The organism is Hanamia caeni, assembly GCF_003721595.1.
In the GTDB taxonomy this organism is placed as follows: Bacteria; Bacteroidota; Bacteroidia; order Chitinophagales; family Chitinophagaceae; genus Ginsengibacter; species Ginsengibacter caeni.
Genome location: NZ_RJJR01000002.1, coordinates 1 through 115,343, shown reverse-complemented (window position 1 = coordinate 115,343; position 115,343 = coordinate 1). Strand labels below are relative to the sequence as shown.

Here is a 115,343-nt window from a genome sequence, read left to right as displayed (position 1 = left end):
TGATAAAAAAATCCGGCTTTTTGATAAACGTATTGCTTATTGGGGAGGAATAAATCCTCATGATAAAATTATTCTCCCGGAAAATTGTAAGGCACAATTTCTGAAAGGAGATATTCTTCATTATACCTTTAATTCTCTTGAAGAACACTTGGAAAGAAATGAGAGAATGAGTTCCATTGCTGCAAAATCGCTTGTTGATTTGGGCAAAAAGAAACATTGGTCTAAAATTATTCTCAGTCCTTTATGGTCTTTTGTAAATGGCTATTTTTTTAGACTTGGATTTTTAGATGGCTATTATGGTTTTATTATTGCGATACAAAATGCCCACTTGTCTTTTTTAAAATATCAAAAGTTGCAGCGATTAAAGAGAGAAAACAAAAAATCATTAGTAACGGCTCTTAATCCAATTCATTAAACCTCATGTGGCAGGAAATATTAAAAACTCTCGCATACTTTGATATTTTTAGTTATCCATTGACGGGTAGGGAAATCCTGCAGTTTCTTCCTCCATCGGATGAAGAATTGTTTAATGAAGCGATTAAAACTTTATTGGAAGAGAAAATAATTTTTAAGATCGGTGGATTTTATTCGCTAAGAAACCACCAAATCCTTGCCGACAGAAGGATTGAAGGAAATTTGCGGGCAATACGTCAATTAAAAACCGCAAAACAAGTTGCAACACTTTTAAATAATTTTCCCTTTGTTGAAACAGTTTGTGTATCCGGTTCTTTGTCAAAAAACTTTGCGGATGGAAAATCGGATATTGATTTTTTTATTATCACAGAAGCCAACCGTTTATGGACTGCCCGCACCTGTATGCATTTTTTAAAAAAACTCAGTTACCTGGCAGGAAAGCAACATTGGTTTTGCATGAATTATTATATCGATGAAAAAGGAATGGAGATCGTTGAGAAAAATATTTTTACGGCAATGGAAATTGTAACACTGAAACCGATGACCGGACTAGATTGTTACAAAAAATTTATGATGGCAAATTCCTGGACCACAGATTATTTTCCCCAGCAGAAGATTTTGTTTTCCTCAAAAAACAAGTTGAAAAAAGTTTTTATCAGAAGAATGATTGAAAAAATCTTTCGCTCAAAATTTGGAGACAGAATTGAAAAACGGTTAATGACTTTGACAGATAAACGATGGAAAAAGAAAACGCAAAAAAATAAACTGAACGATCACGGGGATAAAATTGCTATGCTTGTAAGTCAGCATTTTTCTAAGCCTGATCCTGAAATTTTCCAAACCAAAATTATAAAGGAATATGAAATGCGGATACAAAAACTGCTGGCATCTCCTCAGCTTTTTGAATTGGAGAAATAATTTTTATTTCTTTCGAAAAGAGATAATATAATAATCGCCAATGTACTTCCAGGGCCATTTATTTTTCCAGTCAGTTTCCTTTTTACAAAGCCATGAAAATAATTTTGGAAATTTTTCCGCAAAATTTTCGATATATGAAGGCGGGACAATCGTGCAAAGCCCTTCAATACTTAAAAGATCAAAATCATGTTTTAAATGTTTGATCACAAAAGAGGGATTATAATACCAGCATTTAAAACGTGTTTTCTCTACTCTTGCATTTACTCCATTGCTGCTGAAAAGCCGGCGTGTAGCTGTTTTCAGTTTTCCTTTAAAGATCAACAAAAACTCCCACAAACAAAACTTTGGAAGAAGTACCAATGTTACTGCGCCTTTAGGTTTTAATAAATCAGCGAAGGAATCAAGAACAGTGTCGAGGTCGGCGGTACAATTCAAACCCGCAAAGTTTGAAAAAATGACATCGTAAGGTCCGCGTTCGCGCAGATACTCTAGGGCAGTAAACGAACAAATTTCAGTGTTTATTAATTCGTGTAGATCTGCATCTCTTACTTTTTGTTTCAGCACTTCCTGCATCTCGACAGAAATGTCTGTTGCATGAACTTTACAGTTATGTTGCCCCAGCCAGATCGCATCCTCTCCCGTGCCGCTGTTCAATTCTAAAATATGTTGGCCTGGAGCAATAATTTTTGAAAGATGTTCTCGCACTCTTTTTCTTTTGTATTTGATAATCGTATTGCCGGAATATAATTCATCAAATTTGTTTGCCTGCTGTGTAAATGCAGCGGCAGCAAGGGTTTCATTTATATTTTTAGCAACCGGGTTCATAATTATTTTTGCAACTGCAATAATTTCATCTTTTCAAAAAAAGTGGCTGGAACATAATAGATGCCAGATATAGCTTTCCTGAATGTCAAAAAATTAATTTTCAAAGGATTAGAAAAAATTTGTTTTAAATTTTCGAAAGATAAATGCTTGCGGTAACTTTTATGAACATAAGCGTGAAGCTGTTTATAAAAAGCCGGTTGATAATTATTATGAAATAGTAAAGCCATTTCATTGGAATCGGTCCAGTTCGTTTTTTGTTTCAATTCTGATTTTACTTTTTCAAAAAAAACAGTTCCCGGCAAAGGATAAGAAACTGAAATACCAATTTCAAAAGGCAATAATTTATTGATCATCGAAATAGTTTTTTTGATGTCATCATATGTTTCTCCTGGATAACCGAATTGAATAAAAAATGACGGTTTGATTCCGTTCTTTTTCAATAAACGCGTTGCGTCATAAATTTGCTGAACATTGGTTCCTTTATCCATCGCATCCAGAATTTTTTGCGAGCCGCTTTCTGCACCCATCCAGATATTTTCGCATCCTGCACGCGCCAGGTCTTTGATGGTATTCTCTTTTAATAACAGATCAACTCTTCCCTGCATTTTAAATTTAAATGAGAGGTTTTCTTTTTCAATCAAATCAGCAAACTCCTTTATCCATCCAGGTTTCAGGCCAAAGATGTCATCACAAAACCAGATGTGATCAAAATCGAATTTACCTTTTAGCATTATTAGTTCGTTTACTACATTTTCTGGCGAACGGGAATTATAACGATTCCCGTAAATCGGTTTTGCACACCAGTTACATTTAAAAGGGCACCCCCGGGTAGTTGCCATATTCATTGAAAAATAGCCGGCATGTTTCATCCACAATTTGCGGTAAGGCTCCATGTCAATCAAATCCCAGGCAGAATCTGGAAGTTGATCCAGATCTTTTATTACGCTTCTTTTTGCCGTTGTGATAATGGAATCATTTTTTTTAAATGCAAGTCCCTGGATATTTGAAAAATCAGTTTCATTTCGCTGGATCGAATTGATCAGTTTTAATAAAGTAATTTCTGCTTCACCAATCAAAACAAAATCTGCACCTTCGTCCAGGTACATTGAATAACGGTCGCTGGAATCAGAACTCGAAACAATAACTGTACAGCCTCTTTCTTTCGCAAAATGAATCATCCGGAAAGCTGCTTCTCTCATGTTGGTCAAACACATCTTCGTGAGATAATTAAATCCATCATCATAGATCACAAAAAAAGCTGGCTTTATTTCGTCAATAACCGAAATGATTTCTTCCGGGGCATGAGAAAACATGGTATCAAAAAATGAAACAGGATAACCATTTTGTCGCATTAATGAAGCGGCATATAAAGTGCCCAGTGGCGCATATGGTTGTCCAATCGACCATTGTTTAGGATCGAAGCGAAGAAAATAAGAATGGGAAAAAAGGATGTGATTCATTTACAAAAAAATTTTACAACCTTGTACGTGGAGCAAGATTGAGATAACAAACACATTTTTTACAAACCTCATTTTTATCCATATCCAGGTTTTTTCTAAACCCAATAGCTTTGTCACTATTTAATATTTTGTCTAAAGATTGCTGCCTGATATTTCCGTAAGATGGATGAAAAAAACAAGGTCTCACATTTCCATCTGCTTCTATTACAGTAGAGACCCACGGCGCATTACAGCGTTTAAAAGGAAATTCATTCAAGCCATAAAAGGCCGCATAATAACTGTAAATTTTTTTGATCTTTTCCGGTGATTCAGCAATAAAATTATTTTCAAAATCAATTGAGTTGGTGATCAATAATTTCTCAATGATTTTTTCAAGATCAGGTAAATCATCCTTAGATAAAAGAATTTCATGTTGACGTTTTTCGTCCCATGTCAATTCCCGGTTAAATGCGTGGCTGCTTACATCAGCAGGCAAAAAACTGATTTGTTGCAGGCCGATTTCTTTTGCAGCCTCAATAATCGCTGGCCACTTACGAAAATTCAATTGATGAATAACAGTCCGCGCGCTAATTTTAAAATCTGGATTTAATCTTTTTATTGCTTCAAATCCTTCTTTCATTTTTTGGAACGCGCCGGGAATATTCCTGATCCTGTCGTGCGTTTCTTTATCACCGTCAAGAGAGACAATAATATCGTTTACATAACCCACCAGCAATGTGGCATTTTTTTTAAGCGTCAGTCCTGTTGATAACAAACTCACTTTAATTTTTTCTTTATTTAGTATTTCACAAAACCTGAAAAAATTGGGATTCAGTAATGCTTCTCCGCCCGACATCAATACTTGTCTTGTCCCAAACTTTTTTAGTGAAGCTAACAATCTCTGAATATCCTGCTCGTTCAATTGTCTCAGATTGTGATTGCCTTTCCAGATATCACACATCACACACCGGCAATTGCACGCACTGTGGGGCATCAGGATAACAATAGGCAAAGCAGTGATCCTGCTCGTTTGTAACGTTCTGTGACGTTGATAAGTTTGATATAAAGTTTCAGTAAACATCACACATAATTATTTCTGATCACTATCCGGTAAAAAGGATTTTTTCGAAATAGTAATTTGTTTATCCATGAACGTGGATTATATAAAATCTTATAGTTGTAGGATTTTAAATCACGCAAACGGTGATGAAAATAATATTTCGACATCTGCGGAAATCCAAGCTCTGAAAAATATTTCCGCGTTCTTTGCCTGGCCGGGAAAACTTCTTCGATAGCATAAAAAGGACTATCAAGAATGTATATTTCTCCCTGCAGCGTTAAATGTTGTATTGCAGTATTGACAATATCTTTCACGGATTTAAAATATTGAAGAGAAGCAGCAAATACAATCAGGTCAAACTTTTGATCAGCAAGAATTCCGGAACGAATATCGCCATATACAAAATTGAGCCGCGCTCTTTTTTGGAAAACTTTATTGGCTTTTTTTAGTTCTGCGCGGTTGATATCAATTCCTGTAACCGTTCCTTTTGTTATAGACGCGAGCTGCGCGGTAAGCCATCCATTGCCACAACCAACTTCAAGGATATTGCAAATGCGGCCCTTCTTTTTTATGTAATTCAAAAGATGATAGCAACTTTTTTCCCTGATTTTCCATTCCTTAAAAAGCGGATGCGAATGAGCAACGTGTGGAAGCCTTGCAATTTCATTTTCAGTAAAATACCTGCCTTCTTTTTTTCTGAGGGAAATATAAAGTCTCTCAAATTCATTTTGACTTAATGAATCCGGCTGGAAAAGATTGTTGTTTATGATCCGTAAATGATTCAACACAAATTATATTAAAATTTAAAATCCCTGTATTTCCGGTTGACGATATTTCCAGACACGTTGCAATAGTTTTATCTCGTAAGGATATTGATAAAAATTCATTCTATATCTCAAACCTGCAATCAGCTTCATCGTACTCCGTTTCAGATTATTGAGACGGATATCAGAAACGGTTGGGTAACAGCCATTTAAAACTGTTTCAAAATTTCTGATCTTATCAATCATTTCCGGCAGCAGCCACGGTGTCAAAGGATTTTTTCGCAAGTCAAATTTTTCCCATTGTGGGCTTACCCAATCTTCCAGTTTTTGAGGATAAGCGAACCCTGAAGCAAGAACTTCATTGTATAAATCAGAACCTTCGGTGGGCACCGGGCTATAAGTGTATAAAACAATTTCAGTTTTTGGATTTACCGCTTTTACTTTTTTAATGAAGTTGATATCAAATTCAATTTGCTGCATTACTTCCTCTGTGGTTGAAGCGGGAGTTCCGAGTACAAAAGAATATTCTGGAATAATATCAAATTTTTTTAAGCGTTCTGCAAAGCGGATTATCTGCGCACCGGTTTGTGTGCCGCCCTTATCTAATTGATGTAACACTTTATCATTGCCGCTTTCAGCGCCAAAGAAAATTATTTTACAGCCTGCTTCCCGAATAAGCGCTAGTGATTCATCTTTAAATTTATCCATTGTGTCAATTCGCGCCATTCCCCACCAGTTCATCTTTTCCGGCTTTATCAGCTTTGCAAATGCAACCGCTCTTTTTTCGGAAACAAAAAAATTGTTGTCGTGAAATTCAATGGCATCGGCTCCCCACTTGTCCTTGATATATTTTATATCACGATAAACATGTTCTGCTGATTTTGCTTTCCATCTTGCTTCATAAGTGGGCACCACCGCACAAAATGAACAGGTAAAAGGACACCCAATACTCGAATGGTAAGCCAATGTTTTATTTCCCAAATAAGTTTTGCCGAGATACTTTTCGATTGAATAAATCTGGTGCAATTTATCGTAGGGCAATGACGGAAGAGTGTCCTGGTCTAACAAATCCTGCTTATGGTTTTTGACGATTTTACCATCATATTTATAAACAAGATTTTTGATCAATTCGTACGGTTTATTATTTTCTAACGCCTCGATTAGTTGAGGAAAAGCCGCATCACCCGGGCCATTGATCACAAAATCAACATAGCCGGAATTCAATACAACTTTGTAATGACTTGTAGGAAAATAACCACCCCAAATCATTACAGTATCTGCAAATTCTTCTTTAATTTTTTTTGCAAAAGGAATGGCTTGTTTAGTCTGCGGGCCCGGCATCACGGTAAAGCCAATATATTTATATTTTCCTGTAGACAGGTAACTTTTTATTTTTTCATAAGGATGTTCCTCGCGGTTCCCATCAACGATTGTCCATTCATAAGTTCCATCAACGGAAGCGGCAATATTCATAATAGAATTCGGAATGCGATGTTTAACTATGGCGCTGCGTGGATTAAATAAAAGTATCTGGTTCATACTTTGTTCCAAACGAAATATTTGCAAGGAAGGTTGCCAACCTTGAAAGGTTGGCAACCTTTATGACAGCTTTGTACGTTTTAATCTTCGGCAACTGTCGTTTATCAGAAATAATTAAAAGCAAATGAATCTATTTCAAAAATTCAATTCTCTTTCCTTAAAAAGCAATTTAGTTTCAAAGCCAGATGGGGCGTACGATTTATGGGCTGCTGATTATGATTCGCAGCCCGATAACATGATGCTGGCATGGGATGAGGATATATTTTCAAGGCTGATAAATACTATGGATTTACACAATAAAATAATCGCTGACATTGGCTGCGGAACCGGTAGGCACTGGAAAAAAATTTATGAGCGGGAACCAAAAAAAATAATTGGTTTTGACGTATCTGAAGGAATGCTGAGCATATTGAAACAAAAATTCCCGGAGTCAGAAACCCACCATTTAATAAATGATGAGTTAAAAGAATTAGAGAACCAATCGTATGACATGATTTTTTCTACGCTTACCATTGCTCATATTAAAAATGCAGAAAAGGCATTACACGAATGGAGCCGGATTTTAAAGTCTGGCGGAGAAATAATTATTACAGATTATCACCCAACTGCTTTGGCAAAAGGCGGTAGAAGAACATTTAATTATCATGGTAAAAAAATTGCTGTGAAAAATTATGTTCATTCAATTGAAAAATTAAAAGGCATTGCAAGGCAACTTGATTTAGAAGTGATTCATTTTATTGAAAAGTCAATTGACGAATCTGCCAGGCCTTTTTACGAAAAACAAAGCGCACTTCACGTTTATGAATCCTGGAAAGGAACGCCAATCATTTATGGAATTCATTTAAAGAAACCGGATGTGGTTAAATAGTGTCAACATTATTGGAAGTGAAGGAATGCAACATATCCAGGTTGCAGATGGAAAAATAAAATCTGTTGCTGAAAAAAATAATCAGGGGAACTCAGCAGAAATTAAAATTGAATTTAAAAATGCCCTTGCTTTTCCTGGCTTGATCAACTCTCACGACCATCTTGATTTTAATTTATTTCCTCAAACCGGCAACCGCATTTACAATAATTATGCTGAATGGGGAAAAGATATCCATTGTGAAAATAAAGAATCCATCAATAATGTTTTAAAAATCCCGCAACATCTCAGAATACAATGGGGGCTTTATAAGAACCTGTTGAATGGAATTACAACTGTTGTAAATCACGGAGCAAAATTAAAAATTAGCGATCCTTTCATTACCGTTCTCCAGGATAACTATTCTTTGCATTCTATCCGGTTTGAGAAACACTGGCAATTAAAACTTAATAATTTTTTTGCAAAGAGACAACCGTATGTAATCCATATTGGTGAAGGAACAGATGAGATGGCTCATAAAGAAATTACCACGTTGATAAAAACAAATTTCTTCAATAAAAGCCTGTTTACTGTACACGGCGTTGCAATGGATGAACAGCAGGCAAAAAATTTTAAAGCATTGATTTGGTGTCCGGCTTCCAACTTTTTTTTGCTGAATGCGACTGCCGACATCAAAAGATTAAAGACAAAAACCTTAATTCTTTTTGGAACTGATTCTACATTAACTGCAGATTGGAATTTATGGAATCATCTGCGATTGGCAAGGAAAACAGGAATGATGAATGATAGCGAATTATTTAATTCACTTACAAAAACCCCTTCTGTTGCCTGGAAACAAAATCATATTAGAATCATTTCAGTCAATAAAAGTGCTGACATGGTAATTGCCAAACCTATTAATGGCAAAGGTCTTGATGCATTTTATTCGTTGAATCCTAAAAGTATACAATTGGTTTTGCATCGCGGGGAAATTCGTTTGTTTGATGAGGAAATAAAAGATCAGTTAGTCGTTTATGATTTTCCCATTTCACAATTCAGCAAAATAAATATCGACGGAAACTGGAAATATGTTTATGGAGATGTGCCTAAATTAATAAGAGAAGTAAAAAGTTATTATCCCGAGGTTAATTTTCCCGTTAGTATTTAAAATTAATTTATGATCAGTCTGATTGACCTGAATTATCACACTCATTCTAACATATCTAATCCGGAAGAAGTATTGGAATTGCAGAAAGCATCAATCGGCTTTGTAGATTTCATAAAGGAAAAATTGTCAATTCAACTGATCAAACACTCTAACTATGAAGGCGAAAAGTGCATCAATGGTGTGAAGTATGTTTTCTTTAAAAGCAAAAACAGATTTCTGCATATTCCTTGCAAAACACATCGCCATATTCACAAACAAAACTTGGATATTATCTTAGTTCAGGGATTAATTTTTCCGTTACAATTAATTGCTTTGAAATTAATACTGCCAAAAAAAACAAAAATAATTGTACAGCACCATGGCGAAAGACCATTTACCGGCATTAAGAAATCTTTTCAGAAAATAGCAGATCATTTCATTGATGCGTACCTTTTTACAAGTATCGAAAATGCCGCCGAATGGATTGACACAAAAATAATTCGGGATAAAAAAAAGTGTTCTGAATTGCTGGAGGCTTCCACCTTTTTTACTGTAAAAGATAAGCTGGAATGCAGGCGCCAGCTATCTTTTAAAGGAAATCAAAATTTCTTATGGGTAGGAAGATTAAACAAGGGCAAAGATCCAATAACTGTCATTAATGCTTTTGAAAAATACATTATTATTTATCCGGAAGCACGCTTGTTTATGATCTTTCACACGGAAGAATTATTGCCGGTGATCCAGCGAAAATTAGAAGAAAATGAACATTTAAAAAAAGCGGTGATACTGAAAGGAAAAGTAAATCATGATGAGTTAGAAACCTGGTATAATGCCGCTGATTTTTTTATTTCTGCAAGCCATAAAGAAGGAAGTGGATATGCGCTGATAGAAGCGATGTCATGTGGTTGTATTCCTATTGTTACCGAAATTCCTTCTTTCAAAAAAATAACGGATGATGGAAAATTCGGACATTTATTTGAACCGGGAAATCCGGAAAGCTTATTGAATACTTTATTGAATTTAAAAAATATTGAAAGAGAAACATTGACCAAATCAATTATCACTCATTTAAATCATTCTCTTTCATTTAAATCAATTGCTGATAATCTTTATTCAATTTGTGAGAGCCTTACTAAGAAATAAATTCATCACTGATTTTGCAGTTTCATTTATCGCATAAGGCATCACTGATTTATATTCAAGATCTGGACAAGAAAGGATTTGATGTGCTTTTTCAATCATCTCTTCTTCAGTTTTTACAATATGCCAATGGTCAAAATCAACATTCATTGGTTTACAAAAACTAATGACATGGCAACCGGCATATAGAGCTTCCAGGCAAACCATGCTAAAACCTTCATACGAAGATGAATGAAGAAAAATTTTTGATTGTTGCATCAGCAGCAAAAGATTTTGATGAGTCATTTCACCATTTAAAAAAACATTGTTGGAGAGACCGTATTCCCGCACTTTTTTTTGCAATACAGATCCCTGCTCGCCTTTGCCTGCAATGATAGAACAAATGTGAGGGAAATATTCTTTTAACCGGAAGATACAACCAACGAAAACATTATATTGTTTCAAAGGAATTAAAGAGCCAGCTCCAAGCACATCTATCGTCCTTTGAGAAGAACCTTTTTCAAATAATTTCTGTTCAATACCATTTGGAATAATGTGAGCAGGACGAATTAAATAATTTTTAAAAAACTCATCCGCAATAAAATCAGATATGGCAATCAGCTCCTTAGAAGACGGTTTTATTTTAGCAACAAATTTATTTCCTTCTTTTGCATCCTGGCCTGCGATCCAGCTGTAATGCGGTATTCGAAATCTTTTTCCAAAGCGATGGCCTATGAAAGCACATTCACCAAGCCATAAAGAAAATAAACCGATCACATTACTTTCCTTTTTGAGTCTTTTTAATTTTCGCCAAACTCTGAACCATAAAAACCGTCTCGATAATTTTCCTTTGTTCCTTCCTCCAAAAGAAAAAATGGTGTTTCCATTCCAGATATATTCTGCCAATGTATAAGGATATTGAAAAGTCACAACAATGATTTTGATACAAGAAAAATCTTTGTTGAGTGTCCTGATAAGACCTTGAAGAAAAGGAAGGCAGGAAGTATCCAGTTCGTCTTCAGGAAAGCCAGGAGTCAATATCACCAATGAGCGCTGATCTTTTTTCATCTAAGGAAATAATTTTGTTGCATAATAAGAGGCTTTCTTTATTGTGGGTGATCAGGATGATTATCTTTCCGTGGCTCGCTAATTGACTAAAATATTTAATCAAACAATCTTCGGAATATCTGTCAAGCTCGCTAAAGGGTTCATCAAGAATGATGAGATCAGCATCTTTATATAAAGCTCTTGCAATGGCGATTCGCTGGCGCTGTCCGCCACTTAAATTTTTTCCTTCTTCTGTAATAATCTTATTATATCCCTCTGGAAACTTAGATACGGTTTCTTTCAATCCTGTTACCCGCAGCAATTCTTCTAATTTTTGAAAATCGAAAATGCTTTCATTTAAAGTGATATTCTTCAAAATAGTATCATAGATTAGTAATGGTTGTTGTTTAACATAGGAAATATTTTCCCAAAAGGCTTGTCTTTGCTGCATTTCAGTTGGAGTCCCATTTACCAAAATTCTTCCTTCAGCAGGTTCTAAAAATCCCAATAACAAATTCATCATTGTTGTTTTCCCTTTTCCTGAAATTCCTGATAAGCCAACAAAATCTCCTTTTGAAACAAAAAAAGAAAGCTCTTTCAAAACAGGCTCAACTTTGAAATGAAAAGAAACATTTTTAAATTCAATAGAATGTAGCGGAAGCTTTTTTTCAGAAATATTTTTAGGACTAAGCGATTTATTTTTTACCAAATAATCAATTGTAAATTCATAAGTATTTATTTGTCCACTGCTTATTAAAATTTTTACAATGCCTGGAATTATCTTGTAAGCCGCTGCGATAAAGGCTCCTAAAGTAATTATTGAAATTGAGTTTGTATTAGCAGTAAACGAATGAATAAGAATCAGGATCAGCAATCCTAAAATGGCAAACATTTCAATAACCCTCGATGGCATATTCTGAACTACTAATTGTTCAGAAAGAACATCATTAAATTGTGATTGCGATACGTTATACCTTTTTGAAAAAAAAGGTTTACCGTTATATAAATTACTTTCAATAAAACCTGTTAAAGCTTCCTTCAGGTATTGAATCGTTTTTTCGCTGATGTCCTTTGCTGTTTTACGGATTGAGTTGATTCTTTTTTTCATTAAAAAGCTAATGAGAATAATGGGAGGTGCAAGAATGACAAAAAGCAGGGCGAATAAAACAGGATTATAAATCAATATTGCTATAATTGTTATCAGGATTAAAACAGACTGGCTTAAGATCTGTTGAAATCCTCCTAAAACATAATGTCCAAATTCAACAGGCTGCTGGCTGATTCTACGTATATGGACAGACGAATCAACATTGACATAATTATTATAATCCCCGTTAAGATAACCGGCTAAATTTTTTTCCGAAAGCCTTGATGACACCCGGTAAACAAATTTTAATTGCATCCGCATAACCCGGAATGCGAAATAGTTCTTTATGCTGAAGAGAATAAAAAAAACGGTTATCAGAAGAAGCGGAGATTGTTCAAAAATATCAAATGACCGATAAGTTGATATTGAGTTTGCCGGATTTGTATAAAATTGGATCACCAATAATAACATCGCCAGGAAACCTATATCCAATATGCTTACTAAAATATTGAGGAAAATAAGTTGTATTATTTTACTCTTTTCCTTTCCGGTGAGAATGGAGAATATATTTGTTATCGTTTTTTTCAAGATCTGGAATTGTAATTAATAAATTATCGTGGCGAAATTGGAAAAAACAATTTAAAGACATGCCTACCGGTCCATACGTTTTTGATCACGCCACGGATCGTAAAATCTACTGTTACTTTTACAGTATAAGAACCCTTTCCAATACTTATCGTGATTTAAAATAAAAAGGTTGTTCTTTTCTTTGAGTTTGTTTTTAAATGCATCTAAAACATCAGAAATCTGAAGACATCTTTATTTTTTCTTTTAAAATGCCAGGCTAGCAATTGCACTTAGAGACGGTTTATCTATTTCTATTTATTTTTTAAACTTTTAATTTAAAATGTGATAAAATGAAATTATCAAGTCAATTTCTGGAAAACTCTTTTTGTAAGGAAGGAATTCTTTATCTATTATCTATTTTTCTCATCGGTGGCCAAAAACAGATAAGAAAAGATGTTTTGATATCTCCTTATTCGCAAATAAAAAAAGCATTTACAAATATTACTTCATAAATGCTTGACTTTTCACGTGGGCCCACCAGGACTTGAACCTGGGACCACCTGATTATGAGATTCTAAATCGGCTTTTTTTAGCTTTATCTAAGTTGACTTATTTTACCTGAAATACAGGTCAGTAAAGAGTTTCAGAAAAAAATAATTTTTCAGATTCACTCAGCCTTTTGCTATTTAACCTATATTTGTTTGCAAATTGTTTGCAAATTTTAAGGTACTTTTTTATACAAATTTTCCGCCCGTTTCTGTTCTTATAACAAGCTATAAAAATAGAAGCCAATTTACTTCTTCATAAAATTTTTCCTCATGGTAACAGTAAATATTTTTCACGATTTGCGCAGGGTTAAAAAAAATAATTTGTACCCTGTCAAAGTCAGGGTAACTTTTGACCGCAGATCAAAATATATGGAAACCGGCATTGATCTTTCTAAAGAAGATTTTGAAAAATTATCTTCCAGACGCATCAGTAAAGAATTGCTTGACATTAAAGAAAATCTTTTAGAATTGGAAGCGAAGGCAAATTCAATAATAAAAATCGTGCGGCCTTTTAACTTCCCTGTTTTTATTGAAAAATTTAAACAGAAAACCTATGATGCAACGTACGTTGAAACCCTTTATGTAGAAATAATAGATAAATTAATGGCCCAGTGCCGGGTCGGTACTGCCGACAATTATAAATCCAGTCTTCAAAGTCTTTTACTGTTTAAAAAAAATTTGCGATTCGAAGATGTAAGTGATACTTTTCTATTTCGATATGAAACGTGGATGCTTGAAAGAGGCCGCTCTATAACAACTGTAGGCATTTATTGCAGGTGTCTTAGAGCAATATTTAATGAAGCGATTTACAGAAAAATTATTTCACTAGATTACTATCCTTTCGGCAAAAGAAAATACCAAATGCCCGTAAGCAAAAACATAAAAAAAGCTCTCAAACTTCAAGATATGGGCAAGATTTATTTTTATCAGCCGAAACAGGAAAAAGGATTAGAAGCAAAAGCCAGGGCTTTTTGGTTATTTAGCTACTTTGCTAACGGGATGAATATGAAAGACATTGCCTTACTAAAATTCAAAAATATTTCTGACGAATTTTTAACCTTTGAAAGAGCTAAAACAATAAGAAGTACACGAACAAATCCAAAGTTAATTACTGTATATATTAATGATGATATAAGAGCAATTATAAGAAAATGGAGTAACTGGGATAAGAGCAGGGAAAACTATATTTTCCCAGTCTTAAAACCCGGATTAACTCCCTCACAACAAAGAGATCGTATTAAAGAATTTATAAGAGATGTAAATGACGGAATCAAATCAATATGTATTGAAGCAGGAATTGAAGAGCATGTTACAACTTACAGTGCACGCCATTCTTTCTCCACTGTTTTAAAGCGTTCAGGGGCCAGTATCGAATTTATTTCTGAGGCGCTGGGACATACAGATGTAAAAACTACTGAGAGCTATTTGGACAGCTTCGAGAATGAAATGAAAAAAGAATTTTCAAATTCTTTACTTGCATTTAAAAATGTTGGTTAAAACTATATTCTAATGCAGATGCAGGATTTATGTGCGAACATGCGAAGTTCGTGGATATTTTCAGATCCTTCTGTAAGTGATTTCCCAAGTAAATGAATGCTATTATAATTCAGTGCTATTGACATCAGATCATCAACAGCGGCTTTAAGGAAAAGATTTGTCTTTTAATGATGGCCAAATGTGCTTTTTTATTGAACATTTGGCCGTTAATAAATCAAGTAATGCCGGCCAAATCTGCTTTTTTAGATTTTCGGAGATGCTCGAAATAAATTCTTCCGCTGCCGATCTTCTATTATTTTAAGTGGGCAGATAACAGATTAATCAATTTCTTTTGTAAGCTGTTCTGCCAACTGATGCAATTTGCGGGCTAATGATGTTTTATCAATCAGCTTAGTTTCATAGTCGGCAATCATTGCTTTTGATAAGTTCCGTGACATTGCATATTCCACTACTTCCGTATCTTTTCCTTTGCATAATAATACGCCAATGCTATGGTTCTCGTGTGGCCTTTTTACATCACGGTCAAGTGCCTCGAGATAAAAATTAAGCTTACCCAAAAATTCTGGTTTAAACTCTTCAATCTTCAATTCAAACAATACAAGGCATTGCAGGTCACGGTGATAAAAAAGCAGGTCGGTATAATAATCTTTATTACCCACCTGCAATCTGAATTGGTTCCCCATGTAAGCAAAGCCTTTTCCTATTTCAAGGATAAATTTTTGCAGGTTTTTTATAAGCGCCTGTTCAAAATCTTTTTCTGAATGAACATCAGGCAAATCGAGAAATTCGAAGATGTAAGGGTCTTTGAAAACGCCCTGTGGAATTTGGGTCAACACCGATGACACAGATTTATCAGATAACATGGTTCGTTCATAAACGGCAGCATTTAATTGACGTTCCAGTTCCCTTACTGAAAGCCTTTCTTTGATGGCATGAAGCAAATAAAATATCTTTTCTTCCGGTGATTTTGTTTTATTAAGAATATGAAGATGAGCCGACCATTGTATTTGTGTCAACACGGTTGTCACAAACTGATTTGGTTCTGAATTTTTCTCTAATTGTGACAACATCGTTGTCACAATTGAAGTATTGCTGGCAACAACACCTTTTAATGAATCTGGGACTGCTAACAGAAATTGGGGATCTGAATAGGTTTCATAAAACTGTTTCATCCTGTAAAGTCCTCTGCGATTGAAACCTCTTAAGCCCGGTTGTTTTATCTGAATATATTCAGCAAGCTGGTCAATAGTTCCTTCTCCCCAAACCCCTTCTTTCACTTTTAAAGCAACAATACTACCAACATGGTAATATAGCATCACCAATTCTGCGTTTACTTTACTAAATGCACGATTACGAGCTTCTTCAATTAATAAAAGAATGTTCTCGAAGTCAATGCGTGTATTATTTCTTTGCTTGCTCATTTCTTACTCTATAAATATTTCGCTTAAAACAATTTCCGATGTTAACGTCTATTTCTGTTGTTGAAACTCTTTCACCACTATCATCGGTAGTTGTTTTATTGCCCTTCGTTTTGAACTAAGGTCCTTATTAAATTATATGATTTCATTTAAACTTAAAGATACCGGTTTTCCCAATTCGAGTCAGGCGCACTTACGTCTGGGTCCAAATAAAGGCCTAACGCTGACAATTCAATAAGAAAATAAACTGGAGATCAGTTACGCATTCCTGCGGCCTTCCTCTGTCTTTAGTATCTCGGCTACCTAATATAACAAAACAAAAAGGCTCTAGTGGATTGGACAGAGGTTTGCAGTTATTTTATATTGCAAGCGTTTATAAGTTTTTTTATTCTTCATTATATATTTTTTTAAAATAGAGTTTAGCTTTAATCTTGATTATCTCCTATACTTTAGCTTCGCGGATATTTTTATTTCCAGATATGCCACATTCTTCCAATGATAACATACAAATTTTCCTTTCTCTTTTCAAAGGCAGAGAAGATGTGTTTGCCATTCGATGGGAAAAGGATGGCAAAAGTGGATATATGCCTGTTTATGATTTGAATTGGAATGAATTTTCAAAACATAAAGCAAGAGGTGGTACTTTAAAAGATTTCGCCGATAAAAGATTTTCAAATCTTACTGAGGAAAGAATTGTGAATCACCTCGCGGGGAAAGAAGTAATCGGGCTTTATCCCTTATTACCCGATAATACTTCCTGGTTTATTGTTGCCGATTTTGATGAAAGCCTATCCAGTAAAAAAAGCTGGATCGAGGAGTGCAGATTTTTTATTAAAGCGTGCGACATTCATCGGCTTCCCTGTTACCTTGAACGCTCACGAAGCGGAAAAGGCGGCCATGTGTGGATTTTCTTCGAATCTGCTTACCCAGCGTATAAAAGCAGGAAAATAATTTTACATATTTTGGAGATTGCCGGTATCATTTCAGCTTTCGATAAAAATTCGAATTATGACAGGCTTTTTCCCAACCAGGATTACCATTCAGGTAAGGGACTCGGAAACCTCATCGCATTACCCCTTCAGGGAAAAGCATTGGAAAACAAAAATTCATGTTTTATTGATCCTGCTAATGAGATGCCTTTTGAAGACCAGTTTAACCTTTTAGAAAACGTCCAGAGAGTTTCCGTTGAGCATTTAGATAACATTCTGTATAAAATAGACAATTCAACAGAATCAAATGTGCCGGTAAATTCTATACCAATTTTAGCAGATCAAAATGGAATTCCAATAATATTAAACAAACAGATTTTAATTCAAAGAAAACAACTTACTCCCGAGTTAATAATCTTTTTAAGAGAGAAGCTCAATTTTTTAAATTCCGATTATATCATAAAAAAGAAGTTGGGCAAAAACACATTTTCAATTCAGCCTTATTTCAAAATGCTGGAAGAAAAAGAAGGCCTTGTTTTATTACCAAGAGGTTTTATTGGCAGATTGCTACGTTTTTGTAATGAGAAAAAAATTAAGTATCATCTGATTGATGAACGGAAGAAACTTACTGAAGTCCATTTCTCATTTAAAGCATCTTTGTATGAGTATCAGCAGCAGACAGTTAATATAACAGACAAAAAAGAAATAGGGATTATAGTCGCTCCTCCCGGTTCCGGCAAAACCATCATGGCGCTGGCCATTGTAGCAAAGAAAAGACGACCAGCTTTAATCATTGTCCATCGAAAACAGCTATTTGATCAATGGGTGGAACGTATTCAATCTTTTCTTGGAATTGCTGAAGCGTTTATTGGAAAAATAGCTCCAGGTCAACAAAAAATTGGTACACATATAACCGTTGCGATGATTCAAAGCCTTGCTGCTATTGACACAACAAACGATGTCTTTAATTCGTTTGGATTAATCGTTATTGATGAATGTCATCATATTCCTGCTAAAACATTCAGAGAAGTGATCAGGCATTTCTCTTCCTATTATTTATACGGGTTAACTGCTACGCCGGTCAGAAAAAACAATGATGAAAAACTTATCTTCATTTATATCGGCGATGTTATTCATGAAGTAAGATTTCCTGCAGAAGATTCTCTGTCTTCTAAAAAGGTATCAGTAATTATCAGGGAAACGGATTTACTTATTCCGTTTGATTATAGAACAGATAAGCCTGAAACACTTCACCAGATACTCATTCATGATTCTGCAAGAAACCAACTGATCATTGAGGACATTAAAAGGGAAGTAAATACCGGTAAGAAAATATTGGTACTCACAGAAAGAAAAGCTCACATAGAGGTTTTATATCAGTATCTGAAAAACCAATATGAAGTAATAACCATTTCAGGAGAAGATGCAGTATCAGCAAGAAATTCAAAACTTAAACAAATCAGAGATGGACACTTCCAGGTTTTGATTTCCACAGGGCAGTTCTTTGGCGAAGGAACCGACCTGGATAATCTGGACTGTTTAATCTTGGCTCATCCCTTTGCTTTCGAGGGCAAATTAATACAATACATAGGCAGAGTGCAACGTGGAGAAATTACTCCTGTTATTTATGATTACAGGGATATTTGTATTGATTACCTGGAAAAGCAATTCAGGCAAAGAAACCGGTACTATAAAAGATTATTGAATACCGGGCAGTTACAAAGATTTGAAGAACTAATCCTGCTATTTGATGAGCAAAAAGTTTATATAAACTCACTGGAATTTCCTTTATCCATTAACTGCCTGGATTTACCTATGGAAGTAGAAAAGTTTAAAGAAGGAATTATATGGAAGGTCAGGGTACTGGCTTATGATGAAGAGAGTGGCGAGCTTACAGCAGAAATTATTAATTATCATGCGAAACCGGAAACGCCTGCCAGTAAACAAACTTATTTACAGTTTTTAATAATTGATAAAATTAAATTCCGCGCTATTGATACCGCTCGCTTATTACTCGCCACAGTCCTTCAAAATAATCCAATTATACAAGAAGCAAAGCCAATTATCAATCGCGGAATCGCAGTTAATCCAATTCCCAAAAAACTGTCGCGAACCATGAAAGTCCCATTCAATAAATTGCAATTTTTAGCAGGGCGTATTTCCTTCCCTTTATTTGTTGAAGAATTGAATCTGGAAATTACTTTTGAAATTGAGAACCTGAATATTCGGTCGGAATTTGAAGTAATTAAAAGTTATTTCATTAAAATTTTGAAGAAGAAATTAATTTGTGTTGAAATTGAAATTCATTATAAGGGAAATGAAATTATTAATGTGTCTGCAAGTTCTGATGATATTGATAAAATAAACAGTAGCATTATTGATAATGTACGTTTTGAATTTGTGAAAAGAGAGATGCTGACTTTCAAAGGAAATCCGGAAGAATCATCGGCTTTGAATACTTTTGAGGATTTACTTCCAAAAGAAAAAAATGTTGTTGGAAAAATATTTAAATCAGAGGGGGATTTAATTGATGACTTGCTCAAAATAAAGAATTCAAAGCATTATTATCAACTCAAATATCTTTCATCACAACACTTGTCATCAGTTCTCAAAATCAGATTTATTCTTACTCCCTTTTCTTTTTTGTTTTTGCTCGATGGAAATAAAAAGTACCATATAATTTGGGAGACTCTCAATAGTGAAGAGGCCACTTACATCTGGCATTTTGAAAAATCAATGGATGCCCTTAGACAAGGATTAAAAGAAATTGAAACTATACTCCAGGAAATAAAAACTACTGGCAAACCAAATTATATTAGAAAAGAGGATTACAATTTTAGCCGGATTGTTCACGATTATACTGATGCAAAAAGTGGGTTCACCGTTTGGAAAGGAACGTTAGAGGATAGATTAGTTTGATTAGCAATTTAATTGCGGGCACTACTGGTTGTTACCATAATCCTTTAAATCTCAAAAAGGAATTTAGTCATGCACAAAGTATGGAATCTTTAATCGAATGAAGGCGTGCGCGTATTTAATTATGGTAAATCGTAGATGACAGCAATCATTTTTTGTTAATTTTTTAAATTATTATTAGCAATAAAAATTCCCAAACCTTAGTAAAACTTTTCTTACCTTAATTTCATTTTACTCCATACTGGTAGTATTTATTACTAATCGCTGATCCTTCTGTTAACAAGGACTTACAGGTACCTCATCAAAATTTAATGAGGTATTAATAATATTAATCAGCTTAATTAAATTTGACTCAGGATTTCTATTTGTGAACACGAAAATGAAGAAGTATGGAAGAAACACCTATGCTGTTTCCAATAGCTCCCAGCGAGTTTTGGAAACAAATCAAAATTATCATCGAAGACGTAATTGCTGAAAAATTAACCCAGCAAAAAATCTCCCCACCCAACAATCACTTACCGGAAAAAACTTTACTGAAACCATCAGATGTCTGTGAAATTTTCCAGGTATCCAAGCCAACACTTTATGAATGGCTGAGACAAAAAAAGCTGAAAAGTTTGCGTGCAGAGATAGAAAATTTAATAAGTGGACAGGGCAAACCTTTAACCTCAAAAGGAATTAATCACCATTAAATGTGTAGCAATGAACTGTGAACAAGCCAATCAAATTGACCTGGTGGATTACCTGCATTCCATAGGACATGAACCGTCAAAGATCAGAGGCAATGATTATTGGTACCATTCTCCTTTAAGAGATGAAAAAGAGCCATCCTTTAAAATTAACCGGAACAAAAATGTCTGGTATGATCACGGCCTCGGGAAAGGAGGAACGCTGGTGGATTTTACAATAGAATATTACCATTGTAATAATGTAGCAGAAGCGCTACAAAATCTTTCTTTTTTTCAAGGGCGAAATCTTTTTCAAAACAGTTGTAACAGACCGCCGTTCCACTCGTATGAGCACAATACTTTCCCGGACGATACGAGAGAAACGGCGATAAGGATAATAGCCGCAAAGCAGCCCATACAAAACCCCATACTTTGCCGCTATTTGAAGCAAAGAAAAATAGAAAAAAATATTGCCAATAAATACTGTTATGAAATTCAATTTACTAATGTTAGCAACGACAAAACATACATCGCAATCGGATTTAAAAATAATGCAGGCGGATATGAATTACGCAACGAATATTTTAAAGGAAGCAGTTCTCCAAAATACATTACTTACCTGGATAATGGAGCAAATAAGGTAACCGTTTTTGAAGGCTTTTTTGATTTCATGAGCTATCAAACCATTCATCAAAATCAGCAGCAGAAACTGACAAATTTTCTCGTTTTAAATTCCCTTTCCTTTTTCGAAAGAAGTCTTCTTTTAATGGAAAAACATCAAAGTATCCATCTGTATTTAGACCAGGATGAAGCCGGCAGAAAAAATACAAAACAGGCTTTAAAGAGATCTCCAAACTTTAAAGATGAAAGCAAGCTTTACAAAGGCTATAAAGATTTAAATGACTGGTTAAGCAATTTTGGGAGGTTGAAAATGCAAAAGAATGTAAGGCCGTCTGTGCATAGGCGCCTTTAAAATCTTTCTAAGCAAGCGGTGTTTTTGTTGCACAAAAACCCAGCTTGCTTTTTCTCCCGTTGGTCGCAAAAGAAATTGCAGAGGAAAATGACAAGTGAAGAAACCATAACAAAGCATCCCGGAGGCAGGCCGAAAAAGCCGGTGAAAAGAGACATTGTAAAAGGAGTAAGATTTACCAAAGCGGAATTTTATGTGGTAAAACAGAATGCCGCAAAAGCCGGAATTGGGATTTCTTTATTCATCCGGCAAACGGCCATAAATGGAAAAATAAAACCACTGTTGGATGAGGAAGAAAGGCAATTTGTCAGGCAATTAATAGGCATGGCCAACAACTTAAATCAACTGACAAAGAAGGGCCACCAGGAAGGATTTTTAACAGCAGTACTGATGTTTGAAAAATACAAAAATTCCATTGATGAACTATTAGAGAAACTCAAAAGATGATAAGCAAAGTGATCATAGGAAAAACATTTTCAGGAGTGTGCAGATACGTGTGCAGGGATCAAAAAAGAGCCGTGGTTCTGGATGCTGAAGGTGTCAGAGATTATGACTGGAAATTAATGTCTGAAGATTTTGACAGGCAGCATTCTTTAAGACCTACTCTTTCAAAAGCTGTTTTTCACGGCATTCTAAGTTTCTATCCAGGAGAAAAAATTGAGGATAAAAAAATGATAGAAATAGCACACCAATATTTACAAAAAATGAACGTTTCAGATACCCAGTTTTCTATCACTAAGCACATCGATAAAGATCATTCTCATCTGCATATCATTGCTAATCTTGTCAACAATAAAGGCGAAACAATCAAAGACAATTGGATAGGTTTACAAGGCAAGAAAGTTGCCCAGGAGATGACACTTAAATATGGATTAAAAGAAGCGATTTCAAAAGATTTATCTCATACTCATCTGGAACAGTTAAATGAGAAAGAAGCGAACCGTTATATTATTTACCAGACGATTTTGGAAATGCTACCTCAAAGTAAAAGCCTTGACAACCTAAAAGAAAAATTAGCCGTAAAAAATATTGAAACATTATACAAATACAAAGGGCAAACAAAAGAGTTACAGGGCATCAGTTTTAAAATTGGAAATTTCAAATATAAAGGCAGCGAAATTGATAGAAAATTCTCTGTAAAGAATCTTGAAAAAGCAATTTGTAAGAAAGAATTACAGACATCAATTAAGCCCTTACTCGCCACTTCAAATTTAAATCGGAATAGCGAAGAAAACTTTATCACTGAAAATAAAAAATCATTAGGTAAAGACATCAATATTTTGCTACCGGTAATCAATCCACACGAAAATAATCAACCACTTCCCTATCAATGGAAATTAGGTAAAAAAGGGAAGAAGAAAAAATCAAACCGTTTGCATCCATAATTTAAATAGATTTTGATGAATGAGGTATTATTAAAAACAATTATAGAGAAGCTGGAAACTTTGGAAATTGCTTTACTAAAACAAAGTCATCCGGCTAAAGATTGCGAATCACTAAATGCATTAGAAACGCTAATTAAATCAGTTCAATCGGAATTGATGGAGCTTAATTCCGAAGTCAGAAGAAACACTGATTGTGTAACTAATCTATCAAATCAAATAAATACTTTAAGACTCAACTTGACTCATCCTGAACAAAATCAGGTTAAGCATATTCATCATTTTCATAAGCATATATGGATCAGCCTTAGCCTATTCATCATTTTATTATTATGTGCTTATGGATGGATGAATTGCCACATTGAAAAAAAGCAATTTGAAGCCAATGATATGAAATATAGATTTTGGAAAGCGAACGGTAATGCGAGTCTATTAAAAATCATTTATCGCACAGATAGTTTGTACAATCTTGATAAGGACGGTTTTACAAACGAGGTTCTGCGGGCGGAACATGAAATTGCTGAACAAGAGAAGATGAATCGGCTTGCTGGTGAAAAGAAAAAGATAAATAAAAAATGAAATGGTTTTTTCGTTACCGTTTCTTATGTGATTAACAATTTTCTTTAGCTTGATACAAAAGATTTTTGTCACTACCTGGTTCTTTAATTACTTGGCAAATTGGTTTAAGTCTACCCCCACTATTAATTCATCTAATTCATAATCCGGTATTCATTCGGCGACTGCCCCACCCGTTGCTTGAATAATCGCGTAAAATGCTGCGGATATTTAAAACCAAGTTCATAAGCAATTTGGCTGATTGATTTGCTTTGGTCAAATATCCTTTCTTTCGCGACATCAATCACTTTTGCTTGTATATATTCCTGCGCGGTTTTGCCGGTTTCTTTTTTTACCAGGTCGCCAAAATAACCTGGAGACAAGTGCAATTCATCTGCGCAGGAAGCCACAGAAGGCAAACCAATTGATTGAGGTTTATCAGATAAAAAATATTCATTCAACAAAGTCTCAAATCTTTCTAAAATTCCTTTGTGTACATTATCACGGGTAATAAACTGGCGGTCATAAAAACGAACACAATAGTTCAGAAAAAGCTCAATATTATCCAATATTAGGGTTTTACTGTGCTTGTCAATGGCATGTTCCAGTTCATATTCAATCTTTGAAAAACAATCCAACACAATTTTTCTTTCACGCTCTGATAAATGTAATGCCTCGTTTGATTGGTAACTAAAAAAAGTATAATCCTGAATGTGTTTTCCAAGAGGTGTTCCATGAATGAAATCAGCATCAAACACGAGTGCATAACCTTTTGGCTGATAGGTTTCTCCATTGCTGTTCACACCAGCCACTTGTCCCGGTGCGAGAAAAACTAACGTGCCTTCCTGGTAATCATAAGTGTGGCGTCCATAAACCAAATCGCCACATTTTACGTCTTTTAAAAAAATGGTGTAGAATCCAAAATACATTTTGGAGCCTTGCCGCGGATTTGCTTTTGACAAGTCAATAACACTCACCAGTGGGTGCAGTGTTTCATTATTGTTGAATATATTATAATCATTGATGGTTTCAAATCTTCTGATGTTATCCATACTGCTATCGTTTTTTCTATTTCAAAATTAGCGCTTTATTCGACCCTTCATTATTGAAGACCTGTTAATCAGCAATATTGGTAGATAAATCAGCAATTCATATACCATGCACACAAAAAAATGGAAAGACCTTTGTCCTGTAAAAATAAAAAATGCAACAAGTAAAATTAAATAACGGAATAGAAATGCCCATCCCGGGGTTCGGCGTTTTCCAGGTAAAAGATTTGGATGAATGCGAAAGAAGCGTGGTTGATGCCATTGAAACGGGTTATCGTTTGATTGATACAGCTCAATCTTATGGAAATGAAGAAGCCGTTGGTAAAGCAATAAAAAGAAGTGGCATATCAAGAGAAGAATTGTTTATCACCACCAAACTCTGGATACAATCCAAAGGTTATGTAGGAACAAAGAAAGCTTTTGAAAATTCATTGAAAAAATTGCAGTTGGATTACCTGGATTTATATCTTATCCATCAGCCTTACGGCGATATATATGGTGAATGGAGAGCTATGCAGGATTTATATAAAGAGGGAAAAGTGAGAGCGATTGGCGTAAGCAACTTTCAACCTGACAGGTTGATAGATTTGATTATTCATAATGAAATTGTTCCGGCCGTCAATCAAATTGAAACGCATCCGTTCCACCAGCAAATTGAAACACAAAAATTCCTGCAGGAAAATAATGTGCAGATAGAATCCTGGGGACCATTTGCAGAAGGCAAAAACAATTTATTTCATAATGAGTTGTTGCTTTCCATCGGAAAGAAATACAACAAAACCATTGCACAGGTTGTGATTCGCTGGCTTACGCAAAGAGGCATCGTTGCTATTCCAAAGTCAACGCACAGAGAAAGAATGGAAGAGAATTTCAACATTTTTGATTTTGAGCTAAGTGCAGAAGATATGGAAGCCATTAAAACATTAGATACCAATGCAAGTCTGTTCTTCGACCATCGTGACCCTGCAATGGTGAAATGGCTGGGAGAAAGAAAATTGGATGTTTAACTTATAGTTTATGCTCATTAAAAAAATAAAAAGCAATTATCATGAAAATTACAAAAATCGGTTCTCAACCTTCTGCAAAAGGACCGGAAGATTGGTTTACAGGTGCAGTGCGTATTGATGCTTTGTTTCAACCAAATGAATCGAGACGTGCAGCCGCTGCCAGCGTTACATTTGAACCAGGTGCAAGAACTGCGTGGCATACGCATCCTTTAGGACAAACTTTAATTATTACATCCGGCTCTGGTTGGGTGCAAAGAGAAGGTGGTGCTGTTGAAGAAGTTTATCCGGGCGATATCGTTTGGTTTGAAGCAAATGAAAAGCATTGGCATGGCGCTACATCTACTACGGGTATGACACATATAGCCACACAGGAAAATTTAAATGGTAAAGTAGTTGAATGGATGGAAAAAGTTTCTGATGAACAATATAGTAGCTCTAAATAAAAAAAGATGAAAATTCCACGGTTCTTTTTGCGCCTTGTCTTTACGATAAGTATGATAAGCTTTTCTTTTTGCAGTAACACATTTGCGCAGAAAAAAAATCAAATGGTACGGCTGGCAAAACTTGTTATTGATTCGGCTCAACTTGAAAATTATAAAGCCATGCTTAAAGAAGAAATTGAAACTTCTATACGTATGGAGCCAGGCGTTCTTACTTTGTATGCAGTGTCCGAAAAAGATAAATCCACACACATCACGATTTTAGAAATTTATGCGGATACCACTGCATACAAGGAACATATAAAGACACCTCATTTCGTAAAATATAAAACAGGTACAATGAAAATGGTTAAGTCACTTGAATTGGTTGCAGCCAATCCCCTTATATCTGATATGAAAATAAAATAACACAACAATAATTAAATCGCAAAAAATTAAAAATCATACAAAAAAGGAAATCAGCAGAGGACTTGATAAATAATATCGGCAATAATCACAAAATTTAAAAACCTGTCGCCAGTAAAAGAACAAATAAACGCGATTCCTGTTTTAATAATTAATATGGATTGAAAAAGATTGAAAAAATGAGGAAACCTGATTTTAAATATATCCTGTCACTTGCAATTATCTTTTTTGCGGCTTGCAACCAGAATCAAAAGGCGGAAAATACAAAGCAGGAAAGAGTACTTGTTTTTCCGAGAGGAGAAAAAATTACGAATAAAAATTTTACGGGAACAGTCTACCTGCAAATGTTGATGGATGCGGATAGCCTTAATTCTACATCCGTTGGAAATGTAACGTTTGAACCCGGCGCCAGAAGCAACTGGCATTTACATCCGCAAGGACAAATATTATTAGTGACCAATGGCGTTGGTTACTACCAGGAAAAAGGACAATCCAAAAAAATACTTCGCAAAGGTGATGTGATAAAGTGCCCGCCCAATGTTCCGCACTGGCATGGTGCAAGCCCTGATAGTGAATTTATACAGGTTGCCATAACGGGAAGAGAAAACGGGCCAACGGTTTGGCTTGGGCCGGTAACGGATGAAGAGTATAATTCTATCCATAAATAATATTTCATTATTGTAAAAAATTAAACATCATGCAAAAAAGAAAATTAGGAAACCAGGGCCTCCAAGTTTCCGCTATAGGCTTAGGTTGTATGGGAATGAGTTTTTCCTATTATCCTTTTCCGGAAAAAGAAGATGCAATTAATCTCATTCGCAAAGCAGTAGAGCAGGGTGTCAATTTTTTTGATACCGCCGAAGTGTATGGCCCTTATGTCAATGAAGAATTGGTGGGTGAAGCACTTGAACCTTACAAAGACAAAGTCATCATCGCCACCAAATTTGGTTTCAATATTCAGGATGGAAAATCAATAGGCGTAAACAGCAAACCGGAACAAATAAGAAAGGCCGTTGAAGGTTCTTTAAAAAGATTAAGAGTTGATGTGATTGATTTATTGTATCAGCATCGTGTTGATCCAAATGTACCGATTGAAGATGTTGCCGGAACGGTAAAGGATTTAATTAAAGAAGGAAAAGTGAAATACTTCGGACTCTCAGAAGCAGGCGCACAAACTATTCGCCGTGCACACGCGATACAACCAGTTAGTGCTTTACAAAGTGAATACTCTTTATGGACACGCCAGCATGAAAAAGAAATTATTCCAACCATTGAGGAATTGGGAATTGGATTGGTGGCATATAGTCCTTTAGGCAAAGGATTTCTTACCGGAAAAATTGATGCAAATACGAAATTCCAACAGGGTGATTTCAGAAATACTTTGCCAAGATTTACAGAAGATGCACGAAAATCAAATCAGGCATTGTTAGATTTAATTGATGAATATGCCAAAGCAAAGAATGGAACGCCTGCACAAATCGCATTGGCATGGGTACTTGCACAAAAACCATGGATTGTACCGATTCCGGGTACAACAAAATTGCATCGCTTAAAAGAAAATATTGGTGCGGCAACAATTGAATTCACAACGGAAGAATTAAAACAGATTGAAGAAGTTTCTTCGCATATTAAAATAGAAGGCGGCCGCTATCCGGAAGCTTTGGAAAAAACAACGGGGTTGTAATTAGCTAAAGGACTTATTTGCTAATGTGATAATTTGAACAAAATAGGAATTGTCTGAATTTGTTCGTTTACTGTGGAATATTAGAATCAAAATATTTAAGTAAATCAAAATAAAAAATCATGAAAAAATCGCTATATCTAATGATAGTATTGCTTGTTGCTCTTTCTACTACAGTGATGGCACAGGACGCTTCAGTTTTTCCAAAAGGAGAAATAGGTAAAAACACGAACAATTACACCGGAACTATCTGGCTGAATGAATTAAGTAAGCCGGATAGTATTTTCAAATTCGGTGTAGCCCAAGCGGTCTATGCACCGGGTTCAAAATTAGATTGGCATATTCATCCCGGCGGTCAAATTTTATTAATTACCGAAGGCACCGGCTATTACCAGGAAAAAGGAAAGCCAGTACAAATGGTACACAAAGGCGATGTTATCAAATGCGCACCTGGCGTAGAGCATTGGCACGCGGCAGCGCCAAACAGCAGCTTTGCTTATGTTGCCATTTCGCCCTCAGAAAAAGGAAAAACAATATGGCTGCAAAGAGTGACCGATGCAGAATATAATAGCGTAAAATAAACATCATTCCACAACAAAATTTCTTAACTATAAACCATATAAATTAAAACACATGAAAGCAAAAATAATCGGGCTGTTTCTTTTAACAATGATTGTGCAATCGTCCTTTGCACAGCAGCCGCCCACCGAAACCATTAAAACTTCCACCAATAACACACCTGAACAACAGGAAATTATCAACCTTTCCAAACAAAAATGGGATTGGATGGCCGATAAAAATGTAGATTCTTTGAATGTGCTGTTTGATGACAAATGTATGTTTACTCACATGGGAGGAACATGGGGAAAACAACCAGAACTTGAAACAATTAAAAGCGGTGGTATATGGTATAAGAAAGCTGAGGTTTACTCAGTTACAGTCAACCTGTTTAATGACAACAACACGGCAATTCTTTTAAATGATATTGACCTGCTGGCTGTTGTTGGCGGAAGGGAAGTTACCAATCCTTTTATGGTGACCGAAGTATATATCAAAGAAAACGGCAAATGGAAAATGGCTCAGCTCACTTTCTCCCACCTGATGAGGCCCGTAAAAATGAAAAACAGTAATAGCAATAATAACACGCAGTAGCATTCACGCCAATAAATAACCATAAAAAAATAAAGCGATGAAAAAAATAAATTCTTGTATGCGTCTTTTCACATTTGGCATTGTCACTTTGGTAAGCACTGGCCTACTTACTAATCCAGTGTTTGCCCAGCAGGCCGATGAATCAAAACCCTATTCTGTTGGGAAACCGCTTGGTGTTTCCGGCAACCCACCGTCCGATGGGAACTTTCAAGCCATGTCATCCAATGTAAAAGTCTATGGCGGCATCTATTCAGCAGAAAGTTGTTCGTATGATCCGGAAAGCGAACTCATAGTGGTTCCAAACCGTGGCCTGCCACAATCTATGCAGGCTAATGATGCCTGGGTTTCCCTCATCAACGACGATGGATCTGTTCATACTGTAAGATGGATTGGCGTCCAGCGGCCGGATGAACGTAAAAAACTTTCCCCGTCTCTTATATTAAATGAACCGTTTGGCAGTGATATCATGAAGGGCATTTTGTACCTGGCCGACCGCGATGGCGGTACAGGCAAAGATGATCCAAGTGTTGCCGTTATCCGCAAATTCAGTATGAAGACCGGAGAGCCAATCGGTGAAGTTAGAATTGAAGATGCCGGCTGGATCAATGATATTGAAGTGAAAGAAGACGGCACGATATACGGGACGGAAACTGGTGATTTTGGCAAACCCAATCCAAACCCGCAAACCTGGAAGGTTTGGAAAGTAACACCTGCAGGTGAAGCAACGGTTTTCGTGCAAGGTGCGCCTTTAAACGTACCTAATGGTATTGCTTTCGATCCGCAAGGCAATATTGTTGTTGTTAATTCCGGGAATGCCGATGTACTGACTTTTTCACAAGATGGTAAATTTTTAAAAACAGAAACCGCGGCGCAACCAGGAAGCGATGGCCTTGTCATTTTGCCCGATGGTACAAAATATGTGTGCAGTGTCTTTAATGGGGGTGTGTCCAGGATTCGACCGAGTAAGCCTGCTGAGTTAATTGCAAAAAATATTCCCAGCGCCGCTTCCATGTGTTATGATAGCAAGACGAATCAACTGGTCATCCCAATGAATGCAAACAACAGCCTTGCATTTATACCGATCGACTAAGCCATTTCTTTCCATTTATTCCATGAATAATACAACCATTCCTGTATGAATATCAAAATAAAAATTCGCGGTATTTGTTTGTTTACTGTTCTGTTTCTTCCTGCAATAATGCTGATAGCCGGATGCAATGACTCTGAACAGAAAAACGCAACCGCCGGGGTTATATGTGACCCGGATAACGGCGGAATTACGCTGCCCGAGGGGTTTTGCGCAACCGTTGTAATTGATAGTCTTGGTCTGCGCGACGACCACAGTGCCCGCCACATCGCTGTTTCGGATAATGGCGATATCTATATGAAAACACGAAGCGAGCAAGGAGGCATCGTAGCACTGCGTGATACCAATGGCGACCATCGGGCAGACATCATCAAATACTTTGGAAATATGAATGAAACCAAAGAAGGTATTTTGTGGGAATCGGGCATAGCCATTCACAACGGCTATCTATATGCTTCCAATACCACTTCTGTCTATCGCTGGCCTATGCCCAAAGATGGTGAACTCGTCCCCAAAGGTGAACCGGAAATGGTGGTCAGTGGTTTCCCGGAACAACAATCTCACAGGTCTAAATCATTCACTTTTGATAAAAGCGGTCACCTCTATGTAGCCGTTGGCGCTCCCTCAAATGCATGCCAGGTAGAAGAGCGTACTCCTGGTTCCCCGGGAATAGAACCGTGTCCTTTATTGGAAGAACACGGCGGTATTTGGCGCTTTGATGCGAACAAAACAAACCAAACTTTTAGTGCGGCTGCCCGTTATGCCACCGGTCTGCGCAACGTGGTTGGGCTTGACTGGAATACTACCACAAATTCGCTTTTTGTGATGCAGCATGGACGCGACCAACTGCACACGCTATGGCCGGATTTTTATACCGAAGAGGAAAGTGCGGAACTTCCGGCAGAGGCGATGTACCAGGTTAAAGAAGGCGACCGGTTTGCCTGGCCTTATGGATACTACGACCAACGAAAAGGTAAATTGATGCTTTCACCGGAATATGGCGGGAACGGTAAAATAACTATTTCTGAAAGCAAATTTGCCGGTCAGTTCAAAGAGCCTGTTATGGGTTTTCCCGGCCATTGGGCGCCTAATGATTTGCTTTTCTATACCGGCAAGCAGTTTCCCGAACGGTATCGTAACGGCGCGTTCATCGACTTCATGGGCTCATGGAACCGCGCTCCACTGCCACAAGGAGGTTATAAGGTTTTGTTTGTACCTTTCAAAGATGGAAAACCATCCGGCAATTATGAAACCTTTGCTGATGGTTTCGCAGGGATAAATCCAATTCCAGATCGCGGCGCAGCGAAATACCGTCCGATGGGCCTTGCAATGGGACCGGATGGAGCGCTCTATATTTCAGATTATAAAAAGGGTCGTATCTGGCGCGTCGTTTACACCGGAAAAACAACTTCGCCGACCAACACGAAGAGTTCGTTGAAGACGGAATCAACCAGTGTTGATCCTGCGAAAACCGTTGACATTTCATCACTCACCGGGGCGGAACTCTTCAAACAGATGGAGTGCGCTACTTGCCATACGGTTGATCCGAAGGTTCCTGCTTCCACCGGGCCTTCCCTGTTTGGGCTTTACGGAAGCAAAGTGAGTCTGCAAGGCGGCCATACTGTAATAGCAGACGAAGATTATCTCCACGAATCTATCGTAAAAGCAAACGCGAAAATCGTGGAGGGATATATGCCTGTCATGCCAAGCTACGAAAGTCGGCTAACGAAAGAAGAAGTGAACCGGCTCGTCTCTTATATGAAATCTTTATAAAGAGCAGATGAAAAATCTGCCTGGTTAATTAATACGTTTAAAAATCATTAAATCTAAATGGACTTTCACATTGCTGTTCACGGCATTCTTCGGGCTGATATCCTGTTCATCAAAGTCACAAAATACAATCGCTAAAAATGTAAATAAAGAAAACATTTTAATTGTGTATTTGTCAAGGACAAATAATACAAAGGCAGTTGCTGAAATAATACAGCAGAATGTGGGCGGAAAATTGGTTGCGCTTGAATTGCAAAAACCTTATCCTGAAAATTATAAAGCGACAGTTCAACAAGTGGTTGATGAAAATGCAAACGGCTACCTGCCTCCATTAAAAACAAAAATAGATAGCATAGAAAAGTACGATGTTGTATTTGTTGGTTTCCCTACATGGGATATGAAAATGCCGCCGCCCATGAAAAGTTTTTTACATCAATATGATTTAAGCGGAAAAACGATAATCCCTTTTAATACCAATGCGGGTTATGGCGTTGGAAGTGGTTTTGAAACCGTAAGAAAACTTTGCCCGAACAGTAAAGTATTGGAAGGATTTTCTACCAAAGGAGGAATCGAAAGAGATGGCGTTTTCTTTGTAATGAAAGGAGAAAAAGAAAAACAGGCGCAGGATGAAGTGAGGAAGTGGTTGCAAAAAATAGGAATGCTTTAAAAGTATTTAAATAATTGCTTTAAATGATACTGTTCAAAATCACCGGCATTCACGTTCTTTTATTTTAAACAAGTAAAGAAAGTGGTACGTTTTTCAGCAAGTCCAAGTATCTTTTGTAATCCCCTTTATCATTCAAATTCCGGAGATGAGTCACGTCTTTTATTCCCGATTTAAGGCCATTTTGTTTGCAAATTGTTTGCAAATAAAAAAAGCATTTATGATTTTTAAAACATAAATACTTGATTTTCAAGTGGGCCCACCAGGACTTGAACCTGGGACCACCTGATTATGAGTCAGGTGCTCTAACCAACTGAGCTATAGGCCCTATTATCTTTTTCAAATAATTTTAAGGTTTGCAAAAATAGAAAAATTCGCTAAGTCGACAGAATTAATTTTCTTTGAAGATGCAGAAAATAGAAAATATAATTTTTGACCTTGGCGGCGTCCTTTTCGACATTGATTACAACCTTACGCGCAAAGCTTTTGAAAAGCTCGGCGTTGCGAATTTTGATGAAATGTACTCACAGGTGGCGGCTGATAAACTCTTTCAAAAGCTCGAGACCGGCAAAATTTCTGAAGAAAATTTCTACAAAGAATTTAACCTCTGCACGGGCCTTCACCTTTCTGAGCAGGAAATCAATAAAGCGTGGAATGCAATGCTGCTGTCGTTTAGGGAAGGCAGCCTCAGTTACCTGAAAACCCTTACGCCGAGGTTTGGAATTTTTCTATTAAGCAATACTAATAATATTCATCGTAACTGTTTCTATCAAATTTACCATCAAAAGGAAAGAAGTAAATCGTTTGAGCAACTTTTTGATAAGGCATTTTATTCCTTTGAAATCGGCCTTCGAAAACCTGATGTGGATTGCTACGAGTGGGTGATAAATGATTTACAAATTGACGCCGGAACAACTTTGTTCATTGATGATTCAATAAATAACATCCATGGAGCGGGAAAAGCAGGCTTGCAAACCTTGCTGTTAACGCCAGAAATGAGAATTGAAACAGTGGGGCTATAAAAAATCAGGATTTATTTTTTAACTTCTTCAAAGTCAATATAATCGCCTTCTTTGGTGGAAGTGGTTTCCTGGCGTGGAGGAGCTTGTTGATTTTTATAATTTCTTAGATCATTTTGCATCTTTTCCTGCATCTCACCAAATTGTTTTTTTATTTTCTTTGACGATTGATACACCGGTATTATAAAATCAAAAATGAATTTATATAAAAGATACAACAGAAATATTTCAAGAGCGGTTTCTAAAAATTTCATCTAACAAAAATAAAGGTTTTCAATCAATTAGCCCTATCACGCGAATTTCTACAGCATCAAAAATTTGTTAAGTAATGGCGCGCGGCAAAACATAATTTGGACCGTAATTTCTAATTAATGTATCTTTGCAAGCGTAAAAGATTAGTGAAAGGGAACGGAAGCGTTCCCTTCTTTTATTTGAAAATAACAAGAACATGGGCATCTCTGCGGAAAGCGAGAAAATAGAAACCTTTGTGAAGGATTTTATTAAAGACAAAAAGGACCTGTTTCTGGTAGAGGTAAAAATAGCGCCGGGAAATAAGGTGACCGTTTTGCTGGATGGCGACAACGGAATCACTATTGACGATTGCACAGTTATCAATAAAGCGCTGTATAAATTTATAGAGGAAACCCAGGTTTTTGCATCTCATAATTTTTCTTTGGAAGTATCTTCTTTCGGTGTTGACAGGCCATTGCAGTTATTAAGACAGTTTAAGAAAAATATAGGCCGCAAGCTGGAGGTAGTGATGCACGATGGATCAAAATCCGAAGGAACGCTTGTTGATGTAAACGAAAATGAAATTAAAATAGAACAACAATCAGGTAAAGGAAATAAAATGACAAAAAAAACGACAACAATATTGTTTAATCAGATAAAGCACGCCACCGTGCTGATAACTTTTTAAAATAACAGTATGGCAAGTATCAATTTAATTGAATCCTTCCAGGAATTCAAAGACGCTGAAAATATAGACAGGCCTACTTTAATGAAAGTAATGGAGGATGTCTTTAAAACATTAATCCGCAAAAAATACGGATCTGATGAAAATTTTGATGTAATCGTTAACGACCAGAAAGGTGACCTCGAAATTTTCAGGCGCCGCACCATCGTTGAGGATGATGACTTGTATAATACGCTCACGGAAGTAGAATATAAAGATGCCATCAAAATAGAGCCTGACTACCAGGTAGGCGAAGAATTATATGAGGAAGTGGATATTCAAAAAGAATTTGGCCGCCGGGCCATACTTGCAGGCAAACAAACCTTAGCCAGCCGCATTAACGATCTTAAGAAAAATATTCTTATTAAAAAGTATGAAGACAGGATCGGCGATATCATCACAGGTGAGGTTTACCAGGTTTGGAAAAAGGAAATTTTGTTGTTAGATGAAGAAGGAAATGAAATGTTGCTTCCGAAATCAGAACAAATCCCTTCGGATTATTTCAAGAAAGGCGAAACCATAAGAGCAGTTGTAAAAAATGTAGAACTCAAAAACAACCAGGCAGTAATCATCGTTTCCAGAACAGATAATTCATTCCTCGCTAAATTGCTGGAAATTGAAGTTCCTGAAATTTTTGACGGCCTCATCGTGATTAAGAAAATCGTTCGCGACCCGGGAGAAAGAGCTAAAGTGGCAGTAGAAAGTTTTGATGATCGTATCGATCCGGTTGGCGCCTGTGTAGGTATGAAAGGAAGCCGTATTCATGGCATCGTTCGCGAATTAAAAAATGAAAATATCGACGTAATCAACTGGACTAATAATATTCAACTATTAATTCAGCGTTCGCTAACACCCGCAAAAATTACCAGCATGGATGTGGATATGGAAGCAAAACACGCGAGTGTTTATTTAAAGCCTGACCAGGTTTCACTGGCTATTGGTCGCCGCGGAGTAAACATTAAACTGGCATGTGAGCTTACCGGGCTTGAGATCGATGTATTCCGCGATAATGAAGGCGAAGTAGAAGAATATGATGTGGATCTGGACGAATTTACAGATGAGCTGGAAACATGGGTGATTGATGAACTAAAAAAGATTGGATGCGATACAGCGAAAAGCGTGTTAGACTTGTCTGATGAAGAACTGGAACGCAGAACTGATTTGGAAAAAGAAACTATCGCTGAGGTAAAAAAGATATTGAACGAAGAATTTTCGGACGAATAGCAGCAAATTATAAAATTACATTATTTGTTGCTTGACTATAAACAAAACAATAAAAATCACTTCAATAAAGAAGTAGGGAAAGATTAATGGCAGAAATAAATACACCACGGTTGATGGCTGCGGCCAAAGAGTTTAATATAGGTACTAATACTTTGATAGACTTTTTGGTATCAAAAGACTTTAGCAGCGATGATCTTAAGCCAAGTACCAAGCTTACGGAAGAGATGTACCGTGTCCTGCAGGTAGAATTTCAGCCGGATAAAGTAGCAAAGCAAAAGGCAGAACAAATCGATCTTCCAAAAAACACGCCTTCAGAAAATAAGAAGAGAAAGGATGAGCAGGATCTTTCATTTAATAAAAAAGAGCCTGCCAAACCGGTAAAAGAAGAAAAGCCGGTAGAGGAGAAAGCAGAAGAAATGATTGAGCCGGTTATTTCTGAAAAAGAAAGTGAAATCCCACAAAAGGATGCACCGGAAGTGGCAGAAATTAAAGTAGAAAATGATACGGAAAAAGCAGAGACAGTTCCTATTGAGCCGGCCCCGGTTGCAGAGATAGAAAAGATAGAAATTCCTGAAGTAGAAGGTCTTAAAATAGTTGATAAAATTGACCTTAGCCTGATCGATTCTTCGGTAAGGCCTAAAAAAGATTCAAAGAAAAAAGAGGCAAAAGGAAAAGTAAAGGGCGTCATTTCAAAAGAAGAGCCGCCGATTGAAACTGAAGAAGCACCCAAAGGGCCTGTGGCAGAACCTGAAAAAGAAGTTCCTGTTATCAGCAACATCAAAGCGGTAAAATTGGAAGGCCCGAAAATTATGGGAAAAATAGATCTGCCTGTTAATACAGAAACCCGTCCCAAGCCAGATGAGAGGCGAAAGCGTAAACGTATTATAGTTGATAAAAAACCAACCAATCACCCACCACGGCCGGGCGGCCCCAGCAGGCCACCTCATAGCGATAACAGGCCACAGGGCGGCAGGTTTAACAGAAATGCGCCTCCACGTCGCGAAGAAAAAGAAATTGACGAGAAAGAAATTCAGGATAAGATAAAAGAAACCCAGGCTAAGCTGGCCGGATCCGGCGGAAGAGGTAAAAGCCTTAAAGCCAAATACCGGAAGCAAAAGCGGGAAGAAGCAGCAGAAACTGTCGGGGAAGAATCTACAGAAAATAAACTACAGGTTACTGAATTTATTTCCGTTAGTGAATTTGCGAATTTGATGGATGTAAGCTTTGCAGATGTTATCAGCAAATGCATGAGCCTCGGTATCATGGTTTCTATTAATCAAAGGCTTGAGGCTGATGTGATAGAACTGGTGGCCAGTGAATTTAATTACGAAGTAGAATTTATTGACGTAGATACCCACAACGAAATAGATGAGGAAGAGGAAGAAGAAAATGAGGAAGATCTCGTTCCACGGGCTCCTATAGTTACCATCATGGGCCATGTGGACCATGGTAAGACTTCTTTGCTGGATTATATTCGCCATGCAAATGTAATTGCAGGTGAGGCAGGCGGAATTACACAGCACATTGGCGCCTATGAAGTACAAGTAAAAAACGGCCGCACCATTACCTTCCTCGATACTCCGGGTCACGAAGCGTTTACGGCAATGCGCGCCAGAGGCGCAAAAGTTACCGACATAGCTGTGATTGTAATCGCTGCGGATGATGCAGTAATGCCACAAACCAAAGAAGCTATCTCACATGCCCAGGCTGCGGACGTGCCAATGGTTTTTGCGCTCAACAAAATGGATAAAGAAGGAGCCAATCCTGAAAAAATAAAAGAACAACTGGCAGCGATGAATATTTTGGTGGAAGATTGGGGTGGAAAATATCAAAGCCAGGAAATCAGCGCCAAAAAAGGAGTTAATGTAGATGAGCTTTTAGATAAAGTTTTGCTTGAATCAGATTTGCTTGAATTAAAGGCAAACCCAAAAAGGCCAGCCAGCGGAAGCGTTATTGAAGCATCCCTGGATAAGGGCCGTGGATACGTAGCAACTATTTTAGTTCAAAACGGAACATTAAACCAGGGAGATCTTTTGGTATCCGGACAGCATTATGGCCGCATCAAAGCAATGTTTAACGAAAGAAATCAACGTATCAGTTCTGCACCTCCTTCTACACCGGTTCTTGTGCTCGGGCTTAACGGAGCGCCGCAGGCAGGAGAAACTTTCAAAGTATTTGAGGATGAGTCAGAGGCGAAAGATACCGCCAACAGAAGAGCCCAAATTCTTCGTGAACAAGGTATCCGCGCTAAAAAACATATCACGCTTGATGAAATTGGACGCAGGCTCGCTTTGGGTAATTTCAAACAATTGAACCTGCTTATCCGTGCAGATGTGGACGGCTCAGTAGAAGCTTTAAGTGATTCTTTACAAAAATTAAGTACAGAAGAAATTGCCGTGAGCATTGTTCACCAGGGTGTGGGTCAGATAACAGAAACGGATGTAATGTTGGCTACAGCTTCTGATGCTGTAATCATCGGCTTTAATGTTCGTCCTTCGCTCCAGGCTTCAAAAATAGCCGAGCATGAAGGAGTTGAAATAAAAACCTACTCAATCATTTACGACGCCATTGACGAAGTAAAGAGCGCAATGGAAGGAATGCTGGAACCAAAAATCCAGGAAAAAGTTTTGGGCATTGCAGAAGTAAAAGAAACCTACAAATTTGATAAGGCTACTGTTGCCGGTTGTATGGTGGTGGAAGGTAAAATAGCAAGGAACAACCGCGTACGTCTCGTAAGAGATGGCATCATTATCCATAATGGCGAGCTGGGAAGCCTCAAGCGGTTTAAGGACGATGTGAAAGAGGTAAACAACAATATGGAATGTGGCCTTACCTTAAGAAATTACAACGATTTAAAAGCAGGAGATATGGTAGAGGCTTTCGAGGAAATCGAGATAAAAAGAACATTGTAAGCTTCCAAACCATCACTTTCTTAACAAAAGAACGCTATCTTTTAACTTTCCCGAAAATTAACTCATCAATTAGCATTGTATTTTTGAGAAATTAATTTTTTTTAAATCAGAGGGCGTCAACTGTTTTCCCGAATTCAAATATTTTCAATGAAAAAAGTATTTTTCACTGTTTGTTCTGTCATTTTCACGTTCACTTCTTTTGCGCAGACAAAAAAGGTGCTGGCAGATAAAATTATCGCCACAGTAGGCGATAAAATTATTTTGCGAAGTGACATCGAAAACAGCATTCATGACATGCAAAGGCAAAATATTTCTGTTCCGCCCAACGCATCCTGCCTCTTGCTTCAGCAGGCGCTCGCTTTAAAAGCGCTGGTAATCCAGGCAGAAAGAGATTCTCTTCCCGTTTCTGATGAAGATGTAGATGCAGAAATAGATAATAAAATCCGCTATTACATTCAACAATATGGCTCCAAAGAAATTTTGGAACAAGTTGCGGGGAAAACCGTTTTTCAACTCAAGGAAGAATTTAAGCCAGTGGTCAGGGACCAAAAATTAGCTGCTGCTGAACGCGACAAAATTGTAGGCAATGTAAGAATTACGCCCAAAGAGGTGGAAGCTTATTATAATAAAATTCCCAAAGATAGTCTTCATTTTTACGAATCGCAGTTGGAAGTAGGTCAAATTGTAATTTATCCCAAACCAAGCCGCGATCTTGAAAATTATGCCATTGATCAATTGAAGGAATACAAAAAAGAAGTTGAAGACGGAAGCAAAAAGTTTGAAGTGCTGGCTTCTCTCTTTTCAGATGATCCCGGAAGCAAAGATAAAGGAGGCATGTACGAAATTAACCGTAATGAAACTCAATTTGATCCTGTTTTTTTAGCAAAAGCCTTTAGCCTGAAAGACGGGCAGATATCCAATGTTTTCAAAACCAAATTTGGCTATCATATAATCCAAATGGTGAGCCGCCGTGGCGATGATGCTACCATTCGCCACATTTTGAAAGTTCCACAGGTAAGTTCTGTTGAAATTAATGCCGCCAAAGAAAAACTCGATTCTATCCGCACATTGTTGGTTGATGGAAAACTTCAATTTGGGGAGGCAGTTTCCAAATTCAGTGAAGACGATGCCAGCAAATTTACCGGCGGGCTCATTACCGGCCCGGATGGACAGTCTACTCTTTTGTCCATTGATCAGCTTGACAAAGATCTTGTTCTCAGGCTCAAAGATTTAAAAGTAGGCGAGTACTCATCACCCGAAGAATATATGGACCCATCCAGTGGAAAAAAGGCAGTAAGAATTGTAGAGATAAAGTCTGAAACACAGCCACACCGCGAAAACCTGAAGGATGATTATGATAAAGTAGCCCAAAGAGCACTGGAAGAAAAAAAGAACCAGGCGCTCGATGACTGGTTTGCACAAAAAATGTCCGGCTTCTATATCAATGTTTCAAAGGATTATGCATCCTGCCCCGAAGTGAAAGACTGGACAGGCGAAAGGACTACTGCCGGCAATTAACGTGTTTGCTTCTTTCCGATAGTTTAAAAATAAAATTTAGCGTATTTATTGCTTTACTGCTATTCTATTGAAATCAATTAAGCCTTCTATTAAGTTCTGTTGACAGGCTTAATAAAAAACTTCCGCTTTTTGGGCGAAAGTTTTTAAAATTTTCATTTCTGAAGGTTACTGGTTTTTCAAGGACGGTTTCGGCTGGATTAAGGCCGGTTTTCATCGGGATAAATATTTTTCAAAAGGATAGATTCAAAAAAAAGAAGTTGACTGATATCGGATTATTGGTTTTTACTGGATTAAGGGAATCGGTATTTTTCAATGGATTTGGATTTGACGATTAATGTCTGTTGAACATCAATCAACTTCTGAGAACAAAGATAGGCCGCGCTACAACACTGCACAAGCGCAAAACTGACTGATTTTTTTGATACTGAATTTACTGTGTAAATAGTAAATCTACGAACATTCATAAACGTTTATTTTCCTTCAATGGCTTGTACCAGGTCTTTCCCGCTTTCTTTTGATGCCGGAGATAATGCATTGTAGCCCTAAACTCGGTCAAAGCAGGATACACCATGCTAAAAGACAAAACAGCGGATAAAAGACAAAGAGTGCACCAAGCATCCACAATAAAAGCCTGGAGGATAATTAAGAAGATGCTTACCAGCGCCATCAATACTACTAACAGGAAATATAAAATTACAATCCATGGGCTTGCGTACCATCGGCTTTCATTGCCAATGGAAACCAAAATTACATCGCACAGATATCCAAAAGCACCCAAAATTCCGTCGGGTATGGGTAATGATTTGGAAAAGGAAGACTTCAATACGTTTTGTGTTCCATTTCCAAAAAATGGTTCCCATACGGTTTCAAATACTTTTAATTCATACAGCCCGAGATAAAGGGCAACAAAAAATCCGGCTACTGCCAAAAATAGCAGTGCCTTTCGTTTTTCCCACGAAGAAGGATTTGATTTGAAGCCTGTCGGAATATTATCATTGGTCTTTTCCATTTAATAGTGATAGTTAGAAAAATTAAGCTCATGAGGCAATCGGAATAGTAAAGTTTTGGTTTTCCCAGTGATTTGCTTTTTTCCAAAAAAAAGTAAAGTAAATTTTATCGGTTTCTACTTCTTTTAATTCAATGTCTGCAACATGAATTCCTAACCGTGTGTCACGAGTATCCGTATCATAAGTTGTTTTCCATTTATCTGCCGACCATCTCACCGTAGCTTCCGCCTGTAATTCTATCCGAAGATTTTTCCCTTTGGGAATCACCGCGCATGGCCATGAAAAGCGCCAAACTGCAAATGGACACACTGTTTTCTTTTTAATATACCGCTCTTCCGTATGCGGCGACATATCGAATATTTTCTTCTGCTTAATAGAATAACACAGTTTGATATACTCAGAATGCGCCCACACAAGTGGCATGGCCGAACCGGAGTGCTGCCCAAAAAACAATTCTTTTTCGGGAATATCATCAGTATCCCAAATTTGTTCTGGTATCAATCCGTTATTGGCAAACTTATCCATTGATTTAATAATTTCTTTCGCACCCGCAATATTGCCTGCGGCAATTTCATAATGCCCCCTTTCGCCCGCAAGCAAAGGCCATGCTCTGCCTATACCATTGCCATTTTGCGGAAAGGTATTGCCCTCTTTGTCCTCTCCATACCCATCATTCGTATAGCGGTGCCAGCAGGGCCCGTTGGGTGTATCCACTTTCAATTTGGCGTCAATAACCTTGATGGTGTTCAAAATTTTGGGGTCGTCCGGAGCACGTAAACCAAACCTTACGAGCGCCAAAGCATCCACGCAAATCAGTTCCCAAAGGTGCATTTTTCCATTATCAGGATTTCTGTTCTGTATTACGATAGTATTATTTTTTACTTCTTCCGCATTTTGTTGGGTAGGATTTATCCGCATATAATAGCCGTCAACTCCCACTTCTTTTGAAAGCGGAGTATCGGTTACATAAGTCCAGTTTTCAATTTCGCCATTCCAATAATCTGCGGTTTCACGGCAATACTTCGCCATTTCCTTATCGTTGTCAATTTCGGCAAGATGCGCAGCGCTAAGCAACGCCGTAATTTCGGCAGCCAAAGTAAACGCAGTGAGGCCCGGCTCTTCTTCCCAGCGGTCTTCCTGCGTGGAGGGCCCATGAATAATCAGAAAAGAAAGCGCTTTTTTGATTCCGGGCCAATATCTTTTCAACCTGTCAGGTTCAATTTGCTTAATGTGATGGCATTTATCTACCAGGATAATGGGTAGTGCGATTTCATCCATTTGTAGCCCTTTCCAGTTTGGCATTCCTCCCAACCACAAATTCTGGCTCCATCGTCCGTCTTCCTCCTGTGTTGCCATCAGGTAATTCAGAATTTGCAACACCTGCTTTTTCGAATTCATTGCTAAAAAGCCACCGGAAGTTTCTACCAAATCGCGGGGCCATACCAGGTGGTACCCTGCCTCGTCATCATCACCTTTTGTTTCTCCCCAGGGAATGGAAAGACTGGCCACTATACCTCCGGGAAATTTTTTGGACTGATGAATGTTTAATACAGTTGCGCTGGTTCTGAAATGCTTGCCAATAGCGTTTCTGTCAGACTTAACGCTATGCAATTGCTTTTGAAACTTTTTCCATCCATCAACATATCTTTCCAGTGAAACATCGAATCCATCCAGCAAACTGGCCCATGCGTGGTGGGCTGCATCTTCTTCCATCGCGCCAAAGCTGATAGCAATCACAAACTCCTGTGTTTTTGAAACATCAATTTCTGCCGTTAATGCAATATTTCCATTGTGCGCCGCCTTATATTGCCATTCCATTTTTTTATGCTGTTTCACATCGGTAAACCCGTCCGAAATGCCAACATAACCTGCTGAGCGTTTTATAAAATCTGCATAAAAACAAGCTACGGCCAGCGTTACGCCTTCGCGGTTTGCAAAAAGCATAGGAACGCCTTTATACTCCGCTACCCATCCATCATTATTTCCTCCCTTGTCATTAATGTGAGGCGAAAGGAGAAGAAAAAGCTTAAGGTTGGAAGAATCGGTTTTTTTTGCCGGCTTGAATTTTACCCGTTGCAACACGGTTTCCCGACCGGGGTCGGTAATAATTTCCTTTTCGATGGTATATCTCTTTTGCCTGCAAGTATTTACAATTTTAAAAGCCGGTATTCCCTCGGCCACCCATTTCACTGAATGGTTTGTATCTCTTTTTTCTTCAGAAAAAAAATCTGCGCCATCTGTAACCAGGAATTCCATGTCCCTGATGCTCGCTAAATCTTCTCTCGGATAATAGATTTCATCTAAAATGCCATGACTGATGGTAAATATGACACCTGAAGAATCGTCGAAAGCCTTGCCTAAACCGGATTTTGCACTTGAGGTCCATCGCGCGGCAATACCAGGAGCTCCCGGCGCATTATTATTATCTGACATAGATCTTAAATTTTTATTAATGCGAGGCCGCTTTTTTCGTCCATTTCTCTTTTTAAATAGAGCGGGGATTCATCCAAAATAATTTCCAGGGTAGGATGCACGGTGCCCTTTACAAGATGCCCTCCAAAAGCTGAGCCTTTTTCATCTGCCAACACTACATGGGCGTGCACCTTATATTCATCTTTATACACGGAAATATCACCCACCAGTGATACCACTTCCATTTGCTGATTAAACCGGTTTTTTTTATAATCTTTAATTGAAAAATTAAAAAATCCCACAGTGGTATCACTGAAAGCGCCAATAGCAGTGAACCGGGATGCAGAGAGCTTTATTTTTTTGGCAAAAGATTTTATTTGCTCCATAGCTTCTTCGCCGTCGTCCAAAATAATCGCATAGGTTTTTTGCTTGTCGTCGTTTATCAGTTTATAATTCATGGTGATTTGTTTGTTTACTGTGAGTTTTTAATTTTCATTGCTTTTATTACTTTTCAATAATACAGAAGCGCATACTCCTCCGGCAATCGCACCAAGTATTCCGAAGGTTATTTTTTTATGCGTTGCCATCCAGGTTTCAGGGCTAAAGGTGGCGGATTCCTTATCAAATGAGCCATGAGCGCCATGGTCTCCCGGCAAGGGATGCCATAAATTATTTTGCCTGTCCGGAGATTCGGGCTCATCGGTTTGCTGCCCGCTATAACCTGTTTTTGCAAGGTATTCATCTAAAAACCCGGGAGCTACTTTATTGCCCCAAATCGTTTTAACAGTAGGGTAGCCTACATACAATTCTCTTTCTGGATCCCTTGCAATACTAACCACCGCTCGTGCGGCCACTTCCGGCTCAAAAATTTTGCCCATAGGTTTGGGCTTGTTTTTAAGATAGCTTTTTACCCAACTGAATTGGGTGGTATTCATGGCAGGCAACTGCACCATGCTTAACTTCACATTGCTTTTGTCTTTAATCAGCTCACTTCTCAGCGATTCGAAAAAACCATGGATAGCATGCTTGGCGCCACAATAGGCAGATTGAAGCGGAATGCCACGGTAAGCCAGTGCAGAGCCTATCAAAATAATAGTTCCCCTGTTTTTTGGAAGCATTCTTTTTAAGGCAGCCGAGGTGCCATATACCTGGCCGAGATAAGTAACATCAGTAACATGTTCAAAATCCCGCGCTTCGATTTTTTTGAACGGGCCAAAAACGCTTATCATCGCATTGTTGATCCACACGTCTATGCTGCCAAAATGGTTTTCAATATTTTGCGCGGCTTCTTCCACGGCATCGGCATTGCTCACATCGCATTGAGCTATATACCCGTGTCCTCCTAATTCTTCCACCTCTTCATTTGCTGCCCTTAAACCATCAAGGCCTCTTGCGATTAGTCCTACATTGGCCCCATGAGCGGCAAATTCTCTTGCCATCGCTCTTCCCAGGCCGGCTGAAGCGCCTGTGATTACAACTGTCTTTCCTATAAAATCCTTTTTCATAAATCAATTTTTAAATTATCAAAATTTTATCGCCGATGACGAATTCTGAGCTACGCTTATGTATCTGAATCGTCCTTTATTTTACGGTACATTTCGAACTTGTCGTCTGAATTGGCATATTTCTTCTTTTTTTTATTTTTCCCCTCGCAATACACCGCGTCAAAAACAAGACCGGCGGTAGCCGCATAAATTAAATGATGGCCTATATCAATGGCGATGGATTTTGGATCCTGCTCAGTGAGCGGCTTCGCTACTCTTAATGAGGGTAACATAATGGATTTGCCACCCCACAATGTGAAAAAATGAAGGGCAGTAGCAGCAAGGCCTCTTAACCCGGCCAGGCTCAATGTGCTCCTGATGAGGCCCAAAGATGTGCCATAAGCCCAATGCACTTCCTGAGAAACCTGCTGGCTTTTACTTTCTGATACGGGCTTTACGTCCAGAACTTCCCTTACGGCATTTGCGGGAGTGTCGCTTGGTTTGCGACCCGTAATTTCCATTTCTATTCTCTGAGAAACGGTTATGGCAAAGGTGCCGGCGAAACCTGCTATCAAACCCACGCCTATGGCTGTACCAATATCTTTTAACGTTGTTTCTTTATTTTTTTTGCTCATAGTTTTTATTTTAAGATGATGAATTTATACCCGGTAAACAGACTTTTAACCCGTTTTTTTATTTATCCAATCTTATTTATTTTTCTTTTTTTTAGATACAAGCAACCAACCAAATGCCACCAGGCCGATAACAGAAACAGCCACCACAGTCCGCTTCACCGCTAACCCTGCTGAGTATAATTTCATCCCGTCTACATATTTTTTTTCGGGATAATTTGTTGCTCCACTCACATCACGGCCGTTCTCATCAAGAGCCATTTGCAATACCTGTGCAATATGCATGCCTTCCCGGTCTGTCATTTGTTCTATCTGTTCGCGGCAACTATACCCATCGCTAATCACAAGGGTTTTTTTATCCGCCCCTCTCACGGCAGGCAATAGCACTCTTTCTCCCGCTTTCACCGACACATCATATTTGTCGCCTTTCAGGTATCCAAAATATCCGGCCATGCCGCAACAGCCTGAATCCAATACATTATAATGCAAACCCATTTTTTGCAACAGCCGCTCTTCACTATCCATTTTCATAATAGCATTATGGTGGCAATGACCGTGGACGATTGCATTCCGGTGTAGCTGCGGTATTTTAAAATCAGGCGCTTTTTTCTCCAGAAACTCCGCAAGGGTAAAGGTTTGTTCTTTTAGCCTTTTGGCATCTTCATTTGCTAAAAGCAGGTCGCATAATTCATCCCGAAAAACTGAAACGCAACTTGGCTCGAGACCTACAACAGATGTGCCAGCGCGGATTTCGTCGCGCAAAGTGTCCAGAATCTGCAACAACATAGTTTTAGCGGTATCAAGCATTCCAAAATCATACAAAGGGCGGCCGCAGCAGATAACTCTTTTTGCAATCACTACCCGGAAGCCGGCCGCCTCAAGCACTTCCATACCGGCAACCAAGGTTTCTGGCTTAAAGAAATTATTAAATGTATCAACCCATAAAATCACTTTGGGCTTATCATTTATTTCTTTGTGTTGCTTGCAAAACCAGTTTCTGAAGGTTTGCTGCGCAAATTTTGGAATCGTTCTTTTTTGAGTAACCCCTACAGAGGATTTTACCAGGTTTCTTAATCCCGGAACGTGGGTAACAAAATTTACTATTCCCGGAACCAGCGAAGCCAACCTCGACCACCAATAAATCCATCCAAAGGCAAATGCTGACGCAGGCCTGCGGTTCTTTTCATAATAATGAGATAAAAACTCAGATTTTAAGGTGGCAATGTCCACATTCACGGGACAATCGCCTTTGCAGCCTTTGCACGCCAGGCACAAGTCGAGCGATTCTTTAATATATTCATCGTTCCATCCGTCCTTAATTACATTTCCGTTCAGCATTTCAAATAATAAATGAGCGCGGCCCCGGGTACTGTCTTTTTCTTCACGCGTAACCATGTAGCTGGGGCACATGGTCCCTCCTTCGTGCCGCCGGCAATTACCCACGCCCACGCACCGGAGCGTAGCCCGTGCAAAACTTCCTTTATTATCATCATGTAAAAAATGGAAATGAGTTTTAGGAGCCGGGGGATTATAGGTTGTGCCCAATCTTAAATCAGAAAGTTGTCCGTAGCTATCAATCACTTTTCCCGGATTCATCAGCCATTCAGGATCCCAAATAGATTTGAATTCGTGAAAAGCCTGCATAATTTCCTCGCCAAACATAATATGCAAGAGGCTTCCACGCGTTTGCCCATCTCCATGTTCTCCTGAAAGCGTACCTCCATAGCGAACTACCAGATGAGAGGCTTCAATGCTGAATTTTTTATAATGTTCAATGCCTGCTTCTGTTACCAGGTCAAACCCCACACGGCAGTGTATGCATCCCTGTCCAAAATGGCCGTACAAGGAAGGATGATAATCGTATTTGTCAAATAAATCGCGCAAATCCTTTAAATAATCGCCCACCTTGTCCGGCGCTACAGCAGAATCTTCCCAACCGGGCGCCCCATCGGGTTCGCCGGGAACAAAGGCGGTGGCACCCAGGCCGGATTCCCTGATTTCCCAGAGTTTTTGTTCCTGGTCGGGGTCATCAAAAAGGCTCATATTTGGTGGATTATCTCCGCTCTTCAACTCTTCCATAAGCTTTTTTGCCTTGTTGTCGGATTCCGTTTTGTCTTTCCCATCAAACTCGACCAACAGCCATCCGCCACCTTTTGGTAGCAACGGCACGTCATCCATGTTTAATCCTTTTTTCTTCATAAACTCAATAAGTAGCTCATCAAAGCCTTCCAACCCTATCGGTTTGTGTTTCATTACCTGCGGACAGGCGTGGCCTGCAGCATAAATATCCGGGTAGCCCAGAACCAATAAGGAACGCGCTCCGGGCTCAGGCATTAATTTCATTTCTGCTTCCAGGATAGTAACGCAGGTGCCCTCCGAACCGACGAGCGCTTGCGCTACATTAAAGCCTTGCTCAGGCAGGAGGGAAGGCAAATTATAACCGGAAACGCGCCGAGGGATAGGTGGAAATTTTTCACGGATTTTATCTGCATATTTGTCCCGGAGGTCTTTTAAACTTTTATATATCTCTGCTTTTCTGCCCCCGGCCTTTATGATGTTTTCAAATTCCTCATCAGAAGTAGGGCCCACCTTCATTTTTACCCCGTCATAGGTAAGGATGGTCAGGGATTCAGTATTATCTGCTGTACGCGCGCCATAACCATAAAATTGCGACATCACAGAATGAATTCCACATGAATCATTTCCGAGCATGCCGCCAATGGCGCAGTGGCTGTGTGTAGCGGGATCCGGGCCGAAAGTGAGGTTTGCATTTTTTTTAGTGGCATTCCGCATCTCATCTAACACAATCCCCGGCTGCACAGTTACCGTTTTCTTTTCTTTATCAATTTTTAAAACCTTGTTGTAATACTTGGTCATATCCATCACTACGGCAACATTGCAACAAGATCCGGTGAGGCTGGTACCTCCTCCTCTTGACAAAACAGGTGAGTGATATTTTTTGCAAATCGCGACTGTATTGATAACGTCCTGTTCTGTTTTCGGCAATACTACGCCTAATGGCACCTGCCGGTAATTGGAGGCATCTGTAGCGTATAATGCTTTTGTTCCATAATCAAACCGGACTTCGCCTTCAATGTCTTCAATTAACTCAGCTTCCATGGAAGCTACATCTACTCCCTGTGAATACTTAGTTTCATAATGTAAATCAAGTGTATCATTTGTTGCCATAATGTTTTTATTAATAAATTTTGATTTTTCCTTTTATAATTCGCTATCCAAAAATTTTAAATTTTTCTGCGTCCTGCTGTTTGAATTCCAAACCCATTCCTGGCCGGCTTACGTCTGCATGTAACGCACCATTTACCGGCTGAGCTACTCCGTCAAAAAGCATATTCTCGATCCTTACATGATCGTAAAAATATTCTGCCGTAAAAAAACCAGGCAATGATAGGCCCGGGTGAAGATGAAGCGAAGGGGCGCAATGGGAAGAGAAAGGAAGCTGATGTGCCTGGCAGACAGCGCCCGCTTTTAGAAAAGTGGAAACACCTCCGCACCGCGTAGCATCTGCCTGCAAAACGTCTACTGCGCCCGCATCCAGCATTCGCTCAAAGTAAGAAAGATGATATCCATATTCTCCTGCTGCAATATTGATTTTTGCGGGAGCATGTTCGCGAATAAAATGCAATCCATTCAAATCAGTGGATGGCCGCGGTTCCTCAAACCATGTCACACCAATTTGTGCAAATTGTTCAGCCTTTTCAAGCGCCTGCTTTGCATTGTAGGCGCCATTTGCATCTACAAATAATTCACAATTTTTTCCGACGGCTTCCTTCGCCTTCTTAACTCTTTCTACATCTTTTTCGGGCTCACGGCCGATTTTCATTTTCACTTGTGTAAGGCCCTGCTCAGCCCATCCGCCGAGCTGTTTTTGTAAACGGTCTATGGAGTAAGAGGTAAATCCACCACTGCCATAAATCTGAAAATCATCACGCACTTTGCCTAATAATAAGGCCAGCGGCAATTCCAGGATTTTCGCTTTTAGATCCCACAGTGCATTGTCGGTTGCTGAAATTGCCATCGCCGGAATACCAGAATCGCTGTCATTTCTTACACTGTCGTGCATGGATTTATGAATCCAGGGAATGTCGAAGGCGTTTTTTCCTAATACAATTTTTTTTAAATTTTTTTCGACAAAAAAGGCAGAAGAAACATCCGCATAACTGTAGCCAATTCCCGTTTTATCTGCCGCCGTTATGGTTACCAAAACTAACGTGGTACTATTCCATTCTATGGTTCCGTCAGATTCAGGCGCATCTGTTGGAATGGTATATGCCGAAACTTTTACATCACTTATATTTATCTCCCCCGACTTCATTTTTTAACTGAATATTGTTGACATTTCACTTTTCCATGTTGATTTGATGATGCCTGCCTCATCAGGATCGCCTTTCAATAATGTTTTGCCATATTTAACCATCATATCAAAAGAGATATGGGGCGGAAGCGGTGGTACATTCGCATCTGTCAACACTTCCAATACGGCAGGCCTGTCGGCAGAAAGCACATCATCCCATCCCTGCGAAATTTTTTCAGGATCATTTACAAACACCCCTTTCAATCCAATAAGCTTTGCATACTCGGCATACGGAAAATCAGGGACTTCCTGCGAACCGGTAAATCGCGGATCGCCGGTCATCACGCGCTGCTCCCAGCTTACCTGTGCCAGGTCATTATTATGCAGCACTAAAATTACCAGCCGCGGATCTTTCCATCTTTTCCAATATTTTGAAATCGTTATTAATCCATTGTTGCCAAGCATTTGCATAGCTCCATCCCCAACCAATGCAATAGGAATGCGATCGGGATAAGCGAATTTTGCTGCAATAGCATAAGGAACTCCCGGACACATGGTAGCCAGGTTTCCTGAAAGCGACGCCATCATTCCTTTACGGATTTTAAGGTGCCTTGCAAACCAATCGGCTGATGTTCCTGAGTCTGATGAAAGAATACAATTGTCCGGCAATTTGGGAGAAAGCTCCTGGAACACCCTTTGGGGATTAATGGGTTTGGCAGAATCCTTTGCTCTGGCATCAATCACTTTCCACCAATCTTCCATTCCCTTTTCAATTCCTTTTCTCCATGAATGATGCTTGTTCTTTTTCAAAAAAGGAATTAATGCTCTCAAAGTTTGTTTACTATCGCCCACCAGATTTATTTCCATTGGATAACGGAGGCTCAGCAATTTTGGATTGATATCAATCTGCACACCTCTTGCCTGGCCTACTTTAGGAAGAAATTCTGAATAAGGGAAACTACTTCCTACCATCAAAAGTGTATCACATTCTGTCATCATTTTCCAACTTGGCTCTGTTCCCAGCAAGCCAATGGCGCCGGTTACATACGGCAAAGTATCCGGCACTGCGGCCTTTCCGAGAAGCGCCTTGGCCACGCCGGCGCCCAACAGTTCAGCCACTTCCATTATCTCGTCTCCGGCGTTCAAAGCGCCTGCACCTACAAGCATCGCCACTTTTTTTCCATCATTTAATAAATCGGCAGTCCTTCTAAGATCTGCTTCGCCGGGCACAAAGTGAACATTTGGAAAACCAATTCCGGTGTGCGTAGCATTATGCTTACGCGGCGGCGTAGCTGCATCCAATTCCTGCACATCGTTTGGAATGATGATACAGGTAACTGTTCTTTCAGCTTTTGCAATCCGGATAGCACGATCTACCATTTGCTGCATTTGTTCCGGAATCATAACCGTATGAACAAATTCCTTAGCTACGTCTTTGTATAAGCTGTTCAAATCAACTTCCTGCTGAAAGCTGCCTCCCATGGCCATCCGCGCTGATTGGCCTACAATAGCCACTACAGATTGATGATCCATTTTAGCATCGTACAATCCATTCAGCAGATGAATGGCACCGGGCCCTGAGGTGGCCATGCAAACGCCTACTTCACCGGTGAATTTCGAATGCGCACAAGCCATAAAAGCTGCATTCTCCTCGTGCCGCACTTGTATAAAATCGATTTTATCTTTTGCCCGGTCAAGAGCCCCCAGGATACCATTAATACCATCGCCGGGGAAACCAAAAATTCTTTTAACTCCCCACTGACTTAATCTTTCTAATAAAAAATCGCTAACTAATTGCGCCATAAAATTATTTTTTGAAAATTTGAAAAAACTGAAGGCGGACGGAACACTCTACTTTGAAACATTCTCCTTCGTAATCGGTGTTTGCTTCATCAAACACTATGCCTGTGAAAATCAAAAGAATGATAAAAACTTTTTTAAGCACCGGCTCATATAAAGAAGTAATAGAAAATATTTTCTAATTTCCCTGTCTTCCGAAACTGTTTATTGATAAGGGCTTTAGAGGTATAGATTCCTCATTTTTATTCAGAAGGGGAATTATTTTACTGGAATTTATTTACGAAACTTAAACTGTTTTTTCTTAGAAGGCAACCAACCTCTTCCCAAACACGGACAATTTTTTTTAGAGCAGATTTGTAGAAAATTCTAATCCTATTTCAATTGTAATACTTCCATAAAAACAGAAAATGGCTTCTGCTATTTGCAGAATCTCTCAACAAAAAAATGACAGTAAACAAACAAATAAGCCTCTCTTTTATTCTGGTGATTGAAGGGTATCTTCTTAAAAGGCATAGTCTTTGAGCACGTTTTTTCTCGCAGCCTCTGTTGTTTTTAGACCTGCTAAAGGCTTTTCTATTCTAAGTTTTATCAATGAAATCAATTTGTAAACAGGGTTCATGAACTCAATTATATTTTTACAAAACCTTTATTTATTACAATACGTTAATAACCCTGCATCGCTTCAGGCAGAAAAAATCCATACAGTATTTAATTATTTTTATTGGGCTGCTGCGGGAATGTTATTGCTGGTAGTTTTCCTGGTAGTATATATCTGCATCAGGTTTCAACAAAAAAAGGGAGACAACAACCAACCCGTTCGTACGATTTACAGTAATAAGCTGGAGGCTTTGATGATTGGCGTTCCTGTGTTGTTACTTGCCTTCTTTTTCTATGAAACAGTATCAACCATGAATGCGGTATCGCCGCCGGTTCCCACAAACCGCGAGCCCGATGTGATTATCACCGGCCACCAATGGTGGTGGGAAGTGGATTATCCAAATGCTCATGTGGTTACCTCAAACGAAGTTCATCTTCCTGTAGGAAAACATTTACTGATGCAGATGCGATCAGCCGATGTGGTACACGACTGGTGGGTGCCGGAGCTTGGGAATAAAATGGATCTCGTGCCCAATCATCCCAATTACTTATGGCTTAATATTAATAAACCCGGAAAATATACCGGCGCCTGCAGTGAGTTTTGCGGAGCCCAGCATGCCTGGATGAGAATTTCAGTGATTGCACAGGACGAGAATGATTTCAATAAATGGCTGGCGCAAAATGCCAAGGCTGCAATGCCTCCGGGTGATACCCTGGCAAAAACCGGTGCAGAATTATTTCAGTCTAAAACATGTGCAAGCTGCCATCGCATACAGGGAACAGCCGCCACCTCTAACGTGGGGCCCGACCTTACACATATTGCCAGCAGGCATATGCTTCTTACCGGGTTGATGAAAAACAGTGAAGAAAATTTATACAAATGGATTAGCCATCCCCAGGAAATAAAACCAGGCGCTCACATGCCGGATTTTAATATGAACAAAGATTCCGTGAAAGCGATTGTGCATTACCTGGAGCAACTGAAATAAAACAAGGTCAAAAAAATGAGTGAACCAATTTACATTCCCGAACCATCAAAAACATTTCCGGGGATAGGAGTAAGCACTGACCAGGGTTTGCTGCAATGGATTTCCACAGTGGATCATAAAATGATCGGGATTATGTACCTGCTGATGACGCTCCTGTTTCTGTTAATCGGCGGTATAGAAGTATTGCTTATGCGGATTCAACTGGCCGGCCCGCTTAATCATTTCTTAGGGCCCGAAATGTATAATCAGTTCTTTACGATGCATGGCACCACCATGGTATTCTTTGTAGCCATGCCGGCGGTTTTTGGATTTGCCGTTTATTTTACGCCCCTGATGATAGGCGCTAACGAAATGGCTTTTCCGCGGCTGAATGCTTTTAGTTTTTGGATTACGTTGTTGGGCGGGATGCTGCTCTACTTCAGCTTTCTTGCAGGCGGAGCGCCGGATGCCGGCTGGTTTAATTATGTGCCCCTGAGTGAAAAGAATTATTCTATCAACCCGGGTGTGGATTATTATTGCATGGGACTGTTACTTGCCGGAATCGGAAGCGTAACCACTTCTGTTAATCTTGCTGTTACGGTGCTGCATTATCGCACCAAGGGCATGACGCTTAACAAGCTTCCGATGTTTGTGTGGATGGTTTTTGTAAATTCTTTTTTATTGCTCGCGGCTTTCCCGGCGCTAAATGCAGCGCTTTCCATGCTGCTGTTAGACAGGCAATTTGGCGCTCATTTTTTTAACACGGCTTCCGGTGGTTCGGCCTTGCTTTGGCAACATTTATTCTGGATATTCGGGCATCCGGAAGTATATATTGTTATCCTGCCTCCATTTGGAATTATTTCAGAAACGATTCCTGTGTTTTCGCGCAAACCTATTTTCGGTGCCGCCTTTGTAGCCGCATCCTCGGTAGCCATTGCCCTGCTTGCATTTGGCGTATGGGCACATCACATGTTTGCAGTTGGAATGGGCAACACGGCTGATGCGTTTTTTTCAGCGGCAAGCATGCTGATTGGTATTCCGACAGGCGTAAAAGTTTTTGCATGGATAGCCACCATGTACGGAGGCAAAATCCGGTTTACCGTTTCGATGATGTTTGCAGTGGCTTTCTTAATAGAATTCACCATTGGCGGCCTTTCCGGAATTGCGTTTGCCATCGTGCCGATAGACTGGCAATTGACCGATACCTATTTTGTTGTAGCTCATTTGCATTATGTATTTATCGGCGGCACTATTTTCGGAATTCTTTCCGGTTTGTTTTACTGGTTTCCAAAAATGACAGGAAAGTTTTTAGATGAAAAAATGGGAAAATGGTTTTTCTGGCTATTTGTGATTGGCTTCAACGGAACTTTTTTGGTGCAACATATTCTTGGAATGATTGGGATGCCAAGAAGAGTATATACTTATCCTGATTTGCCGTGGTATGGCGTGCTGAATATGATATCTACTGTCAGCGCATTTATTATGGGCATAGCGGTTTTATACCTCGGTTATATTATTGTAAAAAGCCGCAAAAGCGGGAAGCCGGCGCCTGCTGATCCGTGGGATGGATTTACGCTGGAATGGATTGCAGATTCGCCACCTTCTTTAAAAAATTTTAATGAAGTTCCTGTGGTAAATAGCAGGCAGCCATTATGGGATATGAAGTATCCGGGAATGGCAGATATAGCATCAGATTGAAGTTGTAAACGTTCATTGAAAACCTACAAATTATGAACAAAACGATGATGAAATTGGTGATAGGAACAGAAGGGATGTTCTTTATCTGTTTGATAATGTCATTTGTGTATATGGCATTCACGGCCGGTTTTGAGCCACATCAGCTTCATGCACTCGACATAGAGAAAACGGGAATATTTACAGCCGTTTTGATTGCAAGCAGCTTTACTTTTTGGTTCGCAGACAAAAATTATAAAGAAGGAAATATTAAAAAGCTTAAACTATGGCTTATCATCACTATCGTGTTGGGCATTCTTTTTTTAATTGGGCAGGGAAGAGAGTACTGGCGGTTAATCAATGACCATGTAACACTTGGAAGCGGCGTTTTTGGAACCAGCTTTTACACGCTAACAGGTTTTCATGGATTTCATGTTTTTGTGGGACTGATTATTTTATCCATTGTTCTTGCCTTCACTTTTTTGGGCGATTTTAATAAGCCCGGTTCAACCGTGATAAGCACAGTTGGATATTATTGGCATTTCATAGATGTGGTGTGGATAGTGGTTTTCACGGTTGTTTATGTGCTTCCTCATTTTACTAATATTTAAAATTCAGAAAGATGCATTCGATATATTCTTACTGGCATTTTGATCCGGTTTCAATTTTATTCATCACGATGCTTTGTTTATTTTATTTGTACGCCATCCGGTTTAAAATCAGAAAACAATCGCTCTTTTTTTTCGCGGGCATTTCTATAATTATTATCTGCGTGGCTTCGCCTTTGCATTTTTTGGGCGAAAATTACCTGTTCAGCGCCCACATGATTTCACATGTATTGTTGCTTTTGATTGCCGCGCCCCTGCTTGTAGCAGGTATCCCGCAAGAAAATGTTTTTAGAAAATATTTTCTATTTCTTTCAACCCACAAAATAAAAATTCATGTTTTATGTTGGTTTACTGGCGTAGGCATCATGTGGTTTTGGCATATTCCATACATTTTCAACATGGCTGCTTCAGCCCGGAGCATGGGTTTGATGCATGCGCAATGGTTGTCTTTGCTGGTTGCGGGCATCATCTTTTGCTGGCCCATTCTCAATCCTTACCGGCAATATCGCATTCCCTCTTTATCGGCGGTACTCTATCTTTCATTGGCTTGTGTATTTTGCACCCTGCTGGGGCTGATGATCACTTTTGCGCCGTTAGGAATGTATATGCCCTATCTGCATATTTCAGACTCAAACGGATTTTTAAACATCATAAGAAATCAATGGAAAATTTCTGCATCCATTGATCAGCAGGCAGCAGGTTTAATTATGTGGGTGCCGTGTTGCCTGATTTATTTAACCGCTTCAATGGCCATCCTGGTAAAATGGTACGACCAAAAACCCTATGAAGTGAGGGATGCAATCATGATAAAAAATTGATTGCGTCTCATTGTAAATGTTTTAAAAAAAAATTTTAGAAAATGAATGAAGAAGATTCATCCGAAAAAAAATTAAAGGAAATAGCCGGTGCAAATGATTTATCGTCAGCAATAAAAAAGCTTGAAGAAAAAAAGCAGTCAATCGAAGATGGTTTAAAAGTTCATGCACATAATATGGTTCACAACCTGTCCCCTGTGAATGTATTGGATCAAACGCTTGAAAATGTAAAACAATCTTCCTCACAAGATTCTCTGTTTAATGAAGCGCTGGCTTTTGGCGCTGGCTATTTATCAAAAAGAAGACTGATTCATCAATTTAAAAATGCCATCATTAAAACTTTTAGAAAAGCGGCCATGGCGGATAATTCTGGAATAAACTTCACCGTCCAAATGCAAGACAATGATCAAAAAGAAAATCCCATGAATAATACAGAAGAAATTAAAAACCCGGCAGCCCGCGTTGAAACCGTAAAAGCAAAACCCGAAATATTGCCCAAACCAACTTATTGGCCATTTTTCCTGGCCTTAGGCATTGTGTTTCTTGGCTGGGGATTATTAACTACGTGGCTGATTTCAGTGGCAGGCTTAATTATTCTGATAACCGCACTTTCCGGATGGCTAAATATTTTACGTCATGAATGAACAAGCACAAAATGAAGAGATATCCCGGCGCGATTTTTTTCTGAAAATCAGCCTCGGCCTCGCGGGCATCAGCGCCATTGCCGCAGCAGTTCCTGTTGTAAGCGCCATCATCGCTCCTTTGCTGAAAAAGAAAAATCAGCTATGGCGCACCGTAGGCAAAGTGGATGATTTTCAGACCGGCTCCACCAGCCTGGTAACATTTATCAATGCAGATCCGGAACCTTATGCGGGTGTAACAGCAAAATCAGCGGCATGGCTCAGAAAAAACGATGAAAACAATTTCATTGCTTTTGCTGCCAATTGTACTCATCTCGGTTGCCCGGTTAGATGGGAAAACGAGGCGCATTTATTTATGTGTCCATGCCATGGCGGTGTATATTATGCAGATGGTACTGTTGCCGGAGGCCCGCCGCCAAAGCCCTTAAATCAGTATGAAGTGAGAGTTTTTAACAAGGAGGTACAAATTAAAACCGCGCCGGTTCCAATCACAGGTAGTAAAGCATGAAAAAGTTTTTAAAAAAAATATGGCATTGGATTGACGACCGCACTGGCTTTTCGCAAAATATTGTGCCGGTCATTCAACATCCTGTTCCTCCAAAAGCAAAGTGGAGCTATGTTTTTGGGAGCGCCACTTTATTTTGTTTCCTGCTACAGGTAATTACAGGCGTTTCGCTAGCACTCTTATATCAGCCCTCCAGCAGCGAAGCGTATCATTCTCTTGTTTTTATTACCGACAAGGCAAAGTTTGGAAACGTATTGAGAGGCATACATTATTTCGGCGCATCGGCAATGATTATTTTAGTGGGCATCCACATGATTCGTGTGTACATCACCGCCTCGTACAAATTTCCACGCGAGATGAATTGGATAAGCGGGGTTTTTCTCCTGCTATGTACCATTTTTATGGGCTTTACAGGCCAGCTACTGCGTTGGGATTCAAATGGAGTGTGGTCGTCAGTAGTTGCTGCCGAACAATTGGGAAGAACGCCGCTGATAGGAAAATACCTCGCACGGCTGTTGCTCGGAGGCGATACTATAGGTGGACAAACGCTCAGCCGGTTTTATTCTTATCACGTATTTATGGTGCCCGCTTTGATTTTTATATTTATCGGCCTTCATCTTTATCTCGTAATTCAAAATGGTATTTCCGAGCCTCCAAAACCGGGTAGACTGGTGGATCCTAAAACCTACCGCAAGTGGTACCAGAATATGCTGAAAGAAAAGGGAGTACCCTTCTGGCCAAACGCCGCATGGCGCGACATTTTATTCAGCGCTATCATCATCATTTGCATTATTTGTCTCGCTTTTGTTTTTGGACCGCCGGCGCTTTCCGGCAAACCCGACCCTGCTCATTTATCTACCACGCCAAAGCCAGACTGGTATATGGTTCCGTTTTTTGCGCTATTTGCATTGATGCCTCATAAGATTGAATCCGTTGCGATGTTGCTGGGGCCAATCCTCACGATTGTGATACTGTTTTCGATTCCGTTTATTTCACAGAAGGGCGAAAGAAGCCCGCTAAAAAGGCCATGGGCTATGTATGGAGTGATTTGTGTAATTGTATTTGTGGTCAGCTTACTGGTGGTAGGTTTAAAAGCGCCGTGGTCGCCTCATTTTGATACGAAGCCGCTGCCGTTAAGCGCTATAAAAAATAAAAACCCTGATTCTACGGTTATAAAAGGAGTTCATCTTTTTTATTCTAAAGGATGCCAGTACTGCCACAGGATTAGTAATTATGGAGGAATAGATGGCCCTGACCTTACCACAATCGGCAACCGCCTCTCCATCCAGGCTTTAAAAATCCGCATTGTGAATGGCGGAAAAAATATGCCCGCTTTTGGTGGCAGCCTCTCCAATGACGAGATAAACAATATTGTTGCATTTTTATCTTCTCAGAAATAGTTTTTAAGGAACAAAATAAAATTTTTGTCTCTTTGTTGCTTTACTGTGAAAAATTTGGGTTCACCAATCGAGGCACATCATTTGTGTAAAATCTTTTTATACATTAATTAAACGATAAGAATTCTTTATGACGGAAAATCAAGAGTGTCCGCTTACCTCCGAATTGCCTTTTTCAAAAAAAGTTTGGATAGCGGGCGGGATATTCTCGTTGATTATTGTGGGGTTACTTCTTTTTAAAACGCTTTTTGCGGTTATTCTTTTAGCCCTTACCGGTATGCTGCTGGCCGTCTATTTCCATGGATTTTCGCACCTGATTCATCGAAAATTTCATTGGTCTCCCAGGCTTTGTGTTTTTCTTTCTGTGCTCATCAATATTATTCTACTGGCAGGTTTCTTTTGGTTTGTAGGGGCGAGGCTCCAAAAGCAGGTTGCCGAGCTTTCTGATACGCTGCCACAAACGATACAGAATTTGAAACAACAGCTAAGTGAATCTGACATGGGAAGTAAATTGCTCAATTATATTAGTAACGCTGGACGTACCATAAACGTGGAATCTATTGCCAAAAAATTCTTTTCAGGTAGCTTTGGCGTACTTAGTGATTTATACGTGGTAATTCTTTTTGCTATATTTTTCACTGCCGACCCCATGCTTTATAAAAAAGGGTTTATCCGTTTGCTGCCTCCAAAAGCAAAACATAAAGGAGAAAAGCTTTTTGATGAACTCAACGCCGTTTTAAAAAAATGGATAAAATCCCAAATTATCGGCTTCTTTTTTATTGCTGTATTTACTGGGGTTGGTTTATGGATTCTGGGCATGCCACTCATTCTTACGCTGGCACTTATCGCAGGCATTTTAAACCTTATTCCCAACTTCGGGCCACTGATAGCCTTAATTCCCGCAGCGCTGCTCGGTTTGATGGAAAGCCCTTCTACTGCGCTGATAGTGGCTTGCATTTATATTGGCGTGCAAATCATACAAACTGCCGTTACTCAACCTATCATTCAGCAAAAGATGGTAAGCCTGCCGCCTGCGCTTACCATTTTTGCCCAGGTGGCGCTTGGTATTGTTGCCGGCTTTTGGGGCGTTTTGCTGGCATCGCCCATAGTGGTGATTGTATTAAAAGTGGTTGACCGGCTGTACGTTGAAAATCAACAGGCCAGTATTAACACAATAAAAAATATGGATGTAAAATAAAAATGGCTGAATCTAATTCTTCAATTTATGGTGCGCTGATTGCAAATGGCTTGATTGCTATTACAAAATTTGCAGCCGCTTTTTTTAGCGGAAGTTCTGCCATGCTTTCAGAAGGAATTCATAGCCTGGTAGATACCAGCAACGAGTTGCTGCTGCTCTTAGGCATCAAAAGAAGTAAGCGCCCTCCTGATAAGAAACATCCGTTTGGCTATGGCCCTGAATTATATTTTTGGTCACTTATAGTGGCAGTGCTGGTTTTTGGCCTTGGCGGCGGAATGTCCATTTACGAAGGCATTACGCATATTGGCAATCCAAAACCCATCACTGATCCCTTCTGGGGTTACCTGGTATTAGGAAGCGCTTTTATTTTTGAAACCATATCTATCATTATTTCGGTAAAAGGATTTTTAAAACATTCGCATCACGAAGGAAATCTTTTTCAAAAATTACGCGCCAGCAAAGACCCGGGATTTTTCCTCGTAATTTATGAAGATGCTGCCGATATTATCGGATTGATAATTGCCTTCGCAGGTATCGTTCTTTCTACATGGCTCGGCAATCCATTGATTGACGGCATTGCCTCGATTCTTATTGGTATTGTTCTTACCATAATTGCCATTCTGATGATTATAGAAACCCATAATTTACTCATCGGCGAAAGCGCAGGCAAAGAGCTGGTAGCAAGCACTGAAAAATTGATACAGCAGGACGATGATGTGTTCCAGGTACAAACGCCTTTAACCATGCAGCTTTCTCCTGATGAAGTTTTGCTCGCCCTTAACCTTCAGTTTAAAAAAAATTTGTCGGGAGCCCAGATCGTAAGCAGCATTGCGCGGCTTGAAAAAAAGATAAAAGAAAAATTTCCGCAGGTAAAACAAATTTATATCGAGGCCGCTAATTTATCTAAATAAAATCCGGCAATTAAAGATTGTTGGAATAGTGCTTGCTGTATTAATAAATTATTATACAACTTCAATTTTATGAAACGCAGTCTTAAAAGCCTTCAAGGCTATACTCTTAAAGCAACCGATGGTGAAATAGGAAAAGTGGAAGAATTTTATTTTGACGATGTAAGCTGGACCATCCGCTACCTGGTAATAAAAACAGGTAACTGGTTTTCCGGTAAAAAAGTGCTTATTTCACCAAAAGCCCTGTTAACCCCGGATTGGGAAAATGAAATATTTCCGGTTAACCTTACAAAAAAGCAAATAGAAAACAGTCCGGATATTGATACCGATAAACCTGTATCGCGCCAGCACGAAGAAGAATTATCCACTTATTATACCTGGGATCCTTATTGGGGCGATGGGGCCCATGGAGCAGGAATATTTGGAGCGATGCCAAGCGATTTGTATGAAAATGAAGAAGCAACTGCACCCCTAGTTCCGGTGGAAAATTCCGAGCCCCACGATCCTCATTTAAGAAGTTCTGACGAGGTAAAAGGTTATGGCATTCATGCTACAGATGGCGAAATTGGCAAGGTTACAGATTACATTCTTGATGATTCAGACTGGAGGATTGATTACCTGGTAGTTGAAACGGGTGACTGGCTGAGCAGTAAGAAATTGCTGCTGCCGGCAGGATGGATAAAACAAGTGAAATGGGATAACCGCATCGTGATCGTAAACGTAACAACTGAGCAGGTAAAAAACTGCCCGGACTTTGATGCCAGTCAACCTGTGAATGTTGCGGACGAAAAAATTCTATTTGATTATTACGGCCGGCCGCATTCCGGCATGATAGATTAAAAACAGGTTTCGTGTTTGTAAAATTGCGGCCAACCGGTCTTGTTATTTCTTCATACTGCCTACCTTCAAATAAAACTGGTTCATGAACGCCCTGATCCTCGTAGATGTTCAAAATGATTTTTTGCCGGGCGGAGCTTTGCCTGTTGAAAATGGTTTTAGTATTTTTCCTGCAATAAATGTTATACAGGACAAATTTGACCTGGTGGTGGCCACGCAGGACTGGCATCCTGCTGACCATAAAAGTTTTGCCTCAAATCATCCGGGTTCAAAAGAGTTTGACGAAATACAATTAGGCGGGCTAACGCAGGTTTTATGGCCCGGCCATTGTGTTCAACAAAGCTTCGGCGCAGAATTTTCCAACCAATTAGATACAAAGAAAATTGAAGCCATCTTTCGCAAGGGAATGGATAAAGAAATTGATAGCTACAGCGGTTTTTTTGATAATGGAAAAAAGAAGGCGACAGGCCTTGCAGCATATCTTAAAGGCAGAAATATCACCTCCGTTTTTGTGGCGGGGCTTGCAGCAGATTTTTGCGTGTATTTTACCGCTATGGACGCATTGGACATAGGATTTAACGCTTCTATCATTATAGATGCTACCATGGCGATCGACAATAAATCACTGCAAAAAAAATTTGATTCTTTTATTTACAAAGGAGGACTTTTGGTTAACAGCCAGGATATTTAACAGACTGTTGAAAAAATAAAAATCAACTATTTGTTCTTTTACTCGTAAGCAAAATCGCTTTAAATGCTTCATGAACAAGTCGCACAAATCTCATCCTTAACAGGCATCCCTTCAGATTCTGCATGATTAGCTGTAAATTTGCACACGATTTTAAAAAAATGGATTTTGACAGAAGACAAACATGATATTATCGAATTAGATGATGTTAAACAATTGGTGGACAGCTTTTATGGAAAAGTGAGAAATGATTCACTTATCGGGCCCATCTTTGAAGAAAGAATACAAAATCGCTGGCCCGAGCACCTGGCCAAAATGTACACATTCTGGCAAACTGTCCTTCTAGGAGAACATACCTATTATGGTTCTCCGTTTCCACCTCATGCTCAGCTTCCCGTAGAACGGGAGCATTTTAACCGCTGGCTGGATTTATTTTCAGAAACAATAAGTGAGCATTTTTCCGGAAAAACAGCTGATGAAGCTATGTGGCGGGCAGGCAAAATGGCTGAAATGTTCCAATATAAATTACAGGCTTTTCGCCGTAATCAAAACAGAAGCCTTATCTGAAACCGGTAAGTGGCCAAATACAGGAATTAATTTTGCTGGTAAACTGAGTTTGGGCAGTGCTTTCTTCAAAAGTAATTTCGCGCAATCCTATTTTTGTACCGTTTTTAAAAACCGATGATCAAAAAAGAAAAATTAAAAAAAGGAATTCCTATTTCCGTTTCATTAGCGCCTGAATTAGTCGGCGAAAGTGTTAAGCCCTATTCGGATTCCAACAAAAGAAGGATTTTTATTATCTGCCTGATGGCCATTAGCGTTGCCATCGCTATTAGCTTTATCGCTAAGTTTTTAATCTATTTAATTTATTTTATTACCAATGTTTCGTTTTATGGGCGGTTTTCCATTGCCCATATTACACCGGCTGCAAACACAATGGGCTGGTGGGTAATCTTGATTCCGGCGGCCGGTGGCATTATTGTCGGGTTCATGGCATTGTATGGCTCAAAGGCTATCAGGGGCCATGGCATTCCTGAAGCAATGGAACAAATTTTAATAAACCAAAGCAAAATAAAGCCAACCATCACTTACCTGAAGCCAATTTCATCCGCTATTGCCATAGGCAGCGGCGGACCGTTTGGCGCGGAAGGCCCTATTATCGCTACGGGTGGCGCGTTAGGTTCTACACTTGGGCAAATTGCCCGCATTTCACATAATGAAAGAAAAATTTTACTGGCTTCCGGGGCTACAGCAGGGATGGCGGCTATATTCGGAACGCCGATAGCAGGAATTTTTCTTGCGATAGAATTATTATTATTCGAATTTTCTCCCCGCTCTATCATTCCGGTAACCATGGCCTGCATTACAGGCGCCGCGGGCCACCATTTTCTGTTTGAAAAGGGCCCCGTTTTTCCCGTAGGTCATGAAATTGCACTGGCTTCCAACACCGCACTTTTTACCTACAGCATTCTGGGATTAATTATGGGTTTTGTAGCCGTGTTTACCACAAAAATTGTGTATTGGATAGAAGATACTTTTGAAAAAATTCCCGTTCACTGGATGTGGTATCCCGCCATTGGCGGCTTGTTTGTGGGAGTGATTGGTTACTTTGCACCACGAACTCTCGGCGTAGGATATGAAAACATCACCGATGTGTTGTCGGGTAATCTCACACTAAGCGTTGTTGCTTCTTTGTGTATTTTTAAATTTGTTTCATGGGCTATAGCGCTGGGCAGCGGCACTTCGGGCGGAACGCTGGCGCCTTTGCTTACAATAGGAGGCGCTGCCGGAATTTTAATAGCGCATGTGATTTTGCGTTTATTTCCTCATTCAGGCATTACGCTTTCCCTTGCAGCGCTTGTGGCCATGTCTGCCATGTTTGCGGGCGCCTCGCGTGCTTTGTTGACATCCATTGTATTTGCCCTGGAAGCCACCGGCCAATCCAACGCATTATTGCCTCTGCTTGCCGGAAGCATTGCTGCGTATTTTGTTTCATTTTTTCTGATGGAAAGCACCATCATGACCGAAAAAATTACCCGCAGGGGCGTAAAAACACCTGATTCTTTTGAACCGGACATCCTTGACAATATTTCTGTTGGCCAGGTAATGTGTGATGACGGGCTTATTTTAAGCGAGGATAATACGATAGGCGAAGTAAGGGAATGGCTGGAACAGGAAAGTGGATACAACAGCAATTATTTTATCGTCACTTCCAAAAACAATGAATTTATGGGGACGATAAGTTCATCCAATCTTTGGAGCAATCATCATGATACCACAAAACCGGTGGGAAGCCTGATAAAAAGAAATAATATTTCTATTAGCGCTCATAGCTCATTGCGGGCAGCGGTAGAAATGATGGCCAGAGAAAATATTGACCTGCTGCCTATCATTTCAGACGATAATAAGGTTACCGGAATTCTTTCGTACAAAGACATTCTTTCGGCCTATAAAAAAGATACGGAAAACGATATGACCAAACAACCGTCTATCTCCCTTAAAAGAAATGGCTTGAAGATTCTGGTAAGAGGTAATCAGCTTATTAACCTGATCAATAGAAAAAATTAATGCAAACTTTTCCCCGCAATACAGCTACAGGCAACGCGCTTGTGTTACCAGTTTTTGAATAAGTCAGCATTTGGCTTTTCCATCCGGCCGCTCATTTCGCGAATGCGGATCCTAAAAACAATGCCTTCTATTTCCGACAGGTTCTCACTGGCAAAAGGCCATTCAGGTGTGAACTTTACGGTTTCGCTGGATACATTGGGCAAAATCCTTGACAACAATATTTTCAACCCCATTTCTCTGTCAGCTTTCTTTTCCAATTCTTCAAAAGTGCCCCACATGATTACAGATTTCCAATCGGCCATGCTTTGCATCTCATCCACCTGGAAGCAAACTTCAGGATTCTGCCGCATCATTTTTACTTTCATTCCTTCAAAAGAGCGGGCATAAATATAGCCGGAATCGTATGCAAAACTTATAGGTACAACATAGGTTGTTGCATCAGCGTGACATCCCAACCTTCCTATTACGCTATTGGAAACAACATTCATTATTTCCTGATCAGACAATGATTCTATCATAGACATCTTTCTTATAAAGATAACCTGTGGCGGTTTTTGGCAAAATGATTAATAACAGCCAGCCCAATGATGCCAATCATGTACAGCAAAATTTTTCGCCGTTTGTTTTAGAATCAAAAAGTTAAAAAGAATCAATCAATGGTAGTGAAAGCGCAAATAAATAGATTTTCTTTTCTGCAAAAAATCACCGGGCTCTTTCCTCTTCTGGTGTGCGTATTATCCCGGTAGTTATCCATACTAGGCCTGTAACCATTGCCACAGCGCAGAAAAACAAAATAATGTTAGCGCTTTTTATGGGTTCTACATTCATAGCTTCTAATCCCTGCAGCATTAAAATCACTTCCTGCACGATAAAACCAGTTACGAAAACAAGAAATCCAATTCCGCTAACCTTTCCGCGAAAACGATGAATAAATTCATTGATATATCCTAGAATAAAAAGGCTGATAATTCCGACAAACGACAAGTGAAGGTAACCAATCACTACAGGCCGGTAACCAAACGCAAAGTGGCTAAGAAAAGGCATTGTCGAAAGCACCTGCAGAATTATTTTCAAAATAAATGCAATGGACGAAAGTGCCCATATCCACCGGGTAACGATATTAAATTTGATGTCTTTACTATTTTTGAAAACAGAAATTATCCGGAAAAAATAAACGAGCACCAGTAGCTGAACAAACGCAGAAACATTTGCAATCCACTCAAGAACCGGCGGAAGCTTGAGCCATAGCACAGATAAAAAATAAGTGGGAATAACAGTGATTATCATTATTATAAAAAGCCTTTTGCTTAATAAAGCAAAGCGAAATAATCCCAGGCGGTGCATATAAGAAAAGAACACGCCAAAACATACAAACAAAAACCAGCCATTATATTGAAAGTGCATGAAAAAATAAAGCGCGCCAAAATAAAGTTCCTGAATCGTTATACTATTGGCCATAAGATAGGCAAGGAAAATAGCACCCAGCGAAGAAAACGCCCACAGCAATAACGCGGCTTTAAGCCAGTTTCTGGAAAAACCGGCGTCACGTACTTTATTAAGATCACGCCAATAAAAAACAATAAAAAAGTACGAGATTAAAATCGTGACGCAGGCAAAAGTGATAGACCAGAAAGCATACCCCTGAATGATAAAAGAAATAAACATCGCATAACAGGTCACTACATCAATCCCCAAAATGAGGTTGTATTTTCTATAATTTGTTTGAATATTATTCCGCACCAGGTACCTCACCATCAACGTCATAAGCGCTATGGCCAGCCAGCCTACAAAAGCAAAATTGGAATGCCCGTGCATCAGGTTTTGCTGGTTTACAAACGGGAGCGAAAACTTAATTTTATAACGCATGGTAAGGCCGGCAGACGCAACCACGCAAAAATTGATTAAAGCAACCTGTACCCATTGCTTTGTTCTGAAGAGATTTTTTTCCATTACTTTACTTGGTATTAATCAATTTCTACACCTTTGAAATTATTAAAAATCTTTTTGGCACATAGGGAAATACCCCACCAAATGAATAGTATGGTTTGCTTTTTGTAAATGAATTTGTGTAGATAATTTGGTTTACTAATTCTTAATCACTTTAAAAATTAATATCTTAATATTGTAATTTAAATTCAAAATTAAACACTAAAAGCTATGAAAAAATTATTTATTTTCTTTTCCTTAGTTCTTTCTTTAGCAGTTTTAGCAGTCTCCTGCGGCGGTTCGGGAGATAAAAGTGCTAGCAATTCTGCTGAGGCTACTGAAGCCACAAGCGATACAGGCGCCGCTGCAGGAGCGTCTTCTGAAAACCCTCCTTACGATCCTCATCGCGGAGAAGGTAAATTTAAGGATGTACAGGTGAGCGATAAACTGAATAAAGAGGAAGCCGAGGCAGGCGAAAAGCTTTACGAACTAAAATGTTCATCCTGCCATAAGCTTACCGATGAAAGATTAGTAGGCCCGGGATGGAAAGGCGTTACCACCAGGCACACACCCACCTGGATTATGAATTTTGTTACCAACACAGATGATATGATTGATAAAGATCCTAAGGCACAGGCTATGCTCGAAATTTGTATGGTGCGTATGCCTAATCAAAACCTTAGTGATGATGATGCGAGAAACGTTTTAGAATTTATGCGCGAAAATGATGGCGTAAAATAATTTTTTGATTTTCAGATAAAAAACCGGGCTGCAAATTATAGCACCCGGTTTTTTTGTTCAATAAAAGCAACGCTGCCTGAGCGAATCAGTAGAGCAGGAAATAATTCATTTTTTTATTTTTAATTTTAGTGTCAATCTTGCACGATAATAATAAGTGTTTAGGTTCTTAAATTATCATGGTATTACCACCGGGAAAAAAAATATACTTTCTTTCAGACTTTCATCTAGGGTCTCCGGACCAGCCATCGAGCCTTGTGCGGGAAAAAAAAATTGTAAAATTTCTTGATGAAATTAAAAGCGATGCAGGCATAATCTTTATTCTTGGCGATCTTTTTGATTTTTGGTTTGAATATAAAAAAGTAGTTCCGAAAGGCTTTGTAAGAATCCTGGGAAAATTGGCAGAGCTCACTGATAGCGGAATTGCAATACATTTTTTTGTCGGCAATCACGACATGTGGATGAATGGATATTTTGAGAAAGAGCTGAACATTGATGTATCACACGAACCGAAAGAGTATGAATTTGATGGCAAAACATTTTTAATCGGCCACGGCGACGGACTCGGCCCCGGTGATCATCGTTATAAATTCATGAAAAAAATATTCAGGAACAAACTTTCGCAAAAGCTTTTTGGAATGTTGCATCCTTCAACAGGCATAGGGATGGCAGATTACTTTAGCCGGAAAAGCAGGGCCTCAGCAGCAAAAGAAGAAGAAACTTTTTTAGGCGAAGAAAAAGAATGGCTGATTATTTATGCCAAAGAAAAGCTGAAAGAAAAGCATTTCGATTTTTTCATTTTTGGCCATCGCCATTTGCCTATTGTTCATCAACTGGATAAAAATAGCGTGTATATCAACCTCGGAGATTGGATTCATTACGATAGTTATGCAGTTTTTGAAAATGGAAAAGTATCGCTTAAATATTATAAGCCATGAAAGGAATATTTATAGTTCTGCTTATGCTATTTTCATCGCCATTTATAAAAAAGGCTTTCAGTCAAAGCGATACTGTTTTTCATTTTTTAAAAGAATATGATTACCCGGTTGCCTCTTTCACGGTCGATAACATTGGAGCGCTTTATTTTATCACGCCGGAAAATCAATTAAAAAAATACGATGAAAATGGCGATTCGGTGGGCGTTTTCAACCAGGTAACCCAATATGGGAAACTGACTTACGTAGATGCTGAAAATCCATGGAAAGCAATTTTATTTTATCAGAATTACTCAACAATCGTATTGCTGGATAAATACCTGAAAATAGTGACAGCCGTCAATTTGCGGAAGCATGATATCTTCTTGGTCCATGCGGTTACCAGCTCTTATGATAACAACATCTGGCTTTTTGATGAGCAGGATAATAAGTTAAAAAAGATGGATGATAATGGAAATATATTGTCTGAAACCGTTGACTTCCGGTTACTCTTTGATTCTGTTCCCGAGCCAAAAACGATAATTGACCGCGATGGCTTTGTGTATCTTTATGACCCCGAAAAAGGAGTTTATATTTTTGATTATTATGGCAGCTTCAAAAGCAGATTGCCTTTTTTAAACTGGAGCAATCTTGAAGTTTTTGGAAAAACAATTTATGGATTTGATGGAAATAATTTGTATAAATATACCCCTCCGCTGCCCGGTGTTTCCACATTTTCACTGCCGCCTGAATTGCAAAACAGCGCCTCCATTAAAATAGCAAACCGGAAAATATATGCATTAAAAAACGGCAAAGTTTCTGAGTATTCTTTGCCGTAGATTTTAAGTTTATAAGAGATTATTACTACCCGTTCATCGAAGTCAGAAATTCCGCATTGTCCTTTGTTCCCTTCATATTTTTCATCAGCGTATTAATCGCTTCTTCAGGATTCATATCTGCCAAATGATTCCGTAATACCCACATTCTTTGCAGCACATCTTTGTCCAACAGCAAATCATCCCTTCTTGTAGAAGAAGAAACGATATCAATGGCAGGGAATATTCTGCGATTTGACAATCTTCTGTCCAGTTGCAATTCCATATTACCCGTTCCTTTAAATTCTTCAAAGATTACTTCATCCATTTTGCTTCCTGTATCCACGAGCGCAGTTGCAATAATCGTAAGTGAGCCTCCATTTTCTATTTTTCGGGCAGCGCCAAAAAACTGTTTCGGTTTTTGCATCGCATTGGCTTCCACACCGCCGGATAATACCTTGCCACTGGCCGGAGAAACCGTGTTGTGCGCTCTTGCCAAACGCGTAATGCTATCCAGCAATATCACCACATCGTGGCCACATTCTACCAGACGTTTTGCTTTTTGCAGCGCCATCGTGCTGACTTTTACATGCTTTTCTGCAGGCTCATCAAAAGTAGAAGCAATCACTTCGGCTTTCACGCTTCTTTCCATATCGGTTACTTCTTCAGGCCTTTCATCTACCAGCACAATCATCAGGTAGCATTCAGGATGATTGGCAGCTATGGCATTGGCAATTTCTTTCAGCAACATGGTTTTACCAGTCTTAGGCTGGGAAACTATCAAACCGCGCTGGCCTTTACCAATAGGAGTGAATAAATCAATAATTCGTGTAGAATAATTATTTGCGCCTAAAAATAAATTCAATTTCTGGAAGGGGAAAAGAGGCGTAAGATAATCGAAGGGAACCCTGTCTCGAACTTCATCTGGGCCTCGTCCATTAATGGTTTCCACTTTCAAAAGGGCGAAATATTTTTCACCTTCTTTTGGCGGGCGAACCGAGCCGTAAACGGTATCTCCCGTTTTTAATCCAAAAAGTTTTATTTGTGAAGGAGAAACGTATACATCATCCGGTGATGAAAGATAGTTGTAGTCGCTGCTTCTTAAAAAGCCGTATCCGTCAGGCATCATTTCCAATACGCCTTCTGCTAAAATAATTCCGTCAAACTCAATGTTAAACGCAGGTTCTTTCTTTTGAAAACTTTTAGGATGGTGCTGATGGCCGTTAGTGGGAATTTCAAAATTCATTTCTTCTTCCTCATCCTCGTTTTTCAAAAGTTCTATCAATGCCGGCGCAATCGTCTTTGGATCAGCCAGGTGTTCTACTTTTTCGTCTTCATCATCATCATCTTCACCCATTTCAAAATCCAACTCAGGCTTTTCAACCGCTTCTTCCTTTTGCTTTTTGGCAGCAGGCTTCTTCTTTTCTTCAGTTTTCCTGGCTTTGATTTCCTTCTCCTTTTCTTCTGCAACAGGCGCTTCTTCAGCAGCTTGTTTTTTAGCGGGAGATTTTACGATACGTTTTCTTTTAGGACGTTCGGTTATCGTTTCCTTTTTGTCATTTGGGACCATGGATGCTTGTTTATCAAGAATTTTATAAATTAGTTCCTGTTTTTGTAAATTTTTAGTGTCGGTTATTTCTTGCTGCTCAGCTATATCGAGCAGTTCCGGAACGAGCATATCGTTCAGTTGTAAAATGTCGTACATAAAGAGACTTATAGATTATAGTCAAAAACGCGCTTGAAATTGAACTCTTAATTTTGATATTTATAATGGAATGGATTCTGTTAATACTGATGTAACCGTAGTAAAGGAAAATTAGTCAGCTTTAATCTGATGCAATATTACATTAAAATAATAAAAAATAAATTTTTTTCTTCTTCAAATCACAATTAAATCAGGAGTTCTTATCTCTTTAATACTGTCTCAGCAAGGATTAGACCAGAAAATTTATTTGTTACTTTATATTTGCGAATATAAATGAAAGAAATGGCAGATAAAAGAGTTCGTATTAAAGAAGTGCTGGCGGAACAATTAATTAACCACCAGTTAACAGTAATGGGATGGGTTAGAACCTTTAGAAATAATCAATTTATAGCGCTAAACGACGGAAGTACAAATGCCAACCTTCAGATAGTGATTGAGTTAGGAAAATTTGATGACGCTTTGTTAAAAAGAATCACAACCGGAGCGGCGCTGAAAGTGAGCGGAACGCTGGTTGCCTCGCTGGGAAAAGGCCAAAAGGTTGAATTAAAGGCAGAACAATTGGAAGTGCTTGGCGATAGTGATGCAGAAAAGTTTCCACTGCAACCGAAAAAACACAGCCTGGAGTTCTTGCGTGAAATTGCTCATCTCCGGTTCCGTACAAATACGTTTGGCGCCATTTTCAGGGTAAGACATTCCCTGGCCTTCGCCATCCACGATTTTTTTAACAAAAAAGGATTCATCTATTTGCATTCACCTATCATTACGGCTTCAGATGCAGAGGGCGCGGGGGAAACTTTCCACGTGACAGCGTTTGATTTGGAAAATATTCCAAAAACTGACCAGGGAACCATTAATTATAAAGAAGACTTTTTTGGTAAAGCCGCAAATCTTACCGTAAGTGGCCAACTGGAAGCAGAGCTTGCTGCGCTGGCCCTGGGAGATGTATATACTTTTGGCCCTACTTTTCGGGCTGAAAATTCCAATACAGCCCGGCATCTTGCAGAATTTTGGATGATAGAGCCGGAAATGGCTTTTGCAGACCTGGAAGATGACATGAACCTTGCGGAAGAATTTATCAAATACATTATTAAATACGCACTTGACAATAACCGCGACGACCTCGATTTCCTTGCAGCAAGACTTGCGGAAGAAGAAAAACAAAAGCCGCAGAGCGAACGCAGCGAAATGAGCCTGATTGAGAAACTCGAATTTGTTGTGAATAATGACTTTGAAAGGCTTACTTACACAGAAGCCATTGATATTTTGCAAAATTCTCCTGCCAATAAAAAGAAGAAATTTCATTATCCAATTTCCGGCTGGGGCATTGATTTGCAGAGTGAGCATGAAAGATATTTAGTTGAAAAACATTTTAAAAAGCCGGTAATTCTTATCAATTACCCGAAAGAGATCAAAGCATTTTATATGCGCCAGAATGATGATGGCAAAACAGTAGCGGCTATGGATATTCTGGCGCCGGGAATAGGCGAAATTGTGGGAGGATCGCAAAGAGAAGAAAGGCTGGAAGTTTTAGAAAATAGAATGCAGGAAATGAATATTCCTGTTGAAGAAATGAGTTGGTATCTGGATACGCGGAGGTTCGGAACGGTTCCGCACGCAGGTTTTGGATTGGGCTTTGAAAGATTGATTCAATTTGTTACCGGCATGACTAATATCCGCGATGTGATTCCTTTTCCAAGATTCCCGAAGAATGTAGAGTTTTAGATAAAAATAAAAATCTGCCTTACTTATTTGTTTACTGTTTGGAAAAATAAAAACCGGTTTATTTCTTCCTTCACTGTCCGGATTTTCGTAAAAAATTTTAACCGACGGGTTTACATTCTGCCGGATATTTTTTAAAAGAATTGCAATGTGCGATGGCATAATTTTTTGTTTTTAGAAAAATATTTCTAAAAAGATTTTGGGTTGTTTACCAATAACATATTCCCATGGATTTGTAAAGACCTTGCTGCAAAGCAAAAAATAAAAAAAATAATAGCTATACCTTTAGATAAAGAATTTTCTTTGTACTTTGACAGTGACTTATACACTTTCGTTATTAACATAAACTATAAAATCAATGACGATACCAGCAGTTGATTTGTCTGATTTTACAGGCAAAAATCCGGAGCTAAAAAATTCTTTCGTAGCGCAACTGGGAAAAGCATTTGAAGAGGTTGGTTTTGTGGCTGTGAAAAATCATGGCATTTCTGATGAACTGATTGAGAAGCTTTACAAATATGTACAGGAGTTTTTTTCGCTTCCGGCAGAAAAGAAAAAGTCGTATGAAATACCAGGCCTGGCAGGGCAACGGGGTTATACTTCGTACGGAAAAGAGCATGCCAAGGGGAGCGAGGCGCCCGATTTAAAAGAATTTTTTCAATATGGCCAAACCGTTCCAAACGACCATCTCTTAAAGCCTGAATACCCGGACAATGTAAAAGTGAATGACATTGAAGGCTTTAATGAAACCTTGTTTAATGCTTACCGGGCTTTTGAAAAATCAGGCAAACTCCTTTTGCAGGCAATCGCACTTTACCTCGGACTGGATGAACATTTTTTTGATGACAAGGTAGAAGAAGGCAATTCAATAGTGCGGGCCATACATTATCCTCCTATCACGACGGAGCCAAAAAGCGCCATTCGGGCCGAACAGCATGAGGATATTAACTTAATTACTTTACTCGTTGGGGCTTCTGCCAGTGGCCTTGAAATATTGAACAAACAAAATAAATGGGTTCCGGTAACTTCATTAGAAGACCAGATTGTTGTAAATGTGGGTGATATGTTGCAACGGCTCACCAATAATAAATTAAAAAGCACGACTCATCGCGTAGTAAATCCGCCGCGCGAATTGTGGCATACATCACGGTTTTCGATTCCCTTCTTTCTTCATCCGAAATCTTCAATGGATCTTTCGGCACTGAAAGAATGTATCGATGAAAATCATCCAAAAGCTTTTGAGGATATTACTGCCGGTGAATACCTTGATGAGCGCTTAAGAGAAATAGGTTTAAAAAAATAACATTCTGCATGATAAGAACTTTATGTAACATCTGTTAAGCCCTCGCAGAAAACGCTTGTTATAAAAAAAATATTTGATGATACTGCGACGGCACATTCCATTTTTAAAAGCTGTTTTTTATTATACTATTTCCGCCTTTGGCGGTCCGCAGGGGCATTTGGGCATGATGATGAAAACATTTGTTGAAGGCAGGAGGGATGTTACCAAATCTGAGTTAATGGAATACGTGGCCTTTTGCCAGCTTTTACCCGGCGCTTCCTCTACGCAAACCATCACTTTAATCGGCTATAAACGGGGCGGCGTTCCGCTGGCAATACTTACCCTATTGATTTGGATATTTCCCGCAAGCATATTAATGGCGCTGTTTTCATTTTTATTTTATTACATCAACAGCTATCACGTAAACCTCGACCTGTTTTCCTACATCCAACCGATGGCGGTAGGATTTGTGGCTTTTGCAGCTTTTAAAATGTTTAAGGTTTCCATTAAAAACACCATCACTTTTTTCATCATGGTTGTCGGCGCTATTGGCACCTATTTATTTTTTAAAACACCCTGGGTATTTCCTATTTTGATTGTGCTTGGCGGGGTAGTTACCAACTTTAGCGATAAACGCTTTCCTGAAAAAGAAAACATAAAGCCGAGGCATATCAAATGGACAAACATCTGGCTATTTCTTCTTATTTTTCTAATCGTAGGTTTTTTAAGTGAAACGGCGCGTAAGCAGAATTGGCAACATAAAAGAGCGTACAATCTTACAGAAAATATGTATCGCTATGGAAGCCTCGTTTTTGGAGGTGGCGATGTGCTGATGCCTATGATGTATGAGCAATATGTAACCCGTGAAAAATCAAATTATCTTGATAAAGAAGAATACCTTACGGGCTGGGGAATTGTACGCGCCATTCCGGGGCCTGTATTTTCAGTTACCTCGTACATTGGAGGAATGGTGTTGCGGGATTATGGCACTACGTGGCAAATAATCGGTTGTATTATTGGATGCATTTTTATTTTTTTACCAAGTGCGTTGCTTGTATTGTTCTTTTTTCCTGTATGGCAAATTCTGAAAAAATATGTAGTTGTATACCGCTCGCTTGAAGGCATTAATGCGGTAGTAGTCGGAATTATGTGGGGTTCTTTTTTATATCTTGTAAAAGACATCTCAATAACAGAACTGAATACGGTAAGCTTTGTAAATCTTATCGTAATCGTGGGCACTTTTTATTTACTCACCTTCACCAAAATACCGGCGCCTTTTATCGTTTTGGGCTGTTTGCTCATTGGTTTTATATTTTGAAGAAATTACATTACAAAAATAAATGCAATGGCAAAGAAAGAATTACAGGTTTTAGTCGCAGAACAAAAAATTCTTAATAAAATATATGTTTTTCGAGGTGAAAAAGTTATGCTTGACAATGATCTTGCAGAAATGTATGGTGTTGAAACAAAACAATTAAAAAGACAGGTAAGACGTAATAAAAGCAGGTTTCCTAAAGATTTCATGTTTGAACTTTCAACGAAAGAGTTTGAAAACTTGAGGAGCCAAATTGGCACCTCAAGTTGGGGAGGCACAAGATATAATCCAATGGCTTTTACGGAGCAAGGCATAGCGATGTTGTCTAGCATTTTAAATAGTAATACCGCAATAGAAGTAAACATCAGAATTATAAGAGTATTTACAAAAATGCGAGAGTTTGCGTTAACCAATAAAGAAATATTATTACAGCTCGCCAAACTTGAAAAAGAGGTAAAAGGAAACAACAACGATATTGAAAATATTTTCATTGTATTAAAGGAATTAATCGAGAAACAACAAAAGCCATCACCGCCCAGAAATAAGATAGGCTTTAAAAATTATGAATAATATTCTTTATTAGAATTATTCAGCAAGGGTTGAAATAAGTTTGTTGTAAAATTTAAATCGCAATAATTCACAAACTCAAACAAAATTACTTAATACCAAAACTCCTATCAACCCTGTAATAGAAACTATCGTTTCCATCATCGTCCAGGTAAGAAAAGTTTGCCGGATGGTTAAATTGAAATATTCTTTAAACAACCAAAAACCTCCATCGTTCACGTGCGAGAACATCAGACTTCCCGCTCCGATTGAAAGCACCATCAATTCCGGGCGGATGTGTTGATTGACGCCTAAAATCGGCATCATAATGCCGACAGTAGTAAGCCCCGCCACAGTAGCGGAGCCAATACAAACCCGGATGATTGCCGCAATCAGCCAGCCTAAAACCAATGGGGATAATTGCATGTCTTCCAGGATATGGCCAATGTAAATGCTTACGCCTCCATCACTCATAATCTGCATGAAAATTCCTGAACCGGCGATAATCAATAAAATTACAGAGATGCTCTTAAATGCATCTTCCAGCTTCTTCATTACTACAGGGATGGTAAATCCTTTTTTCGTACCCAAAAAATAAACGGCAATCAATACAGAAAGCAACATAGCGATATTGGGGTCGCCAATGAATTGGATAATTTTCCCCAAAAAACTTTCCGGGGAAACAAAAAAGGTCATAAGCGCGGTAACTGTCAAAAGAATCACGGGCATCAAAGCGGTTACCAGGCTAATGCCAATGCCGGGTAATTTACTTTCAGGCATTGATTCAATTTGAAAAATAGTATTTGAGGGTGAAGGACGGTATTTTCTTAAGGTTTTTGCAAACAAAGGCCCCGCAAGTGTAATAGTAGGGATGGCTATAATGATTCCATAAATTAGAGTTTTGCTGATGCTCGCATGCAACTGTTCAGCGATAGCCGTGGGCGAAGGATGAGGTGGCAAAAATCCATGAGCTACCGAAAGCGCGGCCAGCATCGGCACGCCAATATAGAGCAACGGCAAGCCGGTAGTGGCAGCGATAGCAAATATTAACGGCACCACTACAATGAAACCGGCTGTATAAAACAATGGGATACCGATAATCAATCCCGCCAGTGCCATTCCCCATTGAATATTTTTTGTTCCAAATATTTTGGTAAGCGAGGCAGTAATTTGTTGCGCCGCGCCACTATCAGCTACCAGCTTGCCAAGCATGGCGCCAAAACCGAGGATAATTACCAATGGGCCCAACGTGTTTCCTATCCCTTTCGTCACAGAAGAGGATATGTGGCGGATATCCATGCCAACCGCTATCCCAAGCAAAATGCTGACAATGAGAAAAGAGATAAAGGTGTCAAGCTTAAAATACACCACCATAATTATCAATAATAAAATTGCGGAAACGCAAAGCAATAAAGGCATACAATGAAAATTAATGAACCAGGCAAAAACGCTAAGGTTTTAAAGATAACAGAAATCAGCAATTGAGATGCTATATTTTTTTGGAATGCTGTTATTTAAAATAAAAGACATTTGCTGTTAACTTTCAATGAATTGAGGGATTAAGACGTTTTACAGTAAATGAACAAATACTTATGAAAATTATTCTGATGGTGCGCCATGCAAAAAGCGGCTTGGACAATTCTCTTATCGATTTTGACAGAAAGCTCACCGAACAGGGAAAAACGGATGCAAAAAATATGACAATCCGTTTAGTGGAAAAAAATATTACAATTGATTTATTTATTTCAAGCCCGGCAGCGCGTGCGCAAAAAACAGCAAGCATTTTTATGAAAGAATTAGCTGCGCAAAAAAATAATTTGAAAGTAATACCCGCTTTGTATGAGCCTTCAGTCAAAAGCTTTTACGAAGTAATTGAAAGCGTTGAGGACGAAGCAAACTGCATTGCGCTTTTTTCTCACAATCCCGGGATAACCCAATTCGTAAATTCGCTTGATTGCCACCCGGTATATGATATGCCCACCTGTGCGGTATATGCGTTTAAAATAAAATCAACGCATTGGAACGAATTGCAGATTGCAGAAAAGGAATTTTTGTTTTTTGATTTTCCTAAAAATTCCTGAAAAAATTTTAACCTCTTACATCCAAAGCATCTCTTAATCCATTGCCTAATAAATTAAAAGCAAGTACCAATATCATAATAGCGATGCCAGGCGCCAGCGCTAAAGCGGGGCGGTGAGTTATAATAAAATTGTAATTCTCTTTTAGCATCAACCCCCAACTGGGTGTTGGCGGCTGAATACCCACCCCAAGGAAGCTCAAGCCTGCTTCGATAATGATAGCACTCGCAAAATTGGCAGCAGCAATCACAATTACGGGCCCCAATACATTAGGCAAAATATGCCTTACTATAATCCGGAAATTTTTTAAACCCAAGGCCTTCGCCGCCTGTATGTATTCCAGCTCCCGAAGCGCAATTACCTGCCCGCGCACCACGCGCGCCACGCTTACCCACATCGTTAATCCTACGGCGATAAAAATTTGCCAAAAACCCTTTCCCAATGTTAGCGTGATACCAAATACCAAAAGCAGCGTAGGCATACTCCATATTACATTGATAAACCACATTATTACGTTATCGGTTTTACCTCCAAAATAACCGGCCCATGCGCCCAGGATAATGCCGATAGAAAGTGAAATCAGCACGGTAATCAATCCAACGGCGAGGCTTACACGAACTCCAACAAGAAGCCTGCTTAATATATCTCTGCCAAAGGTATCGGTGCCCAGCCAGTAAGTTTTTCTTTCTATAAAACCGGAAGGAGCCACTTCATTTTTTGCATATACTTGTTTTTCCTGCAACCCTTCATCAATAAATTTTTCAACCACAATAGAATCACCCCTAAGCTGATAGCTATTTATGGGCAAGTAAATGTATCTGTCTTCTTTTCCAAAAAACAAGCGTTTAAAAAAACCGGTTGATTCAATATGTTTTTCTTTTTTTATCCGAAGAAACTGCTGGCTGAATCCCGGGCGGGCGGCCATAATTTCAACTATCTGCCTGTCAGCATTGGGTGTGGAATCGTTTCCCAGGTAATAAGCAAAGATTCCAATAAATACAGCCAGACAAATAATCAACAGCCCGGCCATGGCGCCTTTGTTTTTTTTCAGGCGCCGCCATGCATTTTGTGAAAAGGAAAACGATTGCTGCATCGCGATAAAAGTAGAAAAGTTTTTTATGCCTGCAACTTACGCATTTAGCCTATGAGGATTTATAATTTTTAGGCCTTCAATGTTTGCAAAATCTTTTTCATTGTTGGTAATTATTGTATAATTTTTTGCCAGGGCCGTTGCAGCAATAATAGCATCAGGGGTTTTTATCTTTTTATTCCTTCTTAATTCAACACAGCGTTTAACCACCTCTGAATCTATATTATGAATGGTACTGTCGGTAATAAAATCCTCTATTTTAACCACAATAGAATTGTCAATTTTCCAGGAAAGAAGTTCAATTTGTGTAATAACAGAAAGATTTGGAACCGAATCAATAATATTATCTAAAAAACGGATGGCTTTTATAGCAAATGAATTTGAAAAATAATCAGAGACAACGTTTGTATCAATTAAGTATTGTTCCATTCATTTCTCATTTGATTTATATGTTTCTGCAGAAGTTTTCCCTGCTCTTTGTTTATAATTCCTTTATATTTTTCAGAAAGTTTGGAACCTTTTGAAGAAGCATTTTGCTTTATCACTTTTATCAAATGAAGTTCTTCCAGTTCGTGAATAAGCCCTGCAGCTTTTTCATTGGTTAATTGTATAATCATTGTATTCTCCATGAGAAAAAATTATAATCAAATTTACATTATAAATTATGGTTTTTGACTTTTGTCCTGAATTTTACAATTAGATTTCACTTTACCTTTCTTCCTTTCCATTGGTAGCTTCCGAATTGGCCCAGCCAGCCTGCCATTACCGTATATAAAATATGAAAAGGTTGTGCGAGAAGAAACCACCAAAGCTGTTTCTTCTTATCAAAAAATTGAGCAACCGGCAACATGAAAAGCAACTCAGATACAGTCTTCAGTATCACCGAAAGGATGAAAAGATAAAATACTTCTGAATATACGCAGGATAATATTCCTAAAAAAAACAGCCATACATTTAGCAGGTAAACCAGCAATAACACCGAAATTATTTTTTTATCTGTATAGCTTCCTGCTTTGCTTGCCCACCGTATCCGCTGGTTCATAAAATCTTTTAAAGTTTCTGCCGGGGCAGTGTTTACAATAACTTCTTTTGATTTTAAAAATGAAATCTCATCCGGATATTGCGCCTGAATTTTTTGCATCAGCAACATGTCATCGCCACTTGCCAATTTATCAACCCCTACAAATCCCCCGACTTTAAAAAAAACTTCTTTTTGGTAGGCCAGATTCGCACCATTGCACATGACATGAACTTTTTTAAAAACAGACGCTCCCGTGATTCCCTGCAACGTCATAAAATCAAGCGATTGAAAGACTTTAAAAAGTTTTTTAAAAAGTGAATGGCTGATTGATGAATTAGTAAAATTTACCGGTAAAGCAACAAATACAGGTGATTTTTGTTTGTAAAAATGCGCTATCGTTTCTAACCATTTTGGGGGAGCTATACAATCTGCATCCGTCGTAACTATCAATTCTCCTTTGGCAAATTGCAGCGCAGTATCTATTGATTTCTTTTTGTAAGAATTAATTTTTTGCCCAAAAATAAAATCGGCCAGATGAAGAACCTGAATATTATTCTTTTGAAAAGATTGGATTATAGAAACAGTTTTGTCGGTTGAATGGTCATCCGTTACAATGATTTCATACTTTTCCGCAGGATAGGTTTGGTCAAGAATGGATTGGATACATTTCCCAATATTTTTTTCTTCATTTCGCGCAGCAATAATGATAGAAATAAAAGGAAGTTCATTATATGCGTTTTCAGCAGCCACGAAATCCGGAATTTTTTTCCAGGCACTCCTGTAATAAAGCATCAGCCACACATACGGAATAAATAAAATAATGGTAATGGAAATTAAAAGCATGAAAAGCTTATTGTTGGAGTAGCCTTATTTAATTGAATTCATGGCTGGCAAAAATAATTTTTTAATACCAAACGGAATAGTTAGATTTGTATAGTTGCATAAACAACTATATGCTAAACAACCAATTTAAAAGGGGAGAATTATACAGCTTTATAACAGGCAAAGCCTCCACGGCGGTTGCAAGACGGCTGCAAAAGAATTTTAAGGATGCCGGAATAGAGATTACGATTGAGCAGTGGAGCGTTTTATATCATTTATGGAAACAGGATGGCCAAAGCCAGCAGCAATTATGTGAAGCTACTTTCAGAGACAAACCCAGTATTACAAGGCTGGTAGATAATTTGGAAAAATCCAAATTGGTGAGACGGGTTGCTTCAAAAAATGACAGGCGCAGCAATATCATCTTTCTCACGAAGGAAGCAAAAAACCTGGAGCAACCTACGATGGAAGTGGCCAATCTGACACTGAATGAGGCGCTCGAAGGCGTTACCAACGTACAAATCGAAGTTGCCAAAGAAGTTCTTCAAATCGTTTATGAAAATTTAAAATAACTTTTATGGATACAACTATCAGCAATACTTCAGTAAAAGGCGGAGAGTGGCTTATTAAAGAATATAACGCCAATGATACTTTCACGCCGGAAGATTTTAGCGAGGAGCAATTGATGATTTTAGACATGTGCCTGCAGTTTTTAAAAACAGAAATCTATCCGATAGTCGACCGCATTGATAAACTGGAGCCGGGCCTCATGCCGTCGCTTATGGAAAAGGCCGGAGAGCTTGGATTATTAAGCGCTTCGGTGCCCGAAGATTTGGGAGGGCTGGGAAAAGATTTTGTAACCTCAACGTTAGTAAGTGAAGGATTGGGTGGCGGCTATTCATTTAGTGTGGCCATGAGTGCCCATTCCGGTATTGGCACTTTGCCAATTTTATATTTTGGCACCGATGAACAAAAGAAAAAATATATTCCCAAACTCGCCACCGGCGAATGGAAGGGTTCTTACGGATTAACCGAGCCTGGCAGCGGAAGCGATGCATTAGGGGCCAAAACCACCGCAACACTTTCGGAAGATGGAAAATATTATTTATTAAACGGACAAAAAATTTGGATTACAAATGGTGGCTTTGCCGATGTTTATACCGTTTTCGCAAAAGTAGACGGCGAAAACCTGCCTACCGGACAGGCAGGGTTTACCGCTTTTATTTTGGAACGTGATTTTGAAGGTTTTACCCGTGGCCCTGAAGAACATAAAATGGGAATCAAAGGTTCATCTACAGTGCAATTGTATTTCCAGGATTGCAAGGTACCTATTGAAAATGTGTTGGGTGAAATTGGCCGCGGGCATATCATTGCATTCAATATTCTAAATATTGGGCGGCTAAAATTGGCAGCAGCAGCCATGGGCGGCGCTAAGCTTGCATTGGCTAATTCAATAGAGTATGCAAAAAACAGGGAGCAGTTTAAAACCGCAATTGCCAATTTTGGAGCTATTAAACACAAGCTGGCAGAAATGGCCATTAAAATTTTCGCTGATGAAAGCGCTCTGTATCGCACTGCCAGGTGGATAGATGAAAAAGAAGAAGAATTGCTCGCTGACGGAAAACCCTTTAATGAAGCCCTTCTTGGTGCCGCAGAAGAATTTGCAATAGAGTGTGCCATTCTAAAAGTTCATGGAAGCGAAGTGCTGGATTTTGTAGTGGATGAAGGCGTTCAAATTCATGGAGGAGTGGGCTTTAGTGATGAATACAATATCAGCAGGGCTTACAGAGATAGCCGTGTAAACCGGATTTATGAAGGCACAAATGAAATCAACCGGTTACTTACGGTGGATATGATACTGAAAAGAGCCATGAAAGGGAAGCTTGATTTGATGGGCCCTGCGATGAATGTTCAAAAAGAATTGATGAGCATTCCTGATTTTGGCAACGATGACGACAGTGCTTTTTCAAAAGAACGTAAAGTAATATCCAATCTTAAAAAATGCATCCTTATGGTGGCTGGCGCTGCGGTACAAAAGTTGATGAAAGACCTGAGCAGTGAAGAAGAAATAATTATGAACATCGCCGACATGGCTATCGAAACCTTTGTTTTAGAAAGCATGTTGCTTCGTGTTATTAAACTCACAGATAAAACCGGCGAAGAAAATGCAAAAGTTCAAATTGCCATGATCAAATGCTATTTGAATGACGCTGCAGATAAAGTGGCCAAAGCCGGAAAGGAAGCTATCAATGCGTTTGCCGAAGGCGATGAACAAAAAATGATGCTGCTGGGCTTGAAACGGTTTACCAAAACAGAGCCCTTCAATAGTAAAAATGCGCGCCGCATGATTGCGGATAAACTGATTGAAGAAGGAAAATATGTGTTTTAAATTCTGAACCTTACTCAGGTTCATCAGCTACAGTGAATGGATAAATAATTTAATTTTTTATTTTGGTTTTTAAATGTTGGAAACTGGTAGTTTTGCCGTTGCTAAAGGCCACCGCTTATTGTACAAATAAGCGGTTTTTTTTGTCATAATCTTTCTGAATTTTTAAACATTTATTGTAATGGTTTTACGACTCTATTTTTTAAAATGATACACACTTTACGCATCCATTCAATCAGATTTTATTCCCGATTTTAAATTTTCTTTATTCCTTTGCCAGGCTTCTGACAGAAAAATTGCAATAGATTTGAGTTATATTTATGATAAACGTCGAACATGTCAACAGTTAATTCCACACCCTACGTAAAAAAAGAAGAAAAATTAAGCCAGCTTGCCAATACGCTTGTTGGCAGCGAAATCGTAAGGCTCGGGGGTGAAATAAAACAAAAAATCAAGCGTGGCGAGACAATTTACAATTTTACTATCGGTGATTTTGATGCGGAAATTTTTCCTATCCCTCAAAAACTCGAAGATGAGATTGTAAATGCTTACCGCAATAAATTAACTACTTATCCTCCGGCAGACGGCATCATTCAATTAAGAGAATCGGTTTCAAAATTTATTAACGACCGTGAAGGATTGCGTTTTGAAACCAATGAAATATTAATCGCTGCAGGCGGCCGGCCTTTGATTTATACCGTTTACCGCGCTATCGTCGACAGGGGCGATAAGGTGATTTATTCTGTACCCAGTTGGAATAATAATCATTATGTGCATTTTACCGAAGGAAAACACCAGGTAATAGAAACCACAGCGGAAAACAATTTTATGCCAACTGCAGAAGACATACAGCCTCATGTTCACGACGCAGTTTTAATTGCACTGTGTTCCCCTTTAAATCCGACGGGAACGGTTTTTCAAAAAGAAGAGCTGGAAAAAATCTGTGACATGGTTTTGGCGGAAAACAATAGAAGGGGAGAGGAGGAAAAGAAATTGTATGTAATGTATGACCAAATGTATTGGATGCTCACCTATGGCGAAACCAGGCATTATAATCCCGTTAGCCTGAGGCCGGAAATGAAAAAATATACCATCTTTATTGATGGCATCAGCAAGGCATTTGCTTCCACCGGAGTAAGAGTGGGCTGGGCATTGGGACCTGAATGGGTGTTATCGAAGATGAAAGCCATCAACAGCCACCTCGGTGCATGGAGCCCCATGGCAGAGCAAAACGCCACAGCAAAATTTTTGGTTCAAAAAGAGGTGGTTGATGATTATCTTTCTGTTTTCAGGAAAGAACTACAGGAAAGATTGCAACTTATTTATGATGGATTTATGCAATTGAAATCTGAAGGTTATGCAGTGGCTGCGTGTGCGCCCCAGGCAGCGATTTATCTTACCATTCAATTAAGCCTTACCGGTAAACGAACCATAAATAATGGCAATTTACTTTCTACCCAATCGGAAGTAACTACTTACATCCTGGAAAATGCAAAATTGGCTGTAGTTCCATTTTATGCCTTTGGCGCAGCAAAAGATTCAGACTGGTACCGGTTAAGCGTTGGCACTTGCCGGAAAGAAGAGATTCCTGAGATGTTTTCCAAACTAAAGGAAGCTCTGGATAATTTGCATTAATAGACACTAATTTAATTACAGGCGCCGGAAAGCAAAAAAGGTAGTAACAGAACCAAAACTGCTAATACCTTTTAAAATCCTTCAAAAAAAATTTACGCGTCGGCAGAAGTGAGTTGCGGGCTGACAGCTTCTTTCACCAGTCCTTTTTCCAACAGGTATTCTGCTATCTGCACAGCGTTGGTTGCTGCGCCCTTTCTCAGGTTGTCGCTTACTACCCAGCAGTTCAGTGTTTTCGGCTGTGATTCGTCGCGCCGGATGCGGCCTACAAAAGTTTCGTCTTTTTCATGGGCAGATAACGGCATGGGATAAACGAAATTTTCCACGTCATCCTGAACCACTACTCCCGGCGCATTTGATAAGATTTTTCTTACTTCATCAAGGTCAAAATCGTTTTCAAATTCTATATTCAAACTTTCGCTATGCCCGCCTACTACAGGAATGCGTACGCAAGTGGCAGTCAACTGAATCGAATCATCGCCAATTATTTTCCGGGTTTCATTTACCATTTTCATTTCTTCCTTAGTATAGCCATTTTCCAAAAAAACATCAATATGAGGAAGCGCGTTTTTATCAATCGGGTATTTATAGGCCATCTCACCTTTCACATTATTTCTTTCATTTTCCATCTGCTGCACTGCTTTTACACCAGTACCGGTAACGCTTTGATAAGTAGAAACCACTATTCTTTTAATATCATATTTCTCATTAAGCGGTTTTAAAACCAACACCATCTGGATAGTTGAGCAATTTGGATTGGCGATAATTTTATCTTCTTTGGTTAGAACATCAGCATTCACTTCGGGGACTACGAGTTTTTTTGTAGCATCCATGCGCCATGCAGATGAATTATCAATTACGGTAGTGCCAGCTTCAGCAAATTTGGGAGCCAGCGCAAGAGAAGTGCTTCCACCCGCTGAAAATAATGCAATGTCAGGCCTGGCGGCAATGGCATCTTCCACAGAAACCACCTTATATTTTTTACCTTTAAAAATTACTTCCTTCCCAACAGATTTTTCAGAAGCCACAGGAATTAATTCTGTAACCGGGAAATTTCTTTCTTCGAGCACTTGCAACATTTTGCTGCCTACAAGCCCGGTAGCGCCCACCACTGCAATTTTCATTTTTGATTAAATTTTTAAGTTTGAATGCAAAGAAAAGCATAAAGTCTTTATCTTTAAATTCAAAGCTACTGATTATGCAGAAAAAGTTGTTGCATTTCCTATGTATTTTCATGTTAATTCATACAGCAGTAAAGGGACAAATAAGTGAAAATTTTAATTTCCGTTACTTTTCCAACTCTGCATGGTCGGGCGATACCGCTTCTTTTATCATAAACCCCAACGCTCAACTTCAAGCTATTGATTCTACCGAAAACAAAACATTTTCGATTGCCTCAGAAAACCATCTTTGTGTGGGCGCACAATGGGAAATTTGGATAAGGCTTTCTTTTAACCCTTCTTCCGCCAATTATGTTGACTTTTATCTCACTTCATCTTTACAGCAGATTAACAGTAATGATGCCGAAGGATATTTTGTAAGAATTGGAAACACCCAAGATGAAATTTCTCTGTATCGCAGAGATAAAGGCGGATTAATTGAAAAAATTATTGATGGCGAAGACGGAGCGTTGAACCACAGCAATAACATCTGTAAAATAAAGGTGACCCGTGACGCTTCGGGAAAATGGTTGTTGTATCGCGACCTTTCAGGAACGGGAAACTCATGGTATAATGAAGGAGCAGCGATGGATGCTACTTACACGACTTCTACATGGAGTGGCTTTGTTATCAAGCAAAGTTCCTCTTCCTTTGTTGGAAAACATTTTATAGATGATGTTGAAATAAAAAATTATGAGCCTGATACCAGTGCTCCAAAAATTATTTCCGCAGTTGCAATTTCCCCCACAAAAATCGATGTGCTTTTTGATGAGCCGGTTGACCCTTCAAGCCTCTTATTTTCCAATTTTTCGGCAAGTAATAATTTAGGAATGCCTGAAACCGTTATGCCGGATTTGCAAAATCCATCTTTAGTTCATCTTGTTTTTTCCAATTCATTTACTAACGGTTACGCATACACGTTAACAGTAAATGATATCAAAGATTTACAAGGTAATGTAATCACGCAGGCAACCACGCCTTTTAGCTTCTACAGCGCTAAAAGAAATGATGTGGTCATTGATGAAATTTTTGCCGACCCAACTCCATCTGTGGGTTTGCCCGATTTTGAATGGATAGAAATCAAAAACATTTGTTCATTCCCCTTAAACCTGAGCGGGTGGAAAATCAGCGACGGCAGCGCAGGAGGATTTCTTCCTTCCAACATTCTTCAGCCCGATAGTTTCCTGGTTGTGTGTTTTTCACCAGCAGCAGTTGCTTTAGCGCAATATGGAAATGCAGTTGGTATTTCAGGATTTCCTTCTCTGGATAATGATGGAGAAATACTTTCTCTATTTGATCAGAACGGAAAAACAATTCACGCGGTTCAATATTCATCGGCATGGCATCAAAATGAGTTGAAAAAAAGCGGCGGGTGGTCGCTGGAAATGGCAGATACAAAAAACCCATGCAACACTACCACTAACTGGAAAAGCAGTCAATCCCCAAATGGCGGTACTCCGGGAAAGAAGAATTCAGTAGATGGGATCAATGCCGATGAGAGCAAACCGAAATTGTTACGTGCTTTTGCTGACGATAATAAAACGATTACGTTAACATTTGATGAACCTGTGGACAGTTTGCAAGCAGGTTCTTTGCACAATTTTATTTTCGACAATAATCTATCAGCAATCGATGCGGTTGCTATTCCGCCATTATTTACTAAGGTTAATGTATCGCTGAACAATGCCATCATCTCCGAAAAAATTTATACCGTGTCTGCCCAAAATATTTCAGACTGTGCAGGAAATATTATCGGATTAGATAATTCTGCAAGATTCGGGCTGCCGCAGGATGCCGATTCTTTTGACATTGTAATTAATGAAATCCTTTTCAATCCCCTGGAAGACGGCGTCGATTATGTGGAGCTTTACAATCGTTCAGCTAAAATAATTGACCTCAGTAAAGTATCCATCGCAAACAGGAACAGTAGTAACACTGTGAGCAGCATCGCACCTTTGTCAGCACAGCAAATTTTATTTTTTCCGAAAGATTTCCTCGTAATTACTACCGATCCTTCCTTCGTTAAAAGCCAATATGTGATGGCCAACGCTGATGCGTTTATTAAAGCCACGTCGCTTCCATCATTTCCCAGTGATAAAGGAAATGTAATCATTTTAAATAACCAGGGAAGCATCATTGATGAGGTAAGCTATTCAGACAAATGGCATTTTCAACTGATGCATAATACCAAAGGTGTTTCTTTGGAAAGAATAAATTATGACGCGCCTTCTGTTCAGAATAATTTTCATTCTGCTGCCGCCTCGGCGGGATATGGCACGCCGGGTTATAAAAATTCGCAGTTCTTTAGTGGTGATGATTTTCGTGCAACCATTACCGTTACACCTTCAATATTCTCTCCGGACAATGACGGCAATGAAGATTTTGCTACTATAAACTATAGCTTTCCTTCTCCGGGCAATGTAGCTAATATCACCATCTTTGATGCTTCCGGAAGGCCGGTACGATTCCTTGAAAAAAATTCCCTAAGCGGGCTTACAGGCTATTTTCGCTGGGATGGTTTGGATGACAAAGGAAAAAAATTACCGCAGGGGATTTACATCATTTTTACAGAAATCTTTAATAAAGACGGCCGCAAAAAACAATTTAAAAACGCTATCGTGCTGGCCAGGAAATCTTATTAAATTTCTCTTATGGAATAAGCAATTCCTGGAAATCGCTGCTGTCACCATAAAAAATATTGAAATCAACAAAGGCGTTTATGCCATCCACGCGGCCTTTTTCACTGTGTTGCCAAAAGACCCATTTGTTTTCAATCCTTGGCTTGTCTGGCTGCAGATAATGCGCAATCCATAAAGGGTACTCATCAAATCCCGTTTGGAAATAATGTTCATAAAAATCAATGTTGGTGTAAAGAATCGGCTTTACGCCATAATGTTCTTCTACCGCATCCAGCCACGCTTTCACTTCTTTCTGCATTTCATTTACAGAAACGCCGCGACTCTTTTCTACATCTAACACCGGTGGTAAATCACCTGGTTTTAAATCGACAATTTGTATAAAATTCTGAGCCTGCTTTTTTGCATTTCGCTTTGGTACAAAAAAATGATAAGCGCCCCTGGGAATATTTTCAGATTCCGCTTCTGCCCAATTGCGCCTGAATTGTTCATCCACGATACTGGTTCCTTCAGTGGCCTTAATAAAAGCGAAGCCAATTTTTATTCCGTCATCCGTCATCTCTTTTACCTCTTTCCAATTAATAATACTTTGATAACGGCTCACATCTATTCCATGAATTTCATAACCGTTGGGAATTTCTATCTGAAAGCCGGAATAAAAAACGTGTGGAGGAAATATCAACAAGCGAAAAATATAATAAAAGCAAGTGATTAGGATACAAAGCGCTATAAATATTTTGAAAAATGTGCCTGAAGTACGTTTCTTTTTTTTTGCCAAAGGGTTTCTCTTAATTTTAATTCATTCCAACAATTGCTTCGAAATTATTTGTAAAGTTAAAAAAACCTTTTCCTGTTTTTAAAAAGATACGGATTTGCCTTTGATGTAATTGGAAATAAATAAATGATTATTTGTTGGCTTACTGTTTAGAAAGGCTGAAAAAATGCAAGTAACTTTGTTTATAGTAGTTTCAATTTTTTTAAATCATAATTTAATGGACCCACAAAGAACAGAAGTTTCCACGCTTGGTGAATTTGGCCTGATTGATCACCTTACAAAAAATAATGAAATAAAAAACGCATCCACAGTTTTATCTGTTGGTGATGATGCGGCAGTGATGGATCATTTTGGTAAACAAACGGTGATTACCACGGACATGCTGGTAGAAGGAATTCATTTTGATTTGATGTATTCTCCGCTAAAACATTTGGGTTATAAAAGTGTAATCGTTAATCTGAGCGATGTGTACGCCATGAATGCACATCCCACACAGATAACAATGAGCATCGCCTTCAGCAACCGGTTTAGCGTGGAGGCGCTCAACGAATTTTATGAAGGGGTGTATGCCGCATGTGATAAATACAATGTTGATCTTGTAGGAGGCGACACTACTTCTTCGCAAAAGGGATTTATCATTTGTGTAACTGCCATCGGTGAGGTAGCTCCGGATAAATTTGTAACGCGAAGCGGAGCTAAAAAAGATGATTTGATCTGTGTAAGTGGCGAATTGGGTGGAGCTTTTTTAGGATTGACTTTGCTTGAAAGAGAAAAGAAAATTTTCCTGGAAACAAAGGGCGTGCAACCCGACCTGGAAAACCAGGATTATATCGTAGGAAGAATTTTAAAACCAGAGGCAAGGCGCGACATTATTGAGTTTTTTGAAGAAAAAGAAATTCAACCAACGTCGATGATTGATATTAGTGATGGCCTAAGCAGTGAAGCGCTGCACATCTGTAAGAAAAGCGAAACAGGCTGTGTTTTATATGAAGAAAAAATTCCCATAAATGAAATGGCCCGCCAGTTTGCCTATAAACTTGAGCTGGACCCTACAGCCTGCGCCCTAAGCGGTGGCGAAGATTACGAATTGCTTTTCACCATCGGTCAAAAAGATTTTGACAAAGTTTCTGAAAATCCAAATATCAGCATCGTAGGTTATATTACTGAAAAGGAAAAGGGATCTGTTATCATCACCAAAGGAGGAAATACACATCCGCTTACGGCCCAGGGATGGAATGCCCTGAAATAAAATTAAAAATCCAAATCAAATTTTCATTCCAATTTTTACGGATGTTAACATGAGGCAATATTTTTTTTTCTTACTTCTTCCGGTTCTGTTTTCCTGTGCTGCCTCAAGGAATTACAATCCCAATAAAAAATACTCTAAACAACAACTGCAACAGGATTATACTTTGCTGCGCGAAATCCTGGAATCAAAACATCCTTCGCTTTATTGGTACACTTCCAAAGACAGCATGGATTCTTATTTCGATGCGGGTTACAACAGCATCCGCGATTCCATGACAGAGCTCCAGTTTGGATGGAAGGTTATTGCTCCTTTAACTTCTGTTATTCACTGCGGCCATACGAGCTTTATTATGAGTAAAGGATGGAATCGCTTCATAAAAAATAAAGTGATACCCTGCTTTCCCCTTTATTTAAAAGTATGGAAAGACACTATGCTGGTGGTGGGTAATCTTAATATCAGAAACCGGCTGATTCCTACAGGTTCTTTTGTTACTTCAATCAATGGAATCAACAACCGCGAAATGATTGATTATATGTTTCACTTTCTTGTAGAAGACGGCTATGCTGAAAATATCAATTATATAAGGCTCAGCGCAGATTTCCCGTATTATCACAGAAATATTTTCGGGTTGTACAAAAGCTACCTGGTGGACTATACCGATACGAACGGTGTAAAAAAATCTTCTGTTATTCCTTACTTTGAGCCCGTGATTGATTCGTCCAAAAAGAAAAAGAAAATAAAGAAAATTAAATATACCCGTGAGGAAAAAATGGCGCGGATTCGCTCTCTGCAATTTGATTCCTCAACGGCATTAATGACTGTAAATGGATTTTCAAAAGGCCACCTGAAAAACTTCTTCCGGCGTTCATTTCGTGAAATGAAACGTAACAAAACGAAAAACCTTATAATAGATTTGAGAATAAATGGGGGAGGAGATATTATTAAATCTGCTTTTCTTACCAGATATTTAAGAAACACGCCTTTTAAGGTTGCAGATACTGCAGTAGCCGTCAGCAATGGCCTGGCGCCCTATACACGCTACATTTCTAAAGGATTTTTTAACAACATCGGGCTGCATTTTGTAACCCATAAAGAGGAAGACGGAAAATTTCATTTTGGATATTGGGAACGACATATCTTCAGGCCAAAACGCAGAAATCATTTCAACGGAGATGTATATGTACTCACAAATGGACTTACGTTTTCTGCATCCACAATATTTTGCAATGCAGTAAAAGGCCAGGAAAATATTGAATTGGTGGGCGAAGAAACCGGTGGAGGATGGTATGGCAATTCGGGGATTCTGATTCCGGATATTACTTTACCGAATACAAAAATCAGAGTAAGACTCCCGTTTTTTAAATTGGTGCAATATAAACATGTGGCGGTGAAGGGCACAGGCGTTGCGCCGGATGTTTATGTAGGCCCCGACTGGCAGGATATCCTGGGCGGGATTGATACAAAAGTTGAAAAAGTAAAAGAATTGATACGCCAAAAGAATAAAGATTAACACAACTGAATAATTTAGAAATCATATTCGTGTAGGCCTAGCCGTTACATTACTTTATTAAATTAAAAACAGGTTTGCTGGTTTACCGTTTGCCGGTAAATCTTCATGCATTACCACGATTAAATTTGGCTGTTGATCTTTTCTCCTGATTTCTACAAATCATCATCCTCCAATCAAAATATTTTTAGCAGGTAATTCTATTCTGCCGGTAAACAGGCAAATAAGCTGAATTTTTGTTTTGAAAGAACTATAGACCATTTTTATAAAAATTTGACCATATGAAAATTGATTTCTATATTCGTTAACCAATTGGTTAAATGATATGGTTAAAAATAAAAAGGAAAAGACTACAGAGGAAAAAATCCTAGATGCCGCTAAAAAAGTTTTTGTGACCAAAGGAATGGCTGGCGCTCGCATGCAGGATATAGCAGATGAGGCAGGAATTAATAAAGCACTTTTACATTATTATTTCAGGAGCAAGGAAAAATTGTTTGAAATGATTTTTGCAGAAGCCGCTGAAAAATTATTTCCAAAAATCAATGCCATCTTTGAATCCGATGTTCCTTTATTTGACAAGATCGAACGCTTCTGTGATGAATACATAACGGTAATGTCTGAAAATCCGTATCTGCCTTTGTTTGTACTGAATGAGATCAGCAGGGACAGCGAAAAATTTCTTGAAAAAGTATGGGATAAAAAAAAGATTCCCATGCCTCGTAAATTCCTGGACCAGATTGAGAAGGAAACGAAAAAAGGAACCATAAGGAAAATCAGCCCGGTACATTTACTCATCAATCTCATCTCGCTGTCAATATTCCCTTTTGTGGGTAAGCCCATGATACAGTTTGTGATGCAACTAGATGAACTCCAATTCAGGAATATAATGCAACAGCGAAAGAAGGAGATTCCAAAATTTATAATTGATTCAATTAAAAAATGATTTTTTATATGAATAAATTAACTGTTTGGTTAAGAAGGAGTTTTGTGACGATTCTATTATTTTCTGTTTTTGATTTCGCACTATATGGACAGAAAGTTGACACGCTTTCAATTGAAAAAGCCTACACCCTGGCGAAGAAAAATTATCCCCTTATTAAACAGAGAGATCTGATCACAAAGACTACAGACTTTACCGTGGCAAACGCAGCAAAAGATTTTTTGCCTTCATTTTCTGTAAGAGGCCAGGCCACTTATCAATCAAGTGTAACGGATTTCCCGTTCAATGTTCCGGGCATTCATATTCCACAATTCAACAAAGACCAATATAAAATGTATGCAGAAGCTAGTCAGATAACTTATGACGGAGGCGTAATTAAAAATAAAAAGGAATCAGCGATAGCGAATGGCGCTTTAGAACAACAAAATCTTGAAGTACAATTATACGCCTTGTATGAAAGAGTAAACCAGCTTTTTTTTGGCGCTCTTTTGATGGAAGAACAATTGAATCAAAACCTTCTGCTTCAAAAAGATATACAAAACGGCGTTGAAAAAGCAGAGGCCTTTGTGGCTAACGGAGTGGCTTACAGGAGCAGCGTGGATGAATTATCCGCCCAGCTTTTGCAGGCTCAGCAATCACACGTTGAAATGAGCGCAACCAAAAAAGCTTATTTGGATATGCTTAAACTTTTTACAGGCCAGGAACAGGATACCGCCCTGGCGCTAGAAAAGCCACCTGCGCCATCTCTAAGGGAAGAAATCAACCGGCCTGAAATACAAGCTTTTGAATTTCAGAAAAAAATTTATGATCTCAGGGCTAACCTGCTGAAAGACCAAATAAAGCCCCGGGTCAGCTTTTTTGTTCAGGGCGGCTATGGAAGGCCGGGATTGAATTTTCTAAGTAATGATTTTCAATGGTATTATATTGGAGGCGTACGCTTTAACTGGGATTTCGGTAGTCTGTATACCCTGAAAAACAATTTGCACTTACTGGACATTAACAGGAATTCTTTGGAAACTCAAAAAGAAGTTTTTCTTTTCAATACTAAAATTTCACAATTGCAACAGAAGGAAAGCGTGCAAAAATTTGACAGTCTTATTGAAAAAGACAATTCAATTATCGAACTCAGAAGCTCAGTTAAAAAAGCCGCTTTTGCACAGCTTGAAAACGGTGTGCTCAGTGCTCATGATTACATCAGCCAGGTGATAGCCGAAGACCAGGCACGGCAAAATAAAATTATTCACGAAGTGCAATTGCTGCAGGCACAATACAGTTATCAGAACATTACAGGGAATATCAACAACAGATAATTAAAAATTTAAAATAAAATGGAAATGAAATTGCGTTTACTCATTTACGTTAGCCTGGCAGGTGCGTCACTTTTTTCCTGCAATTCCAACGCACGCGATTTTGATGCTTCCGGAACCTTTGAAGCGGATGAAACTGTTGTTTCTGCAGAGGTGGGTGGTCAGATAGAATCACTTAACATCCGCGAAGGCTCTGTCCTGACAAAAGACAGTGTCGTAGGTTATATCGATTCTGTGCCGCTACAATTACAAAAGGCGCAGGCGGAAGCCACGCTTGAGGCGCTTCATGAAAAGACCGTGAACGTAGCGCCGCAGGTAAAGCTTTTGAACGACCAGATAAACGTTTTGAAAGTGCAACTTGAAAATGCGCTTCATGAAAAAGACAGAACAGAGAGATTGATCAAAGCAGATGCGGCCACTCAAAAACAACTAGACGACATCAATACGCAAATTGCCGTTTATAGAAAACAAATTGCGGTAAATGAACAACAAATAAAAGTACAGGAATCAGCCACCAACTCTCAAAACCGGACTGTGCTCAGCCAGGCAAATCCATTAAGGAAGTCTATCGCGCAGATTACAGATCAGATGAAACGCGCCCTTATAAAAAATCCCGTAAGTGGAACAGTGTTGACAAAATATGCAATGGCCGGTGAATATACCGCGCCCGGAAAGGCATTGTATTCAATAGGCGATCTTTCGGTTATCACTTTAAGAGCATACGTTACGGGTAACCAGTTTGCACAGATAAAATTAAATCAGCCGGTAAAAGTTTTTGTTGACAGCACGGAAAAAAGCTACCGTGAATATCCTGGAGTAATCACCTGGATTTCAGACAAGGCAGAGTTTACGCCAAAGACAATTCAGACAAAAGATGAAAGAGCCAACCTGGTGTATGCAGTGAAAATACAGGTTAAAAATGACGGATTGCTCAAGATTGGAATGTATGGCCAGGTAAATTTCAATTAGATAATATGCCCGCTGTTGTTGTTGAAAATATGGTAAAAACATATGGCGCTAAAAAGTCAGTGATAGATGCATTAAAAGGGATTTCTTTTTCTGTTAACAAAGGAGAGATATTCGGAATTATCGGGCCGGATGGCGCAGGAAAGACAACTCTTTTCCGGATACTTACCACCTTATTATTGGCCGATAAAGGGAAAGCCTTTGTTGACGGTTTTGAGGTAATAAAAGACTATAAAGAAATCCGGAACAGGGTAGGATATATGCCGGGTAAATTTTCGTTGTACCAGGATTTGACGGTGCAGGAAAATCTCGAATTCTTCGCCTCTATTTTCGGGGCGAACATCAACCAAAATTATGAACTCATTAAAGATATTTACGGGCAGATAGCGCCTTTTAAGGACCGGAAAGCCGGGCAACTTTCCGGCGGCATGAAACAGAAACTGGCCCTCAGTTGTGCTTTAATTCACAGGCCCACGGTTCTTTTTCTTGACGAGCCCACCACCGGTGTTGACGCCGTCTCGAGAAAAGAATTTTGGGAAATGCTCGACAGGCTTAAAGAGCAGGGAATTACAATTTTAGTTTCTACCGCTTACATGGACGAAGCCAGGCTGTGCGACAGGGTTGCCTTAATTCAGAAGGGTGAAATACTTTCTATTAATACCCCGCGCGGAATTATTGATGAATTTAAAAAACCTCTGTGGGCGGTAAAATCGAATGAAATGTTTTCTCTAATGAATGCAATTCTTGCAGACCCTCTGGTGGCAAGCTGTTACTCATTTGGCCAATACCATCATGTGGTTTTCAAATCTGACAAAAACAATAAAGAGGAGCTTGAAAAAATTATAGCAAAAGGGAATTTTTCCGGGGTTGAAATTCATGCTATCAAACCGGGAATTGAAGATTGTTTTATGGCGTTGATGGCTAATAGCTAAACTTGATTTATAAAAAAATGGAAAACAATAAAGTAATAACCGCAAATGAACTCACAAAGAAATTTGGTGACTTCACGGCTGTCGATAAAATATCTTTTGAAGTAAACAAGGGAGAAATTTTTGGATTCCTCGGAGCAAATGGTGCAGGCAAAACAACGGCGATACGCATGCTCTGCGGATTGTCAATGCCTACTTCGGGAGCGGCGACTGTAGCAGGATTTGATATTTACAAACAAAATGAACTCATCAAAAAAAGGATTGGTTACATGAGCCAGAAATTTTCTTTGTATGAAGATTTAACCATAAAGGAAAACATACGTTTTTACTCCGGTATTTATGGATTGAGTGATCAGCAAATAAAAAAGAAAACCCAATCGCTGGTGGAGCAGCTTCGTTTGGAGGGAGAAGAGAAGACATTAGTAAGATCGTTGCCTCTTGGCTGGAAGCAAAAGCTGGCATTTTCTATCGCCATCGTTCACGATCCGGCAATTGTTTTTTTGGATGAACCTACGGGTGGCGTAGATCCTATAACAAGGAGAGAATTCTGGACGCTCATTTATGAAGCATCTGCACGGGGCATCACGATTTTTGCAACGACGCATTATATGGACGAAGCAGAATATTGTAACCGTGTTTCAATAATGGTTGATGGCAGAATAGATGCATTGGATTCTCCGGCCAACCTGCAGAAAAAATATTCAGCGAGCTCAATGGACGAAGTGTTTTTGCATTTGGCGAGAAAAGCGGTTAGGAGTGAGTGAGGTGATGGAGGTCCGGGGTTTACAGAAAGTATGAAACAGTAAACGAACAAATAACTGAAATTTTTATTCTGCTTTAAAAGGCTATGAAAAGTAAATGTATGTTGACATTTGAAGGAAGTGAATAAAGTATCAATATTCAATAATCAATATTCAGTATTCAAATAAAGACACTTAGATGAATAAAATTCGCTAAAAGCTTTTTACCATGAACCAATTTTTAATTTTAGTAAAAAAAGAATGGCTTCATATCTGGAGAGACAGGCGAACTTTATTTATTTTGATTTGGATGCCCATAGTGCAAATTATTTTATATGGGTTCGCGCTAACCAATGAAGTGAAGAACGCAGAAATAGCGGTTTTCGATCAATCAAAGGATGCAGCAACAACGGCGGTTATTAATGAATTTAACGCAAGCAGGTATTTTCGGGTTATTAAATATCTCAGGTCTTACGAAGAAATTGGCGCTACATTTCGGGAGGGCAAAATAAGGCTCGCCGTTGTTTTTCCTCAAAATTTTCAACATGATCTTCGCCATAATAATTTTGCACAGGTACAATTGATCGCAGACGCCAGCGACCCAAATACGGCTAACACATTGACTTTTTACGCCTCTTCTATCATCCACGATTACCAGCAATCACTGGAACAAAATAAAGATTTGCCCTATACCATCAAAACCAACCTGCGAATGCTTTATAACCCTGAACTTAAATCGGCTTATAGCTTCGTGCCCGGGGTAATGGCTTTGGTTCTTATGCTGGTTTGCGCGATGATGACGTCAATTGCTATTGTAAAAGAAAAAGAATTAGGCACTATGGAAGTCATCCTGGTTTCTCCTCTAAAGCCCTTTCGGATAATCATAGCTAAAACAATTCCTTACCTCGCTGTTTCTATTTTTAATGTTGCCTGTATCCTGGTGCTGAGTGTTTATGTTCTCAAAGTCCCTATAAACGGAAGCCTCGCTTTGCTGCTAATGGAAAGCATTTTGTTTACTATCACCGCCCTCGCAACCGGCATATTAATTTCCAATGCTTCCTCCACACAGCAATCCGCCATGTTTACTTCGCTGTTGAGTTTGTTTTTGCCCACCTTGTTATTCAGCGGGTTCCTGTTTCCTATTGAAAGCATGCCCTGGCCGTTACAGGTGTTGTCAAACATTGTTCCCGCAAAATGGTTTTATACAATCGTGGTATCTATCATGATAAAAGGGCTTGGATTCTGGGCTATTTGGAAAGAAACATTGATTTTGATAATAATGACTTTAGTGATATTAGGCATCAGTATCAGAAGCTTTAAAATGAGACTGGCATGAGAGTACTCAAATTTTTATTGCAAAAAGAATTTCGCCAAATCTTCCGCGATCCTTCGATATTCCGGGTATTGTTCATAGCGCCGCTTGCGCAATTACTCATTTTGCCTTTGGCCGCAAATTATCAAATAAAAAACATCAACCTGGCGGTTGTTGACAATGATCATTCTCAATATTCACAAATATTAATTAACAAGATTACCTCTTCCGGGTATTTCAGGTTAAAAGAATACAGCGCTATATTTTCGCAAGCGTTGCGCTCGGTTGAATTGGATAAATCAGATATTATTTTAGAAATTCCGGCCGATTTTCAAAAAAAACTTATTAAAAATAGCGAAGCCGATCTGTTTGTTGCGGCCAATGCCATCAATGGAATCAAGGCGGGTCTTGGCTCTGCTTACATTCAACAAATCATACAAAACTATAACCAGACGGTAAGAATGAAATGGATTCAGTTTCCAAGGTTTAATCCCCAGCCGGTTATTGACGTGGAATATTCTGACTGGTATAATCCTGAAATGAATTATCCCTATTTTATGGTGCCGGGCATATTGGTAATGCTCATCACCATCATAGGTTCCAATTTTGCGGCACTCAATATTGTGAAAGAAAAAGAATTGGGCACGATTGAACAAATCAATGTGAGCCCGATTAAAAAGACTTATTTTATTCTTGGTAAATTAATTCCTTTTTGGATTTTGGCATTGGTAGTTTTAACTGCGGGGCTAATCATCGCCTGGCTGGTGTATGGCATCATTCCCCTGGGAAGCTATTTCACCATTTACCTATTTTCAGCCATTTATTTACTGGCCATACTTGGGCTGGGCTTGCTGCTTTCTACCTATGCCGAAACACAGCAGCAATCTTTTTTGGTAGCCTTTTTTTTAATCATGATTTTTAATTTGATGAGCGGATTATTTACACCTGTTGAGAGCATGCCGCATTGGGCGCAAGTAATCACGTGGTTTAACCCCGTTACCTATTTTATTGAAGTGATGCGAATGGTAATCTTAAAAGGAAGCGGAATTGCAGACATTCAAAATCAAATTTTTGCTGTAATTGGCTTTGCGGTATTCTTTAACGGATGGGCAATATTAAATTACAGAAAACGAAATTAGCATTGCATTAAAAGCTAAGCTTTATCATACGCTTTATGTACTCAGTAAACAGGCAAATAAGGAGAATTCTTATTTTTTTGGCAAAAAATTATCATTTAAGCTAATATTACCAACTGTTTGTTTTTAAATTAATATCTTGGCATAATTCTTTTACACATACACGATTTGTTAACTAAAAATTTTAAAACAGTGAAAATTAATGTTAGTTTAATGGTTGCTGCAGCAGCAATGATTTTTGCCACGAGTTGCACGAGCACAAAAAAATTTAATGCGCTCTATTCCAATTACAACAAAGTAATGGAACGAAACAGCCAGTTAACGAGAGAAAGCGAAGAATGCAAAGGGCAACTCGACCATGCTAATGTGCTTCTTGCAGGATTGCGCGATCAATTAAACGCCGAACGTAACCATGTAGCCTCATTGCAGAGTGCGCTTGACAAATGCCTTACCTCCGCAGGGCAGGGAAATGTAAATGTTTCCAAACTCGTGGATGAGATAAATGCTTCCAACAAATATATCCAGGAGCTGATTGCTTCAAAAAGCAAGAGCGATTCATTGAACATGGTGCTTACCAATAATCTCACAAGGTCGCTCAGCAAAGATGAAATGCAGGATGTGGACGTAAAAGTATTGAAAGGCGTAGTTTATATTTCTCTTTCAGATAATATGCTTTACAAATCCGGAAGCTATGAAATTTCAGATAGGGCAAATTCCACTCTTTCAAAGATTGCAAAAATCATTACAGATTATAAAGATTATGATGTGCTGGTGGAAGGAAACACCGATAACGTCCCGATTTCAAAAACAAACATCCGCAACAACTGGGATTTGAGCGCCTTAAGAGCCTCCTCCGTAGTGCAGGCCTTGCAAAATAATTTCGGTGTGGATCCAAAACGTATGACCGCAGGTGGCCGCGGAGAATACAATCCCATTGCCAGCAATGCTACCGTGGATGGAAAATCTCAAAACCGCCGCACAGAAATTATTATTACACCAAAGCTTGACCAGTTTATGGATTTGATTGGCCATCCGCCAAGCGATTCAACCAAAACTACTCCATAACGGCAATCAAACAACAGATATATGAGAAGGCATTTGTAAGCAAGACTTATAAATGCCTTTTTTATATGCTGGCTGGCAGTAAAAGAATAAATCAGAAAGATTTTTATTCTGCTAAAAGAAAATTCTTTTCAGGGAATGAGCAGGATAAGTGAGCGTTATCGCTATTGAATTTACATGATGTCATAATCCAAAATCCGGCGCAGGTATCTTCTGTCCTGGATTATCCATGTTACTTCATAGCTGCCAACCCGATCTCTGGAATACAAGTAAAGATAAACCCTTGTGCCTGATACGGTAATATACACAGCATCGGTAGTTCGTTCTACTCCTTTATCCGTGTAGGTAAAATTTAAATTATATAAATCGTTGTAGGCTGTGGCCGGAATATCGATCGTATCGCCACGAATTATCAAAATCACGCTGCTGATTTCCGTTTTAGGAACTTTTCCATAGGCGCCGCCATAATAAGGTCTTCTGTCAATTCTGACCAGGGTTTTATCATCATAATTTAGCTTATGTTTCGTTGGATCAAAGGGCGCAGTTTTTACCTCGGCTTTTATGCCGCTGCCTTCGATAACGATTGAATCTTTTCCCAAAGAAGTAAAGGTAACTTTGGTGAGCGGCGTTGTGGGTGCACCCTCGCCAATGCCTGCGAGTGTAAAAGTGGCAAGCTCAGCGCGGATTTCGTTGTTATGAAATCGCTCAAATGATTCAGTTTTTCTTCTTGAGTCTGGTATATCGTCGCTTTGGGCAAAAACCTGCGATACAAAAAGCATTGTAAAAGACAGGACGGCGATTTTTTTTATCTCATTCATGCTTCTCCGTTTTTTATTCTGATATCTGTGGATATCCTTTGGAAATCCAATCAGTTTTAATATTATGAGGCAAATTGAGCAAATGATAATTGGTAAATTTCATTTCCTTAAGTAGCGCAATTGCCGGCCTCACATTTGGACAACGTGCGAAAGGGCAGCAGCCGCAATAAATAACAATATTAGCATCGCGGCTTACCTTGTTTAAAGAATCTTTCAATTTCTGAATGTTTTCGGCTTTATCCGTCATGCCGATATTTACAGAATGGGGGATCACTACGCCTGGACCTACGCAATAAATAAGTGGAATATCTTTATTATTCTTTAGGGCCTGAGCCAAATCGGCGGGCTGCATCAACTGTCCGGAAGTCCAGTTTTCAGGCTTTGGTTCCTGGGCTTTGCATTGCTGAAAAGCAAACAGAACAAAAGTCAGTGCGATGAAAAAAAATAATTTTCCTGTTTTCATAAAGCGGCTTTTTTCAAAAATAAAATATTTTTTTTCGGAAAATCTTCAATTAACTTTTTTAAAAGCCCGGAAGCGCCTTATTTAGATAAAGTGTCTGCATTAGCCTTTTCGGCCTTAGCCTTTTTCCTGAAAAATCCGCGGAGCAGGAAGTTGTGCTGAACAGCTTCCAGGTCATCGTTCAGCTTTACGCTGGCAGACTGAAGATTTTGCATCGTGATTTTTAATGAGGCGGCAGTTTTTTCATCCCCTAACAGCATTCCTGCCGGCGTATTCGGATTTTTTAATCCGTCGTTAACGGTGTTGGCCGCACCCTGCAGGCTGTTAACTACTTCATTTGACTTATCCGCCATTTGCTGCAATTTTCCGACGGTGGACCTTAACCTGCTAAATATTACGGTATCGCTTACAAGGTCGTTGGCAAGAGTTCCGGAATCATTCAACCGGGCTGTATAGCGGTTTACATTCGCCGATAATTGTTGCACGTTTGACGATGCATTTTTCAGGATTCCCACTGTTTTTATAAGTTCGTTAGCGAAGGTTTCGTCTTTCAACAGCTTGCCAACAGATCCTTTTCCTTCGGCCATCTGGGCGCTTACCACTTTAAGGTTGTTTGTAATTTCAAGGAGGTTGTCATTATTTTTTGAAAGGGTGGCCATCATCTCATCGGTACTAAGCAATTCGTCATTGTTTAAAACATCGCCTTCAGCAATCTGTGGCGATTGCGGCGTACCTCCGTATATTTCTATTATTTTATTTCCTATCAGGCCGTCGGTAGAAAGTTTGGCCTTGGCATTTTTGTGTATGTAGGGAATGGATTTTTCATTAATATTCATGTCTACTTCCACCTTGCCTGTCCCAATAAGAGAAACATTTTCAATGGTGCCGACTTTTACGCCGGAAAACCAAATATTGTTTCCCTTTTGAAGGCCATTTACATTTTGAAAAAATGTCTTAACGCCAATTGATCTTTCAAAAGTATTTTTTTGAGAGCCAAGTGTAAGTATAGCCCAAATAAGTATTGCGAGGCCAATCACAATAAATATCCCGACTATTATTCCCCGTCTGTTTCCGGTCGATCTCATAATTATGTAATAAAATTGTATTTATAAAAATGTTGAATTCTTTCATCATCGCTGGCAAACACTTCATCAAATGTTCCTTTTTTAATAAATTTTCCATCGTACAACATCGCCACCTTATCGCCCGTGGTTTTCGCACAGGTAAGGTCGTGAGTGATGATGATAGAAGTGGTATTGAATTTATGTTTCACCTGGTTGATGAGATTGTTTATTTCAATGCTCGTTATAGGATCTAGCCCCGAGGTAGGCTCATCATACAACATAATCTTCGGCCTTAAAATCAAAGTCCTCGCTATCCCTATTCTTTTTCGCTGACCGCCCGAAAGTTCTGACGGCATCTGGTTAATCGTTTGAATGAGCCCTACTTCATTCAACACTCTTTCTATCTGTTCTTTCACTTCCTTTTTAGTTAAATGCTTCGCATGTCTTACTAAAGGAAAAGCCAGATTCTCTCTCACCGTCATACTATCATACAAGGCGCTGTTTTGAAAAGAAAATCCGATTTGTAGCCTGAGTTCCTGTAATTGCTTGCCGTTCAGTAATTCTACTTCTTCTCCCAAAACATTCACCCCGCCGCTGTCTGGCTTTAATAAACCGCAAACGATTTTAATCAATACTGATTTTCCGGTGCCCGATCTTCCTAATACCGCCACATTTTCTTTTTCATGTACATCAAGATCAAGGCCACGCAGTACTTCGTTATCCCCAAATGCTTTATATAAATCCCTTATCGAGATCACCACATCATCCTTCTTATAATTTTCTCTCTCTAATTCCATTAGTAACGTATGCTATTTGTTATTTGCACAATCAGGATTTCTTCAATAAATATCAAAAACATGGAAAGAACCACAGATAAATTAGCAGCCTTTCCCACGCCTTCAGTTCCGTTTTTGGCATGAAAACCTTTGTAACATCCTACCATGCCTATTGTAAACCCATATACAATGCTTTTTATTAATGATGAAATTATATCAAGAAAAGAAATTTTTTGGAAAGCCTGTTGAAAGAAAGTTATGAAGCTTGTCATCTCATTTTGATGAACGTTTAAATAAGCGCCCATCATGGCCACCAGCCCGGTATAACACATTAATATAGGTATCATCAGCGTGGTAGCCAATACCCTGCTTACTACTAAAAACTTAAAAGGATTTACTGCGGATACTTCCATCGCGTCAATTTGTTCAGTAACCTTCATTGAGCCCAATTCAGCGGCAATGTTTGATCCCACTTTGCCAGCGCAAATCAGGGCAGTAACCAAAGGGGCCAAAGCGCGGATAATAGCAATAGCCACCAGACTTGGAATCCATGAGGTAGCGCCAACATCAGCCAGCGACGGACGCGATTGTTTTGTAAAAACCAGGCCTGTAATAAAACCGGTAAGTGAAATCAGAAATAAAGATTTATATCCTATTTCGTAGCATTGTTTAATGATTTCCTTCAGTTCGTAAGGGGGAACAAAAAGCTCCTTAAAAAATCGGATGATAAACCGGGTGGCGGAATAAAAATCAAGAAAGAAATTATCTATCTTTTTTGAGATTAAATTTTTTTCAATCGGTTTACTATTCATCATGCTAAATCTACTTTTCTTTATACGAAGATGGCTCCTTGACCTTTATTGCTGAAACTTTTTATAGCATGTCAAAGATCAGGCTAAAAAAATCAAGATCCCATATTTTTTATTGGAAAAATAAAATGCGGGCTGTTTATTTGCTATACATAATAGACTAATTTTATGAAAGCTAATTCTTACAATTAAATTTTATACTATGACGCTTTTCGGATTTTTCATCTTGTTATTAATCGCCGCCATCTGCGGTGGAATTGGCCAATCAATTGCCGGCTATAACGTTGGCGGTTGCCTTGTTTCTATAGTTATTGGCTTTATCGGGGCTTACATTGGCCTTTGGGTAGCTGGAAAATTAGGCCTCCCTGATTTTTTTACAGTAAATGTTGAGGGAAAGCCTTTTCCAATTATTTGGGCTATAATAGGCTCAGCAATTTTTACCTTTTTTGTTGCTTTACTGCGAAGAGCCTTTACCGGGCGAGATTAAAAATCTACTTTTCCGCTTTTTCAAAACCCAACACAACTGAATTAATACAATATCTTAATCCGGTAGGCGGCGGGCCATCTTCAAAAACATGCCCAAGGTGCGAATGGCATTTTCCACATTGGACTTCTGTCCGCCGCATGCCAAATGAATTGTCGGGGTGATATATCAGGCTGTCTTTGGAAATGGGCTCAAAGAAACTAGGCCAGCCGCAACTGCTGTTAAACTTTCCATCGCTTTTAAAAAGAGGATTTCCACATACGGCGCAATAGTAGGTTCCTGCTTCTTTGTGTTGATAATATTTCCCTGTGCCGGGCCTTTCAGTGCCCTTTTCGCGCGCAATGTGATAAATTTCATCGGGCAAAATATTTTTCCATTCATTATTTTGTATCTCGTTCGGATTTCTGTCCCCCTTTAAAAAACCTTTTGCTTTGTTATCTGTGATCATTTGTTTTTGTTTAATTTTTAAGCCTGCTGGCTTTCGTAAAGTTACGAAATCAAAAAATGATTGCCTTTTTTAAGAAAAATGATGCTTTTTATCATGCTCTTGCGATTTTTAAAAAGCATCCAGTATATTTGAAGCTCATCAGGATTTCAATAAGCCCATGTTTAATCTCATTTTATTTGGACCACCCGGTAGTGGCAAGGGAACACAATCTGAAAAACTAATTGCAAAATACCATCTCAAACATCTTTCTACGGGTGATTTGCTGAGAAATGAAATTTCCAGGAAGACACCTCTCGGGCTGGAAGCAAAAAAAAATATGGACAAAGGCCTGCTTGTGCCTGATGAAGTGGTAATAGGAATGATAAATGACGCCCTGGATAATAATCCGGGCGTAGCAGGGTTTTTATTTGATGGTTTTCCGCGAACCGCAATACAGGCCGAAGAACTTGATGCCTTGTTGGCAAAAAAGAATACCTGCATTGATGTAATGCTTGCGCTGGATGTGAGCGAGAGCGAACTTATTAAAAGGCTTGTAAAACGTGGAGAAACCAGCGGCCGCTCAGACGACAGTAATGAACAGGTAATAAAAGCACGCATACAGGAGTATCATAAAAAAACGGCCTCCGTGGCAGACCACTATAAAAAGGAAAATAAAGTAGAGATGATAAACGGTGAAGGCACAATTGAGGAAATATTCAAGCGCCTCACCGACGAAATAAACAGGCTGATGAAAATTGATAACTGCGATTAAATCTTTAAAAAACTCCACTTGATTATCCATTTTGCCAAACACATCTTTATCAACAACAATATTTTTACAAAATCTTTTATCGTTTTATTCCACAAATAAAACAGGTCTTTGGTGGGATATCCAGGCTTTGCTGAATTCTAAATAATCTGGTAAATAGGTACTTCGCAACTTACATTTATTTTATCTCTCGCTGTTTACCGCATAATTTTTCGGAATTTTATGTACATTAATTAAAATCATTTTTAGACATGAAACTCCAAAATTATGTACTGGGCAATTGGATGGAAGGCGATGGAGAGGGTCAGCACTTATATAATGCAGTAAATGGGCAAATAATTGCAAATGCTACCACGAAGGGTCTCGATTTTGCGTCTATCCTGGATTATGGACGGCAAAAGGGAAGCAGGGCTTTGAGAAAAATGACTTTCCAGGAGCGGGGAAGGATGTTGAAAGCGCTTGCGCTTCATCTTTTAGAAAAAAAAGAAAATTTTTATCCCATAAGCTATAAAACCGGGGCCACGCGCGCAGATAGCTGGATTGATATTGAAGGGGGAATCGGAAACCTGTTTTCAAATGCCTCATTAAGAAGAAAATTACCTGACGAAATTTTTGCTTTGGACGGAGAAAATATTGGCCTGAGTAAAGGGGGAACATTTGCGGCCCAGCATATTCTGTTACCAAAAGAAGGCGTAGTCTTACATATTAACGCCTTTAATTTTCCGGTTTGGGGCATGCTGGAAAAAATTGCAGTGAATTTACTGGCAGGAATGGCGGCCGTTGTAAAGCCCGCCACCATTACATCCTATCTTACAGAAGCGGTAGTTCGCGAAATCATATCTTCTCAAATTTTACCGGAAGGCGCCTTGCAATTAATCTGCGGCAGCGCCGGTGACATTATTAATCACACATATGCGCAGGACGTCATCACTTTTACCGGATCCGCTTCTACAGGCTTGATGTTGAAATCCAATCCAAATGTTTTAAAAGAAAATGTGCCTTTTAACCTCGAAGCAGATTCACTTAATTGCATCGTGTTAGCAGAAGATGTTGATGAGAATATGCCCGAATGGAATATTTTTATCAAAGAAGTGCATAAAGAAATGACCTCGAAAGCCGGCCAGAAATGTACGGCCATACGAAGAATTTTTGTTCCTGAAAATAAAATGGAAGCCGTTTGGAAAAGTCTCAGTACCTCTTTGTCGCAAACAAAAATTGGTAACCCTGAAAACGAAAAAGTAAGAATGGGAGCGCTCGCAGGGCTATCCCAAAAAAAAGAAGTTATCGGGCAGGTTCAAAAACTATTGGCCTCCTCGCAAATTATTTATGGCAGCCTGGACAGCGTTGAACTGATTGACGCAGAAGCCACAAAAGGCGCTTTTATAAGCCCTTTATTATTAAAAAACGAAAAGCCGTTTTCTTCAGAAGAAGTGCATAATACAGAAGCTTTTGGCCCTGTAAGCACTGTAATGCCTTATAAAACTTTAGAAGAAGCCATTGAGTTGGCAAAACTGGGAAAGGGCAGCCTTTGCAGCTCGCTGGTAACAGTAAACGAACAAATAGCAAAGGATTTTATTTTGGGCTCGGGCACTTACCATGGAAGAATTTTGGTGTTGAACAGGGATTGCTCTAAAGAAAGCACGGGGCATGGTTCGCCGTTGCCACTACTTACGCATGGTGGCCCCGGAAGGGCCGGCGGAGGTGAAGAAATGGGTGGCCTGCGCGGCATTAAACACTATATGCAAAGAGTAGCGCTGCAAGGTTCACCAACAATGCTTACCGCGGTTACAAATGTGTATCAGCCGGGTGCTAAAGCAAATAAAAATTCGATTCATCCCTTTAAAAAATATTTTGACGAACTAACTATTGGCGACCAATTTGTAACAGAGAAGCGTGAAATCACTTCAGAAGATATTGACAAATTTGCTGACCTGACCGGCGACCATTTTTATGCCCATCTCCAAAAAACAGACTTTTCAGATACCATGTTTGACGAGCAGGTAGCACATGGTTACTTTATCATTAGCGCTGCGGCTGGCCTATTTGTTGATAGTTATAAAAAAAACCCGGTATTATTAAATTATGGAATTGAGGAATTACGATTTACAAAACCGGTTTATCCGGGTACGTCCATCTATGTAAAACTGACTTGCAAAGAAAAAATTGAACAGGAGCTGAAAGAAATTACCCCCGAAACTAAAAACACAAAAGGAATTGATATTCCAAAAGGAATTGTAAAATGGTATGTTGAGATTTTGGATGATACAGATGAGATAAGCGGCGTGGGAACAATCCTTACAATGGTTCGAAAGAAATATTAATTTTACTGTAAGGAAATAAAATAGTTAAATTAACCAGCAATTATTTTCAGTAATACAAACTTTTTTTTATGACCGACGCACTTAGGGAAGGATACGTAACTTCTCACACTGAACACGGAATTACGACCATTGAGTTTTTTCATCCTCAGGGCAATTCTTTACCGGGAAAACTTTTAAGTGCATTAGGGCAAGAAATTCATTACGCAGGAACTCATGATACTAAAGTGGTAATCCTGAGAAGCGGAGGCAACGGGGCATTTTGCGGAGGCGCCAGTTTCGATGAACTGATAGCCGTAAAAAATGAAAAAGAAGGAATGGAGTTTTTTTTAGGTTTTGCCAATGTGATAAATGCAATGAGAAATTGTAATAAATTTATCATCGGCAGAATACATGGCAAATGCGTGGGCGGCGGTGTTGGCCTTGCAGCCGCGGTTGATTATGCTATCGCAGTAAAAGAGTCTGAAGTAAGATTAAGTGAGCTCTCAATCGGTATCGGCCCTTTTGTCGTGGGCCCGGCCATCGAAAGAAAAATAGGAACTTCGGGCTTCAGCCAGCTTTCTATAGATGCCACACTTTGGAGAAATGCGGATTGGGCCAAACACAAAGGTTTGTTTGCTGAAGTGCATCAATCGGCCCAGGACATGGATGAAGCCGTGTACCGGCTCGCTGAATCTTTAGCGCATTCAAATCCGGAAGCCATTGCAGAAATGAAAAAAATGTTTTGGCACGGAACAGAAAACTGGGATTCGCTTCTCAAAGAAAGAGCGGCGATAAGCGGCCGGTTAATCTTAAGCGATTTCACAAAAAATGCTATTGAGAATTTTAGAAGAAGAATCCGGAAATAACGGAAACAATTTTAGTTCACTTTTTAAAACGTATAATTATGCAATGGCGGGGCAGAAGAGAAAGTTCGAATGTCGAAGACCGTAGAGGAATTTCAGGCGGTGGTTTGGCAATTGGCGGCGGTGTTATAGGAGTAATTTTTATTCTTGCAAAATTTTTACTCGGGGGCGGCGATGTAAGCGATTTGCAACAATTGGTGCCGCAGCAGCAGCAAATGACACAGGAACAAAAAGCTGCAGAAGATAAAGAGGCGGCGTTCGTAAAAGTAGTGCTTGCAGATACGGAAGATGTATGGTCTAAATTATTTTCTGACATGGGCAGAACTTACACAGATCCTACGCTGGTACTTTTTAACGGAACCACTGTATCCGGCTGCGGAAATGCAAGCGCCCAAACCGGGCCGTTTTATTGCCCGACCGACGGCAAACTATACATCGACCTGTCTTTTGCCCAACAATTAAGCGATCAGTTCGGCGCCAGTGGCGAATTTGCCATGGCTTATGTAGTGGCTCACGAAGTCGGCCATCATGTACAGGATTTATTAGGCGTTACCCAAAAAATGGAACAACTTCGCCAACAAGTAAGTGAAACAGAATACAATAAATATTCAGTACGATTGGAATTGCAGGCAGATTTCTATGCCGGCGTATGGGCTCATTATGATCAAAAGATGAAGAACGTTATCAATCCGGACGATATACAGCAAGCGCTTACCGCGGCGAATGCGATTGGAGACGATCGCCTTCAACAGGAATACCAGGGAACAGTTACGCCGGATTCATTTACCCATGGAACCTCAGAGCAAAGGATGTATTGGTTCAAAAAGGGTTATGAAACCGGCGACCTGAAACAGGGCAATACTTTTGCGTCGTCCTCAGAAGAATAGAAAGTTTTTTCTAAAAAATTATTCAACGTACAACTCCTGGCATTGCGTGCAGAAAAAACTTCGTCTTTTTGTTTTGCCGCAATATTTTTTCTCAAAAGGCTGCTTGCATCTTTCGCACATTTTTTTGGTGTGGGCCAGCCAGTGCTTTCTTAAAACAAATTGTTTTTTCCATTCCAGAAATTGAAAACTATATTCCCTGGCTTCCTTTATCAGCTCAGCCAGCTTTTTTGCAGGAAGCTGCCCAATTGTAGATTCAGGATGAACATGTATTCTATACAACACTTCGTTTTTTATAATATTGCCTACGCCGGCGAAAATATTCTGGTCCAGCAATGCATCTGCCACAAGCATGTCGGGCCTTGCCTTTAATTTCTTTTTGGCTTTTGCAGGGTTCCAGAGAGGATTCATTACGTCTCCGCTCCAATCATATACTTTGTCCAAATCTTCTTCAATAAACCTTAAAGAACATGCGTAGAAGTTCAATTCGCCGTTTTTAAAAATAAGCCGAAGCCTTGGCGCACCTTCTTTCCTGTCGTTTATCCGGTAGCTGCCAAACAGCATAAAATGAATGCGCACCGAAAACCCTTTGAAACAAATTAAAAAATGTTTGCCCCAACTCTTGAAATCAACTATAGTTTTTCCCGCCATTTTTTGGATATCAAGCTTACTGTTTCCTTCCACAGCAATAACTTTTTTGTCTTTAAACGCTGATACTTCTTCTTTTAAAATTACTATCGTAGGTCCTTCGGGCATTTTTGTTTTCTAATTTCCATTCAAAAGTTAAACCAATTATAAGACCGCATTATAAAATAAAAGAGGCATATTTATTTGTTTACTATAAAATCTTTTAAGGAAATTTACAAGAACCGAAACGACTGAGTCAATGATTCAATGATTCTGAAAACGAAAGAAAAATATAACGATTGAATTACTAATGATTTACGACAGCATTATAATCGGCAGGGGTTTGATTGGAAGCGCGGCTGCAAAATACATCAGCCGTATGAAAAAAAGCGTGGCGTTAGTTGGGCCTGATGAAGCCACCACATCCAGGGAAAAAATTGTTTTTGCCAGCCATTATGATGCCGCAAGAATCCAGGGATTGGTAGGCAAAGATGCTGTTACTACCATGCTCAACCACCAAAGTGCAAAGGCATTTGCACAGCTTGAAAAGGAAACGAATATCCGTTTCCGGTCTGAAGAAGGCTGTTTAACTGTATTCCCTGACAACCCTGATTTTTTTATCCGTGAATATGAATCCCGGGCAAAGAAATCCGGAATTGCATATCGAATTGCCGAAAGTGTGGATTCGATGAAGGGAATTAACAGTGAATTCTCTTTCCCTCCTTTTGCAAAAGGTTTTTATGAACCTGCGCCTGCCGGACACATTAATCCTCGCTTGCTGATACAGGCGCAGCAAAACGCTTTTGAAAAAAATGGTGGAAAATTGTTTAATGAAACAGTGAAAAAAATTGATTTAGAAAAAAATGTTATAAAAGTAATTTGTTTTAGCGGGCAAATTTTCGAGGCGAAAAAAGTACTGTTGGCAACCGGCGCGTTTACCAATTTCTTTGAGCTTCTAAGGGCTAAAATTGAATTAAAACTAAAAAGTGAATCAACAGTTTTGATAAAGGTAGAAGAAAATCAAGCATTAAGATTACAATCCCTGCCAGCTCTGCTATATAAGATAAACCAGCCGGGCATCCAGGATATCTATTTAATTCAGCCTGTAAAATATCCTGATGAAAATTATTATCTTAAAGTAGGCGCAAATATTTCGGGTGATCAATTTTTTACTACTTCAGATGAAATTAAAAACTGGTTCAATTGCTCAGCCGGCTTAGATGTTAGCGGGCTATTACAAGCGGCACACGAGATTCTGCCGCAGCTTTCCTGTTCAGAATATTTTGAAAAGAGATGCATCGTTTGTTATACGCCACATGGCAAACCTTACATTGGCGCGATTGGTAATTTTGGTTTGTATCTCGCTGCCGGCGGAAATGGTTACGCAGCCATGAGCAGCGACGCTCTGGGGAAAATTGCTGCCACTATGATGGAAGAAGGCCGGTTTCCCGCCGGGATTCGGGCTGATGACTTTAAACCTGTATTTAAAAAATAAGAAACAAATTTCTGCTATTTTTACTTCGCAATCCGATTTATCCATACGAGTAAATTAATACAATTAAAAAATAAATGCCACAAGGAACCATGCTTCAATATTTTCACTGGTACCTTCCTAACAACGGAAGCCTGTGGAAGCAAATAAAATCAGAAGCCCCACGGCTGAGAGAAATTGGATTCACCTCCATTTGGTTTCCACCCGCTTATAAAGGCGCAAATGGCGGCTATAGTGAAGGCTACAACCCATATGATTTATATGACTTGGGCGAGTTTGACCAGAAAGGTTCAGTACGCACAAAATACGGCACAAGGCAGGAATACATTGAAGCGATTGACGCCGTGCACGCTGCCGGAATGCAGGTGATTGTAGATATTGTGCTCAATCATAAAGCCGGCGGCGATGAAATAGAAAGAATCAAAGTGGTAAAAGTAGATCCGGACGACCGAACCAAACCCATCTCAGAGCCCTTCGAAATTGATGCTTATACGAAGTTTACCTTTCCCGGCCGGAATAATAAGTACACCAACTTTCAATGGGATTTTATGTGTTTCACCGGTGTGGATTATGCACACGATACAGGTGAAAAAGCCATCTTTAAAATTTTGAATGACTACGGTGATACATGGCAGGATATGATTACCGATGAACGCGGAAATTATGATTACCTGATGTACAATGATATTGATTTCAGAAATCCGGCTGTGAAAAACCATCTTGTAAATTGGGGAAAATGGTACTGGTACCAACGCAATTTTGACGGCGTAAGGCTGGATGCGGTTAAACATATACCTACATGGTTTTATAAGGATTGGCTGCGCGAAATCAGGGATTATACGCAAAAGGAAATTTTTACGGTGGGAGAATACTGGGCTCCTCATTCATTAGATCTTTTATTAAAATACATTGATGAAACCGATCATGAAATGAGCCTCTTTGATTGCTGTCTTCAAAATAATTTTCATCAGGCTTCCCGGTCAGGAAGGCATTATGACATGCGAAAAATATTTGATAATACACTATTAAAAATACATCCGCAAAAGGCGGTGACCATTGTCGCCAATCATGATACGCAACCCTTGCAATCGCTGGAAGCACCGGTGGAAGCATGGTTTAGACCAATTGCCTATTCTTTAATTCTGCTTCGCTTTGAAGGCTATCCCTGCATTTTTTATCCTGATATTTATGGGGCTCATTATCGGGATACCGGTGAAGATGGAAATGAATATGAAATATGGCTTGAAAAAGTAGATGAGCTTGAAATGCTGATGCAGGCAAGACATAATAATGCTTTTGGGCCTACGCGAGATTATTTCAATCACAAAAATTGTGTGGGCTGGATAAGAGAAGGCGATGAAGACCATACAGGCTGCGCAGTAGTGTTATCAAACGGCGAAGTGGGGTATAAGAATATGGAAATAGGGAAAAGATATGTAGGGAAATTTTTCGTGGACCTTCTTCAGAAAAGACCGGAAGAAGTAAAGATAAATAAGGCTGGCTGGGGTAAGTTTTTCTGCGATGGCGGATCAGTATCCGTATGGGTTCAGAAATAAAGGATACCAATAAACGAAAAAATATTGGCTTTTTTTATTTAACCGCAAATCTGCTTCTTTCACTTTCTTTTATAAATAGGAACGGTGCTGCATGGCTCGCCATACATGATGCTTTTTACTACCGGCCGCAGCTTTTTTGTAATTTCTACAAAAGCGCTTTCCGGTATTTGCTTGTCTCCACACCCTTTCACTACTACCCGTTTGTCTCTGAAATCTTCAGGATTGATTTGACTTATATTCTTTAACAATAAATCTTCCAATACCTGTTCTTTTTTTCCAAAAAAAACATCTTGTGCAAAAGGTTGTAAATAGCTAACTGCCAGCATATAGGCCCACAGTGGAATTATGGCATCGGCGGAACAGGTAATTACCGCTATTTTGTTTTCATATTGGGTCCAGTCTAAATTTTTTAATGTGTCCCGGTAATCTTTTTCTTTCAAAATAAGCTCCATAAACAAATAGTCTTTCAAATCAAACGTTACAAGGTCGGCTGAGGGATAAAAATTTTCAAGGTCTAGGGTTTCGAGCACACTTTGAGCTACTTTGTTGATGATAATGTCGTCCATAAAAACAGCTTTATGTAAAGTTACAAAATGATAATTTGGCAATTTCTTAAAACACAAGAGGCTGTCTCAAAAGGATAGCCTCTTTTTTTTATTTTTAAATTTTAGGTGGGTTTATTCACAATTTGATGTAGATAAATTTTGTGTAGTATT

General features: G+C 39.1%; 106 protein-coding genes and 1 tRNA gene (1 of these 107 running past the window's edge). 70 read left to right on the top strand and 37 right to left on the bottom strand.

Annotated features, from left to right (window positions below):
* Together EFY79_RS03660 and EFY79_RS03655 are read left to right on the top strand one after the other, a co-directional pair.
* Nucleotides 1-415 carry the 3' portion of a glycosyltransferase family 2 protein gene (locus EFY79_RS03660; protein WP_123119331.1) on the top strand. 377 nt of this gene lie to the left of the window's left edge, so the window shows 415 of its 792 coding nt (coding positions 378-792); its start codon lies off the left edge, out of view; its stop codon occupies nt 413-415.
* Nucleotides 416-420: 5 nt separating this feature from the next.
* Nucleotides 421-1,332, top strand: coding sequence for a nucleotidyltransferase domain-containing protein (locus tag EFY79_RS03655; protein WP_123119330.1), 912 nt, complete (start codon nt 421-423; stop codon nt 1,330-1,332).
* 3 nt (nt 1,333-1,335) lie between these two features.
* Here the strand turns inward: EFY79_RS03655 and EFY79_RS03650 are convergent, their stop codons facing one another.
* The 5 genes from EFY79_RS03650 to EFY79_RS03630 are packed head-to-tail and all read right to left on the bottom strand — an operon-like array spanning nt 1,336 to nt 6,959.
* On the bottom strand, nt 1,336-2,157 hold the full coding sequence (locus tag EFY79_RS03650; RefSeq protein ID WP_123119329.1) for a class I SAM-dependent methyltransferase: 822 nt from the start codon (nt 2,155-2,157) through the stop codon (nt 1,336-1,338).
* Between the two features lie 2 nt (nt 2,158-2,159).
* Nucleotides 2,160-3,617: a B12-binding domain-containing radical SAM protein gene (locus tag EFY79_RS03645; RefSeq protein WP_123119328.1), complete on the bottom strand. Its 1,458-nt coding sequence runs from the start codon at nt 3,615-3,617 to the stop codon at nt 2,160-2,162.
* 13 nt (nt 3,618-3,630) lie between these two features.
* Entirely contained in the window at nt 3,631-4,677 is a 1,047-nt protein-coding gene (locus EFY79_RS03640) for a radical SAM/SPASM domain-containing protein (RefSeq protein WP_123119327.1), read from the bottom strand.
* Nucleotides 4,677-5,441, bottom strand: a complete 765-nt coding sequence (locus tag EFY79_RS03635) for a class I SAM-dependent methyltransferase (protein ID WP_158605139.1) — start codon at nt 5,439-5,441, stop codon at nt 4,677-4,679. The genes EFY79_RS03640 and EFY79_RS03635 overlap by 1 nt, the downstream gene beginning before the upstream one ends.
* A gap of 18 nt (nt 5,442-5,459) precedes the next feature.
* Nucleotides 5,460-6,959, bottom strand: coding sequence for a B12-binding domain-containing radical SAM protein (locus EFY79_RS03630; RefSeq protein ID WP_123119325.1), 1,500 nt, complete (start codon nt 6,957-6,959; stop codon nt 5,460-5,462).
* Between the two features lie 124 nt (nt 6,960-7,083).
* Between EFY79_RS03630 and EFY79_RS03625 the strand changes: the two genes are divergently transcribed.
* From EFY79_RS03625 to EFY79_RS03615, 3 genes are read left to right on the top strand one after another with little or no spacing between them, the layout of a single operon-like run.
* Entirely contained in the window at nt 7,084-7,827 is a 744-nt protein-coding gene (locus EFY79_RS03625) for a class I SAM-dependent methyltransferase (RefSeq protein WP_123119324.1), read from the top strand.
* Complete coding sequence (locus EFY79_RS03620) at nt 7,814-8,971, top strand: amidohydrolase family protein (protein ID WP_123119323.1); 1,158 nt, start codon at nt 7,814-7,816, stop codon at nt 8,969-8,971. The genes EFY79_RS03625 and EFY79_RS03620 overlap by 14 nt, the downstream gene beginning before the upstream one ends.
* Before the next feature lie 9 nt (nt 8,972-8,980).
* A complete protein-coding gene (locus EFY79_RS03615) occupies nt 8,981-10,093 on the top strand; it encodes a glycosyltransferase family 4 protein (RefSeq protein WP_123119322.1) in 1,113 nt (370 codons plus the stop codon).
* Here EFY79_RS03615 and EFY79_RS03610 read toward each other — a convergent pair.
* Nucleotides 10,064-11,137 (bottom strand): glycosyltransferase, encoded by a 1,074-nt coding sequence (locus EFY79_RS03610; protein ID WP_123119321.1) that lies wholly within the window; start codon nt 11,135-11,137, stop codon nt 10,064-10,066. The two genes, EFY79_RS03615 and EFY79_RS03610, sit on opposite strands and share 30 nt — an antisense overlap.
* Nucleotides 11,088-12,791, bottom strand: a complete 1,704-nt coding sequence (locus EFY79_RS03605) for an ATP-binding cassette domain-containing protein (RefSeq protein WP_123119320.1) — start codon at nt 12,789-12,791, stop codon at nt 11,088-11,090. The genes EFY79_RS03610 and EFY79_RS03605 overlap by 50 nt, the downstream gene beginning before the upstream one ends.
* 329 nt (nt 12,792-13,120) lie before the next feature.
* Between EFY79_RS03605 and EFY79_RS21370 the strand changes: the two genes are divergently transcribed.
* Entirely contained in the window at nt 13,121-13,282 is a 162-nt protein-coding gene (locus EFY79_RS21370; RefSeq protein ID WP_158605138.1) for a hypothetical protein, read from the top strand.
* A 306-nt stretch (nt 13,283-13,588) separates the two neighbouring features.
* Nucleotides 13,589-14,815: a site-specific integrase gene (locus EFY79_RS03600; protein ID WP_123119319.1), complete on the top strand. Its 1,227-nt coding sequence runs from the start codon at nt 13,589-13,591 to the stop codon at nt 14,813-14,815.
* Between the two features lie 317 nt (nt 14,816-15,132).
* Here EFY79_RS03600 and EFY79_RS03595 read toward each other — a convergent pair whose 3' ends face one another.
* Entirely contained in the window at nt 15,133-16,236 is a 1,104-nt protein-coding gene (locus tag EFY79_RS03595; protein ID WP_123119318.1) for a PDDEXK nuclease domain-containing protein, read from the bottom strand.
* A 476-nt stretch (nt 16,237-16,712) separates the two neighbouring features.
* Between EFY79_RS03595 and EFY79_RS03590 the strand changes: the two genes are divergently transcribed.
* The 6 genes from EFY79_RS03590 to EFY79_RS03565 all read left to right on the top strand — a co-directional run bounded on the left by EFY79_RS03590 (nt 16,713) and on the right by EFY79_RS03565 (nt 23,677).
* Nucleotides 16,713-20,081, top strand: coding sequence for a DEAD/DEAH box helicase (locus EFY79_RS03590; RefSeq protein ID WP_123119317.1), 3,369 nt, complete (start codon nt 16,713-16,715; stop codon nt 20,079-20,081).
* A 386-nt stretch (nt 20,082-20,467) separates the two neighbouring features.
* Nucleotides 20,468-20,770, top strand: coding sequence for a helix-turn-helix domain-containing protein (locus tag EFY79_RS03585; protein WP_123119316.1), 303 nt, complete (start codon nt 20,468-20,470; stop codon nt 20,768-20,770).
* Nucleotides 20,771-20,780: 10 nt separating this feature from the next.
* The gene (locus EFY79_RS03580) at nt 20,781-21,719 is read left to right on the top strand and encodes a toprim domain-containing protein (protein WP_123119315.1); all 939 of its coding nucleotides are present in this window, start codon (nt 20,781-20,783) and stop codon (nt 21,717-21,719) included.
* A gap of 87 nt (nt 21,720-21,806) precedes the next feature.
* Nucleotides 21,807-22,163 (top strand): plasmid mobilization protein, encoded by a 357-nt coding sequence (locus tag EFY79_RS03575; RefSeq protein WP_123119314.1) that lies wholly within the window; start codon nt 21,807-21,809, stop codon nt 22,161-22,163.
* Complete coding sequence (locus EFY79_RS03570; protein ID WP_123119313.1) at nt 22,160-23,101, top strand: relaxase/mobilization nuclease domain-containing protein; 942 nt, start codon at nt 22,160-22,162, stop codon at nt 23,099-23,101. Before EFY79_RS03575 ends, EFY79_RS03570 begins: the two co-directional genes overlap by 4 nt.
* A 15-nt stretch (nt 23,102-23,116) precedes the next feature.
* Complete coding sequence (locus EFY79_RS03565; protein WP_123119312.1) at nt 23,117-23,677, top strand: hypothetical protein; 561 nt, start codon at nt 23,117-23,119, stop codon at nt 23,675-23,677.
* Nucleotides 23,678-23,808: 131 nt separating this feature from the next.
* Here the strand turns inward: EFY79_RS03565 and EFY79_RS03560 are convergent, their stop codons facing one another.
* Nucleotides 23,809-24,705, bottom strand: a complete 897-nt coding sequence (locus tag EFY79_RS03560) for a helix-turn-helix domain-containing protein (protein WP_123119311.1) — start codon at nt 24,703-24,705, stop codon at nt 23,809-23,811.
* A gap of 152 nt (nt 24,706-24,857) precedes the next feature.
* Here EFY79_RS03560 and EFY79_RS03555 point away from each other — a divergent pair, with 152 nt between their 5' ends.
* From EFY79_RS03555 to EFY79_RS03510, 10 genes are all read left to right on the top strand, one after another.
* Complete coding sequence (locus tag EFY79_RS03555; RefSeq protein ID WP_123119310.1) at nt 24,858-25,709, top strand: aldo/keto reductase; 852 nt, start codon at nt 24,858-24,860, stop codon at nt 25,707-25,709.
* A gap of 41 nt (nt 25,710-25,750) precedes the next feature.
* Entirely contained in the window at nt 25,751-26,152 is a 402-nt protein-coding gene (locus EFY79_RS03550; protein WP_123119309.1) for a (R)-mandelonitrile lyase, read from the top strand.
* 6 nt (nt 26,153-26,158) lie between these two features.
* Nucleotides 26,159-26,557, top strand: coding sequence for a putative quinol monooxygenase (locus EFY79_RS03545; protein WP_233577912.1), 399 nt, complete (start codon nt 26,159-26,161; stop codon nt 26,555-26,557).
* A gap of 158 nt (nt 26,558-26,715) precedes the next feature.
* A complete protein-coding gene (locus EFY79_RS03540) occupies nt 26,716-27,222 on the top strand; it encodes a cupin domain-containing protein (protein WP_233577911.1) in 507 nt (168 codons plus the stop codon).
* 29 nt (nt 27,223-27,251) lie between these two features.
* Entirely contained in the window at nt 27,252-28,238 is a 987-nt protein-coding gene (locus EFY79_RS03535) for an aldo/keto reductase (RefSeq protein WP_123119308.1), read from the top strand.
* Between the two features lie 119 nt (nt 28,239-28,357).
* Nucleotides 28,358-28,816 (top strand): cupin domain-containing protein, encoded by a 459-nt coding sequence (locus EFY79_RS03530; RefSeq protein WP_123119307.1) that lies wholly within the window; start codon nt 28,358-28,360, stop codon nt 28,814-28,816.
* Between the two features lie 52 nt (nt 28,817-28,868).
* Nucleotides 28,869-29,387, top strand: coding sequence for a nuclear transport factor 2 family protein (locus EFY79_RS03525; RefSeq protein WP_123119306.1), 519 nt, complete (start codon nt 28,869-28,871; stop codon nt 29,385-29,387).
* A 214-nt stretch (nt 29,388-29,601) separates the two neighbouring features.
* Nucleotides 29,602-30,477, top strand: coding sequence for an SMP-30/gluconolactonase/LRE family protein (locus EFY79_RS03520; protein ID WP_199727430.1), 876 nt, complete (start codon nt 29,602-29,604; stop codon nt 30,475-30,477).
* 45 nt (nt 30,478-30,522) lie between these two features.
* Complete coding sequence (locus tag EFY79_RS03515) at nt 30,523-32,247, top strand: PQQ-dependent sugar dehydrogenase (protein ID WP_123119305.1); 1,725 nt, start codon at nt 30,523-30,525, stop codon at nt 32,245-32,247.
* A gap of 163 nt (nt 32,248-32,410) precedes the next feature.
* A complete protein-coding gene (locus EFY79_RS03510; RefSeq protein ID WP_262683538.1) occupies nt 32,411-32,911 on the top strand; it encodes a flavodoxin family protein in 501 nt (166 codons plus the stop codon).
* 251 nt (nt 32,912-33,162) lie between these two features.
* On the opposite strand, the gene EFY79_RS03505 is transcribed toward EFY79_RS03510, so the two are convergent.
* Nucleotides 33,163-33,236: transfer RNA gene (locus EFY79_RS03505), tRNA-Ile, on the bottom strand.
* Between the two features lie 79 nt (nt 33,237-33,315).
* Here EFY79_RS03505 and EFY79_RS03500 point away from each other — a divergent pair.
* The gene (locus tag EFY79_RS03500; protein WP_123119303.1) at nt 33,316-33,930 is read left to right on the top strand and encodes an HAD family hydrolase; all 615 of its coding nucleotides are present in this window, start codon (nt 33,316-33,318) and stop codon (nt 33,928-33,930) included.
* Nucleotides 33,931-33,941: 11 nt separating this feature from the next.
* Here EFY79_RS03500 and EFY79_RS03495 read toward each other — a convergent pair whose 3' ends face one another.
* Nucleotides 33,942-34,181, bottom strand: a complete 240-nt coding sequence (locus tag EFY79_RS03495; protein ID WP_123119302.1) for a hypothetical protein — start codon at nt 34,179-34,181, stop codon at nt 33,942-33,944.
* Between the two features lie 194 nt (nt 34,182-34,375).
* Between EFY79_RS03495 and rimP the strand changes: the two genes are divergently transcribed.
* The 4 genes from rimP (at nt 34,376) to EFY79_RS03475 (ending at nt 40,536) form a co-directional block, all read left to right on the top strand.
* Nucleotides 34,376-34,846 carry a ribosome assembly cofactor RimP gene (rimP, locus tag EFY79_RS03490; protein ID WP_123119301.1) on the top strand — a complete coding sequence of 157 codons (471 nt, stop codon included), beginning with the start codon at nt 34,376-34,378 and terminating at the stop codon, nt 34,844-34,846.
* A gap of 9 nt (nt 34,847-34,855) precedes the next feature.
* The gene (gene nusA, locus EFY79_RS03485) at nt 34,856-36,106 is read left to right on the top strand and encodes a transcription termination factor NusA (protein WP_123119300.1); all 1,251 of its coding nucleotides are present in this window, start codon (nt 34,856-34,858) and stop codon (nt 36,104-36,106) included.
* 86 nt (nt 36,107-36,192) lie between these two features.
* The gene (infB, locus tag EFY79_RS03480; RefSeq protein WP_123119299.1) at nt 36,193-39,018 is read left to right on the top strand and encodes a translation initiation factor IF-2; all 2,826 of its coding nucleotides are present in this window, start codon (nt 36,193-36,195) and stop codon (nt 39,016-39,018) included.
* Between the two features lie 147 nt (nt 39,019-39,165).
* Nucleotides 39,166-40,536 (top strand): peptidylprolyl isomerase, encoded by a 1,371-nt coding sequence (locus EFY79_RS03475; protein WP_123119298.1) that lies wholly within the window; start codon nt 39,166-39,168, stop codon nt 40,534-40,536.
* Between the two features lie 460 nt (nt 40,537-40,996).
* On the opposite strand, the gene EFY79_RS03470 is transcribed toward EFY79_RS03475, so the two are convergent.
* The 8 genes from EFY79_RS03470 to EFY79_RS03435 form a co-directional block, all read right to left on the bottom strand.
* Nucleotides 40,997-41,545, bottom strand: a complete 549-nt coding sequence (locus EFY79_RS03470; RefSeq protein WP_123119297.1) for a vitamin K epoxide reductase family protein — start codon at nt 41,543-41,545, stop codon at nt 40,997-40,999.
* A 28-nt stretch (nt 41,546-41,573) separates the two neighbouring features.
* Nucleotides 41,574-43,976 (bottom strand): glycoside hydrolase family 15 protein, encoded by a 2,403-nt coding sequence (locus EFY79_RS03465; protein WP_123119296.1) that lies wholly within the window; start codon nt 43,974-43,976, stop codon nt 41,574-41,576.
* Nucleotides 43,977-43,981: 5 nt separating this feature from the next.
* Nucleotides 43,982-44,413: a PPC domain-containing DNA-binding protein gene (locus EFY79_RS03460; RefSeq protein ID WP_123119295.1), complete on the bottom strand. Its 432-nt coding sequence runs from the start codon at nt 44,411-44,413 to the stop codon at nt 43,982-43,984.
* 27 nt (nt 44,414-44,440) lie between these two features.
* The gene (locus EFY79_RS03455) at nt 44,441-45,460 is read right to left on the bottom strand and encodes an SDR family oxidoreductase (protein WP_123119294.1); all 1,020 of its coding nucleotides are present in this window, start codon (nt 45,458-45,460) and stop codon (nt 44,441-44,443) included.
* A 56-nt stretch (nt 45,461-45,516) separates the two neighbouring features.
* Complete coding sequence (locus tag EFY79_RS03450) at nt 45,517-46,074, bottom strand: hypothetical protein (RefSeq protein WP_199727429.1); 558 nt, start codon at nt 46,072-46,074, stop codon at nt 45,517-45,519.
* Between the two features lie 72 nt (nt 46,075-46,146).
* A complete protein-coding gene (locus EFY79_RS03445; RefSeq protein WP_123119293.1) occupies nt 46,147-49,260 on the bottom strand; it encodes an FAD-binding and (Fe-S)-binding domain-containing protein in 3,114 nt (1,037 codons plus the stop codon).
* A 43-nt stretch (nt 49,261-49,303) separates the two neighbouring features.
* Nucleotides 49,304-50,407, bottom strand: a complete 1,104-nt coding sequence (locus EFY79_RS03440; protein WP_123119292.1) for an enolase C-terminal domain-like protein — start codon at nt 50,405-50,407, stop codon at nt 49,304-49,306.
* A gap of 3 nt (nt 50,408-50,410) precedes the next feature.
* Nucleotides 50,411-52,189, bottom strand: a complete 1,779-nt coding sequence (locus tag EFY79_RS03435) for a thiamine pyrophosphate-requiring protein (protein WP_123119291.1) — start codon at nt 52,187-52,189, stop codon at nt 50,411-50,413.
* Between the two features lie 614 nt (nt 52,190-52,803).
* On the opposite strand from EFY79_RS03435, the gene coxB reads away from it, so the two are divergent.
* From coxB to EFY79_RS03370, 13 genes are all read left to right on the top strand, one after another.
* Nucleotides 52,804-53,772, top strand: coding sequence for a cytochrome c oxidase subunit II (gene coxB / locus EFY79_RS03430; protein ID WP_123119290.1), 969 nt, complete (start codon nt 52,804-52,806; stop codon nt 53,770-53,772).
* A 15-nt stretch (nt 53,773-53,787) separates the two neighbouring features.
* Nucleotides 53,788-55,449 carry a cytochrome c oxidase subunit I gene (gene ctaD, locus EFY79_RS03425; protein ID WP_123119289.1) on the top strand — a complete coding sequence of 554 codons (1,662 nt, stop codon included), beginning with the start codon at nt 53,788-53,790 and terminating at the stop codon, nt 55,447-55,449.
* A gap of 32 nt (nt 55,450-55,481) precedes the next feature.
* Nucleotides 55,482-56,036 (top strand): cytochrome c oxidase subunit 3, encoded by a 555-nt coding sequence (locus EFY79_RS03420; RefSeq protein ID WP_199727428.1) that lies wholly within the window; start codon nt 55,482-55,484, stop codon nt 56,034-56,036.
* 11 nt (nt 56,037-56,047) lie between these two features.
* The gene (locus EFY79_RS03415) at nt 56,048-56,851 is read left to right on the top strand and encodes a cytochrome c oxidase assembly protein (RefSeq protein ID WP_123119287.1); all 804 of its coding nucleotides are present in this window, start codon (nt 56,048-56,050) and stop codon (nt 56,849-56,851) included.
* A 41-nt stretch (nt 56,852-56,892) separates the two neighbouring features.
* Complete coding sequence (locus tag EFY79_RS21540) at nt 56,893-57,492, top strand: hypothetical protein (RefSeq protein WP_199727427.1); 600 nt, start codon at nt 56,893-56,895, stop codon at nt 57,490-57,492.
* On the top strand, nt 57,485-57,997 hold the full coding sequence (locus EFY79_RS03405; RefSeq protein ID WP_123119286.1) for a QcrA and Rieske domain-containing protein: 513 nt from the start codon (nt 57,485-57,487) through the stop codon (nt 57,995-57,997). The genes EFY79_RS21540 and EFY79_RS03405 overlap by 8 nt, the downstream gene beginning before the upstream one ends.
* Complete coding sequence (locus EFY79_RS03400; protein ID WP_123119285.1) at nt 57,994-59,394, top strand: cytochrome b N-terminal domain-containing protein; 1,401 nt, start codon at nt 57,994-57,996, stop codon at nt 59,392-59,394. Before EFY79_RS03405 ends, EFY79_RS03400 begins: the two co-directional genes overlap by 4 nt.
* Nucleotides 59,395-59,521: 127 nt before the next feature.
* Complete coding sequence (locus EFY79_RS03395; RefSeq protein ID WP_123119284.1) at nt 59,522-60,589, top strand: AI-2E family transporter; 1,068 nt, start codon at nt 59,522-59,524, stop codon at nt 60,587-60,589.
* A 2-nt stretch (nt 60,590-60,591) separates the two neighbouring features.
* The gene (locus EFY79_RS03390) at nt 60,592-61,500 is read left to right on the top strand and encodes a cation diffusion facilitator family transporter (RefSeq protein WP_123119283.1); all 909 of its coding nucleotides are present in this window, start codon (nt 60,592-60,594) and stop codon (nt 61,498-61,500) included.
* Between the two features lie 69 nt (nt 61,501-61,569).
* On the top strand, nt 61,570-62,337 hold the full coding sequence (locus EFY79_RS03385) for a PRC-barrel domain containing protein (RefSeq protein WP_123119282.1): 768 nt from the start codon (nt 61,570-61,572) through the stop codon (nt 62,335-62,337).
* Nucleotides 62,338-62,419: 82 nt separating this feature from the next.
* Nucleotides 62,420-63,025, top strand: coding sequence for a bifunctional nicotinamidase/pyrazinamidase (gene pncA / locus EFY79_RS03380; protein ID WP_123119281.1), 606 nt, complete (start codon nt 62,420-62,422; stop codon nt 63,023-63,025).
* A 165-nt stretch (nt 63,026-63,190) separates the two neighbouring features.
* Complete coding sequence (locus tag EFY79_RS03375) at nt 63,191-63,589, top strand: group III truncated hemoglobin (RefSeq protein WP_123119280.1); 399 nt, start codon at nt 63,191-63,193, stop codon at nt 63,587-63,589.
* 114 nt (nt 63,590-63,703) lie between these two features.
* A complete protein-coding gene (locus tag EFY79_RS03370) occupies nt 63,704-65,590 on the top strand; it encodes a chloride channel protein (RefSeq protein ID WP_123119279.1) in 1,887 nt (628 codons plus the stop codon).
* A gap of 44 nt (nt 65,591-65,634) precedes the next feature.
* Here the strand turns inward: EFY79_RS03370 and EFY79_RS03365 are convergent, their stop codons facing one another.
* Together EFY79_RS03365 and EFY79_RS03360 are read right to left on the bottom strand one after the other, a co-directional pair.
* Nucleotides 65,635-66,108: a pyridoxamine 5'-phosphate oxidase family protein gene (locus EFY79_RS03365; RefSeq protein ID WP_123119755.1), complete on the bottom strand. Its 474-nt coding sequence runs from the start codon at nt 66,106-66,108 to the stop codon at nt 65,635-65,637.
* Nucleotides 66,109-66,292: 184 nt separating this feature from the next.
* A complete protein-coding gene (locus tag EFY79_RS03360; RefSeq protein WP_123119278.1) occupies nt 66,293-67,540 on the bottom strand; it encodes a hypothetical protein in 1,248 nt (415 codons plus the stop codon).
* 207 nt (nt 67,541-67,747) lie between these two features.
* Here EFY79_RS03360 and EFY79_RS03355 point away from each other — a divergent pair, with 207 nt between their 5' ends.
* The 3 genes from EFY79_RS03355 (at nt 67,748) to EFY79_RS03345 (ending at nt 70,007) form a co-directional block, all read left to right on the top strand.
* Nucleotides 67,748-68,257 (top strand): c-type cytochrome, encoded by a 510-nt coding sequence (locus tag EFY79_RS03355; protein ID WP_123119277.1) that lies wholly within the window; start codon nt 67,748-67,750, stop codon nt 68,255-68,257.
* Between the two features lie 176 nt (nt 68,258-68,433).
* Nucleotides 68,434-69,192, top strand: a complete 759-nt coding sequence (locus EFY79_RS03350) for a UDP-2,3-diacylglucosamine diphosphatase (protein ID WP_123119276.1) — start codon at nt 68,434-68,436, stop codon at nt 69,190-69,192.
* On the top strand, nt 69,189-70,007 hold the full coding sequence (locus EFY79_RS03345) for a hypothetical protein (RefSeq protein WP_123119275.1): 819 nt from the start codon (nt 69,189-69,191) through the stop codon (nt 70,005-70,007). Before EFY79_RS03350 ends, EFY79_RS03345 begins: the two co-directional genes overlap by 4 nt.
* 25 nt (nt 70,008-70,032) lie before the next feature.
* Here the strand turns inward: EFY79_RS03345 and rho are convergent, their stop codons facing one another.
* On the bottom strand, nt 70,033-71,688 hold the full coding sequence (gene rho / locus EFY79_RS03340; RefSeq protein WP_123119274.1) for a transcription termination factor Rho: 1,656 nt from the start codon (nt 71,686-71,688) through the stop codon (nt 70,033-70,035).
* Between the two features lie 282 nt (nt 71,689-71,970).
* On the opposite strand from rho, the gene asnS reads away from it, so the two are divergent.
* From asnS to EFY79_RS03320, 4 genes are all read left to right on the top strand, one after another.
* Nucleotides 71,971-73,410 (top strand): asparagine--tRNA ligase, encoded by a 1,440-nt coding sequence (gene asnS, locus EFY79_RS03335; protein ID WP_123119754.1) that lies wholly within the window; start codon nt 71,971-71,973, stop codon nt 73,408-73,410.
* Nucleotides 73,411-73,765: 355 nt separating this feature from the next.
* Nucleotides 73,766-74,710, top strand: coding sequence for an isopenicillin N synthase family dioxygenase (locus EFY79_RS03330; RefSeq protein WP_123119273.1), 945 nt, complete (start codon nt 73,766-73,768; stop codon nt 74,708-74,710).
* A gap of 76 nt (nt 74,711-74,786) precedes the next feature.
* Nucleotides 74,787-76,007: a chromate efflux transporter gene (chrA, locus tag EFY79_RS03325; RefSeq protein ID WP_123119272.1), complete on the top strand. Its 1,221-nt coding sequence runs from the start codon at nt 74,787-74,789 to the stop codon at nt 76,005-76,007.
* A 27-nt stretch (nt 76,008-76,034) separates the two neighbouring features.
* The gene (locus EFY79_RS03320) at nt 76,035-76,574 is read left to right on the top strand and encodes an ORF6N domain-containing protein (protein WP_123119271.1); all 540 of its coding nucleotides are present in this window, start codon (nt 76,035-76,037) and stop codon (nt 76,572-76,574) included.
* Nucleotides 76,575-76,649: 75 nt separating this feature from the next.
* Here EFY79_RS03320 and EFY79_RS03315 read toward each other — a convergent pair whose 3' ends face one another.
* Nucleotides 76,650-77,969, bottom strand: a complete 1,320-nt coding sequence (locus EFY79_RS03315; protein WP_123119270.1) for a gluconate:H+ symporter — start codon at nt 77,967-77,969, stop codon at nt 76,650-76,652.
* 173 nt (nt 77,970-78,142) lie between these two features.
* Between EFY79_RS03315 and EFY79_RS03310 the strand changes: the two genes are divergently transcribed.
* The gene (locus EFY79_RS03310) at nt 78,143-78,631 is read left to right on the top strand and encodes a SixA phosphatase family protein (protein ID WP_123119269.1); all 489 of its coding nucleotides are present in this window, start codon (nt 78,143-78,145) and stop codon (nt 78,629-78,631) included.
* A gap of 7 nt (nt 78,632-78,638) precedes the next feature.
* Here the strand turns inward: EFY79_RS03310 and EFY79_RS03305 are convergent, their stop codons facing one another.
* The 4 genes from EFY79_RS03305 to EFY79_RS03290 all read right to left on the bottom strand — a co-directional run bounded on the left by EFY79_RS03305 (nt 78,639) and on the right by EFY79_RS03290 (nt 81,582).
* Nucleotides 78,639-79,721, bottom strand: a complete 1,083-nt coding sequence (locus EFY79_RS03305; protein ID WP_123119268.1) for an ABC transporter permease — start codon at nt 79,719-79,721, stop codon at nt 78,639-78,641.
* Between the two features lie 36 nt (nt 79,722-79,757).
* A complete protein-coding gene (locus EFY79_RS03300) occupies nt 79,758-80,147 on the bottom strand; it encodes a type II toxin-antitoxin system VapC family toxin (protein WP_123119267.1) in 390 nt (129 codons plus the stop codon).
* Nucleotides 80,132-80,347, bottom strand: a complete 216-nt coding sequence (locus tag EFY79_RS03295) for a hypothetical protein (protein WP_148041842.1) — start codon at nt 80,345-80,347, stop codon at nt 80,132-80,134. The genes EFY79_RS03300 and EFY79_RS03295 overlap by 16 nt, the downstream gene beginning before the upstream one ends.
* A 74-nt stretch (nt 80,348-80,421) precedes the next feature.
* Nucleotides 80,422-81,582, bottom strand: a complete 1,161-nt coding sequence (locus tag EFY79_RS03290) for a glycosyltransferase (protein ID WP_123119265.1) — start codon at nt 81,580-81,582, stop codon at nt 80,422-80,424.
* A 110-nt stretch (nt 81,583-81,692) separates the two neighbouring features.
* On the opposite strand from EFY79_RS03290, the gene EFY79_RS03285 reads away from it, so the two are divergent.
* From EFY79_RS03285 to EFY79_RS03275, 3 genes are all read left to right on the top strand, one after another.
* Entirely contained in the window at nt 81,693-82,133 is a 441-nt protein-coding gene (locus tag EFY79_RS03285) for a MarR family winged helix-turn-helix transcriptional regulator (protein ID WP_123119264.1), read from the top strand.
* 5 nt (nt 82,134-82,138) lie between these two features.
* A complete protein-coding gene (locus tag EFY79_RS03280) occupies nt 82,139-83,950 on the top strand; it encodes an acyl-CoA dehydrogenase family protein (protein WP_123119263.1) in 1,812 nt (603 codons plus the stop codon).
* A 333-nt stretch (nt 83,951-84,283) separates the two neighbouring features.
* The gene (locus EFY79_RS03275; protein ID WP_123119262.1) at nt 84,284-85,582 is read left to right on the top strand and encodes a pyridoxal phosphate-dependent aminotransferase; all 1,299 of its coding nucleotides are present in this window, start codon (nt 84,284-84,286) and stop codon (nt 85,580-85,582) included.
* 92 nt (nt 85,583-85,674) lie between these two features.
* Here EFY79_RS03275 and EFY79_RS03270 read toward each other — a convergent pair whose 3' ends face one another.
* A complete protein-coding gene (locus EFY79_RS03270; RefSeq protein ID WP_123119261.1) occupies nt 85,675-86,703 on the bottom strand; it encodes an aspartate-semialdehyde dehydrogenase in 1,029 nt (342 codons plus the stop codon).
* A 110-nt stretch (nt 86,704-86,813) separates the two neighbouring features.
* Between EFY79_RS03270 and EFY79_RS03265 the strand changes: the two genes are divergently transcribed.
* Nucleotides 86,814-89,381, top strand: a complete 2,568-nt coding sequence (locus tag EFY79_RS03265; RefSeq protein WP_158605137.1) for a lamin tail domain-containing protein — start codon at nt 86,814-86,816, stop codon at nt 89,379-89,381.
* 7 nt (nt 89,382-89,388) lie between these two features.
* Here the strand turns inward: EFY79_RS03265 and EFY79_RS03260 are convergent, their stop codons facing one another.
* Entirely contained in the window at nt 89,389-90,153 is a 765-nt protein-coding gene (locus EFY79_RS03260; protein ID WP_123119259.1) for a glycoside hydrolase family 25 protein, read from the bottom strand.
* 214 nt (nt 90,154-90,367) lie between these two features.
* On the opposite strand from EFY79_RS03260, the gene thiL reads away from it, so the two are divergent.
* The 10 genes from thiL (at nt 90,368) to EFY79_RS03210 (ending at nt 101,301) form a co-directional block, all read left to right on the top strand.
* Entirely contained in the window at nt 90,368-91,399 is a 1,032-nt protein-coding gene (thiL, locus tag EFY79_RS03255; protein WP_123119753.1) for a thiamine-phosphate kinase, read from the top strand.
* A 49-nt stretch (nt 91,400-91,448) separates the two neighbouring features.
* Nucleotides 91,449-92,909: a S41 family peptidase gene (locus EFY79_RS03250; RefSeq protein WP_123119258.1), complete on the top strand. Its 1,461-nt coding sequence runs from the start codon at nt 91,449-91,451 to the stop codon at nt 92,907-92,909.
* 322 nt (nt 92,910-93,231) lie between these two features.
* On the top strand, nt 93,232-93,849 hold the full coding sequence (locus EFY79_RS03245; RefSeq protein ID WP_123119257.1) for a TetR/AcrR family transcriptional regulator: 618 nt from the start codon (nt 93,232-93,234) through the stop codon (nt 93,847-93,849).
* An 8-nt stretch (nt 93,850-93,857) separates the two neighbouring features.
* Nucleotides 93,858-95,156 (top strand): TolC family protein, encoded by a 1,299-nt coding sequence (locus EFY79_RS03240; RefSeq protein ID WP_123119752.1) that lies wholly within the window; start codon nt 93,858-93,860, stop codon nt 95,154-95,156.
* Nucleotides 95,157-95,180: 24 nt separating this feature from the next.
* A complete protein-coding gene (locus EFY79_RS03235; protein WP_123119751.1) occupies nt 95,181-96,122 on the top strand; it encodes an HlyD family secretion protein in 942 nt (313 codons plus the stop codon).
* A gap of 5 nt (nt 96,123-96,127) precedes the next feature.
* Nucleotides 96,128-97,051, top strand: coding sequence for an ABC transporter ATP-binding protein (locus tag EFY79_RS03230; RefSeq protein WP_123119256.1), 924 nt, complete (start codon nt 96,128-96,130; stop codon nt 97,049-97,051).
* Nucleotides 97,052-97,068: 17 nt separating this feature from the next.
* Complete coding sequence (locus tag EFY79_RS03225; RefSeq protein ID WP_123119750.1) at nt 97,069-97,812, top strand: ABC transporter ATP-binding protein; 744 nt, start codon at nt 97,069-97,071, stop codon at nt 97,810-97,812.
* Nucleotides 97,813-98,017: 205 nt separating this feature from the next.
* A complete protein-coding gene (locus tag EFY79_RS03220; protein WP_123119255.1) occupies nt 98,018-99,124 on the top strand; it encodes an ABC transporter permease in 1,107 nt (368 codons plus the stop codon).
* Nucleotides 99,121-100,239 carry an ABC transporter permease gene (locus EFY79_RS03215; RefSeq protein WP_123119254.1) on the top strand — a complete coding sequence of 373 codons (1,119 nt, stop codon included), beginning with the start codon at nt 99,121-99,123 and terminating at the stop codon, nt 100,237-100,239. Before EFY79_RS03220 ends, EFY79_RS03215 begins: the two co-directional genes overlap by 4 nt.
* A gap of 189 nt (nt 100,240-100,428) precedes the next feature.
* Complete coding sequence (locus EFY79_RS03210) at nt 100,429-101,301, top strand: OmpA/MotB family protein (RefSeq protein WP_233577909.1); 873 nt, start codon at nt 100,429-100,431, stop codon at nt 101,299-101,301.
* 170 nt (nt 101,302-101,471) lie between these two features.
* Here EFY79_RS03210 and EFY79_RS03205 read toward each other — a convergent pair whose 3' ends face one another.
* The 5 genes from EFY79_RS03205 to EFY79_RS03185 all read right to left on the bottom strand — a co-directional run bounded on the left by EFY79_RS03205 (nt 101,472) and on the right by EFY79_RS03185 (nt 105,231).
* Nucleotides 101,472-102,116 (bottom strand): hypothetical protein, encoded by a 645-nt coding sequence (locus EFY79_RS03205; protein ID WP_123119252.1) that lies wholly within the window; start codon nt 102,114-102,116, stop codon nt 101,472-101,474.
* A 13-nt stretch (nt 102,117-102,129) separates the two neighbouring features.
* Nucleotides 102,130-102,579, bottom strand: coding sequence for a rhodanese-like domain-containing protein (locus EFY79_RS03200; RefSeq protein WP_123119251.1), 450 nt, complete (start codon nt 102,577-102,579; stop codon nt 102,130-102,132).
* Between the two features lie 77 nt (nt 102,580-102,656).
* The gene (locus tag EFY79_RS03195; protein ID WP_123119250.1) at nt 102,657-103,661 is read right to left on the bottom strand and encodes an MlaD family protein; all 1,005 of its coding nucleotides are present in this window, start codon (nt 103,659-103,661) and stop codon (nt 102,657-102,659) included.
* 2 nt (nt 103,662-103,663) lie between these two features.
* Nucleotides 103,664-104,437 carry an ABC transporter ATP-binding protein gene (locus tag EFY79_RS03190; RefSeq protein ID WP_123119249.1) on the bottom strand — a complete coding sequence of 258 codons (774 nt, stop codon included), beginning with the start codon at nt 104,435-104,437 and terminating at the stop codon, nt 103,664-103,666.
* Entirely contained in the window at nt 104,437-105,231 is a 795-nt protein-coding gene (locus EFY79_RS03185; RefSeq protein WP_123119248.1) for an MlaE family ABC transporter permease, read from the bottom strand. Before EFY79_RS03185 ends, EFY79_RS03190 begins: the two co-directional genes overlap by 1 nt.
* A gap of 196 nt (nt 105,232-105,427) precedes the next feature.
* Between EFY79_RS03185 and EFY79_RS03180 the strand changes: the two genes are divergently transcribed.
* Nucleotides 105,428-105,712 carry a GlsB/YeaQ/YmgE family stress response membrane protein gene (locus EFY79_RS03180; protein ID WP_123119247.1) on the top strand — a complete coding sequence of 95 codons (285 nt, stop codon included), beginning with the start codon at nt 105,428-105,430 and terminating at the stop codon, nt 105,710-105,712.
* Nucleotides 105,713-105,716: 4 nt separating this feature from the next.
* Here EFY79_RS03180 and msrB read toward each other — a convergent pair whose 3' ends face one another.
* Nucleotides 105,717-106,157, bottom strand: a complete 441-nt coding sequence (gene msrB / locus EFY79_RS03175; RefSeq protein WP_123119246.1) for a peptide-methionine (R)-S-oxide reductase MsrB — start codon at nt 106,155-106,157, stop codon at nt 105,717-105,719.
* Between the two features lie 157 nt (nt 106,158-106,314).
* On the opposite strand from msrB, the gene EFY79_RS03170 reads away from it, so the two are divergent.
* The 4 genes from EFY79_RS03170 (at nt 106,315) to ypfJ (ending at nt 110,955) form a co-directional block, all read left to right on the top strand.
* Nucleotides 106,315-106,908: an adenylate kinase gene (locus EFY79_RS03170; protein WP_123119245.1), complete on the top strand. Its 594-nt coding sequence runs from the start codon at nt 106,315-106,317 to the stop codon at nt 106,906-106,908.
* A gap of 248 nt (nt 106,909-107,156) precedes the next feature.
* Entirely contained in the window at nt 107,157-109,226 is a 2,070-nt protein-coding gene (gene paaZ, locus EFY79_RS03165; RefSeq protein WP_123119244.1) for a phenylacetic acid degradation bifunctional protein PaaZ, read from the top strand.
* A 68-nt stretch (nt 109,227-109,294) separates the two neighbouring features.
* Nucleotides 109,295-110,071: an enoyl-CoA hydratase/isomerase family protein gene (locus tag EFY79_RS03160; protein WP_123119243.1), complete on the top strand. Its 777-nt coding sequence runs from the start codon at nt 109,295-109,297 to the stop codon at nt 110,069-110,071.
* 38 nt (nt 110,072-110,109) lie between these two features.
* Nucleotides 110,110-110,955: a KPN_02809 family neutral zinc metallopeptidase gene (gene ypfJ / locus EFY79_RS03155; RefSeq protein ID WP_123119242.1), complete on the top strand. Its 846-nt coding sequence runs from the start codon at nt 110,110-110,112 to the stop codon at nt 110,953-110,955.
* Nucleotides 110,956-110,973: 18 nt separating this feature from the next.
* Here ypfJ and EFY79_RS03150 read toward each other — a convergent pair whose 3' ends face one another.
* Complete coding sequence (locus EFY79_RS03150) at nt 110,974-111,708, bottom strand: DNA-formamidopyrimidine glycosylase family protein (RefSeq protein WP_123119241.1); 735 nt, start codon at nt 111,706-111,708, stop codon at nt 110,974-110,976.
* Between the two features lie 181 nt (nt 111,709-111,889).
* Here EFY79_RS03150 and EFY79_RS03145 point away from each other — a divergent pair, with 181 nt between their 5' ends.
* The gene (locus tag EFY79_RS03145) at nt 111,890-113,074 is read left to right on the top strand and encodes an NAD(P)/FAD-dependent oxidoreductase (RefSeq protein WP_123119240.1); all 1,185 of its coding nucleotides are present in this window, start codon (nt 111,890-111,892) and stop codon (nt 113,072-113,074) included.
* A gap of 74 nt (nt 113,075-113,148) precedes the next feature.
* On the top strand, nt 113,149-114,627 hold the full coding sequence (locus EFY79_RS03140; protein WP_123119239.1) for an alpha-amylase: 1,479 nt from the start codon (nt 113,149-113,151) through the stop codon (nt 114,625-114,627).
* A 59-nt stretch (nt 114,628-114,686) separates the two neighbouring features.
* Here EFY79_RS03140 and EFY79_RS03135 read toward each other — a convergent pair whose 3' ends face one another.
* Nucleotides 114,687-115,193: a DUF2480 family protein gene (locus tag EFY79_RS03135; RefSeq protein ID WP_123119238.1), complete on the bottom strand. Its 507-nt coding sequence runs from the start codon at nt 115,191-115,193 to the stop codon at nt 114,687-114,689.
* Between the last annotated feature and the right edge of the window lie 150 nt (nt 115,194-115,343).

What these genes read in the sequence shown, in the direction of transcription:
- EFY79_RS03655 (WP_123119330.1), top strand. Translation starts at nt 421, where the DNA reads ATGTGGCAGGAAATATTAAAAACTCTCGCATACTTTGATATTTTTAGT.
- EFY79_RS03650 (WP_123119329.1), bottom strand. Translation starts at nt 2,157, where the DNA reads ATGAACCCGGTTGCTAAAAATATAAATGAAACCCTTGCTGCCGCTGCA.
- EFY79_RS03645 (WP_123119328.1), bottom strand. Translation starts at nt 3,617, where the DNA reads ATGAATCACATCCTTTTTTCCCATTCTTATTTTCTTCGCTTCGATCCT.
- EFY79_RS03640 (WP_123119327.1), bottom strand. Translation starts at nt 4,677, where the DNA reads ATGTTTACTGAAACTTTATATCAAACTTATCAACGTCACAGAACGTTA.
- EFY79_RS03630 (WP_123119325.1), bottom strand. Translation starts at nt 6,959, where the DNA reads ATGAACCAGATACTTTTATTTAATCCACGCAGCGCCATAGTTAAACAT.
- EFY79_RS03625 (WP_123119324.1), top strand. Translation starts at nt 7,084, where the DNA reads ATGAATCTATTTCAAAAATTCAATTCTCTTTCCTTAAAAAGCAATTTA.
- EFY79_RS03620 (WP_123119323.1), top strand. Translation starts at nt 7,814, where the DNA reads ATGTGGTTAAATAGTGTCAACATTATTGGAAGTGAAGGAATGCAACAT.
- EFY79_RS03615 (WP_123119322.1), top strand. Translation starts at nt 8,981, where the DNA reads ATGATCAGTCTGATTGACCTGAATTATCACACTCATTCTAACATATCT.
- EFY79_RS03610 (WP_123119321.1), bottom strand. Translation starts at nt 11,137, where the DNA reads ATGAAAAAAGATCAGCGCTCATTGGTGATATTGACTCCTGGCTTTCCT.
- EFY79_RS21370 (WP_158605138.1), top strand. Translation starts at nt 13,121, where the DNA reads ATGAAATTATCAAGTCAATTTCTGGAAAACTCTTTTTGTAAGGAAGGA.
- EFY79_RS03600 (WP_123119319.1), top strand. Translation starts at nt 13,589, where the DNA reads ATGGTAACAGTAAATATTTTTCACGATTTGCGCAGGGTTAAAAAAAAT.
- EFY79_RS03595 (WP_123119318.1), bottom strand. Translation starts at nt 16,236, where the DNA reads ATGAGCAAGCAAAGAAATAATACACGCATTGACTTCGAGAACATTCTT.
- EFY79_RS03590 (WP_123119317.1), top strand. Translation starts at nt 16,713, where the DNA reads ATGCCACATTCTTCCAATGATAACATACAAATTTTCCTTTCTCTTTTC.
- EFY79_RS03585 (WP_123119316.1), top strand. Translation starts at nt 20,468, where the DNA reads ATGGAAGAAACACCTATGCTGTTTCCAATAGCTCCCAGCGAGTTTTGG.
- EFY79_RS03580 (WP_123119315.1), top strand. Translation starts at nt 20,781, where the DNA reads ATGAACTGTGAACAAGCCAATCAAATTGACCTGGTGGATTACCTGCAT.
- EFY79_RS03575 (WP_123119314.1), top strand. Translation starts at nt 21,807, where the DNA reads ATGACAAGTGAAGAAACCATAACAAAGCATCCCGGAGGCAGGCCGAAA.
- EFY79_RS03570 (WP_123119313.1), top strand. Translation starts at nt 22,160, where the DNA reads ATGATAAGCAAAGTGATCATAGGAAAAACATTTTCAGGAGTGTGCAGA.
- EFY79_RS03565 (WP_123119312.1), top strand. Translation starts at nt 23,117, where the DNA reads ATGAATGAGGTATTATTAAAAACAATTATAGAGAAGCTGGAAACTTTG.
- EFY79_RS03560 (WP_123119311.1), bottom strand. Translation starts at nt 24,705, where the DNA reads ATGGATAACATCAGAAGATTTGAAACCATCAATGATTATAATATATTC.
- EFY79_RS03555 (WP_123119310.1), top strand. Translation starts at nt 24,858, where the DNA reads ATGCAACAAGTAAAATTAAATAACGGAATAGAAATGCCCATCCCGGGG.
- EFY79_RS03550 (WP_123119309.1), top strand. Translation starts at nt 25,751, where the DNA reads ATGAAAATTACAAAAATCGGTTCTCAACCTTCTGCAAAAGGACCGGAA.
- EFY79_RS03545 (WP_233577912.1), top strand. Translation starts at nt 26,159, where the DNA reads ATGAAAATTCCACGGTTCTTTTTGCGCCTTGTCTTTACGATAAGTATG.
- EFY79_RS03535 (WP_123119308.1), top strand. Translation starts at nt 27,252, where the DNA reads ATGCAAAAAAGAAAATTAGGAAACCAGGGCCTCCAAGTTTCCGCTATA.
- EFY79_RS03530 (WP_123119307.1), top strand. Translation starts at nt 28,358, where the DNA reads ATGAAAAAATCGCTATATCTAATGATAGTATTGCTTGTTGCTCTTTCT.
- EFY79_RS03525 (WP_123119306.1), top strand. Translation starts at nt 28,869, where the DNA reads ATGAAAGCAAAAATAATCGGGCTGTTTCTTTTAACAATGATTGTGCAA.
- EFY79_RS03520 (WP_199727430.1), top strand. Translation starts at nt 29,602, where the DNA reads ATGTCATCCAATGTAAAAGTCTATGGCGGCATCTATTCAGCAGAAAGT.
- EFY79_RS03515 (WP_123119305.1), top strand. Translation starts at nt 30,523, where the DNA reads ATGAATATCAAAATAAAAATTCGCGGTATTTGTTTGTTTACTGTTCTG.
- EFY79_RS03500 (WP_123119303.1), top strand. Translation starts at nt 33,316, where the DNA reads ATGCAGAAAATAGAAAATATAATTTTTGACCTTGGCGGCGTCCTTTTC.
- EFY79_RS03495 (WP_123119302.1), bottom strand. Translation starts at nt 34,181, where the DNA reads ATGAAATTTTTAGAAACCGCTCTTGAAATATTTCTGTTGTATCTTTTA.
- rimP (WP_123119301.1), top strand. Translation starts at nt 34,376, where the DNA reads ATGGGCATCTCTGCGGAAAGCGAGAAAATAGAAACCTTTGTGAAGGAT.
- nusA (WP_123119300.1), top strand. Translation starts at nt 34,856, where the DNA reads ATGGCAAGTATCAATTTAATTGAATCCTTCCAGGAATTCAAAGACGCT.
- infB (WP_123119299.1), top strand. Translation starts at nt 36,193, where the DNA reads ATGGCAGAAATAAATACACCACGGTTGATGGCTGCGGCCAAAGAGTTT.
- EFY79_RS03475 (WP_123119298.1), top strand. Translation starts at nt 39,166, where the DNA reads ATGAAAAAAGTATTTTTCACTGTTTGTTCTGTCATTTTCACGTTCACT.
- EFY79_RS03470 (WP_123119297.1), bottom strand. Translation starts at nt 41,545, where the DNA reads ATGGAAAAGACCAATGATAATATTCCGACAGGCTTCAAATCAAATCCT.
- EFY79_RS03465 (WP_123119296.1), bottom strand. Translation starts at nt 43,976, where the DNA reads ATGTCAGATAATAATAATGCGCCGGGAGCTCCTGGTATTGCCGCGCGA.
- EFY79_RS03460 (WP_123119295.1), bottom strand. Translation starts at nt 44,413, where the DNA reads ATGAATTATAAACTGATAAACGACGACAAGCAAAAAACCTATGCGATT.
- EFY79_RS03455 (WP_123119294.1), bottom strand. Translation starts at nt 45,460, where the DNA reads ATGAAAAAGGATTTTATAGGAAAGACAGTTGTAATCACAGGCGCTTCA.
- EFY79_RS03450 (WP_199727429.1), bottom strand. Translation starts at nt 46,074, where the DNA reads ATGAGCAAAAAAAATAAAGAAACAACGTTAAAAGATATTGGTACAGCC.
- EFY79_RS03445 (WP_123119293.1), bottom strand. Translation starts at nt 49,260, where the DNA reads ATGGCAACAAATGATACACTTGATTTACATTATGAAACTAAGTATTCA.
- EFY79_RS03440 (WP_123119292.1), bottom strand. Translation starts at nt 50,407, where the DNA reads ATGAAGTCGGGGGAGATAAATATAAGTGATGTAAAAGTTTCGGCATAT.
- EFY79_RS03435 (WP_123119291.1), bottom strand. Translation starts at nt 52,189, where the DNA reads ATGGCGCAATTAGTTAGCGATTTTTTATTAGAAAGATTAAGTCAGTGG.
- coxB (WP_123119290.1), top strand. Translation starts at nt 52,804, where the DNA reads ATGAACTCAATTATATTTTTACAAAACCTTTATTTATTACAATACGTT.
- ctaD (WP_123119289.1), top strand. Translation starts at nt 53,788, where the DNA reads ATGAGTGAACCAATTTACATTCCCGAACCATCAAAAACATTTCCGGGG.
- EFY79_RS03420 (WP_199727428.1), top strand. Translation starts at nt 55,482, where the DNA reads ATGAACAAAACGATGATGAAATTGGTGATAGGAACAGAAGGGATGTTC.
- EFY79_RS03415 (WP_123119287.1), top strand. Translation starts at nt 56,048, where the DNA reads ATGCATTCGATATATTCTTACTGGCATTTTGATCCGGTTTCAATTTTA.
- EFY79_RS21540 (WP_199727427.1), top strand. Translation starts at nt 56,893, where the DNA reads ATGAATGAAGAAGATTCATCCGAAAAAAAATTAAAGGAAATAGCCGGT.
- EFY79_RS03405 (WP_123119286.1), top strand. Translation starts at nt 57,485, where the DNA reads ATGAATGAACAAGCACAAAATGAAGAGATATCCCGGCGCGATTTTTTT.
- EFY79_RS03400 (WP_123119285.1), top strand. Translation starts at nt 57,994, where the DNA reads ATGAAAAAGTTTTTAAAAAAAATATGGCATTGGATTGACGACCGCACT.
- EFY79_RS03395 (WP_123119284.1), top strand. Translation starts at nt 59,522, where the DNA reads ATGACGGAAAATCAAGAGTGTCCGCTTACCTCCGAATTGCCTTTTTCA.
- EFY79_RS03390 (WP_123119283.1), top strand. Translation starts at nt 60,592, where the DNA reads ATGGCTGAATCTAATTCTTCAATTTATGGTGCGCTGATTGCAAATGGC.
- EFY79_RS03385 (WP_123119282.1), top strand. Translation starts at nt 61,570, where the DNA reads ATGAAACGCAGTCTTAAAAGCCTTCAAGGCTATACTCTTAAAGCAACC.
- pncA (WP_123119281.1), top strand. Translation starts at nt 62,420, where the DNA reads ATGAACGCCCTGATCCTCGTAGATGTTCAAAATGATTTTTTGCCGGGC.
- EFY79_RS03370 (WP_123119279.1), top strand. Translation starts at nt 63,704, where the DNA reads ATGATCAAAAAAGAAAAATTAAAAAAAGGAATTCCTATTTCCGTTTCA.
- EFY79_RS03365 (WP_123119755.1), bottom strand. Translation starts at nt 66,108, where the DNA reads ATGATAGAATCATTGTCTGATCAGGAAATAATGAATGTTGTTTCCAAT.
- EFY79_RS03360 (WP_123119278.1), bottom strand. Translation starts at nt 67,540, where the DNA reads ATGGAAAAAAATCTCTTCAGAACAAAGCAATGGGTACAGGTTGCTTTA.
- EFY79_RS03355 (WP_123119277.1), top strand. Translation starts at nt 67,748, where the DNA reads ATGAAAAAATTATTTATTTTCTTTTCCTTAGTTCTTTCTTTAGCAGTT.
- EFY79_RS03350 (WP_123119276.1), top strand. Translation starts at nt 68,434, where the DNA reads ATGGTATTACCACCGGGAAAAAAAATATACTTTCTTTCAGACTTTCAT.
- EFY79_RS03345 (WP_123119275.1), top strand. Translation starts at nt 69,189, where the DNA reads ATGAAAGGAATATTTATAGTTCTGCTTATGCTATTTTCATCGCCATTT.
- rho (WP_123119274.1), bottom strand. Translation starts at nt 71,688, where the DNA reads ATGTACGACATTTTACAACTGAACGATATGCTCGTTCCGGAACTGCTC.
- asnS (WP_123119754.1), top strand. Translation starts at nt 71,971, where the DNA reads ATGGCAGATAAAAGAGTTCGTATTAAAGAAGTGCTGGCGGAACAATTA.
- EFY79_RS03330 (WP_123119273.1), top strand. Translation starts at nt 73,766, where the DNA reads ATGACGATACCAGCAGTTGATTTGTCTGATTTTACAGGCAAAAATCCG.
- chrA (WP_123119272.1), top strand. Translation starts at nt 74,787, where the DNA reads ATGATACTGCGACGGCACATTCCATTTTTAAAAGCTGTTTTTTATTAT.
- EFY79_RS03320 (WP_123119271.1), top strand. Translation starts at nt 76,035, where the DNA reads ATGGCAAAGAAAGAATTACAGGTTTTAGTCGCAGAACAAAAAATTCTT.
- EFY79_RS03315 (WP_123119270.1), bottom strand. Translation starts at nt 77,969, where the DNA reads ATGCCTTTATTGCTTTGCGTTTCCGCAATTTTATTATTGATAATTATG.
- EFY79_RS03310 (WP_123119269.1), top strand. Translation starts at nt 78,143, where the DNA reads ATGAAAATTATTCTGATGGTGCGCCATGCAAAAAGCGGCTTGGACAAT.
- EFY79_RS03305 (WP_123119268.1), bottom strand. Translation starts at nt 79,721, where the DNA reads ATGCAGCAATCGTTTTCCTTTTCACAAAATGCATGGCGGCGCCTGAAA.
- EFY79_RS03300 (WP_123119267.1), bottom strand. Translation starts at nt 80,147, where the DNA reads ATGGAACAATACTTAATTGATACAAACGTTGTCTCTGATTATTTTTCA.
- EFY79_RS03295 (WP_148041842.1), bottom strand. Translation starts at nt 80,347, where the DNA reads ATGGAGAATACAATGATTATACAATTAACCAATGAAAAAGCTGCAGGG.
- EFY79_RS03290 (WP_123119265.1), bottom strand. Translation starts at nt 81,582, where the DNA reads ATGCTTTTAATTTCCATTACCATTATTTTATTTATTCCGTATGTGTGG.
- EFY79_RS03285 (WP_123119264.1), top strand. Translation starts at nt 81,693, where the DNA reads ATGCTAAACAACCAATTTAAAAGGGGAGAATTATACAGCTTTATAACA.
- EFY79_RS03280 (WP_123119263.1), top strand. Translation starts at nt 82,139, where the DNA reads ATGGATACAACTATCAGCAATACTTCAGTAAAAGGCGGAGAGTGGCTT.
- EFY79_RS03275 (WP_123119262.1), top strand. Translation starts at nt 84,284, where the DNA reads ATGTCAACAGTTAATTCCACACCCTACGTAAAAAAAGAAGAAAAATTA.
- EFY79_RS03270 (WP_123119261.1), bottom strand. Translation starts at nt 86,703, where the DNA reads ATGAAAATTGCAGTGGTGGGCGCTACCGGGCTTGTAGGCAGCAAAATG.
- EFY79_RS03265 (WP_158605137.1), top strand. Translation starts at nt 86,814, where the DNA reads ATGTTAATTCATACAGCAGTAAAGGGACAAATAAGTGAAAATTTTAAT.
- thiL (WP_123119753.1), top strand. Translation starts at nt 90,368, where the DNA reads ATGGACCCACAAAGAACAGAAGTTTCCACGCTTGGTGAATTTGGCCTG.
- EFY79_RS03250 (WP_123119258.1), top strand. Translation starts at nt 91,449, where the DNA reads ATGAGGCAATATTTTTTTTTCTTACTTCTTCCGGTTCTGTTTTCCTGT.
- EFY79_RS03245 (WP_123119257.1), top strand. Translation starts at nt 93,232, where the DNA reads ATGGTTAAAAATAAAAAGGAAAAGACTACAGAGGAAAAAATCCTAGAT.
- EFY79_RS03240 (WP_123119752.1), top strand. Translation starts at nt 93,858, where the DNA reads ATGAATAAATTAACTGTTTGGTTAAGAAGGAGTTTTGTGACGATTCTA.
- EFY79_RS03235 (WP_123119751.1), top strand. Translation starts at nt 95,181, where the DNA reads ATGAAATTGCGTTTACTCATTTACGTTAGCCTGGCAGGTGCGTCACTT.
- EFY79_RS03230 (WP_123119256.1), top strand. Translation starts at nt 96,128, where the DNA reads ATGCCCGCTGTTGTTGTTGAAAATATGGTAAAAACATATGGCGCTAAA.
- EFY79_RS03225 (WP_123119750.1), top strand. Translation starts at nt 97,069, where the DNA reads ATGGAAAACAATAAAGTAATAACCGCAAATGAACTCACAAAGAAATTT.
- EFY79_RS03220 (WP_123119255.1), top strand. Translation starts at nt 98,018, where the DNA reads ATGAACCAATTTTTAATTTTAGTAAAAAAAGAATGGCTTCATATCTGG.
- EFY79_RS03215 (WP_123119254.1), top strand. Translation starts at nt 99,121, where the DNA reads ATGAGAGTACTCAAATTTTTATTGCAAAAAGAATTTCGCCAAATCTTC.
- EFY79_RS03205 (WP_123119252.1), bottom strand. Translation starts at nt 102,116, where the DNA reads ATGAATGAGATAAAAAAAATCGCCGTCCTGTCTTTTACAATGCTTTTT.
- EFY79_RS03200 (WP_123119251.1), bottom strand. Translation starts at nt 102,579, where the DNA reads ATGAAAACAGGAAAATTATTTTTTTTCATCGCACTGACTTTTGTTCTG.
- EFY79_RS03195 (WP_123119250.1), bottom strand. Translation starts at nt 103,661, where the DNA reads ATGAGATCGACCGGAAACAGACGGGGAATAATAGTCGGGATATTTATT.
- EFY79_RS03190 (WP_123119249.1), bottom strand. Translation starts at nt 104,437, where the DNA reads ATGGAATTAGAGAGAGAAAATTATAAGAAGGATGATGTGGTGATCTCG.
- EFY79_RS03185 (WP_123119248.1), bottom strand. Translation starts at nt 105,231, where the DNA reads ATGATGAATAGTAAACCGATTGAAAAAAATTTAATCTCAAAAAAGATA.
- EFY79_RS03180 (WP_123119247.1), top strand. Translation starts at nt 105,428, where the DNA reads ATGACGCTTTTCGGATTTTTCATCTTGTTATTAATCGCCGCCATCTGC.
- msrB (WP_123119246.1), bottom strand. Translation starts at nt 106,157, where the DNA reads ATGATCACAGATAACAAAGCAAAAGGTTTTTTAAAGGGGGACAGAAAT.
- EFY79_RS03170 (WP_123119245.1), top strand. Translation starts at nt 106,315, where the DNA reads ATGTTTAATCTCATTTTATTTGGACCACCCGGTAGTGGCAAGGGAACA.
- paaZ (WP_123119244.1), top strand. Translation starts at nt 107,157, where the DNA reads ATGAAACTCCAAAATTATGTACTGGGCAATTGGATGGAAGGCGATGGA.
- EFY79_RS03160 (WP_123119243.1), top strand. Translation starts at nt 109,295, where the DNA reads ATGACCGACGCACTTAGGGAAGGATACGTAACTTCTCACACTGAACAC.
- ypfJ (WP_123119242.1), top strand. Translation starts at nt 110,110, where the DNA reads ATGCAATGGCGGGGCAGAAGAGAAAGTTCGAATGTCGAAGACCGTAGA.
- EFY79_RS03150 (WP_123119241.1), bottom strand. Translation starts at nt 111,708, where the DNA reads ATGCCCGAAGGACCTACGATAGTAATTTTAAAAGAAGAAGTATCAGCG.
- EFY79_RS03145 (WP_123119240.1), top strand. Translation starts at nt 111,890, where the DNA reads ATGATTTACGACAGCATTATAATCGGCAGGGGTTTGATTGGAAGCGCG.
- EFY79_RS03140 (WP_123119239.1), top strand. Translation starts at nt 113,149, where the DNA reads ATGCCACAAGGAACCATGCTTCAATATTTTCACTGGTACCTTCCTAAC.
- EFY79_RS03135 (WP_123119238.1), bottom strand. Translation starts at nt 115,193, where the DNA reads ATGGACGACATTATCATCAACAAAGTAGCTCAAAGTGTGCTCGAAACC.